Origin of the sequence: Micromonospora noduli (assembly GCF_003264365.1) — a bacterium.
Taxonomy (GTDB): domain Bacteria; phylum Actinomycetota; class Actinomycetes; order Mycobacteriales; family Micromonosporaceae; genus Micromonospora; species Micromonospora noduli.
This window is the reverse complement of the sequence record NZ_PYAK01000022.1, coordinates 1-101,709: the sequence shown is the minus strand read 5'-3', so window position 1 is coordinate 101,709 and position 101,709 is coordinate 1. Positions and strand designations below refer to the sequence as shown.

General features: G+C 72.0%; 100 protein-coding genes. 47 read left to right on the top strand and 53 right to left on the bottom strand.

Translation table 11 applies throughout. The features are described 5' to 3' along the window. The 6 genes from GUI43_RS18400 to GUI43_RS18375 form a co-directional block, all read left to right on the top strand. A partial coding sequence (locus tag GUI43_RS18400) for an SbcC/MukB-like Walker B domain-containing protein (RefSeq protein WP_283016234.1) occupies nucleotides 1-741 on the top strand: 741 nt, incomplete at its 5' end. Further along, nucleotides 738-1,697, top strand: a complete 960-nt coding sequence (locus GUI43_RS18395; RefSeq protein WP_112699347.1) for a hypothetical protein — start codon at nucleotides 738-740, stop codon at nucleotides 1,695-1,697. The genes GUI43_RS18400 and GUI43_RS18395, both read left to right, overlap by 4 nt. 18 nt (nucleotides 1,698-1,715) lie before the next feature. Continuing rightward, nucleotides 1,716-2,573, top strand: coding sequence for a spermidine synthase (locus GUI43_RS18390; RefSeq protein ID WP_112699346.1), 858 nt, complete (start codon nucleotides 1,716-1,718; stop codon nucleotides 2,571-2,573). 126 nt (nucleotides 2,574-2,699) lie between these two features. Continuing rightward, nucleotides 2,700-3,392, top strand: a complete 693-nt coding sequence (locus GUI43_RS18385; protein ID WP_091400696.1) for a sigma-70 family RNA polymerase sigma factor — start codon at nucleotides 2,700-2,702, stop codon at nucleotides 3,390-3,392. Then, nucleotides 3,389-4,171 carry an anti-sigma factor family protein gene (locus GUI43_RS18380; RefSeq protein WP_112584980.1) on the top strand — a complete coding sequence of 261 codons (783 nt, stop codon included), beginning with the start codon at nucleotides 3,389-3,391 and terminating at the stop codon, nucleotides 4,169-4,171. The genes GUI43_RS18385 and GUI43_RS18380 overlap by 4 nt, the downstream gene beginning before the upstream one ends. A gap of 204 nt (nucleotides 4,172-4,375) precedes the next feature. Next, complete coding sequence (locus GUI43_RS18375; protein WP_112584978.1) at nucleotides 4,376-5,023, top strand: hypothetical protein; 648 nt, start codon at nucleotides 4,376-4,378, stop codon at nucleotides 5,021-5,023. A gap of 78 nt (nucleotides 5,024-5,101) precedes the next feature. Here the strand turns inward: GUI43_RS18375 and GUI43_RS18370 are convergent, their stop codons facing one another. From GUI43_RS18370 to GUI43_RS18355, 4 genes are read right to left on the bottom strand one after another with little or no spacing between them, the layout of a single operon-like run. Continuing rightward, nucleotides 5,102-6,859, bottom strand: coding sequence for a stealth family protein (locus tag GUI43_RS18370; RefSeq protein ID WP_211326721.1), 1,758 nt, complete (start codon nucleotides 6,857-6,859; stop codon nucleotides 5,102-5,104). A gap of 25 nt (nucleotides 6,860-6,884) precedes the next feature. Next, nucleotides 6,885-9,128: a glycosyltransferase family 4 protein gene (locus GUI43_RS18365; protein ID WP_112699345.1), complete on the bottom strand. Its 2,244-nt coding sequence runs from the start codon at nucleotides 9,126-9,128 to the stop codon at nucleotides 6,885-6,887. After that, on the bottom strand, nucleotides 9,125-12,709 hold the full coding sequence (locus GUI43_RS18360; protein WP_211326720.1) for a stealth family protein: 3,585 nt from the start codon (nucleotides 12,707-12,709) through the stop codon (nucleotides 9,125-9,127). Before GUI43_RS18360 ends, GUI43_RS18365 begins: the two co-directional genes overlap by 4 nt. A gap of 25 nt (nucleotides 12,710-12,734) precedes the next feature. Continuing rightward, nucleotides 12,735-14,597 (bottom strand): stealth family protein, encoded by a 1,863-nt coding sequence (locus GUI43_RS18355; protein WP_112699343.1) that lies wholly within the window; start codon nucleotides 14,595-14,597, stop codon nucleotides 12,735-12,737. Nucleotides 14,598-15,103: 506 nt separating this feature from the next. Here GUI43_RS18355 and GUI43_RS18350 point away from each other — a divergent pair. After that, nucleotides 15,104-16,024: a DNA-3-methyladenine glycosylase family protein gene (locus GUI43_RS18350; protein ID WP_112584970.1), complete on the top strand. Its 921-nt coding sequence runs from the start codon at nucleotides 15,104-15,106 to the stop codon at nucleotides 16,022-16,024. 21 nt (nucleotides 16,025-16,045) lie between these two features. On the opposite strand, the gene GUI43_RS18345 is transcribed toward GUI43_RS18350, so the two are convergent. Then, the gene (locus GUI43_RS18345; RefSeq protein ID WP_181541825.1) at nucleotides 16,046-16,549 is read right to left on the bottom strand and encodes a DUF1990 domain-containing protein; all 504 of its coding nucleotides are present in this window, start codon (nucleotides 16,547-16,549) and stop codon (nucleotides 16,046-16,048) included. A 97-nt stretch (nucleotides 16,550-16,646) separates the two neighbouring features. Between GUI43_RS18345 and GUI43_RS18340 the strand changes: the two genes are divergently transcribed. Next, nucleotides 16,647-17,141, top strand: a complete 495-nt coding sequence (locus GUI43_RS18340) for a GNAT family N-acetyltransferase (RefSeq protein ID WP_112604263.1) — start codon at nucleotides 16,647-16,649, stop codon at nucleotides 17,139-17,141. On the opposite strand, the gene GUI43_RS18335 is transcribed toward GUI43_RS18340, so the two are convergent. Both GUI43_RS18335 and GUI43_RS18330 read right to left on the bottom strand, forming a co-directional pair. Continuing rightward, complete coding sequence (locus tag GUI43_RS18335; protein ID WP_112584964.1) at nucleotides 17,116-17,538, bottom strand: SRPBCC family protein; 423 nt, start codon at nucleotides 17,536-17,538, stop codon at nucleotides 17,116-17,118. The genes GUI43_RS18340 and GUI43_RS18335 overlap by 26 nt on opposite strands. A 170-nt stretch (nucleotides 17,539-17,708) precedes the next feature. Next, nucleotides 17,709-17,921 carry a hypothetical protein gene (locus GUI43_RS18330; protein ID WP_112584962.1) on the bottom strand — a complete coding sequence of 71 codons (213 nt, stop codon included), beginning with the start codon at nucleotides 17,919-17,921 and terminating at the stop codon, nucleotides 17,709-17,711. Between the two features lie 135 nt (nucleotides 17,922-18,056). On the opposite strand from GUI43_RS18330, the gene GUI43_RS18325 reads away from it, so the two are divergent. Continuing rightward, on the top strand, nucleotides 18,057-19,172 hold the full coding sequence (locus GUI43_RS18325; RefSeq protein WP_112584960.1) for an ATP-dependent DNA ligase: 1,116 nt from the start codon (nucleotides 18,057-18,059) through the stop codon (nucleotides 19,170-19,172). A gap of 58 nt (nucleotides 19,173-19,230) precedes the next feature. Further along, on the top strand, nucleotides 19,231-20,802 hold the full coding sequence (locus GUI43_RS18320) for an alpha/beta hydrolase (RefSeq protein ID WP_112699351.1): 1,572 nt from the start codon (nucleotides 19,231-19,233) through the stop codon (nucleotides 20,800-20,802). Here GUI43_RS18320 and GUI43_RS18315 read toward each other — a convergent pair. Continuing rightward, nucleotides 20,729-21,241 (bottom strand): potassium channel family protein, encoded by a 513-nt coding sequence (locus GUI43_RS18315; protein WP_112699342.1) that lies wholly within the window; start codon nucleotides 21,239-21,241, stop codon nucleotides 20,729-20,731. The genes GUI43_RS18320 and GUI43_RS18315 overlap by 74 nt on opposite strands. Nucleotides 21,242-21,315: 74 nt before the next feature. On the opposite strand from GUI43_RS18315, the gene GUI43_RS18310 reads away from it, so the two are divergent. Continuing rightward, a complete protein-coding gene (locus tag GUI43_RS18310; RefSeq protein ID WP_112699341.1) occupies nucleotides 21,316-21,768 on the top strand; it encodes a GNAT family N-acetyltransferase in 453 nt (150 codons plus the stop codon). A 63-nt stretch (nucleotides 21,769-21,831) separates the two neighbouring features. Beyond that, nucleotides 21,832-22,344: a hypothetical protein gene (locus GUI43_RS18305; protein ID WP_146765924.1), complete on the top strand. Its 513-nt coding sequence runs from the start codon at nucleotides 21,832-21,834 to the stop codon at nucleotides 22,342-22,344. A 204-nt stretch (nucleotides 22,345-22,548) separates the two neighbouring features. Here the strand turns inward: GUI43_RS18305 and GUI43_RS18300 are convergent, their stop codons facing one another. The 8 genes from GUI43_RS18300 to GUI43_RS18270 all read right to left on the bottom strand — a co-directional run bounded on the left by GUI43_RS18300 (nucleotide 22,549) and on the right by GUI43_RS18270 (nucleotide 31,835). After that, the gene (locus GUI43_RS18300) at nucleotides 22,549-23,274 is read right to left on the bottom strand and encodes an ABC transporter ATP-binding protein (RefSeq protein ID WP_112585561.1); all 726 of its coding nucleotides are present in this window, start codon (nucleotides 23,272-23,274) and stop codon (nucleotides 22,549-22,551) included. Between the two features lie 11 nt (nucleotides 23,275-23,285). Further along, nucleotides 23,286-24,281 carry an ABC transporter ATP-binding protein gene (locus GUI43_RS18295; protein WP_112584952.1) on the bottom strand — a complete coding sequence of 332 codons (996 nt, stop codon included), beginning with the start codon at nucleotides 24,279-24,281 and terminating at the stop codon, nucleotides 23,286-23,288. Between the two features lies 1 nt (nucleotide 24,282). Next, complete coding sequence (locus tag GUI43_RS18290) at nucleotides 24,283-26,991, bottom strand: FtsX-like permease family protein (protein WP_112699339.1); 2,709 nt, start codon at nucleotides 26,989-26,991, stop codon at nucleotides 24,283-24,285. Next, the gene (locus GUI43_RS18285; RefSeq protein WP_112699338.1) at nucleotides 26,988-30,173 is read right to left on the bottom strand and encodes an FtsX-like permease family protein; all 3,186 of its coding nucleotides are present in this window, start codon (nucleotides 30,171-30,173) and stop codon (nucleotides 26,988-26,990) included. Before GUI43_RS18285 ends, GUI43_RS18290 begins: the two co-directional genes overlap by 4 nt. A gap of 130 nt (nucleotides 30,174-30,303) precedes the next feature. Next, nucleotides 30,304-30,468 carry a hypothetical protein gene (locus tag GUI43_RS33910; protein ID WP_167457709.1) on the bottom strand — a complete coding sequence of 55 codons (165 nt, stop codon included), beginning with the start codon at nucleotides 30,466-30,468 and terminating at the stop codon, nucleotides 30,304-30,306. Continuing rightward, a complete protein-coding gene (locus GUI43_RS18280) occupies nucleotides 30,465-30,680 on the bottom strand; it encodes a helix-turn-helix domain-containing protein (RefSeq protein ID WP_030336216.1) in 216 nt (71 codons plus the stop codon). The genes GUI43_RS33910 and GUI43_RS18280 overlap by 4 nt, the downstream gene beginning before the upstream one ends. Continuing rightward, nucleotides 30,680-31,159 (bottom strand): DUF2975 domain-containing protein, encoded by a 480-nt coding sequence (locus GUI43_RS18275; RefSeq protein ID WP_112584946.1) that lies wholly within the window; start codon nucleotides 31,157-31,159, stop codon nucleotides 30,680-30,682. Before GUI43_RS18275 ends, GUI43_RS18280 begins: the two co-directional genes overlap by 1 nt. Before the next feature lie 61 nt (nucleotides 31,160-31,220). Further along, nucleotides 31,221-31,835 carry a YdeI/OmpD-associated family protein gene (locus GUI43_RS18270; RefSeq protein WP_091400680.1) on the bottom strand — a complete coding sequence of 205 codons (615 nt, stop codon included), beginning with the start codon at nucleotides 31,833-31,835 and terminating at the stop codon, nucleotides 31,221-31,223. Nucleotides 31,836-31,934: 99 nt separating this feature from the next. Between GUI43_RS18270 and GUI43_RS18265 the strand changes: the two genes are divergently transcribed. Both GUI43_RS18265 and GUI43_RS18260 read left to right on the top strand, forming a co-directional pair. Continuing rightward, nucleotides 31,935-32,783 (top strand): MBL fold metallo-hydrolase, encoded by an 849-nt coding sequence (locus GUI43_RS18265; protein ID WP_249037780.1) that lies wholly within the window; start codon nucleotides 31,935-31,937, stop codon nucleotides 32,781-32,783. Beyond that, entirely contained in the window at nucleotides 32,780-33,235 is a 456-nt protein-coding gene (locus GUI43_RS18260) for a MarR family winged helix-turn-helix transcriptional regulator (RefSeq protein ID WP_244220544.1), read from the top strand. The genes GUI43_RS18265 and GUI43_RS18260 overlap by 4 nt, the downstream gene beginning before the upstream one ends. 28 nt (nucleotides 33,236-33,263) lie before the next feature. Here the strand turns inward: GUI43_RS18260 and ligD are convergent, their stop codons facing one another. Next, nucleotides 33,264-34,301, bottom strand: a complete 1,038-nt coding sequence (gene ligD, locus GUI43_RS18255) for a non-homologous end-joining DNA ligase (RefSeq protein ID WP_112699336.1) — start codon at nucleotides 34,299-34,301, stop codon at nucleotides 33,264-33,266. Nucleotides 34,302-34,348: 47 nt separating this feature from the next. Between ligD and msrB the strand changes: the two genes are divergently transcribed. Beyond that, the gene (gene msrB / locus GUI43_RS18250; protein ID WP_091400676.1) at nucleotides 34,349-34,753 is read left to right on the top strand and encodes a peptide-methionine (R)-S-oxide reductase MsrB; all 405 of its coding nucleotides are present in this window, start codon (nucleotides 34,349-34,351) and stop codon (nucleotides 34,751-34,753) included. A 26-nt stretch (nucleotides 34,754-34,779) separates the two neighbouring features. On the opposite strand, the gene GUI43_RS18245 is transcribed toward msrB, so the two are convergent. From GUI43_RS18245 to GUI43_RS18235, 3 genes are all read right to left on the bottom strand, one after another. Next, nucleotides 34,780-35,220, bottom strand: coding sequence for a DUF305 domain-containing protein (locus GUI43_RS18245; protein WP_258399425.1), 441 nt, complete (start codon nucleotides 35,218-35,220; stop codon nucleotides 34,780-34,782). Nucleotides 35,221-35,474: 254 nt separating this feature from the next. Then, the gene (locus tag GUI43_RS18240) at nucleotides 35,475-36,215 is read right to left on the bottom strand and encodes a lytic polysaccharide monooxygenase (protein ID WP_112584938.1); all 741 of its coding nucleotides are present in this window, start codon (nucleotides 36,213-36,215) and stop codon (nucleotides 35,475-35,477) included. Between the two features lie 109 nt (nucleotides 36,216-36,324). Then, nucleotides 36,325-36,600, bottom strand: a complete 276-nt coding sequence (locus GUI43_RS18235) for an isoamylase early set domain-containing protein (protein ID WP_112604275.1) — start codon at nucleotides 36,598-36,600, stop codon at nucleotides 36,325-36,327. A gap of 156 nt (nucleotides 36,601-36,756) precedes the next feature. Here GUI43_RS18235 and GUI43_RS18230 point away from each other — a divergent pair, with 156 nt between their 5' ends. The 4 genes from GUI43_RS18230 (at nucleotide 36,757) to GUI43_RS18215 (ending at nucleotide 39,866) form a co-directional block, all read left to right on the top strand. Beyond that, nucleotides 36,757-37,017, top strand: coding sequence for a metallothionein (locus GUI43_RS18230; protein ID WP_091400670.1), 261 nt, complete (start codon nucleotides 36,757-36,759; stop codon nucleotides 37,015-37,017). Nucleotides 37,018-37,228: 211 nt separating this feature from the next. Next, complete coding sequence (locus GUI43_RS18225) at nucleotides 37,229-38,170, top strand: DMT family transporter (RefSeq protein ID WP_112584934.1); 942 nt, start codon at nucleotides 37,229-37,231, stop codon at nucleotides 38,168-38,170. Between the two features lie 24 nt (nucleotides 38,171-38,194). Continuing rightward, entirely contained in the window at nucleotides 38,195-38,650 is a 456-nt protein-coding gene (locus GUI43_RS18220; RefSeq protein ID WP_112584932.1) for a GNAT family N-acetyltransferase, read from the top strand. Nucleotides 38,651-38,768: 118 nt separating this feature from the next. After that, a complete protein-coding gene (locus GUI43_RS18215) occupies nucleotides 38,769-39,866 on the top strand; it encodes a lytic polysaccharide monooxygenase auxiliary activity family 9 protein (RefSeq protein ID WP_112584930.1) in 1,098 nt (365 codons plus the stop codon). 51 nt (nucleotides 39,867-39,917) lie between these two features. On the opposite strand, the gene hemQ is transcribed toward GUI43_RS18215, so the two are convergent. The 3 genes from hemQ to hemE are packed head-to-tail and all read right to left on the bottom strand — an operon-like array spanning nucleotide 39,918 to nucleotide 43,129. Continuing rightward, nucleotides 39,918-40,619 (bottom strand): hydrogen peroxide-dependent heme synthase, encoded by a 702-nt coding sequence (hemQ, locus tag GUI43_RS18210; RefSeq protein WP_091400658.1) that lies wholly within the window; start codon nucleotides 40,617-40,619, stop codon nucleotides 39,918-39,920. After that, nucleotides 40,616-42,025 carry a protoporphyrinogen oxidase gene (hemG, locus tag GUI43_RS18205; RefSeq protein WP_112584928.1) on the bottom strand — a complete coding sequence of 470 codons (1,410 nt, stop codon included), beginning with the start codon at nucleotides 42,023-42,025 and terminating at the stop codon, nucleotides 40,616-40,618. Before hemG ends, hemQ begins: the two co-directional genes overlap by 4 nt. A 6-nt stretch (nucleotides 42,026-42,031) precedes the next feature. After that, nucleotides 42,032-43,129, bottom strand: coding sequence for a uroporphyrinogen decarboxylase (gene hemE, locus GUI43_RS18200; protein ID WP_112584926.1), 1,098 nt, complete (start codon nucleotides 43,127-43,129; stop codon nucleotides 42,032-42,034). A 149-nt stretch (nucleotides 43,130-43,278) separates the two neighbouring features. Between hemE and GUI43_RS18195 the strand changes: the two genes are divergently transcribed. The 5 genes from GUI43_RS18195 to GUI43_RS18175 all read left to right on the top strand — a co-directional run bounded on the left by GUI43_RS18195 (nucleotide 43,279) and on the right by GUI43_RS18175 (nucleotide 49,768). Continuing rightward, complete coding sequence (locus GUI43_RS18195; protein ID WP_091400652.1) at nucleotides 43,279-43,851, top strand: DUF3000 domain-containing protein; 573 nt, start codon at nucleotides 43,279-43,281, stop codon at nucleotides 43,849-43,851. A 95-nt stretch (nucleotides 43,852-43,946) separates the two neighbouring features. Further along, complete coding sequence (locus GUI43_RS18190) at nucleotides 43,947-45,278, top strand: ribonuclease D (protein ID WP_112584924.1); 1,332 nt, start codon at nucleotides 43,947-43,949, stop codon at nucleotides 45,276-45,278. A gap of 229 nt (nucleotides 45,279-45,507) precedes the next feature. Next, complete coding sequence (locus GUI43_RS18185) at nucleotides 45,508-46,701, top strand: thiolase family protein (protein WP_112584922.1); 1,194 nt, start codon at nucleotides 45,508-45,510, stop codon at nucleotides 46,699-46,701. Next, complete coding sequence (locus GUI43_RS18180; protein ID WP_112584920.1) at nucleotides 46,698-48,758, top strand: 3-hydroxyacyl-CoA dehydrogenase NAD-binding domain-containing protein; 2,061 nt, start codon at nucleotides 46,698-46,700, stop codon at nucleotides 48,756-48,758. The genes GUI43_RS18185 and GUI43_RS18180 overlap by 4 nt, the downstream gene beginning before the upstream one ends. Before the next feature lie 170 nt (nucleotides 48,759-48,928). Next, a complete protein-coding gene (locus tag GUI43_RS18175) occupies nucleotides 48,929-49,768 on the top strand; it encodes a flagellar basal body-associated FliL family protein (RefSeq protein ID WP_112584918.1) in 840 nt (279 codons plus the stop codon). A gap of 64 nt (nucleotides 49,769-49,832) precedes the next feature. Here GUI43_RS18175 and GUI43_RS18170 read toward each other — a convergent pair whose 3' ends face one another. The 4 genes from GUI43_RS18170 to GUI43_RS18155 all read right to left on the bottom strand — a co-directional run bounded on the left by GUI43_RS18170 (nucleotide 49,833) and on the right by GUI43_RS18155 (nucleotide 52,658). Further along, nucleotides 49,833-50,252, bottom strand: a complete 420-nt coding sequence (locus tag GUI43_RS18170; protein ID WP_112699334.1) for a VOC family protein — start codon at nucleotides 50,250-50,252, stop codon at nucleotides 49,833-49,835. Then, a complete protein-coding gene (locus GUI43_RS18165) occupies nucleotides 50,249-50,668 on the bottom strand; it encodes a VOC family protein (protein WP_167457708.1) in 420 nt (139 codons plus the stop codon). The genes GUI43_RS18170 and GUI43_RS18165 overlap by 4 nt, the downstream gene beginning before the upstream one ends. Nucleotides 50,669-50,817: 149 nt before the next feature. Continuing rightward, a complete protein-coding gene (locus tag GUI43_RS18160) occupies nucleotides 50,818-51,993 on the bottom strand; it encodes a sensor histidine kinase (RefSeq protein WP_112586770.1) in 1,176 nt (391 codons plus the stop codon). Further along, the gene (locus GUI43_RS18155) at nucleotides 51,990-52,658 is read right to left on the bottom strand and encodes a response regulator transcription factor (protein WP_112586810.1); all 669 of its coding nucleotides are present in this window, start codon (nucleotides 52,656-52,658) and stop codon (nucleotides 51,990-51,992) included. The genes GUI43_RS18160 and GUI43_RS18155 overlap by 4 nt, the downstream gene beginning before the upstream one ends. A 141-nt stretch (nucleotides 52,659-52,799) precedes the next feature. On the opposite strand from GUI43_RS18155, the gene GUI43_RS18150 reads away from it, so the two are divergent. Further along, nucleotides 52,800-53,951: a C39 family peptidase gene (locus tag GUI43_RS18150; RefSeq protein ID WP_112586768.1), complete on the top strand. Its 1,152-nt coding sequence runs from the start codon at nucleotides 52,800-52,802 to the stop codon at nucleotides 53,949-53,951. Here the strand turns inward: GUI43_RS18150 and GUI43_RS18145 are convergent, their stop codons facing one another. Further along, nucleotides 53,952-55,235, bottom strand: coding sequence for an outer membrane protein assembly factor BamB family protein (locus GUI43_RS18145; protein WP_146765923.1), 1,284 nt, complete (start codon nucleotides 55,233-55,235; stop codon nucleotides 53,952-53,954). Continuing rightward, nucleotides 55,232-56,512, bottom strand: coding sequence for an outer membrane protein assembly factor BamB family protein (locus GUI43_RS18140; protein ID WP_170158750.1), 1,281 nt, complete (start codon nucleotides 56,510-56,512; stop codon nucleotides 55,232-55,234). The genes GUI43_RS18145 and GUI43_RS18140 overlap by 4 nt, the downstream gene beginning before the upstream one ends. Nucleotides 56,513-56,640: 128 nt before the next feature. On the opposite strand from GUI43_RS18140, the gene GUI43_RS18135 reads away from it, so the two are divergent. Further along, nucleotides 56,641-58,533: a DUF6311 domain-containing protein gene (locus GUI43_RS18135; RefSeq protein ID WP_181562574.1), complete on the top strand. Its 1,893-nt coding sequence runs from the start codon at nucleotides 56,641-56,643 to the stop codon at nucleotides 58,531-58,533. On the opposite strand, the gene GUI43_RS18130 is transcribed toward GUI43_RS18135, so the two are convergent. Both GUI43_RS18130 and GUI43_RS18125 read right to left on the bottom strand, forming a co-directional pair. Continuing rightward, the gene (locus GUI43_RS18130; RefSeq protein WP_112699331.1) at nucleotides 58,534-60,330 is read right to left on the bottom strand and encodes a DUF6311 domain-containing protein; all 1,797 of its coding nucleotides are present in this window, start codon (nucleotides 60,328-60,330) and stop codon (nucleotides 58,534-58,536) included. Then, a complete protein-coding gene (locus GUI43_RS18125) occupies nucleotides 60,330-62,093 on the bottom strand; it encodes a DUF6311 domain-containing protein (RefSeq protein ID WP_249037781.1) in 1,764 nt (587 codons plus the stop codon). Before GUI43_RS18125 ends, GUI43_RS18130 begins: the two co-directional genes overlap by 1 nt. A 413-nt stretch (nucleotides 62,094-62,506) precedes the next feature. Between GUI43_RS18125 and GUI43_RS18120 the strand changes: the two genes are divergently transcribed. After that, nucleotides 62,507-63,700: a hypothetical protein gene (locus tag GUI43_RS18120; RefSeq protein WP_112586760.1), complete on the top strand. Its 1,194-nt coding sequence runs from the start codon at nucleotides 62,507-62,509 to the stop codon at nucleotides 63,698-63,700. 98 nt (nucleotides 63,701-63,798) lie between these two features. Here the strand turns inward: GUI43_RS18120 and dxs are convergent, their stop codons facing one another. The 3 genes from dxs to GUI43_RS18105 all read right to left on the bottom strand — a co-directional run bounded on the left by dxs (nucleotide 63,799) and on the right by GUI43_RS18105 (nucleotide 69,236). Continuing rightward, nucleotides 63,799-65,745 (bottom strand): 1-deoxy-D-xylulose-5-phosphate synthase, encoded by a 1,947-nt coding sequence (gene dxs, locus GUI43_RS18115; protein WP_112586758.1) that lies wholly within the window; start codon nucleotides 65,743-65,745, stop codon nucleotides 63,799-63,801. A gap of 115 nt (nucleotides 65,746-65,860) precedes the next feature. Further along, nucleotides 65,861-67,081 carry a class I SAM-dependent RNA methyltransferase gene (locus tag GUI43_RS18110; RefSeq protein WP_112586804.1) on the bottom strand — a complete coding sequence of 407 codons (1,221 nt, stop codon included), beginning with the start codon at nucleotides 67,079-67,081 and terminating at the stop codon, nucleotides 65,861-65,863. A gap of 70 nt (nucleotides 67,082-67,151) precedes the next feature. Next, complete coding sequence (locus GUI43_RS18105; RefSeq protein ID WP_112586802.1) at nucleotides 67,152-69,236, bottom strand: APC family permease; 2,085 nt, start codon at nucleotides 69,234-69,236, stop codon at nucleotides 67,152-67,154. 163 nt (nucleotides 69,237-69,399) lie between these two features. Between GUI43_RS18105 and GUI43_RS18100 the strand changes: the two genes are divergently transcribed. Beyond that, nucleotides 69,400-70,065, top strand: coding sequence for a potassium channel family protein (locus GUI43_RS18100; protein WP_112586756.1), 666 nt, complete (start codon nucleotides 69,400-69,402; stop codon nucleotides 70,063-70,065). A gap of 3 nt (nucleotides 70,066-70,068) precedes the next feature. Then, nucleotides 70,069-70,758, top strand: coding sequence for a potassium channel family protein (locus tag GUI43_RS18095; RefSeq protein ID WP_112586754.1), 690 nt, complete (start codon nucleotides 70,069-70,071; stop codon nucleotides 70,756-70,758). Nucleotides 70,759-70,802: 44 nt separating this feature from the next. Here the strand turns inward: GUI43_RS18095 and GUI43_RS18090 are convergent, their stop codons facing one another. The 4 genes from GUI43_RS18090 to dut all read right to left on the bottom strand — a co-directional run bounded on the left by GUI43_RS18090 (nucleotide 70,803) and on the right by dut (nucleotide 73,231). Then, nucleotides 70,803-71,486, bottom strand: a complete 684-nt coding sequence (locus tag GUI43_RS18090) for a DUF3159 domain-containing protein (RefSeq protein ID WP_112586752.1) — start codon at nucleotides 71,484-71,486, stop codon at nucleotides 70,803-70,805. Nucleotides 71,487-71,511: 25 nt separating this feature from the next. After that, entirely contained in the window at nucleotides 71,512-71,892 is a 381-nt protein-coding gene (locus tag GUI43_RS18085) for an OB-fold nucleic acid binding domain-containing protein (protein WP_091400608.1), read from the bottom strand. Between the two features lie 114 nt (nucleotides 71,893-72,006). Further along, on the bottom strand, nucleotides 72,007-72,669 hold the full coding sequence (locus GUI43_RS18080) for a DUF3710 domain-containing protein (RefSeq protein WP_091400606.1): 663 nt from the start codon (nucleotides 72,667-72,669) through the stop codon (nucleotides 72,007-72,009). Between the two features lie 25 nt (nucleotides 72,670-72,694). Next, nucleotides 72,695-73,231 (bottom strand): dUTP diphosphatase, encoded by a 537-nt coding sequence (gene dut / locus GUI43_RS18075; RefSeq protein ID WP_091400603.1) that lies wholly within the window; start codon nucleotides 73,229-73,231, stop codon nucleotides 72,695-72,697. 84 nt (nucleotides 73,232-73,315) lie between these two features. Between dut and GUI43_RS18070 the strand changes: the two genes are divergently transcribed. Then, nucleotides 73,316-73,849 carry a DUF3093 domain-containing protein gene (locus GUI43_RS18070; RefSeq protein WP_373861088.1) on the top strand — a complete coding sequence of 178 codons (534 nt, stop codon included), beginning with the start codon at nucleotides 73,316-73,318 and terminating at the stop codon, nucleotides 73,847-73,849. Between the two features lie 48 nt (nucleotides 73,850-73,897). On the opposite strand, the gene GUI43_RS18065 is transcribed toward GUI43_RS18070, so the two are convergent. Both GUI43_RS18065 and GUI43_RS18060 read right to left on the bottom strand, forming a co-directional pair. Next, on the bottom strand, nucleotides 73,898-74,776 hold the full coding sequence (locus tag GUI43_RS18065; RefSeq protein ID WP_112699329.1) for a hypothetical protein: 879 nt from the start codon (nucleotides 74,774-74,776) through the stop codon (nucleotides 73,898-73,900). 119 nt (nucleotides 74,777-74,895) lie between these two features. Next, complete coding sequence (locus tag GUI43_RS18060; RefSeq protein WP_007075406.1) at nucleotides 74,896-75,192, bottom strand: DUF4193 domain-containing protein; 297 nt, start codon at nucleotides 75,190-75,192, stop codon at nucleotides 74,896-74,898. 432 nt (nucleotides 75,193-75,624) lie between these two features. Here GUI43_RS18060 and GUI43_RS18055 point away from each other — a divergent pair, with 432 nt between their 5' ends. Continuing rightward, a complete protein-coding gene (locus GUI43_RS18055; protein WP_181518699.1) occupies nucleotides 75,625-76,137 on the top strand; it encodes a LytR C-terminal domain-containing protein in 513 nt (170 codons plus the stop codon). Between the two features lie 134 nt (nucleotides 76,138-76,271). On the opposite strand, the gene GUI43_RS18050 is transcribed toward GUI43_RS18055, so the two are convergent. Further along, on the bottom strand, nucleotides 76,272-77,090 hold the full coding sequence (locus GUI43_RS18050; protein ID WP_112586744.1) for an inositol monophosphatase family protein: 819 nt from the start codon (nucleotides 77,088-77,090) through the stop codon (nucleotides 76,272-76,274). Between the two features lie 667 nt (nucleotides 77,091-77,757). Here GUI43_RS18050 and GUI43_RS18045 point away from each other — a divergent pair. Both GUI43_RS18045 and GUI43_RS18040 read left to right on the top strand, forming a co-directional pair. Continuing rightward, nucleotides 77,758-79,362 carry an RNA polymerase sigma factor gene (locus tag GUI43_RS18045; RefSeq protein WP_112699328.1) on the top strand — a complete coding sequence of 535 codons (1,605 nt, stop codon included), beginning with the start codon at nucleotides 77,758-77,760 and terminating at the stop codon, nucleotides 79,360-79,362. 245 nt (nucleotides 79,363-79,607) lie between these two features. Then, on the top strand, nucleotides 79,608-79,841 hold the full coding sequence (locus GUI43_RS18040; protein ID WP_030337431.1) for a DUF7455 domain-containing protein: 234 nt from the start codon (nucleotides 79,608-79,610) through the stop codon (nucleotides 79,839-79,841). Between the two features lie 509 nt (nucleotides 79,842-80,350). Here the strand turns inward: GUI43_RS18040 and GUI43_RS18035 are convergent. The 3 genes from GUI43_RS18035 to GUI43_RS18025 form a co-directional block, all read right to left on the bottom strand. Next, nucleotides 80,351-82,084, bottom strand: coding sequence for a DEAD/DEAH box helicase (locus GUI43_RS18035; protein ID WP_112586740.1), 1,734 nt, complete (start codon nucleotides 82,082-82,084; stop codon nucleotides 80,351-80,353). 189 nt (nucleotides 82,085-82,273) lie between these two features. Beyond that, nucleotides 82,274-82,936: a trimeric intracellular cation channel family protein gene (locus GUI43_RS18030; protein WP_091400592.1), complete on the bottom strand. Its 663-nt coding sequence runs from the start codon at nucleotides 82,934-82,936 to the stop codon at nucleotides 82,274-82,276. Between the two features lie 40 nt (nucleotides 82,937-82,976). Continuing rightward, a complete protein-coding gene (locus GUI43_RS18025) occupies nucleotides 82,977-83,195 on the bottom strand; it encodes a DUF3039 domain-containing protein (RefSeq protein WP_007456912.1) in 219 nt (72 codons plus the stop codon). An 88-nt stretch (nucleotides 83,196-83,283) separates the two neighbouring features. On the opposite strand from GUI43_RS18025, the gene GUI43_RS18020 reads away from it, so the two are divergent. Both GUI43_RS18020 and GUI43_RS18015 read left to right on the top strand, forming a co-directional pair. After that, nucleotides 83,284-84,219 (top strand): pseudouridine-5'-phosphate glycosidase, encoded by a 936-nt coding sequence (locus GUI43_RS18020; protein WP_112699327.1) that lies wholly within the window; start codon nucleotides 83,284-83,286, stop codon nucleotides 84,217-84,219. Beyond that, complete coding sequence (locus GUI43_RS18015) at nucleotides 84,216-85,115, top strand: carbohydrate kinase family protein (protein WP_112586736.1); 900 nt, start codon at nucleotides 84,216-84,218, stop codon at nucleotides 85,113-85,115. Before GUI43_RS18020 ends, GUI43_RS18015 begins: the two co-directional genes overlap by 4 nt. Before the next feature lie 65 nt (nucleotides 85,116-85,180). Here the strand turns inward: GUI43_RS18015 and GUI43_RS18010 are convergent, their stop codons facing one another. Further along, the gene (locus GUI43_RS18010; protein ID WP_211326719.1) at nucleotides 85,181-85,540 is read right to left on the bottom strand and encodes a DUF3099 domain-containing protein; all 360 of its coding nucleotides are present in this window, start codon (nucleotides 85,538-85,540) and stop codon (nucleotides 85,181-85,183) included. A 104-nt stretch (nucleotides 85,541-85,644) separates the two neighbouring features. Here GUI43_RS18010 and GUI43_RS18005 point away from each other — a divergent pair, with 104 nt between their 5' ends. Then, nucleotides 85,645-85,929: a hypothetical protein gene (locus GUI43_RS18005; RefSeq protein WP_030489374.1), complete on the top strand. Its 285-nt coding sequence runs from the start codon at nucleotides 85,645-85,647 to the stop codon at nucleotides 85,927-85,929. Between the two features lie 17 nt (nucleotides 85,930-85,946). Continuing rightward, nucleotides 85,947-86,258, top strand: coding sequence for a YlcI/YnfO family protein (locus GUI43_RS18000; protein WP_091400586.1), 312 nt, complete (start codon nucleotides 85,947-85,949; stop codon nucleotides 86,256-86,258). Nucleotides 86,259-86,267: 9 nt separating this feature from the next. On the opposite strand, the gene GUI43_RS17995 is transcribed toward GUI43_RS18000, so the two are convergent. Continuing rightward, nucleotides 86,268-86,858, bottom strand: coding sequence for an HhH-GPD-type base excision DNA repair protein (locus tag GUI43_RS17995; RefSeq protein ID WP_112699326.1), 591 nt, complete (start codon nucleotides 86,856-86,858; stop codon nucleotides 86,268-86,270). A gap of 95 nt (nucleotides 86,859-86,953) precedes the next feature. On the opposite strand from GUI43_RS17995, the gene GUI43_RS17990 reads away from it, so the two are divergent. Both GUI43_RS17990 and dtd read left to right on the top strand, forming a co-directional pair. Beyond that, a complete protein-coding gene (locus GUI43_RS17990; RefSeq protein WP_181549341.1) occupies nucleotides 86,954-88,438 on the top strand; it encodes a DUF7782 domain-containing protein in 1,485 nt (494 codons plus the stop codon). Continuing rightward, nucleotides 88,438-88,860, top strand: coding sequence for a D-aminoacyl-tRNA deacylase (dtd, locus tag GUI43_RS17985; RefSeq protein ID WP_112586732.1), 423 nt, complete (start codon nucleotides 88,438-88,440; stop codon nucleotides 88,858-88,860). Before GUI43_RS17990 ends, dtd begins: the two co-directional genes overlap by 1 nt. A gap of 92 nt (nucleotides 88,861-88,952) precedes the next feature. On the opposite strand, the gene GUI43_RS17980 is transcribed toward dtd, so the two are convergent. Continuing rightward, the gene (locus GUI43_RS17980) at nucleotides 88,953-89,741 is read right to left on the bottom strand and encodes a sporulation protein (protein WP_112604546.1); all 789 of its coding nucleotides are present in this window, start codon (nucleotides 89,739-89,741) and stop codon (nucleotides 88,953-88,955) included. Between the two features lie 232 nt (nucleotides 89,742-89,973). Here GUI43_RS17980 and sigB point away from each other — a divergent pair, with 232 nt between their 5' ends. From sigB to GUI43_RS17960, 4 genes are all read left to right on the top strand, one after another. Further along, nucleotides 89,974-90,990 (top strand): RNA polymerase sigma factor SigB, encoded by a 1,017-nt coding sequence (gene sigB / locus GUI43_RS17975; RefSeq protein WP_112699325.1) that lies wholly within the window; start codon nucleotides 89,974-89,976, stop codon nucleotides 90,988-90,990. A 123-nt stretch (nucleotides 90,991-91,113) separates the two neighbouring features. Further along, nucleotides 91,114-91,491, top strand: coding sequence for an ArsR/SmtB family transcription factor (locus GUI43_RS17970; RefSeq protein WP_112586796.1), 378 nt, complete (start codon nucleotides 91,114-91,116; stop codon nucleotides 91,489-91,491). Then, on the top strand, nucleotides 91,488-91,994 hold the full coding sequence (locus GUI43_RS17965; protein ID WP_112699324.1) for an SRPBCC family protein: 507 nt from the start codon (nucleotides 91,488-91,490) through the stop codon (nucleotides 91,992-91,994). Before GUI43_RS17970 ends, GUI43_RS17965 begins: the two co-directional genes overlap by 4 nt. Continuing rightward, a complete protein-coding gene (locus GUI43_RS17960) occupies nucleotides 91,991-92,398 on the top strand; it encodes a VOC family protein (protein ID WP_112699323.1) in 408 nt (135 codons plus the stop codon). Before GUI43_RS17965 ends, GUI43_RS17960 begins: the two co-directional genes overlap by 4 nt. Nucleotides 92,399-92,407: 9 nt before the next feature. On the opposite strand, the gene GUI43_RS17955 is transcribed toward GUI43_RS17960, so the two are convergent. Genes GUI43_RS17955 through GUI43_RS17945 form a run of 3 tightly spaced genes read right to left on the bottom strand, consistent with a single transcriptional unit; the run spans nucleotide 92,408 to nucleotide 97,078 of the window. Then, nucleotides 92,408-94,963: a bifunctional acetate--CoA ligase family protein/GNAT family N-acetyltransferase gene (locus GUI43_RS17955; RefSeq protein WP_112699322.1), complete on the bottom strand. Its 2,556-nt coding sequence runs from the start codon at nucleotides 94,961-94,963 to the stop codon at nucleotides 92,408-92,410. Nucleotides 94,964-94,987: 24 nt separating this feature from the next. After that, nucleotides 94,988-96,169, bottom strand: a complete 1,182-nt coding sequence (locus tag GUI43_RS17950) for an acetoin utilization protein AcuC (protein ID WP_112586724.1) — start codon at nucleotides 96,167-96,169, stop codon at nucleotides 94,988-94,990. A 48-nt stretch (nucleotides 96,170-96,217) separates the two neighbouring features. Then, entirely contained in the window at nucleotides 96,218-97,078 is an 861-nt protein-coding gene (locus GUI43_RS17945; RefSeq protein ID WP_112586794.1) for a sulfurtransferase, read from the bottom strand. Between the two features lie 100 nt (nucleotides 97,079-97,178). Here GUI43_RS17945 and GUI43_RS17940 point away from each other — a divergent pair, with 100 nt between their 5' ends. Then, nucleotides 97,179-97,868: an iron-dependent transcriptional repressor DtxR gene (locus GUI43_RS17940; protein ID WP_091400569.1), complete on the top strand. Its 690-nt coding sequence runs from the start codon at nucleotides 97,179-97,181 to the stop codon at nucleotides 97,866-97,868. A 19-nt stretch (nucleotides 97,869-97,887) separates the two neighbouring features. Here the strand turns inward: GUI43_RS17940 and GUI43_RS17935 are convergent, their stop codons facing one another. Then, a complete protein-coding gene (locus GUI43_RS17935; RefSeq protein WP_091400566.1) occupies nucleotides 97,888-98,436 on the bottom strand; it encodes a hypothetical protein in 549 nt (182 codons plus the stop codon). A 92-nt stretch (nucleotides 98,437-98,528) separates the two neighbouring features. Further along, entirely contained in the window at nucleotides 98,529-98,789 is a 261-nt protein-coding gene (locus tag GUI43_RS17930; RefSeq protein ID WP_112699321.1) for a DUF5522 domain-containing protein, read from the bottom strand. A 150-nt stretch (nucleotides 98,790-98,939) separates the two neighbouring features. On the opposite strand from GUI43_RS17930, the gene GUI43_RS17925 reads away from it, so the two are divergent. From GUI43_RS17925 to GUI43_RS17915, 3 genes are read left to right on the top strand one after another with little or no spacing between them, the layout of a single operon-like run. Then, nucleotides 98,940-99,503 (top strand): dihydrofolate reductase family protein, encoded by a 564-nt coding sequence (locus GUI43_RS17925; RefSeq protein ID WP_112604469.1) that lies wholly within the window; start codon nucleotides 98,940-98,942, stop codon nucleotides 99,501-99,503. A 3-nt stretch (nucleotides 99,504-99,506) separates the two neighbouring features. Continuing rightward, nucleotides 99,507-100,364: an alpha/beta fold hydrolase gene (locus tag GUI43_RS17920; protein ID WP_112699320.1), complete on the top strand. Its 858-nt coding sequence runs from the start codon at nucleotides 99,507-99,509 to the stop codon at nucleotides 100,362-100,364. A 33-nt stretch (nucleotides 100,365-100,397) separates the two neighbouring features. Next, complete coding sequence (locus GUI43_RS17915; RefSeq protein ID WP_112699319.1) at nucleotides 100,398-101,339, top strand: MerR family transcriptional regulator; 942 nt, start codon at nucleotides 100,398-100,400, stop codon at nucleotides 101,337-101,339. Between the two features lie 32 nt (nucleotides 101,340-101,371). On the opposite strand, the gene GUI43_RS17910 is transcribed toward GUI43_RS17915, so the two are convergent. Then, on the bottom strand, nucleotides 101,372-101,709 hold a 338-nt coding region (locus GUI43_RS17910; RefSeq protein WP_146765922.1), incomplete at its 5' end, for a DUF2332 family protein.

Here is a 101,709-nt window from a genome sequence, read left to right as displayed (position 1 = left end):
CGCGCCGAGCGGGCCGGTCGGGCCGCCGCCGTGGCGGAGGCCGAGTCGCTGGCCGACGGGGTGCAGCGGGCCATCGCTGGCATCTTCGCGGCCGCCGACGTGCCGGTCGGGGACGACCCGGTGCACGCGGCGACAGTGGCTGTGGAGCGGGCCGACGCCGACCGGCGGCGGCTGCACGAGCGTCGCGAGCAGGCCGGGACGTTGCGCGAGCAGCGGGCGGGGCACGAGCGGGAGGCGCAGGTGGCGCGCGCGCTCGCCGGGCACCTGCGGGCCAACAACTTCGAGCGGTGGTTGCTGGCCGAGGCGTTGGACCTGCTGGTCGACGGCGCGTCGGGGATCCTGCGCGAGTTGTCCTCCGGGCAGTACGAGCTGGTGCACGACAAGGGCGAGTTCGTGGTGGTCGACCACCACGACGCGGGGCTGCGTCGCGGCGTGCGCACCCTCTCCGGCGGTGAGACGTTCCAGGCGTCGCTGGCGCTGGCGTTGGCGCTCTCCGAGCAGTTGGCCGGGATGTCCACCACGGCGGCGAGCCTGGAGTCGATCGTCCTGGACGAGGGTTTCGGCACGCTCGACGCCGCCACCCTGGACACGGTGGCGGCGACCCTGGAAAACCTGGCGGCCCGGGGCGATCGGATGGTCGGCGTGGTCACCCACGTGCCCGCGCTGGCCGAGCGGATTCCGGTCCGCTTCGAGGTGCGCAAGGATGCCCGGTCCGCGCGCGTGGAGCGGACGGGCCGGTGAGCGACGCCGCGTTCTTCGTGGATTCGTGGGATCCGGCGTACGGGGCGTCGTTCGAGGCGTCCGCCGCCGGGCCGGCCGCGCCGAGCAGCGCCCAGGTCGACGCGGATGTGGAGTTGCCCGCCGTGGACTGGCGGGCGATCGGGGTACGCCCCGGGGTGCGGGCGCCCGACGTGGTGTTGCTGGTCGACGGGGTTCGCCGCATCGACGCGAGCATCTGGACGGCGGAGACCGACGGCCTGTCGTTCCCCGGGTTGGCCGCCTCGTACGCCGCCGGGGTGGTCCGGTGTGACCTGGGGCGGGGTGCGGCGCAGTTGGCGGGTACCCGGGTTGGTCGGGGCCTGTTCACCGCGAGCCCGTCGGCGCAGGATGTGGTGGCGGGCGCGATCCGTTACCCGGTGCACCGGGTGGGTGGCACCGGTGAGCTGGCGAAGTTGCCGGCCGCCGTGCAGGGCCCGCTGACCGCGTTGGAGGTGGCGGTGTCCGACGCCGCCCGGGTCGACGGTGACCTGTTGGTGGTGGACGGCCCGCTGCGCAGTCGTCGGCAGTTGCCGCGCACCCTGGGCTACATCAAGACGCAGCACAGTCAGTACCTGGATGCCCGGCTGACCGCTGTGGTGACGAGTATGGCCTCGGGTGAGCGCTCCCCGGTGTTCCGGCTCGGCACCGCCTGGGGTGGTTGGTCGTGGTATTTGCGGCTGCCGGTGGCGATCGGCGCGCCGTGGGCGGGCATCGTTCGGGTGGAGTGCTCCGCCGACCTGCCCGTCGAGGCGGCGATCGAGCTGGCCGACCTGTCGCTGGTGACCCTGCCCCGCTTCGCCTCCACCCCGTACAAGGATCCTCGGGCCCCGCAGAACCTGATCCCGATCGCTGGCCTGGAGCGCCGACTGCGGGCCCTGCTCGGCGATTCCCGGCTGCTGCACCGCGCGCTGACCGCCGCGGCCCGCGCCGCCCGATGAGCGCGGATACTGGTTCCGGTGGGGCGTAAACGGACGGGTGACCGGGTGGTCGAGCAGGTGGACACCGGGCTGGCGGAGCTCGTCCCGGCCCCGGACCGGGCCGGCTCGTGGACGCTGCTGCTGGACGGCGCGCCGCAGTCGCACGTCGACCTGACCGACCCCACCCACCTCGAGTTCGAGTACGTGCGGCGGTTGGCCGCCGCCGTGGATCTGAGCGCACCGGCCGGTGAGCCGCTGCGGGTGCTGCATCTGGGTGGCGGCGCGCTGACCCTGCCCCGGTACGTCTCCGCCACCCGACCCGGGTCGACCCAGCGGGTGTCCGAGGTGGACGGTGCGCTGGTGGAGCTGGTCCGTCGGGCGTTGCCGTGGCCGTCCGATGCCCGGTTGCGGGTCCGGGTGGAGGACGCCCGGGCGGTGCTGGCGTCCAGTCGGGAGGCCAGCTACGACGTGGTGGTCGCCGACGTGTTCGCCGGTGCGCGTACGCCAGCCCACCTCACGTCCGTGGAGTACACGGCCGAGGTGGCCCGGGTGCTCCGCCCCGCCGGTTGGTACCTGGCGAACCTCGCCGACGGCCCGCCGCTGCGGCACGCCCGAGGGCAGGTCGCCACGGTCCGTTCGGTGCTGCCGCAGGCCTGCCTGATCGGGGACGCGGCGGTGCTGCGTGGGCGCCGGTACGGGAATCTGGTGCTGGTCGCCGGGCGGTCCACACCGCCGGTGCCGGAGCTGACCAGACGCGCTGCCGGCGACTGGTTCCCCGGCCGGGTGGTGGCCGGCGACGACCTGGACCGCTTCGTCGGTGGCGCGCAGGTGGTGCGGGACGCCGACGCCACCGGCTCCGATCCGCCACCGCCGGGGCTGTTCTCGGTGCGCCGCTGACCGTCCATTCGACGGCGGCGGGGAAGTTTTTTCGTCGTTTGTTGATCCGCTGAGGCCGGCGCTGCGTACCACCGGGCGGCCCACCTCGTGGGCCGGTGTTGGTCACGGAACATCCCGGAGGTCTGCATGCACGCGGTGGCGGCCGGTTGGCATGGCGACGCGGTACGCGCTGACTGGTTGTCGGCGCGACCCTCGTCACGGTCAACCTCGTCTGCCCGGGGGGTCGACGCGCGGGCGACGCCTCGCCAGAATGGTCCGGTGACGCCGCGACCGGCGCCCGGGCGCCATCAGGCGACGACGACCGAGGCCAGCCACTCCGACCAGTTGATCCGTCAGCTCTATGCCGAGCACGCCGGCCCGTTGCTGATGTTCGTCATGCGTCTCACCGGGGGGGACCGGCAGCGCGCGGAGGACATCGTCCAGGAGACGCTGCTGCGGGCCTGGCGCAACGCGCACCGCCTGGGCACCCAGGGGCAGGGTTCGCTGCGGCCGTGGTTGGTCACTGTGGCCCGCCGCATCGCCATCGACGAGCACCGCAGCCAGGAGGCCCGGCCGCCGGAGACGTACGACCGGGACCTCACCGCGTTCGCCGAGGCGGACAGCACCGACCGGGTGCTGCGGACCATGACGGTGGCGGACGCGCTGCGTACGCTCAGTCAGTCGCACCGGGAGATCCTGATCTCGACGTACTTCCGGGGGCGGACGGTGCCGGAGGCCGCCGAGGAGTTGGGCCTGCCGCTCGGCACCGCCAAGTCGAGGGTCTATTACGCGCTGCGCGCGCTGCGCACGGCTCTGCAGGAGCGGGGGGTGACAGAATGAGCCGGCCGGACCATATGGACGTCGCGGCGTACGCGCTCGGTGTGCTCGACGAGCAGGACACTGAGCGGTTCGAGGAGCATCTCGCCACCTGCTGGGCGTGCGCGGCCGAGTTGGAGACGATGGTGCCGGTCGTCGGGCTGCTCTCCGACATCGACGGCGAGACGATGATGGCGCTGGAACAGACGGCGACCGACCCGGCCCTGCTGGACCGGACGCTCGGCGCGGTCCGGGCCGACCGGCGGCGTACCCGGTTTCGTCACATGCTCGCGACGGCCGCCGCGGTGGTGGTCTTCGGCGGTCTGAGCGGGTACGGCTTCGTCAGCGTGACCGGCAACGATCAACCGCCGGGGGTGCTCGCCGAGTCGACGCCGAGCGCGCCCAACGACCCGCCGACGAGCGTGCCGACGGCCGCGCCGAGCGGCCCGGGTGTGGGCGGCACCGAGGTGGAGGGTGATCAGGTCGAGGCGACCGACCCGACCACCGGTGTGCAGACCACCATGTTCCTGGTGACGAAGGATTACGGCACCCGGATCAATTTCAGCCTGCGGAAGCTGCCCGGCCCACGCATCTGCCGACTGGTGGTGGTGCGCAAGAACGCCACCACCGAGGTCATCTCGACCTGGTCGGTGCCGGATGGCGGTTATGGCACCAACACCCGGCCGCAGGGTCTCGAACTCAGCGCCTCGACGTCGGCTCTGCCGAAGGACATCAAGCAGCTCCAGGTGCAGTCGGTGGATGCCAACGGCGTGGCGAGTCCGCTGGTCACCGTACCCATGTAAGCGCGGTTACCGCATCGGCGCCGGTCATTGCCACAATGACCGGCGCCGATCTGTCGTTGCGCGAAGGGGCCCCTCGCGGGGGCGTACGCATGGAGGCGGAAAACGGTTCAATCGGTTTACGTGAAATTGACCACTGTTACTACTTCAACCTTGACAGCCCGCACGCCGTACCTATGGGTGAACTGTCAAGAATGAGGAGGGCACGTGGCACAGATGAAGCGGACCGTCATCGTCGCGAGCGCGATGGTCGCACTAACGGCCTGCGCTCCCGCGGGTTACGACGGGGCGAACTCGAGCGCGGCCGAGCCGGTCGCCGTCGCCGCGGCCGAGCCCACCGCGACGGTTGAACCTGAGGCCTCGGCCTCCCCGGAGGCGCCCGCCGCCGACGCCCCGCCCGCGGACGTCGACCTGACCGACAAGTTGGTCGGTAAGAGTGTCGCCCGGATGGGCAAGGTGGTCACCGACCAGGACGGCTGGATCCTGTACCGCTTCGACAAGGACACCGCCGACCCGCCGTCGTCGAACTGCGTCGACAAGTGCGCCGAGGTGTGGCCCCCGGCACTGACCGACGGCAACCCGGAGCTCACCGGCGTCTCCGACGACAAGGTCGGCAGCGTGACCCGGCAGGACGGCACCCGTCAGCTCACCGTCGGCGGCTGGCCGGTCTACCGCTACATCGGTGACAAGAAGCCCGGCCAGTGGAAGGGCCAGGCTGTCGGTGGAACCTGGTTCGTGGTCCAGCCAGACGGCAAGAAGAACCTGAGCTGCCTGCCCAAGGGCACGCCGAAGGCTGTCGCACCGCCGGCGGACAGCGGCTCGAACGACGCTGGCGGCTCGGGCTACTCGTACTGAGCCTGGTCGCCCATGAGGGCACGGTGGTCGGTCGTCGCCGGGGAGGGCGCGACCGGCCACCGTCGTGTTCGGGGTGGGTCAGGTCCGTTCCCACGGGCTCGGCACCGGGAAGTACGTTTCCAGGAACGGAATGAGCAGCGCCAACTGCTTGTCGAGGTCCTCCTCGACGGAGAACGCGTCGTTCAGGCAGAACACCTGCCGATCCCGACGGGCGAGCAGGTGCGCCAACCGGGCGGGTGTGTCCGGGTGGGACAGCTCGGCGATGGTGTAGCGCAGGTTCCCCGGTGCCGCGCGACCGGTGTGGAACGCGTAGTAGTGGTGCAGCGACGAGGCGACCGACAGGTCGTCCATGCTGCGGAACTGACTCGCCGCGGTCCGCCGGTACTGCTGCGGGAACGTCTGCTCGATCTCCTGGAGCACGCTCCGCCGCAGCGCGTGCGGCATGTGCTTCATCTTCTGGGTCAGCACGGTGCCGAACCGCTCCGCGATCAACGCCCGGTTGTTCTTCCCGGCCGCCGACGACGGGATGTCCCCGGCGGCGGGTGGGCCCGGCGGCACCAGGGCCGGCGAGGGAAAGAACCGGGAGATGCCGTTGGCCAGGAAGAAGTCCTGGGGCAGCACCTCGGTGCCGAGGAAGACGTCATCGTTGAAGTACAGGAAGTGCTCGGAGAGCCCGTCGATGTGGTGCAGCTGACTCTCGATCGCGTGCGAGTTGTACGTCGGCAGCACCGTCGGGTCGGTGAAGATCTCCCGATGGCTGACCACCCGCAGCCCGGTGGCGGACGGGTCAAGCCAGGTGGGCACCTGGTCGTCGGTCACCACGTAGACATGTCGCACCCAGGGCGCGAACATGTGCAGCGACCGGAGCGAGTAGCGCAGCTCGTCGCGGCTGAGGAAGCGGGCCGCGCTCGCCGCCTCCGCGTGGTACGGCACCCCGGCCACCTCTGCCCGTCGGCGTAGCCAGACCGGGTCGGCGCCGTCGACCCAGGTGTAGACCACGTCGACCGGGAACGGCACATCGTCCGGGCGCGGTGCGGCGAACTCCGGACGGGTCCAGGCGGTCGCGGGCGCGGCGGCGGGCGCCAGGCCGGTGAACCGCGACTCCGGTACGAGGACCAGCGGCGCCGCCACCGTCACCTGTTCGGCGACGGCGTTGGGTCGCGGCGCGACAAGCGTGTCACCCTCCCGGGTCCAGAACTCGACGTCGCACCCGTACGCCTGCCCCAGCACCAACCGCCGCTGGGGGTCGGTCCAGTACCAGGTCAGCCGCACCACCGGGGCGTCGGCCAGCCGGTCCCAGGACTTCGGTTCGAAGCCGGCGGCCGGCTGCCCGGTACCGTCCGGCACGCCGACGTAACCGGGGACCCGACCGCAGGCGGCGGCGAGTGCGGCGTACGCCCGCACGCGGTGCGCGGCGTCGACGGCGACCACCGACGAGCGGTGGATTTCGCCGCGTACCCGGAAGTGGGGTACGCCGGCCTCGTCGAGCGCCGCCGTCACCGCGGTGAGATTGTCCAGCCGTGCCATCAGGGGGGTGACCGCCCCGATCCGGGCCACCCGGGGTCCCCGGTCGGCGGTGACGACCACCCGGTCCGCGCCGGCCAGCAACTCCGGCTGGCGGCGGGCCAGCCGTTCGCCCCGGCGCTCGGAGAGGTGACCGTCGCGCGCGGCCCGGGCGACCCACTGCTTCAGCTGGTGCCGGGCCCGGGGGCTCACCTTCGTCGCGATGGCACGCCGGGTCTGCGGGCTCAGCACCCGGCGGTACACCTCCACGAACCCGGTGGGTTCGGCCAGCGCCCGGGCTGGCTCCCCCGGCGTGGGCTTCGACTCGGTCACCGCTCGTTTCTCCTTGTGTCCGTGCTCATGGGCGATCGACGACGACGATCGACAGTTCGCTGTCGCGGGTGTAGTACGGGCGGACCCGCAGCAGTGGTGCAGGGTCCTCCTCCACGAGATCCAGCCCCGGATCGTCCACCAGGTAGATCTCCGGGTAGTTGTAGACGAGTTTCTTGTCGACGATGTCGTCGACGAGCAGACCCAACCGGACCTCACGGTCCGTGCCGACCTGCCGCAGCCACAGATCCCAGTCCTCGTATCGGCCCAGTCGATGTGCGGCCAACTCGTCTACAGCCACGTCGATACGCAGGTGACCGCTGCGGGTCCGTACCACCGGCACGGACACCGCGCACTCGTGGTGACCCCGTCGGTGGAGCACTGCCTGCTCGGGAATGCCGGATCCGCACCAGACGGCCTCAATCGACACCCGCTCACCGCTGAGCGCGATCCGCCGCACCTCGGCGTGCTCTGCCCGGACCCAGCTCCGCACCGCCAGAAAGCCGTCCGCCGTGCGGTACGGCAGGTGCGAACGGACCACGTGCACACCGGCCGGATCATCCGCCGGTCGGTGACCGCCGGCGAGTACCCGCGTGTCGATCCGGGCCGGGCACAGTCGGAGGCGCGCCCCCGTCAGCGGCTGCAGGTACGCGTTCCAGCGGCCCTCCGGCAACGCGTCGGCGGGCAGCACCGCCACCTGGCGCCCCCCGTCGTCCTGCGCTTCCAGTGGCACCCGCACCTTGTGCCCGTTGTCCCGGTCGCGCAGCAACAGGTGCGCGCCCGCAGCGAGGTCCGGTGCATCGATACTCAGGCTGAGGCCGTGGTCCGGCAGCACCTGACAGTCCACTGTCGGCCCGGCGGCTGGTGCGGCGGCCCGCCGCCGGATCGCCTTCTGCAATCGGGCGGAAGTGGCGCGGGCCTGCCGAATGCGGGAGAGGCGCACCAGTGCGCCCAGGCTCGCCCGGCGGGCCAGGTCACTGCCCGCGATCCCGCGAAGGACCGGATCGCCCAACAGGCGGACCAGATCGGGTTCCCGAACCAGTTCACCGCTACGAGCCAGCACCGAACGACCGGTGCGCGGCCCCTTGCCCGCTCGGGCGGCCCTCTCGGGCCGCCCGAGCGCCGGGCCTCGCTCGACCAGCACGGCGTCACACTGTCGGGCGAAGGAGTCGGCGAGCGTATCCGGGTCGAACCGCGCCGCGTTCGCCAACGCCTGCCGGGCCAGGCCGGCCCGGAGATCGTCGTCGTGCATCAGCGTCCGCAACGCCGAGGCGTACGCGTCGATGTCGTCCATCGGGACCAGCAGACCATCGACCCCGTGCTGGATGATCTCGCGGGGTCCGACCGGGCAGTCGGTGCTGACGACCGGCAGGCCGAGCCGCATCGCCTCCACGATGGTCATGCCGAACGATTCTCGCTCCGAGGAGACCGCCGCGATCGAGCCCTTGACCCACTCCGTGGACATGTCCTCTCGCCGGCCCATCAGTTGGACCTGGTCGGACATCCCCAACTCGCGGATCTGTGCGACCAGCGCGGGGCGTTGCGGGCCATCTCCGTAGATCCGCAGTTTCCAGCTCGGATGATCGCCGGATGCCCGCGCGAAGGCGGCGATGAGCCGGTCATAGCGCTTGATCGGGTCGAGCCGCCCCGCACTGACCACGATCCGGTTGGTCCCGTCGGCCAGCGGCACTGTGGGCTGGGGAACGCTGTTCGGCAGTGCCACGACGCGGGTGTGTGGCACCGGATTGCCCGATCGGAAGGCGGCGGCGTCAGCCTCGGTCACTGTGAAGGCCAGGTCGATCCGGTCGTACGAGAGCCGGATCTCCTCCTTCAGCACGTCGTCGATCAGATCCTGCGTCATGTGCTCCTGCGCCACGCGGACCGCGTGGTCGGGGCCGTGCCGTGCCACCACCATGTTGATGCCGGGCCGGGTACCCACAATCACGTCGGCCCCGGTCGAGCGCAGATAGTCGATCATCCGTTCGTCGGTCAACCGGCTGTACTGGGTGTGGAACTCCTCGCTCTTCGGCACCAGCAGGGACGGCTCCCGGAGCCGGGGATCGGCCCGGTCGGGACGCCCAGGTCGGGTGTCGAGGAGCGGGACGAGCGCGATCCGGTCGTCGATGGCGAACATCGGCTCGTCGGTGCGGCGGAACACGGAGACGATCTCCACGCCGTGCCCCCGGCCGATCAGGGCGGTGGCCAGGTTCAGCACGGCCCGATTGGTGCCACCAACGCCGTACATGTTGTGGATCAGGAAGGCGAACTTCACCCGGAGATCCTCAGTTCGTAGGGGCTCGGGACCGGGAAGTACGCCTCCATGAACGGCTCGAGGATGGTCATCTGGTGTTGCAGTTGGGCGAACGTCGAGTAGGCGTCGTTGATGCAGAAGGTGTCCCAGTCCCGCCGTGCCTCCGCTCGCCGCAGCCGCGCTTCGAGGTCGGGTACCGCGAGTTGGACGTAGCCGTAGTTGACGCGCCCGGGCAGCGCGCGGCCGGTCAGGAACGCGTAGTAGTGGTGCAGCGAGTACGTGATGGTCAGGTCGTCGGCACTGCGGAACCGACTGCGCATGGTGGCCTCGTGCTCGACCGGAAACTCGCGCTCGATCTCCGCGAGGATGCTGCGCCGCAACGGATAGGGCACATGCTGGGAGCCCTGGGTGAGGGTACGGCCGAACCGCTTCTCGATCAGGGCCCGATTGTTCTTGATCATTGCGTCCACCGGGCTGTCCAGCTCGGTTTTCTCGCCGAGCGGGATCCGGTTCTGCGACAGGAAGAACTTGGTGTTGCCGTTGGCCAGGAAGAACGTCTGCGGTGCCAGGGGGCGACCGAAGAACATGTCGTCGTTGAGGTACAAGAAGTGCTCGGCGAGCCCATCGATGCGGTGCAGCTGACTCTCGATGGCGCACGAGTTGAAGGTCGGCAGGGCGTCCGGGGCCGCGAAGATCTCGTCGTGGTTGACAAGGAAGATGTTGCCGGCGCTGAGGTCCAGCCAGGCCGGACGCTGGTGGTCGGTCACGATGTAGATGTTGCGGACCCACGGGGCGTTCAGGTGTAGCGATCGCAACGAGAACTTCAACTCGTCGCGGTTGATGTACCGCGACTCACTCGCCGCCTCGGCGTGCAGCGACTCACCACGGACGCCCGCACGACGTTGCTGCCACTGGGGGTCCGCGCCGTCCACCCAGGTGTAGACCACGTCGATGGGAAAGTCGATGTCGTCCGGGAGCAGGCGGTCGAACTCCGCGCGGCTACGCCGGGGCGGGTGCCATTTCGCCGGAGAGGCGAGGCGGGTCAGCCGATGCTCGTCCACCTGCACGGGCGTGCCATCCAGTGCCACCGCCCGCATCATCCGGTTGGGACGGGGCGAACGGAGCAGCCCGGCGGCCCGGTCGGGTTTCCAGAACTCGATCTCGCAGCCGTACGCCGGGCCCAGGATCAGCTTGAGGGTCGGGTCGGCGCGGAACCAGGTCAGCTTGATCGCCTGAGCGGCGTACAGCTCGGTCCAGGCCGGCGCCTCCGACGCGTCCGTGAGGCCGCCGACGATCGGCGGCCGGGGCAGAACCTGGCTCACGTAGCAGGTCTCGACCCCGCCCAACTTCTCCAGGGCGCTCAACGCGGCAAGCCGGTCAACCTCACTGACGCCGATCACCGGCGTCCGGTCGTCCATGCCGCGGACAAGGAAGTAGTCCACCCCGTGCTCGTCCAGCGCGCCGCTCACCGCGTCGACGTTCAGCCGACGCCCCAGGATCGGAGTCAGGTCGGCGCGCACGTGCGCGGTACGACGTCCACCGTCGACCAGGACCTCGCGAAGCGCGGGGAGGTCTGGCCCGGCGCTCCCCACCGGCGCGGACCTGGCCGCGTCGGCAGCCCGGGATGGCGCGCCCGCGCGCTGCGGTACCACCGGCGTGTTGTTCACGGCACTTCCTTCATCGGGGTTCAAGGACGATCCGAATTGGTCCGGTCGCGAGGCGAGGAGCGCGCCGGATGTCGACACGGCCAGGAGGACGGCGCAGCCGGACGCGTCGACCTGCACCGCGTGGCCACCAGTAATCGGCGTTGACTCGCGGAGCCAGCGGCAGGGCGTCGACCCGGCCGGGTCCAGCCACGCGACGCTGGAGCCGGACGCGTCGTCTCGGACCGCCAGCAGGACCGCGCCCGCTTCGGACACGAACCGAGCGGTCAGCGGGCCGGGACCGCCGTGACCACCGAGGTCAGCGGCCGTCGACAGGTCCCAGTCCCGGCCGCCGCCGCGCGTACGGTACGACAGCACGGACGCCGAGTCCCGTCGCCGGAACAGAAGTAGTCGCTCGCCGTCGGGCAGCCGCGTCACGGCAGGCGGGCCTGCCGGCGCCTCGGTCTCCAGCCGGGCGTACTCGGCGCTGAGGTCCGGCACGGAGACCAGCCAACGTCCGATTCCAGTGCGCCCGGCGGCCAGCACCTCCACGTGGTGGTCGTTCAACGTCACAGCAGCCAGGCCGTCCTGGATGTCCCGGCCACCGAGGTCCTGCCACTGCGTCCAGGACGTCCCGTCGTACAGCCGGGCGCTCAGTCCCTTGCCGGCGTTCCGGGCCAGCAACAGGACACCCCCGTCAGACAGGGAGACAGCGTGCGGCATGCCGATGTTCCGTCGATCCGACGGGGCATGTCGCCCGGCGGGGTTGCCGAGCGACTCCCAGCGAACGCTGGCGTCGCCGTCGCCGGGCAATACGGTTGTCCAGATGTCACGGACGTGCCGATCGGGCACTGCCGTGAGTTCTTGCCGCACCGCGAAGAGCCGCCAGCCGCCGCTCGGGGTGGCCAACGCGGCGACGTACGGCAGGAGCCTGCTGCCGGGAACCACCCGGCTCGGGGTGAACGCGCCCGAGCCGGCCTGCTGCCAGTGAACCACCTGGCCGCCACGCACGGCGAAGGCCGACAACTCACCGTTCGGGCCCGGTACCGCCCAGGTCCGCGAGCCGGGATAGCGCAACGTGGTTCCGGAGGCGTTCCCGGTGCCGATCGCATCGCCGCCGACCTTGCGGTCACCGTGGCCGACGGGTCCGTCGGCGGGGCGACCGTCGGCCCACCCGTAGGTGTCCTTGTATCGCTGCTTGAGTGCCCGCGCCTCAGGGCTGAGGTTGGACGGCCACCGTCGGACGTAGTAGCCGCGGAACGCCTCGACGATCGTGGCGCTGCCACCGCCCTCAGCGAACCATCGTTGGGCCGCCTCGTGTGCGAACAGCCCGGTGATGGTGTGGGAGAGGTGGTCGGAGTAATTACCGGTGTCGGCGTGCTGTGGGTTCGCCTTGTCGTGCAGTTGACGATCGGGATCCGGGTCCATCGTCCACAACAGCGTCGGCTCGACGTCGCGCAGCAGGTGCAGCAGCGCCTCGATCAGGTCCTCCCGAGAGTAGGCGAAGGTACCGGAGACCGGCGAACCCAGCGGGACCATGGTGGGCGTGACAGTGGCTTCGCCGGTCCACAACTGTGGCAGCGACCCAGCTCCGACCGGCGAGCCGGGGGGCGGCGCACACCAGAGGTTCAGCGACATCAACCGGATCCACGGCGCGTCGACCAGCGTCGAAAGGTCCGCCTCGGCCGTCGAGCCCAGGGTGATCGCCGCACGGTGCCACTTGGCGTCCCGGTCACCGAGAACCATCTCGCCGTACGCCGAGCGGAGCCCGTTGAACCGCGCGGCGGCGAAGCCCTCGAAGTCCACCGGCAGCGCGGCGTGTGCCGCCGACCCACCGGGGGCGTTACGTCCATCCGCCTCGCCAGAGGTCAGGCAGACCGTCAGGTGTGTCGCGCTGTGTCGCAGCTGGCTGGCGAGTAGCGGGTTCAGGAAGTAGAGATCGTCGTCCTGGTGGGCCATGACCGCCATGGACCGCGGACGGCGGTCAGATGTCATGGCGCTCCCCAGACGGATCGGATCGTCGCCGGCCCGGTTGCTCTCTTAAGCCGAGGACGGCCTTGAAGTCGGTGACCGTGTTGAGCATGTTGTTGGGCATTGTGGGCGCGTCGACCGGGGTGCCCCGACGGGCATCCGGCACCGGACGGTACGAGCGCCTCCACAGCTCCCCCGCGCCCACTTTCCGCCGCTCCGCCACCACGTCGTCCGGCAGCTCGAACGGGGCGGGGAAGGGCAGGTAGCGCGGCAGGAAGTCGGCCAGCATCCGCTCCTGCTCGGCGAACGACCGAGGGTCGGAGTCGGTGTCGTTGAGGCAGAACACGTCACGGTGCCGGCGGGCCAGCAGCTCGGCCAGCCGGGCCGGGGTCGAGGGGTGACCCAGGTCGGCGTACTCGTACTCGATGTCGCCGGGGACGGCCTGCGCGGTCAGGAACGCCCAGTACTGGTGCAGCGACGACGGGATGGACAGGTCGCCGTGGTGCCGGAACCGGTGCCGCGCGGTGGCGGTCACCTCGTCCGGCAGCATGCCCTCGATCTGCTGCATGATGCTGCGGCGCAGCGCGAACGGGGTGTGCTTCATCTTCTGCGTGATGGTCACGCCGAACTGCCGTTGGATGTGCCGACGGTTGTTCTTTCCGGCGGCCTTCACCGGCGGGTCCTCCGGCTTCGCCTCCCCAAGACCGAACTGGGCCGGCGAGGGGAAGAACTTCGCGATCCCGTTGGCGTGGAAGAAGTGGTTCGGCAGCAGCGGGCGACCGAGGAACACGTCGTCGTTGAGGTAGAGGAAGTGTTCGGCCAGTCCGTCGATGCGGTGCAGGCGGGACTCGATGGCGTGCGAGTTGTACGACGACCGGCCGCCGAGGTCGGCGAAGAGTTCGGCGTGCGAGATGACCGTGATCATCGGATGGCTCGGGTCGAGCCAGCTCGGCAGTTGGCTGTCGGTGATCAGGAAGATCCGCCGTAGCCAGGGCGCGAAGCTGTGCAACGACCGCAACGAGTACCGCAGCTCGTCGCGGTTGTGGTAGCGCGACGAGTTCGCGGCGACCGCGTGCACCGGGCCGTCCGGAGCGCCGAGCGCCAGCGACTTCCGCTTCAGCCACTGCGGGTCGGAGCCGTCCACCCAGGTGTAGACGGCGTCGATCGGGAAGCCGACCCGGTCCGGCGCGCGGACGGCCAGGTCCCGGCGGGTGCCGTAGGTGTGGTCGTCGGCCTCGGGCACGAAGTGGCTCATCAGCGCCGCTGCCACCCGGACCGGCTGCGCCCGGGCAGGGGCCTCGTCGACGACCCCGTTGCGCCGGGGAGCGCGGACCATGTCCCCGTGCCGGCTCCAGAACTCGATCTCGCACGCGAACTGGGCGCCGAGGACCACACCGGCGCGGGCATCGGTGACCGGGAAGCAGACCTGGATCACCTCGGTCGGGGCGGCGTCCGGTTGGTCCCGACGGGGCCGGACCTGCACCACCCGGACGTCCGCGCCGGACAGCGCCGGCGCGGAGCGGATCAGGCGTTGTACCGCCGGCCGCTGGTCGTCGAGGACCGCGACGGTGCTGCGCAGGTGGTCGTCGTTACGAATGCAGTGGTATTCGATGCCCGCGGCGTGCAGCGCGGTGGTGACGGCGGTGAGGTTGCGGTGCCACTGTTCCAACGGCGTCGCCGTGGCGACGATCTCGGCCCGGGTTCGAACGCCACCGTCGGTCACCGCCACCCGGGCGCCGAGGGGGTGCACTGTGTCGCCGCCGCGCGGGCGGGAGAGCGTCTGAACCAGGCCGATCCGCCGGTGCGCGGGCAGCAGACGCAGCAGCCGCCGCCGTGCCGGCGACGGCAGGAGTCGATAGACCTTCAGGGCGATCATGCGCTGGGCCGTCCGCTCGCTACGACCGCCTTGTCAGCGGGCACCCGTCAGCCCCGCGAACGGGTAGCGGGGTGAGATCCCACTCGCGATGATTCGACACAGACTCGCGCAGCCATCACTGCATGCCCTTCCACAGATCCCCCGTTGGCACTGCGTGGCGATCCAGCGTCGGCCGCGCGGCCGCCTGGTGGCGGCTGTCGGCGGGACACCGGTCTCCGGGCCGGACCGCGTTCTCCCACGAGTGGGAGTTGTTGGCCGCCGCAGGTGGCCCGGGGCAGTGCGTTTACCTGCAGGCCATCAAACAACCACATGATCGATACCTGGCCCACCGCCTAAAGTGACATAAGGGCGGTATGCACCTGTTTGCCAAGATAATCCTGGCCATTCGGGTGGTTCAACGACACCGGGACGGTCGGCCGAACGTATCCTCGCGAAGCTCCTCAACCGCAGGCGGGACCGGTACGGCCCGCTCGTCAGCCCCCACCGTGACCTGGCAGAGTAGCGGGGTGACCGAGACCGGACCCGCCGCTACCAGGGTGCTGCACCCGCCGGTCGGCTACCGGCTGACCGCGTCGGTCCGCGCGCTCACCTTCAGCCCGTACGACCCGTGCGCCCGGGTGGCGGCCGGCACCTTCTGGTGGGCCACCCGCACCCCGGACGGTCCGGCAACGCTCGCGCTGCGACCGGCTGGCGGCGAGTTGCTCGCGGAGGGGTACGGGCCCGGCGCCGAGCACGTCCTCGCCCGCGCCGACGCGATAGCCGGGCTACGCGACGACCTGACCGGCTTCACCGAACTGGCCGCGGCGCACCCGCTGGTCGCCCGGCTGGCCCGGGAGCACCGGGGCCTCCGGATGCCCGCCACCGGCGAGGTCTTCCCCCGACTGCTGCGCGCGGTCTTCGAGCAGAAGGTCACCGGCAAGGAGGCCTACCGGGCGTACGCGGCGATGGTGCGGCACTTCCGGGAGCCGGCTCCCGGCCCGTTGCAGCCGCTGCTCCTGCCGCCCGAGGCAGCCTCCGTGGCCGCGGCTCCGTACTGGGTGTTCCACCCCTTCGGGGTGGAGCAGCGCCGAGCCGACACGCTCCGTCGCGCCGCCGCGCTCGCCGATCGCCTGGAGCGCAGCACCGACGCCACCGACGCCACCCGCCGGCTGACCGCGATCCCCGGCATCGGGCCGTGGACGGCCGCCGAGGTGGTCCGGATCGCGTACGGCGACCCGGACGCGGTCAGCGTCGGCGACTACCACATCCCGAACACGGTGGCCTGGGCGCTCGCCGGCGAACCGAGGGGCGACGACGCCCGGATGATGGCCCTGCTGGAGCCGTTCAGAGGTCACCGGGGCCGGGTGTGTCTGCTGCTGGAGGCAGCCGGCATCCGGGCACCGAAGTACGGCCCGCGCGCCCCGATCCGCTCGTTCGCCCGGTTCTGAGTCTCGCCGGCGCCACTGGGGTCAGCGACGGACGCAGAGCCGACGCAGGGTACGGCCGAGCCACCAGGCGTACGCGTGCTGCACCGCCCGAACCGCCGGCCCTCCGGTGCGGGTGAACCAACGGTCCGGAAGGCTGAACGCGCGGACCTCGAACCAGACCGCGCCGGTGTCGTCGCGGACGACCTCGAACGCCTCCTCGCCTCGCTCCGGGTGCCCGGGCAGGGTGCCGTAGCCGAAACCGGCGAGCGTGGGCGAGTCCACGCTCCAGACCACCTGGCACGGCCCCCAGAGGCGGGCCGGACCGACCCCGAGGCCGGAGGTCACCAGCACACCGGCGACGGCCCGCGGCGCTTCGGTGCGAATCCGGACGCCGGCGGCACGGTGCAGCCGCCAGCTCAGCACCGCGTCGGCGGCGGTCTCGAAGCAGCCGCCCGGCAACGGATACCGGTGGCGCAGGTGGTGGTACCCGCCGGGCAGTGGCCCGTGCCGGGTCGACCCCACCTCCGGGTACGTCAGCTCGGCCACCGTTGCCCCCTCGACCTCGACCGGACACGGGTCAGGGTACGACCGGTGCGGTCGGGCCGCCCGTCGATGGCGACGGCGGCTGTGGTGTGCTGCCCCGATGAACGCCGAGGCGAGCATCGTCCCGGCCGGTGTCGTGGACGCCGGCGAGATACTCACCGTGCAGCGGGCCGCGTACCTGAGCGAGGCGCAGCACTACACCGATCCCTTCCTGCCTCCGCTGACCGAGACGTTGGACGAGGTCGCGGCGGTGCTGGCCGGCCCGAGCATCGTGCTCGCCGCCAGGTTGGGCCACCGTCTGGTCGGTTCGGTGCGGGCCCACCTGGACGGGGACACCGCGTACGTCGGCCGCCTCTCGGTCGCCCCGGACCAGCAGGGACGGGGTGTCGGCGCGCAACTGCTCACCGCCATCGAGCGGGCCTGCGCCGGCCAGGCGGCCCGGTTCACCCTGTTCACCGGCGCGGACAGCGCGCGCAACCTGCGGCTGTACCAGCGGCACGGCTACCGGATCGTGGCGCACCGCCCGGACCCGAACGGCATCTCGTTGGCCGTGCTGGAGAAGCCGGCCGTCAGCCCCGCTCGCAGCGACGCCTGAGCCCGTCGGCCTCCATTCGCACGTAGCGGCGGAACAGCCCGCCGTACAGCCAGCCGATCAGGCCGGCCAGCGGGCCGGACTGGCTGAAGGCCAACTCGACGCGGGTACGCCCGTCGGGCAGCGGCAGCAGCCGGTGCTCCGCCGTGGTCCGCACACCCGGCGCGTCGGAGACCCAGACGAACTCCCGCCGCTCGGTCAGCTCGGTGACCCGCCACACCGCCGGCCGCAGCTTCGGCTGGGTCAGTCGGGCGGTCGCGCCGACGGCGAGCGGCCCCGGCTCCCCTCGCTCGGCCCGGGTCACCGAGTCCGTCCACTCGGGCCAGCGGGGCACGTCGACCAGCACCGCCCAGACCTGCTCGGCATCCGCGGCGATCTCGGTGTCGGCCTCGAACCGCATGGTGTCCCCTCCCCGGCGGCGCCGCTCGGCACCGCCACGGGTGCAGACGAGGCCGTCGGGAGAATTGTGACACCGGTGCTCGATCCCGTCCGTCCCTCCTCAGTGGAAGCGGACCGGGTCTGGCACCCGTGGTTCCCGGCCGCACACACCGTCCTCGGCCGCCGCGCGGATCAGGCGGCCTCGCGCAGGTCGGCCAGGGTGAGCGGGGTACGCCGCCGCAGCAGCTCCTCCAGCTCCGGCACTGAGCCGACCTCGCCGAGCACGTTCCGGCCGCCACCGAACCGCTCGGGGTAGCGGCGGGTCAGCCGGAAGCGGTAGCGGCCCCGGATCAGCTCGATGCTCACCCGCCACCGCCCGCAGCAGTCACAGACCCACTCGGACACCTCGCGAAAGTAGCTCTGACCTGCGGTTATTTGATTCGCCCGGTGGGGACGGGCGGCGCGTAGGGGGACACGCCGCCCCGCCATCCACGGTGATCTGCCTCACGACTGTCGGCACCGTCTGATTGACTGGTCGGCGTGGACCTGCCGATCAACCCGCCGGTCGAGCCGATGCTGGCCAAGAGCGTTCCCAAGCTGCCCACCACGCCAGGGGTGACCTACGAGCCCAAGTGGGACGGGTTCCGGTGCATCGTGTTCCGCGACGGCGACGAGGTCGAGTTGGCCAGCCGGGGCGGCAAGTCGATGACCCGCTACTTCCCCGAGGTGGTCGAGCAGGCCCGCCGGCAGCTGCCGGAGCGGTGCGCGGTCGACGGGGAGTTGATCGTGATTCGGCGTGACGGGCCGAGCGGCCAGCCCCGGCTGGATTTCGAGCTGCTGGCCCAGCGCGTCCACCCGGCCGCGTCCCGGGTGAAGATGCTGGCCGAGACCACCCCTGCCGACTTCGTCGCGTTCGACCTGCTGGCGATCGGTGACGAGGCCCTGCTCGACCAGCCCTACCCGCGCCGCCGGGAGCGGCTGGTCGAGGCGCTGGCCGGGGTGCGCCCGCCGGTCCACGTCACCCAGGTCACCACCGACCCGGACACCGCGCGGCGCTGGTTCGACGTCTTCGAGGGCGCCGGGCTGGACGGTCTGATCGTCAAGCCCGCCGACCTGCCGTACGAGCCGGGCAAGCGACTGATGTTCAAGGTCAAGCACGCCCGCACCGCGGACGCGGTGGTGGCCGGCTTCCGCTGGCACAAGTCCGGCCCGGTGGTGGGCTCGCTGCTGCTCGGCCTGTACGACGACGCCGGGGTCCTGCACCACGTGGGGGTGAGCGCGTCGTTCAGCATGGCCCGCCGCGCCGAGTTGCTCGACGAGCTGGCGCCCTATCGGGACACCGGCGGCGAGCACCCGTGGGTGCACGGCGACCACGAGCGTGGCCAACGCATTCCCGGTGGGGTCAGCCGGTGGACCGGCACCAAGAACCTGGAGTGGGAGCCGGTGCGCCCCGAGTTGGTGGTCGAGGTGGGCTACGACGCCATGGAGGGCGAACGGTTCCGGCACACCGCGCAGTTCGTTCGGTGGCGCCCGGACCGCGACCCCCGATCCTGCCGCTACGACCAGCTCGACCGGCCGATCCGCTTCGACGTGGATCAGGTGCTGCGCGGCGACCCGACGGCCACCGTGGACCGAGCCGCCACCGGCTCGGCGTAGCCTGGCCGTCGACCCGATTCCGGAGGACCACGTGACCCGCACCGCCGACCAGCCTCGGATGGCGACCAGCCGCCGGGTCCGTCGCACTCTGGCCGCCTTCGGCGTCGCCGCGCTGCTCACCGCCGGTTGCACGCTGCCGGCGTTCGCGCCGCGCACCGAGGTGGAGGGCGCGGCCGCCCCGACCGGCAGCGCACCGAACTGGCGGCCCTGCCCGGAGGTGCCCGACGAGTTGGTCGGGCGGAGCGCACCGAACATGCGCTACGAGTGCACCCGGATCGCGGTGCCCCGTGACTGGGGCACCGGCGGCGGGGCGACCGCCGGCCCGGGCGCCGGGCAGACCTTCGAGATCGCCCTGCTGCGCGCCCGGTCCACCAAGCAGCGCGACCGGGTCGGCTCGTTGGTGATCAACCCGGGCGGTCCGGGCGGTTCCGGTGTCGACACCGCCGTCTACCTCTCCTTCGGCCCCCAGTTCGGCGGGCTGCCCGCCTCGATCACCGAGCGCTTCGACATTGTCGGCTTCGACCCGCGCGGGGTCTCCCGGTCCAGCCCGGTGAAGTGCATCTCCGACGCCGACCTGGACGCCAGCTTCGGTTTCGACCCGGACCCGGCGAGCCAGGCGGCATTCGACGGCTTCGTCGGCCTGAGCCAGCGGATCGGGCGCGGTTGCGGCGACCGCTACGGCGACCAGTTGCCGCTGTACGGCACCGAGCAGGCCGCCCGCGACATGGACGCGGTACGCGCCGCCGTGGGCGACGACAAGCTCACCTACCTGGGCTACTCGTACGGCACCCTGCTCGGTGCCACGTACGCCCAGCTCTACCCACAGCGGGTGCGGGCGCTGGTGCTCGACGGCGCGGTCGACCCGCAGCAGCGGCTGGTCGAGGGCTCGGAGAGCCAGGCCCGCGGCTTCGAACGGGCCTTCACCAACTTCACCCGCTGGTGCGCGGCGAACGCTGGCCGCTGCCCGATCGCCCCGGACGCCCGCGCCGCGGTCACCTCGGCCATCGACAAGGCCAAGGTCTCCCCGGTACGCGGCGCCGATGGGCGGGAGGCCACCGCCGGCTGGGTGTTCTACGCCGTCATCTCCTCGCTCTACACCGAATCCGGCTGGCAGGAGTTGGCCCAGGCGATCGACAAACTCGCCGAGGGCGACCCGAAGGACGTGTTCCGACTCGCCGACGCGTACGCCGGCCGGGAGGACAACGGGCACTACTCGAACCTGTTCGACGCCAACCTGGCCATCAACTGCGCCGACGAGACGGAGAAGCCGAGCCGGGAGCAGATCCGCCGGTTGCAGTCCGAGTGGCGCGGAAAATATCCGCTGTTCGGGCCGGCGTTGGCGGTCGGCATGCTGAGCTGCGTCGAATGGCCGGGCGGGCGTGACCCGTACCCGACCGGGAAGGCGAACGGCGCACCGCCGATCGTGGTGGTCGGCACCACAGGCGACCCGGCGACGCCGTACGAGCAGACCCCACGACTCGCGTCGATGCTGGGTGTCGGTCGGGTGCTGACCTGGGAGGGCGAGGGGCACACCGCCTACCCGCAGACCTCCTGCATCACCGACGCGGTCGACGCCTACCTGATCGACCTGACCGTCCCACCGGAGGGGAAGCGCTGCCCGGCCCGCTGACGGGCGGAGCCGGTGGCAGCGGGGGCAGATCGATCCCCTGCCGGGTGGCCAACTCCTCCAGTAGCGCCCGCATTCGGCGCACGTCGGCCTTGAGCTGCTCCTGCTCCTCATGCTCGAAGGCGTTGTCGTCGACGATGAGCCGGCTCGCGAAGTGCGCGGTGATCAGCGGGATGACCAGCAGCACCATGGTCGAGATGAGCAGCGCGGCCAGCGTCCGGCCCGCCCAGGTGGTCGGCGAGATGTCGCCGTACCCGACGGTCGAGGCGGTCACCACAGCCCACCAGACGGCGTCGGCCGGGCTGCGCTCCTCGACCTCGCCGTAGATGAAACCGGCCACCACGATCATCAACAGGTACGAGGTGATCAGCGTGCGGGGCGAGTTCGCGAACCACACCAACGCCCGGTATATCCAGCGGAACGGCAGCAGCACTAGCTCCATGCCGCCCCATGCTGCCCGTTGCCCGCAACCGGCACAGACCCATTCCTCGGTTTCGCTGTGCCAGGATCGCCGGTATGAGCGACGTGATCTACCGGGAGGCCGCCCGGGCGGACCTGCCCGCCGTCATCGCCCTGCTCGCCGACGACGTCCTGGGCAAGGCCCGCGACTTCACCGAGGTTGACGAGGCGTACGAGAGGGCGTTCGCGGCCATCGACGCTGACCCACGCAACCAGCTGATCGTGGCCGAGCAGGCCGGCGAACTGGTCGGCTGCCTGCAGATCACCTACATCCCGGGCCTGGGCCGGCACGGCAGCGAGCGCTCGTTGATCGAGTCGGTCCGGGTCCGCTCCGACCGGCGTGGCCAGGGGCTGGGCCGGGACCTGATGACCTGGGCGATCGACCAGGCTCGCGAGCGTGGCTGCGCGCTGGTGCAGCTCACCACCGACAAGACCCGCGGGGACGCGCACCGCTTCTACCTGGGCCTCGGCTTCGTGGCCAGCCACGAGGGCATGAAGCTCGCGCTCTGACCCGGCGTCGCGTTCACCCGGCGGGGCAGTGCGAGTCGCCCCGACCGGGTTACGTTCGCTGCCATGAGCAGGCCGACGATGCCCGGCGCCGCACCGTCGCGCCCGTCGTGGCGGCGGACTGGCTCGGCGCTGTTGGTGGTCGGCGTCCTCCTGGTCGTCGTCGCGTTCTGGCTGCCCGCCTGGCGCAGCGTCTACCTGGATCGGACGGAAACCACTCCGGGTTCGAAGGTGCTCGGCTGGGCGCTCCCGTTCGCGGTGACCGCCGCCGTGTTCGCGGCGCTGTCGCTCGCCAACACCGGCCCGGCCCGCTGGGTCGGGCGGCAGGCCAGCCTGGGAATGCTCATCTCCAACGTGCTCGCCTGCGGCAGCCTCACCGGGACGTACTGGTACTTCGAGGCCGAGGACCCCTACGCCAGACACGAGTTGATTTCGACCGGGCCGGGCGCCGGTCTTCTCCTCGCCCTGCTGGGCTATTTGCTGATCCCGCTGGCCGGGTCTCTTCCTGACGGCCAGAAGCGCACCGACGAACCCAGCAACGACCGGCCCAAACACGACCGGCCCGACCAGACGCAGTAGGGGAACTCCCTCGCCCCACCGCCGTACAAGGCTGTGGAGCTGATGTCGTAGACGAGTCACCGTCCGGCGATTCGTTGACGACATCAGCTCCACAGCGAGCGCGGACCACCATCCGCCGCCCAGCCACCCGCCGCCCAGCCACCCGCCGCCCAACCGCCGCAAGCGGCAGGCGTGGGACAGCGTCGGGCAGCAGTTCGATGGCGGTCAGCCGTCGACCAGGCGGCCGTCGCGCAGAACGAGCACCCGGTCGGCGAGGTCGATCAGGGCCGGGTCGTGAGTGGCCACCAGGGCCGTCATGCCCCGGGCGTGCACCACCGCGCGCAGCAGGTCCATGATGGACCGACCGGTCTCCGAGTCGAGCTGACCGGTGGGCTCGTCGGCGATGAGCAGGTCCGGCTCATTGGCCAACGCGCGGGCCACCGCGACCCTCTGCTGCTGGCCACCGGAGAGTTCGTACGGGCGCTGCGCGGCGTGCCCACCCAGGCCGACCAGTTCCAGCAGCACCGCGACGCGCTCCTCCCGTTCCGCGGCCGGCACCTGCGCCAGCCGCAACGGCACGCCAACGTTCTCGGCGGCGGAGAGGATCGGCACCAGCCCGAAGGTCTGGAACACGAACCCGACGGTGCCCCGGCGCAGCCGCAGCAGCTCCGCCTCCCCGGCCGAGGTGACCTCGTGCCCGGCCACCACCACCTGACCGCTGTCCGGCCGGTCCAGCCCACCGATCAGGTTCAGCAGCGTCGTCTTGCCAGCCCCGGACCGACCTCGGATGGCGACCAACTCGCCCCGGTTGGCAGTGAACGACACGTCCCGCACGGCGTGCACGGCGTGCTCACCACGGCCGAAGGTCCGGCTGACCCCACTGACCCGGACCACCTCGTCGGGGTGCGCCGAGGGCACACCGCCGAAACCGGCCGCACCGGTCACCACCATGTCCTGCCGGCTCATGCCCGCGCCCCCCGCTCGTCCGAGGCCCGGTTGCCGGGCCGTACCTGCACATGATCCGGCTCCAGGTCGAGCCGGACCCGCTCCTTCAGCGAGAGCGCGTCGACGAACGCAGCGGGCAGCTGCATCCGACCGTTGCGGTCCAGCACCGCGTACTCCTCGCTGACCAGCTCGGTGTTGCCGTCCGCGTCGGTCCGCGCGGTCCGGCGTACCTCGGAGGCGGTCCGGCCGTCGCGGATCGCGACGGTCCGGCGGACCTGTGTGGCCACGGCGAGGTCGTGGGTGACGACAACGATGGTCACGCCCAGTTCCGCGTTGATGGTGCGCAGCGCCGCGAAGACCTCCGCGCCGGTCGCCTCGTCCAGCTCACCGGTGGGCTCGTCGGCGAAGAGCACCTCCGGGTCGTTGGCCACCGCCACCGCCACCGCGACCCGCTGCTGTTCGCCACCGCTGAGCTGCCCGGGCCGCCGGTCGGCGCAGTAGCCCACACCGACGAGGTCGAGCAGTTCCCGGGCCCGCTCCCGGCGGGCCCTGCGGCTGCGCTTGCCGGCCAACTGCATCGGCAGCTCGACGTTCTCCAGCGCGCTGAGGTACGGCAGCAGGTTGCGGCCCGTCTGCTGCCAGACGAACCCGACCAGCTGCCGGCGGTAGCTCAGCCGTCGCTTGGCGGAGAGCGAGAGCAGGTCGTAGTCGGCCACCCGGGCGATACCGGCGGTCGGGGTGTCCAGACCGGAGAGGATGTTGAGCAGGGTCGACTTGCCCGAACCGGAGGCACCGACGATCGCCACCAGCTCACCCCGGTCGATGACCAGGTCGAGCCCCTGCAGGGCGACCACCTCCACCCCCTCGGTCTTGAAGATGCGCACCAGGCCGTCGCAGACGATGTGCCCGCGGAGGCGGTCCTGCCCGCCGGCCCGCTCGGCAGCGCGAAGCGCTGCCCGCTGTTGCAGGGCGGCCAGGTCAGGCACCAGTGGAGTCTGGGCGGTAGCGGTCATCTCAGCTCTCCTCTCCGAGCCGAAGCACCTCTCCGAGGCGCAACCGGCGGTTGTTCAGGGCCTCGACGGCGACCGCGAAGCCGAGGGCGACCGCCCCGAGCGCGAGCACCGCGGCGACCAGGCTGGGCTCGAAAGCCACCCGGACCGGCACACCACTGGTGAACGCGGACAGGCCGAGCACCGGGTTGAGCAGCAGGGGCAGCACCGCACCGACCAGCGCGCCGGTCAGCACCGACACCGCGACCAGCGGGGTCAACTCGACCAGCAGCAGCCCTCGCCACTGCCGGCGGGACAGGCCGAGGGTGCGCAGCCGGGACAGCACCTGGCCCCGGGCGCGCGCGCCGGCCAACACGGTGAACGCGATGGCCAACAGCCCGAGCACGGTGCCGCCGACGGCGCCGGCCACGAACCCGAAGGCCAGCACCCCGTTCGCCCCGCCCTCGCCGAGATCCCGGCGGACCTCCGCCCGGGTGTCGACGGTGACTCCGATCATCCGTTCCCGACCGGTGACCGTGCCGTCCCGCTGGTAGCGCTCCTGCCCCTGGTCGCCGGCGACGCGCAGCGCCTCGGCGTCCAGCGGGTCCCCGGCGATCAGCAGGCTGGTCGGCACGGGTGTGGTGGTACGCGTCGGCAGGGCCTGCCAGGGCAGGATCACGAACCGGCTGGCGTTCGCCGCCAGCATCGGGAAACCGTCAGCGGTGCCGGCCACCCGGAACTCGTACCGCTGGCCCTGCACCGAGATGAAGGCGGAGTCGTCCAGCTTGGCCTTCGCGAGGTCGGCGGCGACCGCCGGTGAGACGATCGCCGGCAGCGGCCCCGGGCCGGGCGCGGCGGTGCGCAGCGCGGCCGGAACCGACAGGTCCACCTGGGAGTCGCGGGCCACCTTGTCCAACCCCGAGCCGTCGACCAGCAGCACGTCCGTCTGCCCGATGAAGGCGTCGGTGCCGACCTCGTCGGACGCCAACCGCTCATCGTCCTCGTACAGCACCCGGGTGACGGCCCGGACCCCCGGCAGACGGCCCAGCTCGTCGATGGTGTCGGGTGCGAAGCGCTCCCCGCGGATCACCGCGTCGGCGGGCACGATCTGCGCGGCGGCCCGTTCCCTGCTCGCGTCGATGCCGGCGGCCACGACCGCGCAGAACGCCGCGGTGCCGATCGCCAGTACCACCACGACCAGCGGGGCGGCGACCGCCGCGCGCCCGGCGCGGGCCGTGCCGAGGAACGCCACGCTGCCCCGGGTCCGCGCGGCCAGCCGGCTGACCAGCAACAACGGCCAGGGGTACGCGCGCAGCGCCAGCACCGCCGCCGCGATCGCGAGGAGCACCGGCACCGACACGAGCAACGGGTCCACCTCGCCGAGCGTCAGGCCACGCCGACGCAGCAGCACCGCGGCGAGCCCGGCCAGGAGCAGCAGGGAGACCTCGACGGTGAGCCGACGGGCCGACGGGCGCACCCGGATCAGGTCCCGGCGCCCCGCTCCGCCGGCCGGTACGGCCAGTGTCGCCAACGGCAGTGCCAGCGTGACCAGCACGGTCACGCCGATGACATAAGGCGTGGTTGGATCCGGGGCACCGGGGAACAGGGTGCCCAGCCACCAGCCCAGCACTGCGGCGACCGGCACCACCAGCACCGACTCGGCGAGGCTGCGCCGGGCGCCGGCGGTGGCCCCACCCCCTCGGGCGCGCAGCAGCGCGAACTCCGAGCGACGTCGTCTGATGGCGAGGCTGGCCGCGAGCACGATGAGCCCCGCCAGGGTGGCCAGGACACCAGCCGCGATCACCGCGAGCAGGGTCCGGACGGCGTCGATCTGGGCGGCGAACGCACGCAACGGAACGTCGACACCCTGGGTCAGGGTGAGCCCCATCGGCAGGTTGCGCTGCATCACCTGCAGGCCGTCGATCATCTGGTCCAGCTCGCGTGCGTCGATCCGGTCGACGCCCAGTCGGTACCGCCAGTTGGACTGGATCGGCCAGCCCTCGGCGGCCCGCTTGTTGAGGGGCGACTGCGCGACGACGCCGACGATGACGAACGGCTGGCCATCGCCCTGCGGTTCGATGATCCGCAGCAGCTGTGGCAGCCCGTCCCAGATGCCGTTGGCGCTGTCGACGGGGCGGAACAGCCCGGTCACCACCAGCGGGACACCGTCGATGAGTCTGCCCTTGTCATCGGTTCTGCCGATGCGCAGTTGGCTGCCGGCGCGCAGGTTGAGCTTGCGGGCCACGTCGACGTCGAGCGCCACCTCGATCGGCCGGTCGGGAACGTACGTCTCGCTCGGCCACGTCCCCTCGACGAGGGTGCTCGCTCCCTGAATGTCGGGCATGGCCCGCAGGCTCATGTCGACCAGCAGGTTGCGGGCCGCCAGGTCCGGCCCGACCACGCGGGCCTCTGCGGTCTGGACGCTGTACCACCGCTCGGTCACTGCCGAACGCACCGGCGGCGGCATCTCCGCGGCCAGGGCGTCGAACCGTTCGGCGGCGTCGCCCATCGCCGTCCGCCGCGACGTCGCGGGCTCAATGCTGGTGGAGTACGAGATGTCCCGGCGGGCGGCCGGCTCGCTGTTGAGTTGCGCTCGCAGCCCCTGTTCGGCGAGCCGGTTGACCAGCCGGGGCACTCCGCTGATCAGCAGCGTGACCACCAGGGTCAGCACCGCCAGCAGCAGGAACTGCCCCCCGTACGCCCGGACCCGCCGGACGGCCGCCCCGACGCTCATCGTTCTCCCCCGATTCGCAGCTGCACCGCCGCCACCCGCTGACGGATGCCGGTGGCGATGAACGCGCTGAAGGCGAGCGCCGCCAGCAGCAGACCGACCGCGGTCAGGCCGATTGGCACCCAGGGCAGCACGAACGCCGCCGGGGGTGTCGGCCGGCCGGCGGCCGGGGTGAGGATGACCAGTGGGGCCATCGTCGCGCCGACCGCGGTGCCGAGTAACAGCCCGACGCCCACGCCGATGCCGGCGAGGAACGTCTGCTCGGCGAGCAGCGCCCGAGCCATCAGCCGGGGCGTGGCGCCGAGGGTGTGCAGGACCGCGAACTCGCCGAGCCGACGCCGCGCGGTGGCCCACACGTCCACCATCAGGCCGACGAGGGCGAGCAGCACCGCGCCGAGCGCGGCGGCGAGCATGCCGGTACGCGAGCCGCGCCAGTACGGGTCGTCGGCGGCCGCCTCGATGGCCGCCTCCCGGTTGAGCACTGTGATGCCCGGGAGTGCGCTGACCGCCTGGGCGGCGGCGTTCGCGTCGGCGGCGCCGACCCACCATTCCGGTACGGGTCGCACCGCGCCGCTGCTCCGGATCATCGCGTCGACCGCCGCCGGCAGGTCCAGCAGGACGCCCTCGCCGGTGGTGGCCGGCACGGCGTCCAGCTCGCCGACCAGGTGCACCGGCAGCGTCGCCCCGGAGAGGGTCAGGTCGACGGTGTCGCCGACGCGCAGGCTCAGCGCGTTGCGGACCCCGGGGGTCATCAACACCGGTATGGGCTTGTTGTCTCCGCCCGGCACGACAGCGAACCGGGTGGGCGGCTGGTACGCGAACTGCCCGCCGGGGATCACGTCGACCGCGCGCGCCGCGGCGAACCCGGCGCCGGTGGTCCGTACCGGCATGGGCTCCTGCCCGAGGGCGGTCACGGCCCAGTCGCCGCCCAGTTCGGCCGGTTGTTTCGTGCCGTCGGCCTTGACCACCGTCAGCCCGTCCACCTGGAGCTCGTAGGAGTTGCCGGCGGCCAACCCACCGTCGGCCTCGAAGCCGGCCAGCCGCAGCCGCGCCCCGCCCAGGTCGGGCAGTCGCGCGGTGAACGGGGTGGCCCGGCCGTCGCTGTCGGCGTCGGCCGCCGGCAGCCGCAGGGCGAGCCCGTCGGGGGTGGTGACCAGCAGCGTCACAGCGACCTTCAGCGACCGGGCGGCGTTGCTCACCGGGGTACGGATCGTGCCGGTGATCTCACGCGCCCCGGCGGGCAGTTCGACGCCGGCGGGCTCTCCCCGCGCGCCGACCATCCTCCGGTACTGCTCCGACGCCGATCCGTCGCCGAGGCGGTCGGCGAGCCGGACGACGCCCGGGGCGCTGGCCGGGTCGACACCGATCACGGTCGCCGGCAGGTTCTCCCGCCCGACCCGGATCTCGTCCCGCCACGCCGGCAGCACCCGGTCGACGCTCGGCAGCGCGGCGAGTTCACCGGCCCGGGTCGGTGGGGCGCCCCCGGTCCGTTCGGTCACCCGGAGGTCGGCGCCGACCGTGTGGCCGGCCTGCTCGACCTGGGACCGCTCGCCGGTGCTGATCAGCGACCAGGCCAGGGTGCTGCCGCCGACGGCGAGGGCGAGCAGCAGCACCGGGCCGGCGTGGGGACGCCGGCCGGCCTGCCACATGCCGAACATGGTGGCGGTCCAGGGGCGTCGGTCGACGAACCGCTCCGCGAACCGGGTGAGCGGCGGGAGCACCCGCAACGCCAGCACGGCACCGGCCAGCACGCCGAGCGTCGGGGCGGCGACCAGCAGCGGGTCGAGCCCAAGTTGGCCACCCGAACCGGCCAGCGGGGAGGCGTACCGGCGCAGCTGCACCCAGGCGAGCACGGCGAGCGCCACGAGCACCAGGTCGACGCTGGCGCGTTGGACGCTCGCGGCCCGGTTCGGCCGGGATCGGGCCGCCATGTCGGCGACGTACGTCCCGGCGCCACGCAGCGCCGGGAGGACCATGGCGACGAGGCAGCCGGCCGCGGTGGCCGCTGCCGCCGCCCAGACCAGTGTGGTGTTGCCGCCGGCGGTGGAGAGGTCACCGGACCCGCCGGGTCGGATGTACCGCAACGCCTCACCGGCGATCAGCGGACCGAGCACGGCTGCCGGGGCGACCACCAGTGTCGCCTCACGGGCGGCCAGGCCGGCCAACTGCCGACGGGCGGCGCCGCGGGCGCGCAGCAGTGCGGTCTGCGGGCGGCGGTCCTCGTGCAGCAGTGCGGCGACCAGCACCAGCGCGTACCCGGCGAGCACCAGAATGAGCAGGAGCGGGGTGGCCAGCGACGAGCGACCCACCAGGTCGGCGCGACCGATCCGGTCCAGCAACTGCGGCATCTTGGTCACCGTCTGCCCGGAGCTGCCCAGTTGGGCGGCCTCGGGCACGGCCGAGAGCGCCTCGGTGAGGGCTTTCCGAACGGCGGGCAGGTCGGCGGTGTCGACGGCGCCGAGGTCCGGTTGGGCCAGCCAGGACACCGACACCGAGCCCGGGAAGGTGGCCGCGAAGTCGGCCGGGTCGAGCGTGAACGGCCCGTAGGAGGTGCCGGAACTGGCACTGCCCGCCCCTACCCCGGGGGCCAGCAGCCAGTACGCGTCCGACGGGTCGCGGGGCCGCCAGGTGCCGGCGAGCACCAACTCCCCGCGTCGTTCGGTGGCCCGGTCGCGCACCGGGACGCGCTCGCCGACGGTCAGGCCGAGGGCGCCGGCGACCCGCTCGGGCAGGCTCACCTGGACGGGGTTCGCTCCGGGGCTGGGCCAGGCTCCGCTGGTCAGCTCGGCGTGGCTGGCGAGGTCGGCGAGCGTGGCCAGGTTCGCGAAGACCGGTTCGTCGGCAGTACGCGGGATCTGCCCGAGGTCGCCGGTCAGTTCCCGGCCGGTGCCGTAACGGGCGGCGGTGACACTCACCGGGACGCCGCCGAGCCCGGTGGCGAACTCGGCTCGGACCGCCTTGTCCCGGGTTGCGAACTCGGCCGTGTCCCGCCCACCCGAGCCACTGACCAGAAGGCCGCGCTCCTCGGCGGGCGAGGCGGCGACCAGTGCCCGCTGCCCGGCGTCCACCGCCCGACGGTTGTAGTCGGACAGCCCCGTGACCAACGCGACGGCGACGAGGGCTGCGATCACCGCCGCGACCAGCAACCCTCGCGCCTCGCGGGCCCGCCTCCACACCAGCTTCATCCGACGCCTCCCCTGGCCCTGGCGGGCCGACGACCATCAAGACAGGCCACCTACCGGGAAAGGTTCGCGCCCGTTACATGATCGTTATTACGGGAGGGGTCAGGTCGGGCCGGCCAGCGCGCCGGGGCGGCTAACTGCCGCCTCGAAGGTTGCGGATGCCGAACACCACAGCGCCGAGTACGAGCACGACGCCCAGGAGTTGAAGGCCAGGCGAGTCGTCGGCCTCCCCGTGCACGATTCCGGCGACGCCGAGGGCGACCACGAGAACGGCGGCGACGGTCAGGGCGTACTTCATGGGGTTTCCTCCTCGACCCACTCCAGCAGGTCTCCGGGTTGGCAGTCGAGCACTCGGCACATCGCTTCGAGGGTGCTGAAACGGACCGCCTTGGCGCGGCCGTTCTTCAGCACCGCCACGTTGGCGGGGGTGAGCCCGACGCGCTCGGCGAACTCGCCGACGCTCATCTTGCGCTTGGCCAACTCCACGTCGATGCGGACGACGATGGGCATCAGATCACCGCTTCCATGTCGGTCCGCAGGGTGGTGGCCTGCCGCAGCAGCGCCCGCATCACCACCATGAGGAGCCCCAGCACCGTGACACCCATGGTCAACAGGAACAGCAGGATCGGACCGCCCGGGTCGTCCGCGTTGAAGCCGACGTAGAGGAAGACACCCACGAGGACCAGCCACCCCGCGCCGATGGCCCAGACGATCAGGTCGACCCACTTCAGGGAGGCCTCGGTGAAGATGCGGTCGTTCTTGACCATGTTGAGCAACTGCCACGTGGACACGATCACCACTTGGACGCACAGCACCCAGAACACCGTCACGGCGGTCAACGGCCACCGGAGGTAGGCGTGCTCCGGCGACTCCTGTGCCATGTGCGCGAACTGCCCCGGCAGTGAGAACGTCTGGAACCCGATCAGGACCACAAACAGGACCCCGAGTACGACTCTGAGAGCGGCTACCGCTCGATGCTCCGTAACCATGCATCGAGTTTCGCTCGTTACCTATCGAAAGTCAATCGGTCGCTGGAGCGTTGGCTCCCGCTCACGACGACGTCGGCCCGGGCGCCGGCCTCGCCTTCTGGGGGTAGAACGTCTCGTGACGGGCCAGCATGGCGACGAATTCGCCGATCTTGCGCTCACGGGTCTCCGCCCGCTTGACAGCATTGAGGCGATGGATGAGAGCGAACCGGTTGGCCTTGGTGAGCACGTCCAGCATGGCCTGGGCGGCGGGCTCGGCGGCGATGGCGGCGAGCAGGTCGGCCGGCACCTCCGCCTCCGACGGCGGGGCGTAGGCGGCCGCCCACCGCCCGTCCGCCTTCGCGGCGTCCACCGCGGCGCGGCCCGCCGGCAGCATCCGCCCCTGCTCCTCAAGCCGGGCCACGTTGGCGACGTTGCGTTGGGACCACGAACTGCGGGACCGACGCGGAGTGAATCGGATCCAGGAGGACTCCTCATCCCGCTTACGGGCCTGCCCGTCGATCCAGCCGACGCACAGGGCCTCGTCGACCGCCTGTTGCCAGGTCACCGTCGTGACCGTGCCACCCTTCCTGGTCAGGGCCAGCCAGACGCCGGGCGACGTGGCGTGGTTGGCCGACAACCATGCCCGCAGGGCCTCGGCGTCCGCGACGATCAACTCATCCAGCTCTGTGCTCGCCATGACGGCAGGCTAATCGCAGCGTCCGACGCTACGGCTCCGCGCTTCCAGGCCGGAAGAGTTCGTCTGGCGCCGGACGATCTGACGTCGTACGATCGGGCGGTGAAGACCCTTCCTGCCCCCGAGCCGTGGACGGCTGCCCTTCCCGAGGCGACACCGCCACCCGACATGGCGATCTATCAACTCCCCACGGGCACCTACGAGACGCGAGCGGCATTTGCCCTTCGCGGTGGCTCGTTCCGTGACAAGCGGCAGTTCGCCGCCACCGCCATCCTCGTGCGGCACCCGAAGGGCGACTTCCTCATCGATGCCGGCTTCGGGGCCGACGTCGCCGCGCACGTCGCCATGCAGCCGCGCTTCGCCCGCGCCCCCTTCCAGAGCACCCGAACCGTGCACGAGCAGCTCGATGACAGCGGTTACGACCGCACCAGGCTCCGCGGGGTGTTCCTGACGCACTCGCACTGGGACCACGCGGGCGGCCTGGACTCGCTCGACCTTCCGGTCTGGATGAACAGGGGCGAGCTTGAGTACGCCGCGAGCGACGGTGACGGCAAGGTCTTCCGCGCCGTCTCGCCCGGCCACGAGATCCGCGAATACTCCTTCGACGGCCCCGCGTACCTCGGCTTTTCCGCGAGCTTCGACGTCCACGGCGACGGTTCCCTGGTGCTGGCGTTGGCCGGCGGCCACACGACGGGGTCCGTGGTCGCGTTCGTGACCCTTCCGTCCGGGCAGCGCTACGCGTTCATCGGGGACCTGACCTGGCAACTGGACGGAGTTCACCGGCGGGTGGAACGCCCCTGGCTGCTACGGGCCCTCGCCGACAGCGACGCCGAACAGGTGCGACAGGGCATCCTGCGATCGGCCGCGCTGACCGAGCTGGTGCAGGTCGTTCCGGCCCACGACCGGCGCGCCTACGAGGGAATCCCGCTGCTGTCAGGTGCGGCGCGATGACCGCTGGACCGGCGCCGTCGCTCGACTCCGAGATCACCTGGCTGTTGCATCGCGCCGCCCAACGGATGCACGTGGTGACCGGTGAACAGGCCGAGAGGCACGGCTTGCACCTGCGGGACTACATCGTGTTGAGCGCGCTCGACAAGACACCCGGGCTGACCCAGGTCGAGCTGGCCAGGACCCTCGGGCTCGACAAGACCACGCTGATGACCCAACTCGATCGACTCGAACAGAAGAATCTCGTCGTACGCCACTCCGATCCCCGCGACCGCCGGCTGCGCATTCCGGCGATCACGACCACCGGCGAGAAGGTACGGGCGCGGGTCGCCCACGCCAGCGAGGAGGCGGAGCGGAACGCGATGGCCGGCTTCAATCAGGCCGAGGTCGACGTGTTCCGCCGGATGCTCTTCGCGATCATCGGCACGGCGGTGGACCCGGGGTCGTGCCTGTGATGCTCGGCGAGCACAGGTAGCTCGGCGCTCAGGCGTTCTCCTCGTCGGGAGATCGCTTGGCGCGGCTCGGCTGCACCCGCTTGGGCTCGCCGGGCATCTTCGGGTGGTCCGGCGGGTACGGCAGGTCGCCCTGACCGGCGGCGGCGTCCCGCTCGGCCCACTCCAGCAGCGGGGAGATGTCCCACGGTGCGTCGTCGATGCCGGCGTGCGGATCACCTCGCTCGGCGAGCCGGGCCGGCACGGTGCGCAGGTCGAAGTCGTCCGGGTCGACATCGGGTAGCTCGTCCCAGCTGACCGGGGTCGAGACGGTGGCACGCGCGTTGGCCCGCAGCGAGTAGGCGCAGGCGATTGTGCGGTCGCGCGCCATCTGGTTGAAGTCGACGAAGACCCGGGTGCCGCGCTCCTCCTTCCACCAGGCGGTGGTGACCAGGTCGGGGTTGCGGCGCTCCACCTCCCGGGCCAGCGCGATGGTGGCCCGGCGCACCTCGGTGAACGTCCAGCGGGGTTGGATGCGCAGGTAGACGTGCACGCCCCGACCGCCGGAGGTTTTCGGCCAGCCGGTCGCGCCCAGCTCGTCGAGGAGCGCGCGGACCTCGCCGGCGGCCCGCGCCGCGTCGGCGAAGTCGGTGCCGGGCTGCGGGTCCAGGTCGATGCGCAGCTCGTCGGGGCGGTCGACGTCGGCGGCCCGCACGGGCCACGGGTGGAAGACGATGGTGCCCATCTGCGCCGCCCAGGCCACGTGCGCCAGATCGGCCGGGCAGAGCTCCGACGCGTTCCGACCGCTCGGGAAGGTGATCTGCGTGGTCGTCACCCAGGGCGGCACCCCCCGGGTGGGCACCCGCTTCTGGAAGAACGCCTCGCCCTCGACACCCTCGGGGAAGCGTTGCAGGGTGGTCGGTCGGTCCCGCAGAGCGCGCATGATCCCGTCGCCGACCGCGAGGTAGTAGTGGAAGACGTCCGCCTTGGTGAACCCCCGCTGCGGGAAGATCACCCGATCCGGACTGCTCAGCCGGACGGTGTGCCCGGCCACCTCGACCTCGGCGGCCGCAGCCTTGGTGCCACCCATCCCGCGACCTTATGCCACGCCCCCGACGTTCGACGTACCGTTGAGGGGTGAGTCTTGACGACAACGAGCTGCCCCGTACCGACGAAGAGTGGCGGGTCCGACTGACCCCCGAGGAGTTCCACGTCCTGCGGGAGGCCGGCACCGAACGCCCGTGGACGGGCGAGTACGTGGACACGAAGACCCAGGGGGTCTACCACTGTCGCGCCTGCGGGCTGGAGCTGTTCTCCAGCGACACGAAGTTCGACTCGCACTGCGGCTGGCCGAGCTTCGACGACGCCATCCCGGGCCGGGTCAAGGAGATCGAGGACCGCACCCTCGGCATGGCGCGTACGGAGATCCGCTGCGCCCGCTGCGACAGTCACCTCGGGCACGTCTTCCACGGCGAGGGCTTCACCCCGAAGGACACCCGGCACTGCGTCAACTCGGTCTCCATCAAGCTGGAACCCCGCTGACCCGGACACCCAGGGCGTGACAGTGCTCAGGGCGTACCCGTACCCCTGAGCAGGTCGACCTCGGCGGTCCGGGACTGCTCGATCCGCCGGGCCAGGTCGCGGACCCGTTCGTTGCGGCCGACGCCGACGTGGGATCGGGCCAGGTCGGCGGCCGATCGCTGGTGGTCGGCGAGCACGTCGCGCAGCACTCGGTCGACGTCCGCGTCCGGCGCGGTCCGCAGCCGGTCGAGGGCGGCGTCGTCGCCGTGCCCGTCGTGGTGGTGTGCGGCCGCGCTGGCACCTGGCCCGGTCGTGGGCAACCAGCCGCGCATGGCGGCCAGTTCGTCGGCCTCGGTCGCCTCGACGGCGGCAGCCAGGGTGCGCAGCGCGTCGTCGCGCACCCGGTCCCGGGCCAGCCGGACGATCTGCAGGGTGCGTTCGCTGTGCCCGACCATGGTGCTCAGAAACACCACGTCGATCCCGCTCATCGCGTCCGCCTCGATCGCGGACCCGACGCCCGCGGACCCGGCACCTGCGGACCCGGCCGCCGCCGAGCCGACCGGGGACGCGGGGGCCGGCTGAGGCAGGGCCGACGGGCTCGACGTGGGAGATCCGGCGCAGGCTCCGGTGAGCAGCAGAGCGGCAACGAGGGACGCCAGCGGGGTATGGCGGGGCATGCCGGTTGCTCCGTTCACGCGAGGGCGGCGACACGGGTGCGACCAGGGGCCGCACCCGTGTGCGGTCAGACCTTGAGCCAGAGCGCCGGTACGTTCGGCGGCTCCCAGCCCGGGATCGCGGTGTGCGCCTGCCGGCAGCGGTACGTCGCTCCGCCGTAGGTGACCTGGTCGCCGACCTGGTACGCCCGACCCGTCGTCCAACTGCCGCCCGGCGCGGGCGGAGTGGTCGGCGTGGTGGTCGGGGTGGGCCGTGGGGTGGGTGAGGTGGTGGGGGTGGGCGTCGGGTTCGACCCTCCGCCGCCGATCTGCACGTCGATGCAGGAGTAGAAGGCGTTCGCCGTGTCGGAGATGTTCCACACCGCGAGGATCTTCTGCCGGCCGGAGAAGCCGCCGAGATTGACGTTGTGCGACACGGTGGCGCCCGGCTGCTGGCCGTTGCCGTTGACCACGCCGACCCGGGTGTTGCCGATCCAGTACTCCCAGTTGCTGGTGGCGTGCCGGGCGGTGTTCACCCAGGTGAAGGTCAGCGAGCTGCCCACCGAGGTGGCCGGCCAGCCCCGACTGTCGTCGTTGAGGACGGCGAACTGGGCGATTCCGGCGTTGCAGCTGCGTAGGCCCTTGGGCCCTTCGACGCTCTGCGGCTCGTACTTGATCTGCCCGCAGTCGGGCACCCGGCCCTGCGCGCAGAGCGCCTGTCGGCTCGGTGGGGCGGAGACGTAGCCGTGCGCCTGCGCGGGGGCGGCGACGGTGAGGGTGGCGGCGACGGCGCCCGCCGCCACCAGCGGGACGGTGATTCTTCGACGCATGGGGGCAGCTCCTTCTCCAGGGTCCGGTGGGTGCCCTCAACGTAATTTAAACATTGTTAACAGTAAAGACTCTGATCGATAAATCCATCGATGACGACAGTTTTCCTTTTCAGAGTCGGAGCAGGCTGCCCCGGTCGTCGACCTGGTCGGCCGACTCGTCGTCCAACCAGACGCCGCCGGTGCCGAGGTAACGGAACCGGTACTCCCCCGGCGGCAGCTTCACCGTCACAGTCCTGGTGCCGTCGCGGCGGGCCACCAACTCGTGCCGGCCCGGCTGCCAGCCGTTGAAGGAGCCGACGACGCTCACCGGGCCGGGCGGGGCATCGCGGGGAAGGCAGAAGGTGACCCGGGTCTGGTTGCCGAAGAGCTTGTTGCGCTTGATCACGGTGATCCTCCGGGGGTTGCGGCGGTTCACCCGGCATAACGGGCAACACGCCGACGCCGACACGCCGCGGTCGTGGCCAGGCGTCGACGTTCCGCCCCCACGCCAGGGTCACCTGGGTGATTCTGTAGGTACTTGTCCATTTAACGGAGGTTTTCGGTGGCAACCTGCGAGGTCTGCGGCAACGACTACTGGATGGCGTTCGAGGTGCACACCGTCAGCGGCGACGTGCACACCTTCGACTCGTTCGAGTGCGCGATCCAGCGCATGGCACCGATCTGCGAGCACTGCCAGGTCAAGATCGTCGGGCACGGTGTCGAGGTCAACGGCCGCTTCTTCTGCTGCGCACACTGCGCCCGCGCCGTCGAGGGCGCGGTGGGCGCCGAGATCCGCGACGCCGTCGGCGCCCGCCCGGCCTGACCGCGCCCGCCCGGCCGCGGGCCAACCGGATCACCACGCTGGGGTACGGTCGTCGCCATGCGGCCGTTCCTGGGCGTCCTGCCCCCGCCGCGCTCCTGAGCGGAGCGCCGCGCCTCTCGCCGACCGGGTGACCTGACCCCGCTCGGCCACCCTGTCGTACGCGCTCCGTCGACGTCGTCCCCGTCAACGGCTCACCCTTCGGAGCGCTCCCGTGTCCACGACCCGCACCGCGCTGCCGGCCGCCTCGGCCGCCGGCCACGCCGCCCGCAGCGGCCTGATCCAGATCACCGTCACCGGGGTGCTGTGGGGCACCACAGGCGTGGCGGTGCAACTCCTGCGCGAGAGCACCGGGCTCAGCCCGGTGAGCATCGGTTTCCACCGCCTCGCCATCGCCGCGCTCGTGCTGCTGGCGTGCACCGCCGGCCGGCTCCGCACGATCGTGACCACAGTGCGCGCCGCACCCGTACCGCTGCTGCTCACCGGCGTCGGCCTCGGCCTCTACCAGGCGCTCTACTTCGCCGCCGTGGCCTGGGCCGGCGTCAGCGTGGCCACCATCGTCAGCCTGGGCCTGGCACCGGTGCTCGCCGCGGCCTGGGAGTCGGCGCACGCCCGCCGGCTCCCAGGCCCGCTGCGACTCGGCACGCTGGTCGCGGCGGTGGCCGGCCTCGTCCTGATCACCGCCGCCACCGAGCACCCCGGCGCGGCGGCGCCCGCCCCGCTGCTCGGCCTGCTCGCGGCGGCCGGCTCCGGCCTCGGGTACGCGGTGACCACCCTGATCAGCCGTCAGGTGTCGCAGCGCACCGCGCCGATGACGCTGACCACCATCTCCACCGTGGTCGGCGCGCTGACCCTGGCGCCGTTCGCCCTGGTCACCGGGGTCAGCGTGCCGGTACGCCTCGACACCGTGACGCTGCTGCTGCACCTCGGCGTGGTCACCACGGCGGTCGCGTACGCACTGTTCTACGCCGGGCTGCGCACCACCCCGGGCAGCGTCGCGGCAGTGCTCACCCTGCTCGAACCGCTCACCGCCGCGGCACTGGCGGTGGCGCTGCTGCACGAACCGCTCCCCCTGCCGGTAATCGTCGGCGGTGTCCTGCTGCTCACCGCCGTGGCCGCCACCTACCTCGCACCCGACCGGGCGGACCGCCGGTGAACCCGCCCGACCTACCATCGGTGGATGCCCCAGCAGACCACCGAGCTACGGACGGCGTCCTTCGCCGACCTGAACGCCCGCACCCTCCACGACCTGCTCAAACTGCGCATCGACGTGTTCGTGGTGGAGCAGAACTGCCCGTACCCGGAGCTGGACGGGCGGGACGTCGAGCCGGGCACCCGGCACGTCTGGCTCACCGACGGCGGCGCGCCGCTGGCGTACCTGCGGATTCTGGCTGACCCGGACGGTGTCGCCCGGATCGGTCGGGTCGTGGTGGCCCCGGCGGCGCGCGGCGGCGGACATGCCGGCCAGCTGATGACGGCGGCGCTGGAGGTGGTGGGCAACCGGCCGTGCGTGCTGGAGGCCCAGTCGCACCTGGTCGCGTTCTACGCCCGGCACGGCTTCACGGTCAGCGGCCCCGAGTACGTGGAGGACGGCATCCCGCACACGCCGATGCGACGCGAAGCCATTGACGGGTGACGATCGAGCTGGCATGGTGCCGGGTAGGGCCATCGCGGGAGCCAGCGATCAGGCACGGGAGTGGGCAACTCCCGACGATCCGGGTGTCGACGTCCGACCTCATCCCCCCGGGGGCTCCATGTCTTTCACCCGATCACGACGCGTGCTCTGGGTGTTCGCCATCGCGGCGACCATCACGCTCCTGTTGACGACCGCACTGACCACCCTGCTGCCCATGCCCGCTTCGGCGCATGGTTCGGTCGTCGACCCGGCCTCACGTAACTACAGCTGCTGGCAACGCTGGGGCAGCGACTTCCAGAACCCGCGGATGGCCACCGAGGACCCGATGTGCTGGCAGGCCTGGCAGGCCGACCCCGCCGCCATGTGGAACTGGAACGGCCTGTACCGCGAGGGAGTGGGGGGCAACCACCAGGCCGCCGTCCCCGATGGCCAGCTGTGCAGCGGCGGACGCACCCAGAGCCCGCGCTACAACGCGCTGGACACCATCGGCGCCTGGAAGACCACAGCGGTGTCGAACAACTTCCGGCTCCGCTTCGTCGACCAGGCCCGTCACGGCGCCGACTACATCCGGGTGTACGTGACCAAGCAGGGCTTCAACGCGGCCAGCCAACCACTCGGCTGGGGCAACCTGGAGTTGGCCGGCCAGATCGGCAACACGCCCGCCTCCCAGTGGAGCCCGGACCCCAGTGGTGTCTCGATCCAGATCCCGGTCAGCGCGCCGGGACGCACCGGACGGCACATCGTCTACACCGTCTGGCAGGCCAGCCACCTGGACCAGTCGTACTACCTGTGCAGCGACGTCGACTTCGGCGGCGGATCGACCACCCCGCCGCCCACCACGCCCCCGCCGACGACCCCGCCGCCCACCACACCCCCGCCGACCACGCCCCCGCCGACCACCCCGCCGCCGGCCGGCGCCTGCACGGCGACGTACCAGGTGACCGGTCAGTGGTCCGGTGGCTTCCAGGCCGACGTGAAGGTGACCGCCGGCGGTTCACCGACCCGGGGCTGGTCGGTGAGCTGGAACTACGGCAACGGCCAGCAGGTCACCTCGTCGTGGAACGCGACGGTCAGCACCAACGGCACGCTGGTCACCGCACGTAACACCAACAACAACGGCACCCTCGCTGCCGGCGCGAGCACCACGTTCGGATTCCTCGGCTCGTGGAACGGCAGCAACCCGGTTCCGCTGGTCTCCTGTACGACGACCAGTTGATCCCCGTCCGGCGCCGCACCCGGGCGGGGGTGCGGCGCCGGTCGGCGGGGGTCAGACCAGGCAGTTGACGATCTCGGCTACCGAACGGCGGCGGCCGGTGTAGAACGGGACCTCTTCGCGGACGTGCCGACGGGCGCTGGAGGCGCGCAGGTCCCGCATCAGGTCGACGATCCGGTGCAGCTCGTCGGCCTCGAAGGCGAGCATCCACTCGTAGTCGCCGAGCGCGAACGAGGCGACCGTGTTGGCCCGCACGTCCGGGTAGCCGCGGGCCATCTTGCCGTGCTCGGCCAGCATCTCGCGCCGCTCGGCGTCCGGCAGCAGGTACCACTCATAGGAGCGGATGAACGGGTACACACAGATGTAGGGGCGAGCCTCCTCACCGGCAAGGAACGCCGGGATGTGGCTCTTGTTGAACTCCGCCGGCCGGTGCAGCGCCATCTGCGACCACACCGGGGTCAGCGCCCGGCCCAGCGTGGTGCGGCGGAACCGCAGGTAAGCGTCCTGGAGCGCGTCGCTGGACGCGGAGTGCCACCAGATCATCACGTCCGCGTCGGCGCGCAGGCCGGAGACGTCGTACACGCCCCGGATCACGACGTCCTTGCCAGCCAGTTCGTCGAAGAGGGACACCACCTCGCCGGTGACGTTGTCCCGCAGCGACGGCAGCGGGGAGCTGGCCCGGAACACCGACCACATGGTGTAGCGGATGCTGTCGTTCAGCTCCCGCAACCGGGCCGCGTTGGTCTGCTCGGTCATCTCGCCGATCCTCCCAGTGCTGTGATGATCTCTTCGGCCGCCGTCTCGCCGGAGCGGACGCAGACCGGGATACCGACGCCGTCGTAGCCGGCGCCGGCGAGGACAAGTGTGGGGTGCGCGGCCCGCAGCGCCGTCCGCGCGGCGGCAAGCCGGTCGGCGTGCCCCGGCGCGTACTGCGGCAGCGCACCGCCCCACCGCTGCACGTGCCCGTCGACCGGTGCGGGCAGCGGGGTGCCGAGCACCGCCGACAACTCCCGGTGCACGGTGGCCGCCAGGTCCGCGTCGGGGCGCTGAAGGTGCGCCTCCTCGCCGTACCGGCCCACCGAGGCGCGCACCAGGGCCAACCCGTCGGGCCGGCGCAGGTGCCCCCACTTGGTGGTGAAGAAAGTCGCTGCCTTGATCAGCAGGCCCTCGGTGCTCGGCACCAGGAAGCCGGACAGCTCGGGCAGTCGCGGCTGCGGCAACGCCATGGTGACCAGCGCGACGCTCGCGTAGTCCAGAGCGCCGACGCCCGCCGCCACCGCCGGCGCGGGGCCGGCGAGCAGCCGCGCCGCCGGTCGCGCCGGCACCGCCAGCACCACGGCGTCCACGTCCACCAGCTGGGGGTCACGCGTCGGGCCGACGGTGAGCCGCCAGCCGGTGCCGGTCGGGGTCAACTCGCGCACGGCGGCGTCCCGCCGCACCGTCGCGCCACTGGCCGTCACCGCCGCCTCGATCAGGGTGCTCAGCCCACCGGCGAGGGTGCCGAAGACCGGGGCGCCGGGCGCACGCGGCGCGGCGGCCTGCGCGGCCCGGACCGCGCCGACCAGGGTGTGCTCCACCCGGGCCGTGCGGGCCAGGGCCGGCATCGTCGTGACCAGGGAAAGATCGTCGGCACGGCCGGCGTACACGCCGCCCAGCATCGGGTCGACCAGCCGCTCGACCACCTCGTTGCCGAAGCGGGACCGGACCAGCGCGCCCACCGAGACGTCCGCGTCCGGCCCGACCAGCGGCCGACCGCCGTCGGTGTCGGCGTCCGCGGCCGGGCGGGCGACCGCGGCCACCCGATCCAGATCCCCGGGTACGCCCACCAGTGTGCCGCCCGGGATGGGGCGCAGCCCCCCGTCGATGACCAGCGCGGCCTGCCCCACCGTGGGGTGCACGATCTTCTCGGCCAGCCCGAGCCTGCGGGCCAACGCCACCGCAGCGCTCTCGGCGCCGGTCGGGTCGCGCATCAGGAACGACTCCGCGCCGAACTCCACCGGCTGACCAGCCAGCTCCCCGGTGCGCAGCTTCCCGCCCAGCACGCCGGACTGCTCGTACACAGTGATCTCGGTGCCGGCCGGTGCGCTGTCGCGCAAGCGGACCGCGGCGGCCAGACCGGCGATCCCGCCGCCGACCACCGCCACCCGCCAGGGCTGCCGCATTCCCGGTCAGCCCTGGTCGGCTCGGCGGCTGGACAGCTCGTGCACCAGCGCGACCACCCGGGTCAGCACCTCCGGGTCGGTCTCCGGCAGCACCCCGTGGCCGAGGTTGAACACGTGCCCGGGGGCCGCCCGGCCCTGCTCCAGGATGCGGCGCACCTCGGCCTCGACAACGGGCCACGGCGCGAGCAGCACGCACGGGTCCAGGTTGCCCTGCACCGCCTTGTCCGCGCCGATCCGACCGGTGGCCACGTCCAACGGTGTACGCCAGTCGACGCCGACCACGTCGGCCCCGGCCTCACCCATCGCGCCGAGCAGTTCGGCGGTGCCCACCCCGAAGTGGATCCGCGGCACCTCGGAGTTGACCAGCCCGCTCAGCACGGTGGTCGAGTGCGGCAACACGAAACGGCGGTAGTCGGCCTCGGAGAGCGCGCCGGCCCACGAGTCGAACAGCTGCACGGCGGAGACGCCGGCCTCGATCTGCACCCGCAGGAAGGCCAGCGTCACCTCGGCCAGGCGGGCACAGAGCGCGTGCCACAGCTCAGGGTCGCCGTACATCAGGGCCTTGGTCTTCGCGTGGGTGCGCGACGGCCCGCCCTCGACCAGGTAGCTGGCCAGCGTGAACGGCGCGCCGGCGAAACCGATCAGCGGGGTGTCGCCCAGCTCGACCACCAACTGCCGGACGGCCTCATCCACGTACGAGACGTCGTCACGGGTGATCCGGCGGATCCGTTCCACGTCGGCGGCGGTGCGGATCGGCTCGGCCACCACCGGGCCGGTGCCCGGCACGATGTCCAGGTCGATCCCGGCCGCGGCGACGGGCACCACGATGTCGCTGAACAGGATCGCCGCGTCCACGCCGTGTCGGCGCACCGGCTGGAGGGTGATCTCGGTGACCAGCTCCGGGCGCCGGCAGGACTCCAGCATCGGCACGCTCGCCCGGATCTCCCGGTACTCCGGAAGGGAGCGGCCGGCCTGGCGCATGAACCAGACCGGGGTGTGCGGGACGGGCCGACGTCGGCAGGCCCTGATGAAGGGCGAGTCGGCCGGTCCGCCGGGGCGGGAATCTCCGTCTCGGGCGACAGTGCCCGTGGTGTCCGTGGTCATCGCCGCAATCGTGCCACGCCCGCCACCCCCAACCGGGTGGGGGTGAGAGGAAGGGCACCGTTCCTTACCTGGGAGTCGAAGCGAGGGCCCCTCGGTGAGCGTCGGCGCGCCGTCGAAGCGGGGGGCGGGCGTCGGCATAGGCTGCCGACATGGCCCCCCCGATCGCGCTCCCGGAGACGTTCGCCCGCGCGGTCGCCGGGCTGCGGTCGGCCGCCCCGCGGCCGGAGATCACCCTGGAGGAGGTCGGCGCCCCGCAGCGGCTGGCCCCGTACGCGTTCGCGCTCGCCGCGACAGTGCTGCGCGACGACGACGAGGTGGCGACCGGCCGGCTGATCCTGCTGCACAATCCGGTCGGGCACGAGGCGTGGCAGGGCACCCTGCGGCTGGTCACCTACGTGACCGCCGAGCTGGAGGTCGATCTGGCCGCCGACCCGCTGCTGCCCGGGGTCGGCTGGACGTGGCTGACCGACGCGTTGGACGCCCAGGACGCCGGCCACCGGGCGATCGGCGGAACGGTGACGCAGACCATGTCGACCCGGTTCGGCGATCTCGCCGGGCCACCCACCATCGGTGACATCGAGATCCGCGCGTCCTGGACGCCGATCGACGACGACCTGACCCCACACCTGCTCGGCTGGTGCGCGTTGCTCGCCTCCACCGCCGGTCTGCCCCCACCCGGCGTCACCGCCCTCTCCGACCGCCGCCCGGCCGGCGCAGCCTGACATTCGGCCCTCGGGAGGCCACTTTGCGGACACCTGATCGACACACGCCGGACCGGCTGCACCCGCCGGATCTCCGCGCGCACTAGGGTTGGCAGGTGACCGACGAACCACCCCTGCGCCGTCGGCCCACCGAAGAACTTCCGGGAAACGCACCCCAGCACCCGCAGTCGGCCCAGCCGCAGCCGGCGGGCGAGGGGGCCGACCCGGCCGACGGTGGGCCCGTTCCGCTGATCGCCCCGCGTGACGGCACCCCCGATCCGGTGGCCGCCCCGGCCGAGCTTGCCGAGGTCGTGGCCCGCTTCGCGGCGGGCACCGGCCCGGTCGCCCTGGACGCCGAACGGGCTTCCGGCTACCGCTACAGCCAGCGCGCGTACCTGGTGCAACTGCGCCGGGCCGGTGCGGGCACGGCGCTGATCGACCCGCTACCCCTGCCCGACCTCAGCGCGCTGGACGCGGTGATCGGTGAAGCCGAGTGGGTCCTCCACGCGGCCAGCCAGGATCTGCCCTGCCTGGCCGAGGTGGGGTTGCGTCCACGCCGTCTGTTCGACACCGAGCTTGCGGCTCGGCTGGCCGGCTTCGAACGCGTCGGGCTTGCCGCGCTCACCGAGCAGCTGCTCGGGTTCACCCTGGAGAAGCACCACTCGGCGGCCGACTGGTCGAGCCGACCGCTGCCCGAGTCGTGGTTGACGTACGCCGCCCTCGACGTGGAGCTGCTCACCGACCTGCGCGACGCGCTGGACGCCGAGTTGACCCGGCAGGGCAAGTCGGCCTGGGCCGCGGAGGAGTTCGCCGCGCTGGTCCGCACCGGGGCACGCCCGCCCCGGGTCCGGGCGGAGCCGTGGCGGCGTACCTCGGGCATCCACCGGCTGCGGGGGGCGCGGGCCCAGGCCCGGGTCCGCTCGATGTGGTACGCCCGGGACCAGATCGCGGCCCGGCGGGACGCCGCTCCCGGTCGGGTGTTGCCGGACTCGGCGATCATCGCCGCGGCCGAGCTGGACCCGAAGGACGAGAAGACCCTGCTGACCCTGCCCGGCTTCGGTGGTCGGTCGGTCCGTCGGCTGGCCCGCACCTGGCTCGCCGCGCTCGACGACGCCCGGCAGCTGCCGGAGGATTCCCTGCCGGTCTCGCCGGTCGTGGAGGGCCCGCCTCCGCCGCACCGGTGGGCCGAGCGGGACCCGGTGGCGGCCGGTCGGCTGGCCCGCTGCCGGGAGGTCGTGATCCGCATCGCCGGCGAGCACAACCTTCCGCCGGAAAACCTGATCACTCCCGATTCGGTCCGCCGGCTGGCCTGGACCCCGCCGGAGGAGATCACCGAGGAGTCGGTAGCGGAGACCCTGCGCGGCCTCAACGCCCGCGAGTGGCAGATCGGCCTCCTCACCCCCGACCTGACCGAAGCCCTGACCCCGAAAACCCCCACCCTCTCCTGATCCACCCCTCCCGCTGTTGATCATGAAGTTGTTGCCACACGCGCCGGCGTGTCTCGGCAACAACTTCATGACCGGAGTCGGGTGTGGGGTGGGCCACAGGCGGGGGTGGGGACGGGGTTGGTTACTGACGAGTAGCATTCGAGGGAAACGTGCCCGTGTCGGCGACCCTTGTTCGGTCCGGCGTGCCGCCCGGCGCGAAGGCCGAATCACGGTCGAATAGGAGGCTCAAGTGCCCCGTGAAGTTCGCGACGTCGTCTTCGTCGACGGCGTCCGTACCCCGTTCGGCAAGGCGGGTGGCATGTACGCCAACACCCGCGCCGACGACCTGGTGATCCGCTGCATCCGGGAACTGTTGCGTCGCAACCCGCAGCTGCCCCCGGAGCGGGTCGAGGAGGTCGCCATCGCGGCCACCACCCAGATCGGCGACCAGGGCCTCACCATCGGCCGCACCGCCGCCCTGCTGGCCGGGCTACCCAAGACCGTTCCCGGCTTCGCCATCGACCGGATGTGCGCGGGGGCGATGACCGCTGTCACCACAGTGGCCAGCGGCATCGCCATGGGCGCGTACGACATCGCCATCGCCGGTGGCGTCGAGCACATGGGCCGCCACCCGATGGGTGAGGGCGTCGACCCCAACCCGCGCATCATCGCGGAGAAGCTGGTCGACCCGTCCGCGCTGGTGATGGGCTCCACCGCGGAGAACCTGCACGACCTGGTCCCGCACATCACCAAGGCGCGCACCGACGCGTTCGCGCTGGCCTCGCAGCAGAAGACCGCCAAGGCGTACGCCAACGGCAAGCTCCAGGACGACCTGGTGCCGATGTCGATCCGCGACGCCGAGGGCGGTTGGGGTCTGGCCACTGTGGACGAGGCCCCGCGGGACACCTCGTTGGAGAAGCTGGGCACCCTGAAGACCCCGTTCCGCCCGCACGGCAAGGTCACCGCAGGCAACGCGGCCGGCCTGAACGACGGCGCCACCGCGAGTCTGCTGGCCGACGAGGCCACCGCCCGCGAGCTGGGCCTGCCGGTCGCCATGCGGCTGGTGTCGTTCGGCTTCGTCGGAGTCGAGCCGGAGGTGATGGGCGTCGGCCCGATCCCGTCGACGGAGAAGGCGCTGCGCCTCGCCGGGCTCAGCATCGACGACATCGGCCTGTTCGAGCTGAACGAGGCGTTCGCCGTGCAGGTGCTCGCCTTCCTCGACCACTTCGGCATCGCCGACGACGACGCGCGGGTCAACCCGTGGGGCGGTGCGATCGCCATCGGTCACCCGCTGGCCTCCTCCGGTGTGCGGCTGATGACGCAGCTGGCCCGCCAGTTCGCCGAGCACCCCGAGGTCCGGTACGGCCTCACGGCGATGTGCATCGGCATCGGCATGGGCGGCACTGTCATCTGGGAGAACCCGCACTGGGAGGGCGACAAGTGAAGGCACCGAACGAGGTCGTCACCCGGGCGCTGCTGCGCCAGGTGAACGTGCCGGGGCTGGACCGGCCCGCCGCCCTGATCACGCTGGACAACGGCTTCGACCACACCAAGCCGAACACCTTCGGCCCGGGTGGGCTGGCCAGCCTGGACGAGGCGATCACCGCCGCGCTCGCCGCCGACCCGGCGTTCATCGCGGTCACCGGCAAGCCGTACATCTTCTGCGTGGGCGCGGACATCGTCGGCCTGCCGCAGCTCGCCGACCGCGCGCAGGCGCTGGAGATCGGCCGGCTCGGCCACCGGGTCTTCGCCCGGCTCAAGGACAGCAGTGTCCCCACCTTCGCGTTCGTCAACGGCGCGGCGATGGGCGGTGGCCTGGAGCTGGCGCTGCACTGCCACTACCGGACGCTCTCCGGCGGCGCGGCGGCCCTCGCGCTGCCCGAGGTCTCCCTCGGACTGGTACCCGGCTGGGGCGGCACCCAGTTGCTGCCGAACCTGATCGGCATCCCCGCCGCGACCCAGGTGATCATCCAGAACCCGCTGATGCAGAACAAGATGCTCAAGCCGAAGCAGGCGGCCGAGCTGGGCATCGCGGACATCCTGTTGGAGCCGGCGGACTTCCTGGAGCGGTCCCTGGAGTGGGCTGCCGGCGTGGTCCGGGGCCAGGTCACAGTGACCCGACCCGAGGTCGACAAGGACATGTGGGCGGGCGTGCTCTACTTCGCCCGGGAGACGCTGAACCAGCGGCTGCACGGCGCGGTCCCGGCCGCGTACAAGGCGCTCGACCTGCTGGAGACGGCGAAGGACGGTGACTTCGCCGCCGGCACCGCCGCCGAGGACGAGGCCCTCGCGGACCTGGTCTTCTCCGAGGAGCTGCGCAGCGGCCTGTACGCGTTCGACCTGGTGCAGCGGCGGGCCAAGCGCCCGGCCGGCGCACCGGACAAGGGCCTGGCTCGCACGATCACCAAGGTCGGCATCGTCGGCGCGGGTCTGATGGCCAGCCAGCTGGCGCTGCTGTTCGCCCGACGCCTCCAGGTGCCAGTGGTGATGACCGACCTCGACCAGTCCCGGGTGGACAAGGGCGTCGGCTACGTGCACACCCAGATCGAGAAGGCGGTCACCAAGGGCCGGATGGACAAGGGCACCGCCGCCAAGCTGTACGGCCTGGTCAGCGGGACTGTCGACAAGAGCGCCTTCGCCGACGCGGACTTCGTCATCGAGGCGGTCTTCGAGGACCTGGGCGTCAAGAAGCAGGTCTGGGCCGAGTTGGAGAAGATCGTCTCTCCGGAGGCGGTGCTCGCCACCAACACCAGCTCGCTGTCGATCACCGAGATGGCCGCCGAGTTGGAGCACCCCGAGCGGGTGGTCGGCTTCCACTTCTTCAACCCGGTGGCGGTGCTGCCGCTGCTGGAGATCGTCCGGGGCGAACGCACCGACGACGTCACCCTGGCGACAGCGTTCGCGGTGGGCAAGCAGCTCAAGAAGTCGAGCGTGCTGGTCAAGGACGCTCCGGCGTTCGTGGTGAACCGGCTGCTCACCCGCTTCCTGGGCACCGTCTTCGCCGCCGTCGACGCCGGCACCCCGCTGGACGTGGCGAACAGCGCACTGGACCCACTGGGCCTGCCGATGCGTCCGCTCGCCCTGCTCCAGTTGGTCGGGCCGGCCGTCGCGTACCACGTGGGCGGCACCCTGCACGCCGCGTACCCGGACCGGTTCGGGGTCAGCGAGAACCTCAAGCGGATCGCCGACTCGGGTCGGCCGATCGTGGTTGACGACCAGGTCAACGAGGAGGTCGCCAAGCTGCTCGTGGTGGGTGACCAGCCGTTGACCGCCGAGCAGGTACGCCAGAACGCCCTCGACGCGCTCGCGCAGGAGATCCGGCTGATGCTGGACGAGGGTGTGGTCGCCGAGGCGCAGGACATCGACCTGTGCATGATCCTGGGTGCCGGTTGGCCGTTCCACCTGGGTGGCGTCACGCCGTACCTGGACCGGACCGGCACCTCCGAGCGGGTCACCGGCCAGCGGTTCCTGCCGCGTGGTGCGGCGAGCCTGCCAGCCTGACCGATCCCTGTACCACCGTCGCGGTGGTCGGACCGTCCCTCATGGGCGGACCGGCCACCGCGACCGTTTGTGATCAGTCGATCGCCGGCTGCGGGTTTCCGCCGGGGCAACGGCGCGCTTCGCACCGGGTTAGGATCACGCGTTTTGCACACCCATCTTGGAGCTGACTGATGTCCCAGCCGCCGGCCAATCCCTACGGCCCGCCGCACGATTCCCCCGACCCGTCGCAGCAGCCGGGCCAGCAGCCTGGCGGTTGGCCGCCGCCGCAGCAGCAGGGACAGCCGCAGCAGCCCGGTGGTTTCCCACCCGCGCAATCGGGCTTCCCGCCCGCGCAGCCTGGTTTCCCGCCCGCGCAGCCGGGGTTCCCGGCCGCGCAGCCGGGTCAGCCGTACGGTGACCCGAACCTGGCCGGCGGCCCTCCCCCGGCGAAGAAGTCGAACGTCGGCAAGATCGTGCTGATCGTGTTGGCCGCGGTGCTGGTGCTCTGCCTCGGTGGCGTGGCGATCACCTGGTTCGTCGTCAAGGACGACGTGGGCGCCGTCGTGGACGCCAGCAAGACCCGGGTGGTCGCGCCGGCCACCCTCGCCGGCCGGCCGAAGCTCACCAACCCGGAGCTCCTGACTGCCGCCGAGCAGGCGGTCAGTGGGATGAAGACGGCGGCGGGGAACGAGACGAGCACTGTCGCCGCCTTCTACGGCGACCCGACCAAGCAGGACCTCGTCATGATCGCGGCCGTGTCCGGGCTGCTGTCGGACCCGAAGAAGGAGCTCGACGCCTACGTGGACGGCCTGTCCAAGCAGCTGACGGTGGGCGAGATGACGGCCGTCGACGCCGGCCCGCTGGGCGGTGAGGCGCGCTGCGGCGACGGCAAGGCCGACACCGTGCCGCTGGGCATCTGCGTCTGGACCGACCGGGGCAGCCTGGGCATGGTGGTGATGTACTTCAAGTCCGCGGACCAGGCGAAGGCCGAGTTCACCGCGATCCGGGGCCAGGTCGAGCAGCAGTCCTGATCCGTACGAGACCGGGGCCCCGGCCACCCTCGGGTGGCCGGGGCCCCGCGCCGTACGTCGACGGTCAGGCCGGTTCGGAAACCGCTGCCGCAGCCCGCGCCGCTGCCGCGGCCGCCCGCTCGGCGGCGTTGCCGAGCACGCAGAACTCGTTGCCCTCCGGGTCGGCGAGCACCACCCAACCACCACCGGTCGGGCCGACGTGGTCGGCGAGGAGCGTCGCGCCGATGCCGAGCAGTCGCTCGACCTCCTCGGCCCGGGTCCGGTCGGCGGGTTGCAGGTCCAGGTGCAGCCGGTTCTTCACCGTCTTGCCCTCGGGCACCGCGATGAACAGCACCTCCGGGCCACCCGGCGGCAGGAGCATCGCCTCCGGGTCGCCGGGGAAGTCATCGGGCTGCCGTGGGCAGTCGAAGACCTGCGCCCAGAAGCCGGCGAGGGCGTACGTGGCGTGACAGTCGATGCTGATGTTGTGGATCGTCGAACTCATGCTTGGTCCTCCACAGTGGTGTCGATCCGCTCCCCGGCGCTGCGGACCACGCAGAACTCGTTCCCCTCCGGGTCGGCGAGAACCGCCCAGCCCGTCCCGTCGGTGCGCCGCCGGTCGACGACCATGCTGGCCCCGAGGCCGAGTACCCGGTCGACTTCCTCGTCGCGGGTCCGGTCGACCGGTTCCAGGCAGATGTGGACCCGGTTCTTCGTCACCTTGTCCTCGGGCACCGCTTGGAAGAACATGTTCGGCGTGGCACCGTCCGGCGGCAGCAGGGCAGCTTCCGGGTCACCCGGAACATCCTCCGGGAGCCGGGCGTAGCCGAGCACCGCCGACCAGAAGCCGGCCAGGGTGTACGTGTCGTGGCAGTCGAAACTGATGTTGCGGATCCGTGGATACACGGGTGGTCTCTCCATCTTTGGATGGGGACGCTCCGCCGCCGGGGGTCAGCCTGCGAGGACCCGGGGTGCGGAGCCTTGACTGATGGACATCAACGCACCCCCCCTTCACTCTCCGAGCTGACCCGGCGATCTTGCCATTGGCCGAGCGGGGCGCGCAACCCCGGTCAGCCGGCGGCGGGAACCGTTCCGGGCACGGCCGGAGCATCCGACGACGGCAGGGTGACCGTCACCTCCAGGCCACCGCCGGGCTGCGCGACCACCCGTACGGTGCCGCCGTGCGCGGTGCAGACCGCCCGGACGATGGACAGCCCCAGGCCGGAGCCACGGGCTCCGGTGCGTTCCCGGCCACCACGGCGGAACGGCTCGAACAGCCCTGGCACGTCGGCCTGGTCCACCTCGAAACCGGTGTTCCCCACCACCAGCCAGGATCGGTCACCGTCGGTGCCGGTACGCACCCAGAGCCGACCGTGCAGGTGGTTGTAGCGAACCGCGTTCTCGATCAGGTTTCCGGCCAGCCGGTCGAGCAGCCCCGGGTCACCGACGACCGGCGCGGACTCCAGGGACGTCTGCACCCGCAGGCCGATCCGTTCCACCTCGCGGCGCATCGCCGACAGTGCGTTGGCGGTGCCCGCGGCGAGGTCACACTCGGTACGCCGGCCCAGCTGCCGCCCGGCCTGCGCCTCGCTACGGGCCAGCACCAGCAGCGCGTCCACCAGGCCGTTGGCCCGCTCAGAGGCGTCGCGAACCACTGTCGCCATCCGGCGGTACTCGGCGGTGTCCGCGTCATCGTCGCTGAGCGTCACGTCGATCTCCGTCCGCATCACGGCGAGCGGGGTACGCAGCTCGTGCGAGGCGTTCGCCACGAAACGCTTCTGGGCCTCGAACGCGGACGCGATCCGGTCCAGCATGGCGTCGAACGTCTTGGCCAACTCGGCCACCTCGTCGTCGGCACCCGAGTAACCGATCCGCTGGTCCAGGGTCGCCTCACCGAGCCGCTGGGCGGTCGCCGTGACCTGGTGCAGTGGGCGCAGCGCCCGACCGGCCACCGCGTACGCGCCGGCCACCCCGACCACGCTGATCGCCAGCAGCGCGACCAGGCCCTTGGCCAGCAGCTCCCCGGAGGCGGCGTCGACCAACTGTCGCTGCCACTCGGCGGCGTCCATCTGCCGGCCGTCGGAGAGCAGCACGATCGTGCCGGGCACCAACTCGTCGGTGGGGCGCAACGCGTCGCGGACCAGCAGCCAGGCCAGCAACACCAGGATCGCTCCGGCCCCGATCAGCAGCACCCCGTTGAGCACTGTCAGCCGCAGCCGCAGGGTGGGTCGCAACCGGCGGCTCATGCGCCTACCTCGGCGGTGCGATAGCCCGCCCCGACCACCGTCTCGATCAACGGCGGGTCACCGAGCTTCTTGCGCAGCGTCATCACGGTGACCCGGACGATGGTGGTGAACGGGTCGGTGTTCGCGTCCCAGACCCGTTCCAGCAGCTCCTCACTGGAGACCACCGCGCCACGCGCCTTGAGTAGCTCGCAGAGCACCCCGAACTCCTTGTTCGTGAGGTCCACCGGCACCCCGGCACGGGTGGCCACCCGGCGGGCCGGGTCGAGCACCAGGTCGGCCAGTTCGAGCACCGGAGGCGCGGCCGGGGTGGCCCGCCGGCCCAGCGCCTGCACCCGGGCGACCAACTCGTCGAAGGCGAACGGTTTGGGCAGGTAGTCGTCCGCGCCGAGCTGCAACCCCTCCACCCGGTCGGCGACGGTGCCGCTGGCGGTGAGCATCAGCACCCGGGTCAACGCGCCGGAGGCCGCCAGGTCGGCGCAGATCTGGTCACCGTGCACACCCGGCAGGTCGCGGTCGAGCACCACCACGTCGTACCGGGTGACGAACGCCGCCTCGTGGCCGGCGTCGCCGTCGTACGCCACGTCGACAGCCATCCCCCGCTTGCGCAACCCGCGTGCGATCGCGTCGGCGAGGTTGCGCTCGTCCTCGACCACCAGTACCCGCATCCCGGCCTCCTCGCTGCTGACCACCGACAACCTAGTGCCGGCCGGCAACCATCGTCCCTCGCCGTCCGCGCCGGCCGGCGTTGCGGGCCACCGCGGCGTACGCGATGCTGGCCGGCGGCACCGAACGACGGACGGACTGGCATGACCACTGCGGCACCACCCACCCGGCGCGACATCGCCTACCGGGGTTTCCACCTGCCGGCCGACACCACCAGCGGCAGCGGCGACGGCCTGCTCGCCAGCGGCCGAGGGCTCGCCCTCGACGGCGTCGCCGAACGGGGCACCTGGACGTCGCCGCCGGTACCTGTCGGCTTCGCCGTCGCCGAGGTGGTGCCGTCCTGGACGGCCGACACCCCGGACGGCTGCTGGATCGAGGTCGACCTGCGCGGTTGGCACGACGACGCGCCCCGCACCGACTGGTACCGGCTGGCCCGCTGGGCCGCCGGCGACCACACGGTACGGCGCACCTCGCTGCCCGGACAGCGCGACAGTGCCGCCCGGGTCGACACCGACACCCTGATCGTGACCGGAGCGACGGTCACCGGTTGGCAGGCGCGGGTGACCTTGTGCCGGCCCGCCGGCAGCCCGACCGGCCCGGTGCTGCGCAGCATCGGCGCGGTCGCCACCGGCCCCACGACGGCCGACCACTGGTACGCGGGGAAGCCCGTCCCGTCCGCTGCCTGGGGTCGGGTGCTGGACGTGCCCCGCTACTCGCAGCGGCTGCACGCCGGCCAGTACCCGCAGTGGGGTGGTGGCGGCGACTCCTGGTGCAGCCCCACCTGCACCTCGATGGTGCTCGCCTACTGGGGCGCCGAGCCGACGCCGGACCGCTACGCCTGGGTGGAGCCGTCCGGTCCGCGTCCGGTGGTGGTGCACGCCGCCCGGCACTGCTACGACCACGCGTACGCCGGGGCCGGCAACTGGCCGTTCAACACCGCGTACGCCGGTCTGCACGGGGTGGACGCGTTCGTCACCCGACTGCGGTCGCTGGTCGAGGCGGAGGCGTTCGTCGCCGCCGGCATCCCCCTGATCGTCTCCGCCGCGTTCCGGGCCGACGAGGTGCCGGGGCTCGGGTACGACACCGGAGGGCACCTGATGGTGCTGGTCGGCTTCACCGCCGACGGCGACCCCGTGCTCAACGACCCGTACGCCCCGGACGACGACGCGGTCCGTCGCACAGTGCCCCGACACGGGTTCGAGGCGGTCTGGCAGCGCGGCAGCGGCGGGGTGGCGTACGTGCTGCGACCCGCGTCGGTGCCGCTGCCCCCGCCGCCCACCCAGGCGAACTGGTGATCAGTCCCTGAGTTTCCAGAGCTGGTACGAGCCGGTTGTGGTGGCAATGCACACCAGGTAGCCGGTGACCGCCTGACACCCCCCGGTGACATCGGGCAGCACGTCCACGATGTGCACCTTTCCGGCGGCGATGTCCAGCTCGCCGACGAGCACCCCTCCGTCGGGATGCCGGCGTATGCCGACCAGCCGGCCGCCGACACCGAGTTGGTACAGCTCCCACCGGCCCAGGTCGGCCAGTTGCTTGCCGGTCAGCGCATCGAGCACGACGTACTGCTCCGACGGACCGACGCCGCTGAGGTTGGCCATCAGCCGGTCGCCGCTTGGCCAGGCCCACCCCCACTGGCTGCTGCGCCAGCGCACCTCGCCGGTTGCCGGGTCGAGCGCCTGCAGTTCGTTGTTGCCGGTGCGCAGACACAGGACGGGGCCACAGTCCAGCGCGAAGTCGATGTGCACCCTGGCGCGGGTCCAGCGGGGCTTGAGCTGGTCCAGCTCGTACGCGGTGACAGTGCCCGAGCCTCTGTCGATGGACAGCAGCAGGTCCTTGGTCAGGTCCAGTCCGATCCGACCGCCGTCGGGTGGGCGCAGGTCGGCGCGGGCCAGCACCGCGCCCGTGATCGCGTCGCGTACCTCTACCGGCCCGTCCAACTGGTTGAGCACCACCCGGTCCACCCCGAGCCCGGTGTCCCGCACCCTCATGTCGGGGCTCAGGCCGGAGAGCTGCCAGCGTACGGTGCCGCAGCACGGATCCACAGCGCGCAGACTGGACGGTACGGTCTCACCGCCGCTGCGCAGCAGCAGGTTGCCGTCGGTCAGCTTGGAGACGGTGCCCGGCTGCTGCCACCGGTACGCCCCGGTCGCCCGGTCCAGTGCGACGGTGAGTGTGTCCCGACCCTCCGGGCCGATCTCGTACCCGGTGGCCAACAGCATCCCGGCCAGCGGAATCATCCCCCAGTACCGGGCCTGCGCCGGCAGCGGCGCCTGCCAGACGGGCTCGCCGTCGGGCAGCCGGTACGCGGCCAGCCGCGCCTGCCGCATGTCGGTGCTGGCCGGCTCCATGACCAGGAGGAGGTCACCATCGATCATGACGTCGGACCCGGGTCGGCCCGGCAGCGTCACGGGGGCCGGGCGGGGCGATGCGACGGCGGAGGCGGCGAGCGTGACCAGCGCGAGCACCACGACCAGCGCGCAACGCAGCGGGCGGCCGTGGGCGCGAGGTGGGCGGGGCATCGACTCCGGGTTCCTGTCGTCCCGCAGCTCGCCGAGGTCGATCACCGAGTCGGTCACCGCGTCAACCTCCACAGAGCGGTCGTGCCGTCGAGGCGCTGGCAGAGCAGGACCGGCAGGGACGCCTGGCAACTGCCCGCGATGCCCGGCAGCACGTCGACGATCCGCGTTCGGCCGGCCACCAGGTCCAGTTCGGCGACGACCATCCGACCGTCGTCACCCCGCCGCACACCGACCAGCGGATCGTCCGGCCGCAGCACCGGCATCAGACTCCACGCGCCCAGTTCGGTCCGTACCTGCCCGGTGGCCGCGTCCCGCACCGCGTACCCCTGGCCGGGCCTGGCCATCAGTAGCCGACCGTACCGGACGTCCGCCAGGACGTCCTGGCCCGGTTCCGACCACCGCACCGATCCGGTGGCCGGGTCGAGCACCTGGACGCCGCCGGTCTGCGGTACCGCGCAGAGCAGACCACCGCATTCGAGCACATGCGACACCAGCGTCACCTCCGCCGTCCACAGTGGCTCCAACTCGGACAGCCCGAAGCTCACCAGCCGGGTGCTGCCCGGCGGGACGAGCAGCAGCAGGTCGTCGACGATCTGCACCCGTTGGTACGCCGACCGGTCACCGGGCAGCGTGTCGATGCTGCGCAGCAGCTGGCCGGTGCCGGCGTCGTACACCTGCACCTCACCGGTCGGTTGCAGGAGCACAAACCGGTCGACCTGCCCCTCGGGAGTGAGGTGGTAGGTGGGGCTGGCGGCCGGCGGAAGCGGCACCGACCAGAGCACCAGGCCGGTGTCGGGCTCAACCCCGCTCATCGCGCCCGACCCGTCCTCGCGGCCATTGGTCACCAGCAGGCCACCGCCGGGCGTCGGCTGGGGAGCACCGGGATGCTGCCAGCGTTGCCGGCCCGTCGCGGTGTCGAAGGCGGTGGTCTGGAACAGCCGGTTGGGGGCGTTGACCGCCAACGCCAGCACCAGGCCCCGTTCGACCCGGACGTCGAGGTAGTTACCGGTGCGGGCCAGCGGCGCCTGCCACCGCCGCCGCACCCCAGCGCCGGTCGGTGCCGGCTGGGCGTACGCGGTCAGGTACCGGTCCCCGCCGGGTGTCGGCGGATCGACAACGAAGACGCCGTCTCCGGCCAGGTACGCGGTGGCCGTCCGCGACGCCGGCACCACGCTCACCGTTCGCTGCGTTGGTGGCGCGGCACCGGCCAGCACCACCAGGCTGAGCAACAGCACAGTCGCGCTGCGCAGCGGGCGACCAGCGGCGCGCGGGCGGCGAACCGGAGGTGCCGAGGCGGCCTCGTCCCGGATCTCGCCCAGCTCGATGATCGACAAGGACCGTCCTTCCGTCACCAGGTAAGGCTGGCCGACGGGTGACCCGCCCGGCAAACCGACCGTCAGCGCACCGGCCCGGCAAAAGTGACGGAACCCCGCCTGTACGATGGCGCGTCGTGGCTGTGCCGGTGGTAGACCCTTCGCTGAATCCCGTGACCGACGTCGACCCGGCCGAGGCCGAGTCGACACGACGGCCTCGACGCCGTCCGGCCCGAGCCGACCTGTTGGCCCTCGGAGCCTATGTGCTGCTGGGCGTGTTCGTCTGCCTCAACTACTGGGGTGACGTCAACGGCCGGGTCTCCTCGCACCTGCCCACCGATCACAGTTGGTTCGAGTGGCTGTTCGCGCACGGCGAGTACTCGGTGCGGCACCTGGAGAACCCGCTGTTCACGGCCCGTCAGAACGCCCCGGACGGGGTGAACATGATGGCCAACACCTCGCTGCTCGGGGTGACCCTGCCGCTGGCTCCGCTGACGATGCTGCTCGGCCCTCAGGTGATGTACGCGCTCTACCTGGGCGCGGCGCTGGCGGCTACCGCCGGCACCGGCTACTGGATGCTCTCCCGCCACCTGGTGCGCTCCCGTGCGGCGGCGTTCGTCGGCGGCGCGTTCCTCGGCTTCGCGCCGGGAATCATCCACCACGCCAACGGCCAACCGAACTTCGTTTCCAACTTCCTGCTCCCGCTGATCGTGGTGCGGGTGCTGACCCTGGGTGAGCCGGGCCGGTGGCGCCGCAACGGGCTCGTGCTCGGTGCGCTGGTGGCGTACCAGATCTTCATCAACGAGGAGATGCTGCTGCTCACCGCGCTGGCCTGCCTGGTCATCGTGCTGGCATACGCCGTGCAGCGGCCTCGGGCCACCCGGGCCGCCGCCGGCACGTTCCTGGCCGGGCTCGGCGTCGCCGGCGGGCTGGCCCTTGTGCTCACCGCGTACCCGATCTGGTTCCAGTTCAACGGCCCGCAGTCCTACCGGGGCCTGCAGGGCGGCGTCTTCCACAACTGGGGCGAGGACCTGGTCGCCTTCGTCACCTTCGCCCGGGACACCTGGGCCGGTGACCCGGCCGTGGAGAAGACGATCGGTCTGACCGAGCAGAACACCTGGTTCGGTTGGCCGCTGGTGCTGCTCTCGGTGGTGGCTCTGGTGCTGCTCGTACGCCGCTCGCTGGCCGCCCGGATCGCCGCGGTGCTCATCGTGGTGTTCAGCGTGGCCGCGATCGGGCCGTGGGTGCGCTTCAACGGTGTGGAGACCGGTGTGCGCGGCCCTTGGTCGTACGTGTCGGACGACCTGCCGCTGGTCGAGATGATGATGCCGACCCGGTTGACGCTGGTGGTCGCCGCCGCGGTGGGCGTACTGCTCGCGTTGACCTGGGACGCCGCGCACCGCCAGGGGCGCCCGGCGGCCGACCGGCCGCGGGTGCCGGCCCAGCGCTCCGCCGAAGGGGCCCCGGCTGTGTCCCCCGAGCCCGCCAAGCCCACCGGCCCGGTCGCGTCGCGCCGTCGGTGGCTGCGCCCGGTGGGGTACGCGGCGGTCGCCCTCGCCGTGCTGCCGCTCTTCCCCCGCCCACTGCCCGCCCAGCAGATCGACCCACCGCCGCACTTCATCACCGCGGGCGGCTGGCGGCCGTACGTGCCGGCGGGTCGAACCCTGGTGCCGGTGCCGATCCCGAGCAACGTGCACGGTCTGCCGACGCTGCGGTGGAGTGCGCTGACCGGGCAGGAGTTCCCCGTTCCGGGCGGCTACTTCATCGGCCCGAACGAGCTGGGTGAGGGGGTCTTCGGTGCGCCGAACCGACCGACCAGCTCCCTCATCTACTCCACCATGGACAGCGGCACCGTTCCGGCGCTGACCGACGAGAACCGCCGCCAAATTGTCGAGGACCTGCGGTTCTGGCGGGCGTCGGTGGTGGTGCTCGGGGCGCACCCCCGCGAGGCGGTGCTCCGTGAGCTGGTCACCGCCCTGCTCGGGCCACCGCAGCGGGTCGACGACGTCTGGGTGTGGGACGTGCGCGCCCTGGTGGGTTAGTCAGCCGACCCGGTCCCGGACGTCCCACAACCATCCGCCGTCGACCGGTCGGCCCGGGCCGAGCAGGTCGTCGACCGTTCGGCGGACCGGGTCACCGTGCTCCAGGTGCCCGAGTACGACCACCGCGGCACGCCAGTGCCGCAGGTCCTCGACGGCCTGGCGGCGGTCGGCGTCGGTGAGCACCGGCACCGCGCCGGTCTCGGCCACCTGCCGCAGCAGCACCGACGTGGGCCGGTCCGGCGCGCCCCAGCGGGCCGCCGGGTCGTCCGGGCCGCTGGGGCCGATGAAGTAGCCGCCCGGCGCGGCGAACCCCAGAGCGGTACGGGCGGACCAGAGCATCACCGGGCTGCGCCCGGCACCGGTGACCGGGGGCACCGCGACCACCGTCCGGCCCGGCGGCACCAGCGGACGCCAGCCACCGGTGGCGAGAAACGCCGGCACCGGCGCGACCGGCACCACGCGGATCGGCGTCGGAATCAGGGGCAGCAACGCGGCGGCGACCGCGCCGGCCCACAGCAGCCGCACCGGTAGGCCCGGCGCCACGTTCGGCCCGCGCGCGGCCCGGACCCGGTCCAGGGACAGGGCCACCAGCACACCCAGCACCGGTACGCAGACCAGCGCGAACCGGGCCGGCACCGCGAGATCGAGCAACGGCAGCCCGCTGACCAGCCGGTACGGCCCCGGAATGCCGGTGGCCTCACCGTCCACCCGCAGCTCGTCGCCGAGCGAGAGCAGGGCGAAGACCACGCCGCAGGCGGCCAGTGCCCGGACCAGCGGTCGTCGCCACTGCCAGATCACGATCACCACGGCGAGCACCAGCAGGCCCGGGCCGAAGAACGAGTTCTCCTCGGTCGGATTCGGCGAGAGCAACCCCGGCAGCCAGTCGTCACCCAGCACCGTCTGCCGGGCCGACGCGGTGAACGAGGCGACGTCCAGTTGGAAGCCCTGCGTGGCGAACGCCATCCCGGAGTAGTGCTGCGGGCCGTGGAACTGGAACCACAGCGGGTACGCCAGCGGCACCGCCGCCACGCCGGCCGCCACCGCGAGTCGGCCGAAGAGGGCCGGCGCCAGCCGCCGTGCGGCCACCCGGTCGGCGAGCGCGTAACCCAGCGCGAAGACGCCGGCCGCGAGCACCAGGAAGACCAGCACCTCCTCGCCGATGAAGACCTGCCAGACGAGCAGCAGCCCCAGGCCGACGCCGGGCCGCCACACGCCGTGTCGCGTCGTCTCCGAGGCGGGGCGGAACACCAGGGCGAGGATCGCGGGCACCAGGAACTGGGCGGCGATGTGCAGGTGCGCGCCCGCCTGAGCGATCATGCCCGGGGCGAAGCCACAGATCAGCCCACCCACCGCGGCCGGGGCCCGGGCGCCGACCAGCCGGCGACGCAGCAGCACGTACCAGGCGACGGCGGTCCCGGCGAGGCAGCAGACGACCGCCACGCAGAACGCCACCTGCGAGCCGAAGAGCAGGGTGACCGGGGTGAGCGGGACACCCAGGCCGAGCACCGAGGTGTTCGCCATCAGGTTGACCCCGTCGGGCGCGTTCAACCCGGTACTGAAAAGCGGGTTCTCCCCCTCCACCACGGCATGCGCCGCGTGGGCCAGCATCCACTCGAAGAGGATCTGGTCACCCGCCTGGTGGAACAGCTGCCACGGGCGGCCCCACTGCTCGCTGGTCACCAGCACCGCGAGGCCCAGATAGCCGGCCACCACCAGCGCGTCCCGCAGCCAGGCCGGACGGGACGTGCCGCCCGTCGCCGGCAACGAGGTGTTCGGGGACGTCGTCCCGGTGGCCATCAGACCGAACGGTCGGTGAGCGTCCGGACGTCCCAGACCCAGACATCCAACTCCTGGCGGCCCGGGCCGACCAGCTCCTCGACCGTACGTCGCAGTGGCTCGGCGTTCTGCTGCCGCACGGGCAGCACCAGGATCGCCGCCCGCCAGTGCCGCAGTTCGTCGGCGAAGCGCCGACGCTGCCGGTCGTCCAGCTTGGGCGTACGGCCGGTGGTCGCCACCTCCTCCAGCATCTGACCCACCCCGCTGGGACGACCGCCGAACCGGCCCGCGTCACCGGTGTTGCCGTTGCGGGGCGCGAGGAAGTAACCGCCGGGGATCTTGAAGTCGAGGTTGGTGGCCGCGGCCCAGCGCATGCCGTGCGTGTTGCCCATGCTGGGCACCGGGATCGGCACCAGCGTCTGGTCCGGGCCGACGTAAGCCCGCCACCGGTCCGCAGTGATGAAGTCCGGCACCGGCGGCCGGGAGACCATCCGCAGCGGCATCGGTGCGATCGGCAGCAGCGCGAAGGCCAGGCCCGCGGCGGTGAGCACGTGGACGGTACGGCGGTCGGCCGGGCGTAGCGCCCAGGCCCGCTCGACGGCGAGCGCCAGCAGCAGGCCGATCACCACGCTGGTGATGAGCCCGAACCGGGTCGGCACCACCGCGTCCAGCAGCGGCAGGTGGACCAACCACTGCCACGGCCCGGTGATCAGCTCGCGGTCCCACCAGGAGACCCGCTCGCCGAGGGAGAGCACGGCGAAGAACACGCCGGTCACCGCGAGCGCCCGAACGATCAACTCCCGGCGCAGCCAGACCACGATGCCGATGGCCAGCATCGACAGGCTCCAGCCGAAGAAGGCGTTCTCCTCCGAGTAGTTCGGCGCCAGGTTGATGTTGGCCCGCTGGTTGCCGCCGAGGGTGGGCGAGCCCGGGGCGAAGAAGGCGGCGATGTCGTTGCCATAGTCCTTCACCGCGTCGCTGAGCCCGTGGTAGGCCATCGGCCCGGCGAACTGCACGTAGAGCGGGTACGCCAGCAGCGCCCCGGCCAGCAGCGCGCAGGTCACCACGCCGACGCCCAGGGGTCGCCACGCCGCCTGCCACCGGGCCGGCTCCTGGGCCAGCACCGCCAGCAGGAAGACGCCGCAGGCCAGCGCCGTGAAGAGCAGGATCTCCTCGTTGATGAACGCCTGCGCGGTGACCAGCAGGGCGAGCAGGGCCCCGTCCCGAACCGGTTTTCCGGAGCGGGTGAGGACCAGCACCCGCCACACGATGAACGGCAGCAGGAACTGGCTGATGATGTTCGGGTGCCAACTGGCGTGCGAGAGCATCGCGGGCGAGAACCCGCAGAACCAGCCGCCGACCGCTGCCGCGAGCGGGGTACGCACCAGGTGGCGGGAGAGCATCAGGTACCAGGCCATGGCGGTGCCGGCGAGACCGAGCGTGACCAGCACCACGAAGGAGACCGCCGGCCCGAAGAGCAGCGTCACCGGGACCATCGGGATGCCCAGCGCCAGCACGGCCGTGTTGGCCATCAGGTTGACGCCGTCCGGGTAGTTGAACTGCTCGGTGTAGAACGGGTACTCGCCGTGCAGCACCACGCGTACCGAGTGGGCGAGGAAGAACTGCACCTGCGCCGGGTCACCGGTGTAGAGCGAGGCCACCCGACCGGACGGGTCCAACCAGATCCGGCTGGTCACCCAGAGTGCGGCGAGCAGGAACAGCCCGCCCACCGCCAGGTGCTGCCGACGCCGAGTCCACCGACGCCACCAAGCCCGCGTCGGCACCGCGCTCTCGGCCGGCGTTTCGGACTCGGCCGGTGCTCCGGGCCCGGCCAGCGTTTCGGGGTCCGCCGGCGCTTCGGGCTCGGCCGGCGTTTCGGGGTCCGCCGGCGCTTCGGGCTCGGCCGGCGCTGTGGTGGGGGCGGCCAGCGCGGGCGGGCCGGCGAAGAGGCCGGCCGGTGTGCGGTAGTTCACCAGCTCGGCGGAGTCGGCTGCCGCCTCCGGGTGCGGCGCGGGCAGGGCGCGGGACTCGGCAGGCGTCACAGTCGGCGGAGTCTACCGGAGCAACCAAAACGCCCTAAACCCCCGGTGGTGTCCATTGTGGTGGTTCGGATGCCGGCCAACTGAGGTGCCGCATCGGACATCTCGTACTATGGCGCTTTCCGACAGCGACGGCGAGGCGATCGGGGGCGGGCCAGGTGACTCCAGGCCGTCGGTACGGCAGGGCGCTTCCCGTCCTGCTGAGCGCGCTGCTGGCCGGCACGGCCTGCGGTCCGGTAGCCGAGCGCAAGCCGCAGGACCTCCGGGTCGGGTACGACAGCCTGGACGGCACCCTCGCCGTGTGGCCGCCCCGCGGCGACCTCTCCGGGGACGCCGCAGCGACGGCGGCGGTCACCGCGGCGGTCCGGGGCTGGCGGTCGCCGGCCGACGACCGCGCGCACCTGCCCTCGTCCGGCATCCTCTTCTCCGGTCGGGTCGACGGCGCCCCGGTGGCGCTGGTGGCCGCCGACGTGCCCGGCGAAAGCGCGTCCTGGCTGCTGCAACTGACGCGCGAGGGCGACCGGTACGCGGTGACCCGCGCCACCGAGTACACCGATCCGGGTTACCTCGTCTACTCCGACGTACTGCCGGTGCAGACGGCCGGTGGCCGGCGTTACCTGGTTTCGGCCCGGGTGCAGAGCCTCCTCGGGCCAAAGGACCGGACGTTGACCATCGCGGACGGTCTCAGCGCACCGGTCGATGTGCCGTCCTGCACGGCCGTCGGCGTGACCGCGACCCTGCGAACCACTGAGTCACTCCCCCGCGGGCGGGCCGCCGACCGGTTGCTCGACCTGGGCACCGGCACCGTCGACCCGCGCTACCCGTTGGTCCGCGACGAGTCCGGCACGGGCCGGCGGGCACTCACCGGCCTGGACACCTGCGTGCTGTCCGGCGATCGGGGCCCCTTCGGCAGCATCCCGCGCCGGATCGGGGACCGGGACGCCCCACGCTCGGTGCCGACGTCCTGGCCGATGGCGAAGCTCACCGTGCGCTCGCTGGGCGAAGTCGCCCTCGGCGGCGGCGAGCCGGCCGAGTTGCAGCAGCTCAGCTGGGACACCGACGCCGGCGCGATGACGGCGGTGATCTATCGACCGGCCGACGGGAGCGCGCCCGTCGTCTCACCCGCCGACCGGGCCACCCCGTTGCAGGCGTACCAACTGCCGGTGCCCGGTCAGCCGCTGGTGGTACTGAGCTGGCGGGCCACCCGGGACAGTTCCCTGTCAGTTCCGCCGGGCACTCCCCTGCTGGTCGAACGCCCCGGCCTGGCGGTCATCCCCACCCCGTCCCGCTCCCAGACCTACAGCCTCGCCAACACCGACAAAACCCACTACCGCTCAATCTCCCCCCGCTAGCCCCACCCTCGCCCGCGAGGGCGTGGGCAGGGCGACGGGATTGGGGATGGACACACGACGGCGGGCGTCCCGAGGGACGCCCGCCGTTGTTCGTCTCGTCAGTTCTGTGCGGCCGCGTCGCTCGGGGTGAGGCGGTCCGGGGTGGCATCCAGGCCGGAGATCCAACCGGTGACGTTGCGGGCCACGTCCTGAGCGGTCAGGCCCAGGTCGGCGAGGATCTGCGCGCGGGTGCCGTGCGGGTGCCAGTCGGCCGGCACACCCAGGTCCTTCAGCGGAACCCGGACGTCGGCGTCACGCATCGCCTGGGCGAGCGCGTCGCCCACCCCGCCGACCCGCACGCCGTCCTCGACGCTGACCACGAGCCGGTGGCGGGCGGCCAGGTCGACCAACTCCGCCGGGACCGGACGCACCCAGCGCGGGTCGACGACGGTGACCCCGTAGCCCTGCTCGGCGACCCGGGCGGCCACCTCCATGCCCAACTGGCCGAAGGAGCCGACGGCGACGAGCAGCACGTCGGTACGGGCGGACTCGGCCAGCACGTCGACCGTGCCGACCCGGCGCAGCGCCGGCAGGTCCGCTGCGACCGCACCGGTCGGGAACCGCACCACGGTCGGGCCGTTGTCGACGGCCATCGCCTCGCGCAGCTCCTCCCGCAGGGTGGCGGCGTCGCGGGGAGCGGCGATCCGCAGCCCCGGCACCACCCCGAAGACCGACATGTCCCAGATGCCGTAGTGGCTGGGCCCGTCCGGGCCGGTGATGCCCGCCCGGTCCAGCACGAAGGTCACCGGCAGCTTGTGCATCGCCACGTCCAGCAGGACCTGGTCGAAGGCGCGGTTGAGGAAGGTGGCGTAGACCGCGACCACCGGGTGCAGGCCACCGAGCGCCAACCCGGCCGCCGAGGTGGCCGCGTGCTGCTCGGCGATGCCCACGTCGTACACCCGCTCGGGGTACTTGCGGGCCAGCTTGGCGATGCCGGTCGGCTCGGCCATGGCGGCGGTGATGCCCACCACGTCCGGGCGCTCGTCGGCGATGGCCAGCAGCTCGTCGGCGAAGACGTGCGTCCACTTCACCGACGGGGCGGCCAGCAGCGCACCGGTCTCCACGTCGAAGGCGCTGCCGGGGCCGTGCAGGCAGTCCGCCTCGTCCTCCTCGGCGGGACGGTAGCCGTAGCCCTTGCGGGTGACGGCGTGCACGATGACCGGGCCGCCGAAGTTCTTGGCCGCGCGCAGCGCCGCCTCGACCGCGCCCACGTCGTGCCCGTCCACCGGGCCCACGTACTTGATGCCCAGGTCCTCGAACATGGCCTGCGGGGCGACAGCGTCCTTGATGCCCTTCTTGACCGCGTGCAGCACCTCGTACATCGGCTTGCCGACCAGCGGCGTGGAGCCGAGGGCGTCCTTGACGGTGTCGAGGACCTTCTCGTAGCCGGGGTTGAGCCGCAGCGAGGAGAGGTGGTCGGCCAGCCCGCCGATGGTCGGCGAGTAGGACCGGCCGTTGTCGTTGACAACGATCACGAGGGAGTTGCCGGCGGTGGCGATGTTGTTCAGCGCCTCCCAGCACATGCCGCCGGTCAGCGCGCCGTCACCGACCACGGCCACGACGCTGCGTGCCTCGCCCCGGAGGGCGTACGCCTTGGCGAGGCCATCGGCGTAGGACAGCGCGGTGGAAGCGTGCGAGTTCTCGATGAGGTCGTGCTCGCTCTCCGCCTGGCTGGGGTAGCCGGAGAGGCCACCGCGCTGGCGGAGCTTGTCGAAGCCGGCCTGACGCCCGGTAAGGATCTTGTGTACGTACGCCTGGTGGCCGGTGTCGAACAGGAGCCGGTCCCGGGGGGAGTCGAAGACGCGATGCATGGCGAGCGTCAGCTCGACCACACCGAGGTTGGGTCCGACGTGCCCGCCGGTACGGGAGACCTTGGTGATCAGGAAGTCCCGGATCTCGGCGGCGAGGACGTCCAGTTCCTCGCCGGACATCCGCTTGACGTCCTGCGGACCGCGAACCGTCCCCAGCAGCCGGCCGTGGTTGGCCGTGTCCTCTTCAACGCTCATGACCGGAGAGTCTATCGGCCCCCCGGTACTCCGCAGCCCGGCCCGAGCCCCACGCAGCTGGGCCGGGCGGGGAGTGGGCAGCTGAGCACCCGGTCAGGCGCCGACGCGGGGTGTTCTACCGCGCGGCCGGGGGAAGCAGCAGCCCGACCTGCTCGACGTGCTGCGTCATCGGGAAGAGGTCGAAGCCCCGGAGCGCCGCCAACCGCCAACCGAGTTCGGCGAAGGTACGCACGTCCCGGGCGAAGGCGGCCGGGTCACAGGCCACGTACGCGACCGCCCGCGGGCCGGCGGCGGCCAGCGCGCGAACCACCGGGGCGCCGGCCCCGGAGCGCGGCGGGTCGAGCACCACCACGTCGACCGGGCCGGTGATTCGTCGGCGGGCCAGCGCGGTCTCCACCCGGGCCGACACCACCTCGACGCCGGGCAGGTCGGCGAGGTTCTCCCGGGCGGCGGCGACACCCTGCGCCGCCGCTTCGACCACCGTCACCCGGCCGGTCGCGCCGACCCGTGCGGCCAGCCCGGCGGCGAACAGCCCAGCGCCGCCGTAGAGGTCCCAGGCGACCTCGCCCGGCTGCGGGTCCAGCAGCTCCAGCACCGCCGTGGAGAGGGCGTCTGCGGCGGCCGGGTGCACCTGCCAGAACGCGGACGCGGGCAGCGTCCAGTCCCGTCCGGCGGCGACCTCGCGGACCTCGGTCGGGCCACTGACCGGGGTGGGCACCCCATCGCGGATCTCCGTGACGGTCACGTCCCCGCCGGTGCTGGCGACGGTCTCCACGGCCTCGGCGGCCGGCCAGCGCGCACCGGTGGGGGTGAGCACCGGCAGCTGCTGGATGGCCGGGTGGGCGATCCGGCAGCGGTCGATCGGCACCACCTCGTGCGAGCGGTGCTTGAGCAGGCCGGCCCGGTCGGCGGCGTCGACCGCGTAACGGACCCGGGAGCGCCAGCCGAGCAGCCCACCGGGCAACGCCTCGACCCGGACGCCGAGCCGGTCCAGCTCGACGTCGGTCAGCCCACCGAGGCGGACCAGCTGCTCGCGGACCACGGCGGTCTTCCAGGCCAGCTGCGCGGCCGGTGCGACGTGCTGGAGGTCGCAGCCCCCGCAGGCACCCGGCTTCGCGTACGGGCAGGGCGGCTCGACCCGGTCCGGTGAGGGCTCCAGCACTGTCACCGCGTCGGCCCGGACGAACCCCCGGTGCACCTCGGTGACCTCGGCGATGACCCGTTCGCCCGGCAGCGCGTGCCGGACGAAGACCACCTGCCCCTCCACCCGGGCGACACAGTGCCCGCCGGGGGCGACAGCGTCGACGGTCAGCTCGACCCGGTCCGTCTCGGCCAGCCCTCGCTCGAACGCCGACGAGGCCGACGCCGACGGCGCCCTGGATGTCGCGGTCCGCGGACCGCCCTGCTCAGTCACGACTGTTCCCCATCGTTCCGCTGTTCTCGGGCCCGCTCTCGCCGGGCGGCGTGGCGGCCACCGGCGGCGTGGTGACCAGTGGTGGCACGGCGCTGCGTGGCCCCCGCGCCGGTGTCCGGGACAGGGTGGCGTCCAGCCGGTCCAGGTTCTTGCTCGCTGTTGACGCGAGCTGCCACGGCACGCTGACCACCATCACCCCCGGTTCGAAGAGCAGCCGGCCCTTGAGGCGCAGGGCGCTCTGGTTGTGCAGCAGGTTCTCCCACCAACGGCCGACCACGTACTCCGGGATGAACACGGTGACCACGTCCCGGGGCGACTTGCGGCGGGTGGAGGCGACGAAGTCCAGGATCGGGCGGGTGATCTCCCGGTACGGCGAGTCGATCACGGTGAGCGGGATCGCCATCTCCCGGCGCTCCCAGTCGGCCTGCAGGTCCCGGGTGTCCTTCTCGTCCACGTTGACTGTCACCGCGGTGAGCGTGTCCGGTCGGGTGGCGCGGGCGTAGGCGATGGCCCGCAGCGTCGGCTGGTGCAGCTTGCTGACCAGCACGATCGCGTGGTTGCGGGCGGGCAGCACGGCCCGGCCCTCGTCCGGCGGGGTCAGCTCGACGGCGATCCGGTCGTAGTGCCGGCGGATGGCCAGCATCAGCACGTAGATCACCGCCATCGCGGCGATGGCGATCCAGGCGCCGAGCAGGAACTTGGTGATCAGGACGATCACCAGCACCGCACCGGTCAGGCCCGCGCCGAACGTGTTGATCGCCCGGGAGCGGTGCATCCGGCGACGGGCCTCCGGGTCCCGCTCGGTGCGCAGGTGCCGGTTCCAGTGCCGGATCATGCCGACCTGGGAGACGGTGAACGAGACGAAGACCCCGACGATGTAGAGCTGGATCAGCTTCGTCACCTCGGCCTGGAAGCCGACGATCAGCACGATCGCGAAGAGGGCGAGGAAGGTGATGCCGTTGGAGAAGGCCAGCCGGTCGCCCCGGGTGTGGAACTGGCGGGGCAGGTAGCGGTCCTGGGCCAGGATCGAGCCGAGCACCGGGAAACCGTTGAAGGCGGTGTTCGCGGCCAGGAACAGGATCAGTGCGGTCACCCCGGCCAGCACGTAGAGCAGGATCGACCCGGAGCCGAAGACCGTCTCCCCGAGCTGGGTGGTGACCGTCTTCTGCACGTACCCCTCGGGGCCGGAGACGATCTGGAGATTCGGATCCTCGACGAACTGGAGGTGGGTCAGCCGGGCCAGCCAGATGATCCCGACCAGCATGCTCACCGAGATGGTGCCGAGCAGCAGCAGGGTGGTGGCGGCGTTGCGGCTCTTCGGCGCCTTGAACGCCGGCACCCCGTTGGAGATCGCCTCCACGCCGGTGAGCGCGGCGGCGCCCGAGCTGAACGTCCGCAGCAGCAGGAAGACGAGCGCGAAACCGGTCACGCTGTGCTCGGCCTGGATCACCAGGTCGGCGCTCGGCGCGCGCAGCTCGTCGCCCAGCACGAAGACGCGGAACAGCCCGGTGAGCAGCATCCCGAGCATCACGATCACGAAGCCGTAGGTGGGGATGGCGAACGCCGTGCCCGACTCGCGCAGGCCGCGCAGGTTGACCGCGGTGAGCAGGACCACCGCGCTCACCGCGATCAGAACCTTGTGGGTGGCCACGAACGGCACCACGGAGCCCAGGTTGGCCACCCCGGAGGAGACCGACACCGCCACCGTGAGCACGTAGTCGACCAGCAACGCGCTGGCCACCCCGACGCCGAACTTCGGCCCCAGGTTGACGGTGGCCACCTCGTAGTCACCACCACCGGACGGATAGGCGTGCACGTTCTGCCGGTAGCTCGCCACCACGGTGAGCATGACCACGACCACGGCCAGCGCGATCCACGGCGAGAAGAAGTACGCGGACGCACCGGCGATGGAGAGGGTAAGCAGGATCTCGTCGGGCGCGTACGCGACGCTGGACAGCGCGTCGGAGGCGAACACGGGCAGCGCGATGCGCTTCGGCAGGAGGGTGTGCTGGAGCCGGTCGGACCGGAACGGTCGACCGAGAAGAAGCCGCTTCAGCAGCGAGGTGGGACTGGCCACGAACGCCAAGAGTACGACCACCACGGCGAGGGCGCGGGGGTGGGCGATCACCGCTGCTCGCGACGGCGGGGTACGGTCGGTCCCCGCTCGCGACCGGGACGTGGCAGGCTCGCACTCGAAGGCCACCGGCAGCGGGAGTGGTACGCACCTTGGGAGGGACAGCGTGCACGTCGTGATCATGGGATGTGGCCGGGTCGGGTCGACCCTCGCCCACAGCCTGGAGTCCCGAGGGCACTCGGTGGCGGTGATCGACCAGGACGCCGACGCCTTCCGCCGGCTCGGCCCCGACTTCGCCGGGATCACGGTGACCGGGGCCGGTTTCGACGGCGAGGTGCTCCGGCAGGCCGGCATCGAGCGCGCGGACGCCTTCGCGGCGGTGTCGAGCGGCGACAACTCCAACATCATCTCGGCCCGGCTGGCCCGCGAGACGTTCGGCGTTTCCCGGGTCGCCGCCCGCATCTACGACCAGCGCCGGGCACAGGTCTACGAGCGGCTGGGCATCCCCACCGTGGCGACGGTGCGGTGGACGGCGGACCGCATGCTGCGACACCTGGTGCCGGAGGGCAACGTGGAGATCTTCCGCGACCCCACGAGCACGGTGTCGATCGTCGAGGTGCCCGTACACAAGGACTGGATCGGCCGACCGGTGCGGACGCTGGAGGACGCGACCGGGGCGCGGGTGGCCTACCTGATCCGCTTCGGCATCGGCACGCTGCCCACCGGGTCCACCGTCATGCAGGAGGGCGACCAGGTGTTCATGCTGGTCAGCGATGACATCGTGGCGACTGTCACGTCGGTGGCGGCGACGCCGCCGGAAGGAGGGCACTGAGCCATGCGGGTCGCCATCGCGGGCGCGGGCAACGTGGGCCGCTCGATCGCCCAGGAGTTGATCGACAACGGCCACCAGGTGATGCTGATCGAGCGCCAACCCAAGATGCTGCGCCCGGACCGGGTGCCGGCCGCCGACTGGGTTCTGGCCGACGCGTGCGAGCTGAGCAGCCTGGAGGAGGCCAACATCGCCGGCTGCGACGTGGTGGTCGCGGCGACCGGCGACGACAAGACCAACCTGGTGCTGTCGCTGTTGGCCAAGACCGAGTTCGCGGTACCCCGCGTGGTCGCCCGGGTCAACCGGGCCGAGAACGAGTGGCTGTTCACCGACCAGTGGGGCGTGGACGTCGCGGTGAGCAAGCCGCGGGTGATGGCCGCGCTCGTCGAGGAGGCGGTCACCGTCGGCGACCTGGTCCGGCTGATGACCTTCCGGCAGGGCGAGGCGAACCTCGTCGAGATCACCCTGCCGCCGACCGCGCCCTACGTCGGCCAGCCGATCCACGCCGTGCCGCTGCCCCGCGACTCCGCCCTGGTGGCGATCCTGCGCGGCAAGCGGGTCCTGGTGCCCAGCCCGGACGACCCGATCGAGGCCGGCGACGAGCTGATCTTCGTCTGCACCGCCGAGGTGGAGGACGAGGTCCGCGCGGTGATCCTCGGGCCGGACAGCGTCGAACGGACCCGCAGCTCACGCTGACCCCGACGGGGGCGCGCTGAGCGATCCGGGTGGCCCGGCCTCGCTCAGGCGCTGGGCAGCGGGGCCGGCGACGACTCCCGGGTGACCCGGCGCACCGTCCAGACCGTGATCAGCAACAGCAGCGCGTACGGCGGGTAGCCCAGCGCCAACCGGGCCACACCCAGGGCGGTGTCCTGGTGGGCCAGGTAGAGCCCGGCCTGCACGCCCACCTTGGCCAACCAGACCACGCCCCAGAGCACTGTCAGCTGCGTGAAGGTGCGCACCAGCTTCGGGTCGGACCGCCACTCCGAACGGCCCTTGGCCACCAGCACCGACCAGATCCAGCCCACCAGCGGCTGCCGGATCACGGCCGAGATCAGCAGGGCGACCCCGTAGCCGATGCCGTAGAGGATGCCGGGAAGGTAGAAGTCACGCTCGTCGCCGGTGCGCCACGCGATGGCCGCGCCGACGCCGACGCCGAAGAGCCCGTTGACGGCGTGCCGGATCGGCCGACGCTGGGCCAGCCGCAGCCCCGCGATCAGCACGGCGACCGCGATCGACGCGATCACCGCCGGCCGCAGCTCGCCGATGATGTTGGCGACGACGAACACCACGACCGGGATGCTGGACTCGACCAGCCCCCGCCAGCCGCCGAGCTGGTCGGCCATCTGCTCGGCGATCGTCGGCAGCGGCTCCTCGTCCTGAGGGTCGGTATCCGGCTGTGCCGCCCGGTCCTGTCCCGTCGTCATCGCCGGCCTTCCGTCCGCAGTGCCGTCACTTGGGCGAGTCCAGCTCGTAGTAGGGGTTGTAGATGACCTTGCGGTCGTCCCGCACCGCCACCCGGCCACGGGCGGTCAGATGCCGGCCCGGCTCGATCCCGGCGATGTGCCGTCGACCCAGCCAGACCAGGGTCACCACGTCACTGCCGTCGTACAGGTCGGCCTCAAGGGTGGGCAGATTGGTGCGCGGCGTGTAGACCACAGTGCGCAGCCGACCGGCGACCGAGACCACCTGACCCCGGGAGCACTGCTGGGCGGGGATTCCGCCGCACTCGGCGCTCTCCCGACGCAGCTCCTGCGCGTCGATCTCGGCCTCGCTGGCGGTGAACCTCTGCAGGATGCGCCGCAGCGACACCCGGCCCTCGTCGGTCATCATGACCTCCGCGTCACCCTCTCCACGCTCGCCGTCCCCGGCTGGCCCCGGCGGCGCCGGAACCGTGCCGCCAGCGTACGCCGACGGGGCCGGTTCCGGCGGGCCGGTGCGCGCCGGTCAGACCTGACGCGGCGCGGCGGCGGCGTCGCCCGCCTCGGCCTCGGCCTGGTCGGCGATCTCCCGGGGCAGCCGCAGCGGCAGTGGCTCGCGGACCGGCTTCGCCTCCTGCCCACGGTCGACCACCAGGCCGTCCAGGCACTCGACGAGCGGCCCGGCCATGGCCGGGTCGGTGGCCACCGGACCCTGGAACACGCCCCGGACCATCCAGCGCGGCCCGTCGATTCCCACGAACCGCAGGTTCGTCGGACCGTCCGGGGTATTCACCTGGGCGTGCAGCTCCGGGCCGTACTCGCCGGCGACCTCCTGCGCGCTCGCGCCGTCGCGGAGCAGCGACTGCCGGATCTCCTCGCGCACCTCGTCCCAGATCCCCTCGGACCGGGGGGCGGCGAAGACGCCCAACTGGAGCGCGTTGTCGCCGTGCACCAGCACCACCTGCTGGACCACACCCTGCGGGTCGGCCTGCACCCGCACCTCGACGTCGGCGATCGCCGGGATGTGCAGGCTGCCCAGGTCGAGTCGCTGCACGTCGTCGTAGCTCTCGGAGATGTCGTACGGGCCGCGCTCCAGCGTCGGCGTCGCATCACCCTGGTCCGGGACCTGGGTGGCCCGCTCGTCACGGGTCTGCCGCTCCGCATCGGCCCGCTTTCGGGAGAAGATCACTGCGCCTGCCCTCCGCTGTTCACACTCACCCTGCCACCTCTTCCGTCTGCCCGCGGCCCGGCTCGCTCGGCCGCCGCTCGACCCGGTCCTGGCCCGTCGGCGACGGCACCAGCCCGGCGTGCCCACCGGTGGACCCGTGCCCACCGGTCCCGCGCCGGGACGCGGGCAGCTCGACCACCGGCTCGAACCGCGCCCGCGCGACCTGCTGGACCACGAGCTGCGCAATCCGATCGCCGCGGGAGATCTTCGCCGGCACATCCCGATCATGATTGATCAGGTTGACCAGGATCTCACCCCGGTAGCCGGCGTCGACCGTACCGGGCGCGTTGAGCACCGTCACGCCGAGCCTGGCCGCCAGACCGGACCGGGGATGGACCAGGCCCACGTACCCCTCCGGCAGCGCGATGGCCACCCCGGTGGGCACCAGGGCACGGCCGCCGGGTGGCAGCTCCACGTCCGCGGCCGCCACCAGGTCGGCCCCGGCGTCGCCGGGATGGGCGTACGTGGGCAACGGCAGCTCCGGGTCGAGCAGCTGCACGGGCACGGGTACGACGTCGGTCACGGGTCCCCTCTTCCGTCCGGTTCGCGGGGTGACCCTGCCATCCTGCCGGTTCGTCGAGCTGCCGTGCGCCGTACCCTCGCAGGAGTGAGCATGTCGCCCTCCCCGTCCGCCGATCAGCCGCCGGTCGCCGCCCGCTCGGCGTACACCGAGCGGCTGGATCTGCCCTGGTGGCTGTGGCTGGCCGGGCTGGTGGCCGCCGCGTTGCTGGCCGTCGAGATCTGGATGGGCGCCTCCGGCGTCCGCGCCTGGCTGCCGTTCGCCGTGCTGGTGCCGCTCACCGCCGTGGGGCTGTGGTGGCTGGGCCGGATCCGGGTCGGGGTGGCCGACGCCGAGCTGCGGGTGGACGATGCCCGCCTGCCGGTCCGTTTCGTGGCCGACGTGGTGCCGCTGGACGTGGCCGGCCGACGTGAGGTGCTCGGCGTCGGCGCGGACCCGCTCGCCTTCGTGGTGCAGCGACCGTGGATCGGCGGCGCAGTGCAGGTGATCCTCGACGATCCCGCGGATCCGACCCCGTTCTGGGTGGTGAGCACCCGCCATCCGGTCGAGCTGGCCGAGGCGGTGCTGACCGCGCGGGACGCCCTGACGGCTACCCACCCGACGGCGGGCGAGCCGGGCTGACCCGACGCCGAAGGGCCGCTCAGGTGCCGGTCCGACGCCGAAGGCCGCTCAGGTGCCGGTAGGCGGGCCCGGCAGGGCCGCCGGTGGCGCGGGCCGGGCGATGCCCCGCCGACGCAGGTCGACCTGGAGTTGGTCGGCCATCTGCTGGGTGGCCCGGCGGTTGAGGAAGCTGGCCACCGCCGCGCCGGTCAGGAACGGCCCGAGCGTGGTGAGGTTGCGACCGAAACGCCGCAGCAGCATGTCCCGCAACTCCTTGCGGGCGGCGGTGCCGAGCACCGCTCCCACTCCCACGCCGGGCACCATCGGGTTGACGCCGCGTTGAGTGGCCCAGGAGTGCACCAGCGCGACCGCCCGTTGGCTTCCGGCGGCCGGTAGTGCCACGCCGTGGATCTCGTGCAGCTCGCCGACGAGTTTCAGCTCCACCGCCACCACGGCCACGGTCTCGGCGGCGAGCAGCACCGGCGCGGAGAGCAGGGTCGGGGCCACCGCCCACTCGACGGCGGCGACGCCCCCACCGGCCGCGCCGATCGCGGCGGTGGTCCTCGACGCGTTGCGGATGAGCCGGTCGGCCAGGGCGGCATCGTCCAGGCCGGGGAAGTGCTGGCGCAGCGTGTCCAGGTCCCGTACCGGCACGTGCGGGGCGATCTCGGCGACGGTGTCGACCATCCACCGCACGGCGGCGCGCGGCTTGAACAGGTCGGAGATGCCCCGCGCACGGGCCTGCCCGACCATCCGGGTCAGCAGTTGGCGGCGTCGGGCCGGCGCGATGTCGTCCGCGGTCAACGCCGCGACGGTGGCACCGAGGTCTTCCGCGCCACGGGTGGCACCGAGGTCTTCCGTGGCACGGGTGGCACCAAGGTCATCCGCGCCACGGGTGGCACCAAGGCCGTCCGTGCCGCCATCGGTGGTGCCGCCTCGATCGCTCATCGGACCTCCCGGTGCTGTGGCTACCCGCTACGAGTCAAGCAGGTACCCACCGCTGCCGCATGCCTACACCGGCAGCGGCGACCCCGTTCAGGAGGCCGCCGCCGGTGTTGTTGCGGTTGTCAGACGCACTCGCGGCAGATCAGCTCGCCGTTACGCTCGACTGCCAGCTGGCTACGGTGGTGGACCAGGAAGCAGCGGGCGCACCGGAACTCGTCCTGCTGCATCGGAAGCACCTTGACCGTGAGCTCCTCGTCGGCCAGATCGGCACCGGGCAGCTCAAAGCTCTCGGCCACCTCGGCCTCGTCGACGTCCACCGCGCCCGACTGTGAGTCGACGCGCCGTGCCTTGAGCTCTTCCAGGCTGTCCTCGCCGAGGTCGACCTCGTCGCGACGCGGGGCGTCGTAGTCGGTGGCCATCGGTTTCACTCTCCCATATCGATGTTGTCGCTTCCGGTTGTAACGCCGGACGACGCTGTTTCGGTTCCGCTGGCCGGCCACCACTTGTGTCGGGCACCCGACCCGAGGACCGAACGGGTCGAGCTCGCCGGGGCGACTCCCCTGCGAGCGCGGAACCTTACCCCCCCTTGGGCGAGGCATGTATACCGCCCTTGCGGCTGAGATGTACGCCCCCGCACGCGAAGTTGTTCCCAATGTGATTCAGGCGACACGAAGATAGGGGTAGTAGTACCCGGTTCGCGGTCGGCGCGCCGGCATGTCGGGCTGTTTCCACGCGACGGCCGGACAACCGTTAACCTCAGCGGCGTATTCGACGGCCGGCGGCCTGAGCGATCGTTCCCGGCCGCCACCACCCACTGAGGTCCGGGGAGTGCCCTGATGAGTTTTGCGCGCGTGCGAGCACTCGTCGTCGTCGGCCTGCTGGCGATCATCGCCCTGGTCTTCGTCGTCGTGGCCGTGGTCCGCGACAGCCAGGGCAACGTGGGCACCGCGGCGGGCTGCCCCGAGGGCTGGCCGCTGGCGGATCTGACCCTGCGCGAGCGCAAAGACGTCAAGATCAACGTTTTCAACGCCACGGATCAGCCCGGTCTCGCCCACACCGTCGCCGACGAGTTCAGCAATCGACAGTTCCAGGTCAAGAAGACCGGGAACGAGAAGAAGGTCGACAGCGTCGCGGTGCTGCGGTACGGCCCGAAGGGCGTCGGTTCCGCGCACCTGCTCCAGGCGTACTTCCTCAACAACGCCGTGCCGGGCTACGACCCGAAACGCACCGACGACACCGTGGACGTGGTGCTGGGCAACCGCTTCCAGCAGCTCGCCACCACGACCGAGGTCAACCAGTCGCTCGGCGACTCGGGTCCGCCGGAGGCTCCCAAGGGCTCCTGCCCGTCCCCACCCGCCAAGTGACGGCGTAACCGGTCCGCCGCTGTCCAGGTCGGCGGCCGGCGTCGGCGGCCGGCACCGACCTGGCCCGCCGACCACAGCCGGCCGCTTCTAAGACCGGAGCCGGCCGCTCAAAGCCGGCGGAGCTGGTCCGCCGGTCAGGGACCGCCGGCGGCGTCCAGCGCGGCCAACCGGTCATGCAGCGGCGCGAAGAGCGCGGGCGGGGCCGCGACCACCAGATCCGGCCCTGGCGGCCGACCGGCCAGGCCGGCGACCCGAACCCCCGCCTCGGCGGCCACCAGCCCGCCAGCCGCCAGGTCCCAGGCCGCAAGGCCCTTCTCGAAGTACGCGTCGAGCCGCCCCTCGGCGACCAGGCAGAGGTCCAGCGCCGCGGCGCCGAGCCGGCGGATGTCCCGTACGTGTGCGATCAGCCCGGCCACCACCTGCGCCTGGTGCGCCCGACGGCCGGCGTCGTAGCCGAAGCCGGTGCCGACCAGCGCCTGCCCCAGATCGACCTCGCCGGAGCAACGCAGCCGGACACCGTCGCGCCAGGCCCCACCGCCGGCCGTGGCGGTCCATTCCTCGCCGGTGCTCACGTTGCGCACCACGCCGGCAACCACCACCCCGTCCACCTCGGCGGCCAGCGAGACCGCGGAGTGCGGCAGCCCGTACAGGTAGTTCACAGTGCCGTCGATCGGGTCGACGATCCAGCGCACACCGCTGCGCGTCGCGCCGGAAGCTCCCTCGCCGTACTCCTCGCCCAGCACCGAGTCGTCCGGGCGCCGCGCGGCCAACGCGTCGAGGATCTGCCGCTCCACCGCCCGGTCGGCGGCGGTGACCACGTCGGTGACGGTGCTCTTGGTGGCGGCGACGACGACCCCCTCGGCGCGCATCCGGTACGCGGTGTCCGCCGCGTCCCGAGCCACCTCCACCGCGATGGTCAGCAGCTCCGACGGTGTCGTGGCCGAGTTGGTCATGATTCGCCTCTTTCCGCACTCCGGGTGCATGTGGGTGGGTGAAACTACCGACCCGGCTTCCGAAGATCATCGTTCCCGACGCCGCACGACGGCACCAGACCAGGATCTTTGGCACCTGGGATCCGCTGGGAGGTGGGCGCACCCGCACCGCCCTCGCGGCTTGAGCAGCCGACCTCCACCAATATGCCCCTTTCGGTTGGTAATGTCGCTTAAGTGCTTACCGCCCCGTCCATGCTCGGCTCACAACCGTTGCCCAACCGCGACCTGGTGGGGACGCCACCGGCCGGACCAACAGCGACCTCGGTGAGCCACCCGCGCACCCTCGCAACCGCCTCGTTGACCTCGTACTGCCTGCTCAAACGGCAGTTCGGACACGATCTGCGCGCCACCGGGCCCGACGACAGAAGCCCTTCGCCGGCCGCGCGGCTATCATTACCGCGAAGCCCATATCTCCACCCCACCGACGGTCCCCACCGGCGGTACGCGGTGCGGAGCAGGATGATCGCCGCAGACGGCGTTACAATTCACCCCTGCCCACGCGGCACGGACCGCCGACCACCGGCCGGACCGTGACACGAGGGTCCCTCAACCACATCGCCCGGCACGGTAACCCTCGCTGCGCTGGACGAACCCGCCGTGCCCGCTCTTCGCCTCCGGAAGGTCATTCGTGACAGAACCCCGCCAGCCCGGCGCCGACGTTCGCTCGCTCACCGACACCCTGATCGCCCACGCGCAGAGCGCCGGTGGTCAGCTCACGTCGGCTCAGCTCGCGCGCACCGTCGAGTCCGCCGAGGTGACTCCGGCCCAGGCCAAGAAGATCCTGCGGGCGCTCTCCGAGGCGGGAGTGACCGTCGTGGTGGACGGCTCGGCGAGCACCCGTCGCCGCGTCGCCGCGGCCCGCTCGACCACGCCGGCGTCCCGGGCCACCACCGCCAAGACCACCAAGAAGGCCGCCGCGCCGGCCCCGAAGCAGGCGCCCGCCGGCGACGACGCCCCGGCGACGTCAGCCCCGCGCAAGGTGGCCGCTCGCAAGGCGACCGGCGCCGAGGCCGCCACCGCGACGCCGGCGAAGGCGACCCGGTCGACCCGAGCCACCAAGGCGACGGTGGCCGCGGCTGCCGGAGCCAAGCCGACCAAGGCTGGCGGCAAGGCCAAGGGCGAGGGCGCTGAGGGCGAGATCGACCCGGAGGAGCTGGCCGCCGCGATCGAGGACGTGGTGGTCGAGGAGCCGGCCGAGCTGGCCCAGGCCGCCGAGACCGACGCCGCCGCCTCGGCGACCGACAACGACTTCGAGTGGGACGACGAGGAGTCCGAGGCCCTCAAGCAGGCGCGACGCGACGCCGAGCTGACCGCCTCCGCCGACTCCGTCCGGGCGTACCTGAAGCAGATCGGCAAGGTTCCGCTGCTCAACGCCGAGCAGGAGGTGGAGCTGGCCAAGCGGATCGAGGCCGGGCTCTACGCCGCCGAGCGGCTGCGGGCTGCCGACGAGGGCGAGGAGAAGCTCGTCCGGGAGATGGTCCGTGACCTGGGCTGGATCTCCCGCGACGGCGAGCGGGCCAAGAACCACCTCCTGGAGGCGAACCTCCGACTGGTGGTGTCGCTGGCCAAGCGCTACACGGGCCGTGGCATGGCCTTCCTCGACCTGATCCAGGAGGGCAACCTCGGTCTGATCCGGGCCGTGGAGAAGTTCGACTACACCAAGGGCTACAAGTTCTCCACGTACGCCACCTGGTGGATCCGACAGGCCATCACCCGTGCCATGGCCGACCAGGCCCGCACCATCCGCATCCCCGTGCACATGGTCGAGGTCATCAACAAGCTCGGCCGCATACAGCGTGAGCTGCTCCAGGACCTGGGCCGCGAGCCCACTCCGGAGGAGCTGGCCAAGGAGATGGACATCACACCCGAGAAGGTGCTGGAGATCCAGCAGTACGCTCGGGAGCCCATCTCACTGGACCAGACCATCGGTGACGAGGGCGACAGCCAGCTCGGCGACTTCATCGAGGACTCCGAGGCCGTGGTCGCGGTCGACGCGGTCTCGTTCTCGCTCCTGCAGGACCAGCTCCAGCAGGTGCTGCAGACTCTCTCCGAGCGTGAGGCGGGTGTGGTACGCCTGCGCTTCGGCCTGACCGACGGCCAACCTCGGACGCTCGACGAGATCGGCCAGGTCTACGGGGTGACCCGGGAGCGGATCCGGCAGATCGAGTCCAAGACGATGTCCAAGCTGCGTCACCCGTCCCGGTCGCAGGTCCTCCGGGATTACCTGGACTGAGCGGGTTTCGTCAACCGAACGTGTCGTTTTGACCACCTGGTGTGCAACACCAGATGGTGATCGTCCGGATGCACGAATGTGATCGTTGACGTGGCACCCTGGGTGCACGGCACACTGTCCCTTCCAGGTGTGACCTCGGTCCCCCGCGGGCACACAGGGAAGGCAGTGCCTAGTAAGGGTGTTGCACGATAGGTGAGCAACGACCGAAGAGATTGTTCATCGGTGACGACCAGAGGAGGAAGGCGATGACCCCGACCCTCACGCCGCCGCCCGAGACGGTGGCGCCCCCAGCCGCCGATGAACGGTGCGACCGCTGCAATGCTGCCGGGAAGCTCCGGATCACTCTGGCGGGTGGGAGCGAGCTGGTGTTCTGCGGGCACCACGCGAACAAGTACGCGGAGGATCTCGTGAAGATCACCGAGCGGTTCGCAACGGAGCCCGATTTCAGCTGGCGTGGCGCCGATCTGATGGCGAACTAAATCCGCAAACCGACATAGCTGACCGGAGGCACCCCGAGGGTGCCTCCGGTCAGCTTTTTCTGTCCGAACGCCCCGCGCCCCGCGCCCGCGCCCCGCGCCCCGCGCCCCGCGCCCCGCGCCAAGATCCGAGCAACTTCCCGGATGTTGCTGCCTGCGTCACGCCGGAGACAGCAACATCCCTGATCCTGAGCGGATCTTGACGACGGAAACCGCCCCCGACAGGTCGGGAGCGAGGTCTGGGCGTCACCGACCCTCAAGGTCACGCTCGAACCAGGATGTGGTGGCCTCACCGACGCACCGACACCACTACAACCAGGATGGTGCGTGATCTTGAGTTCGGGACGCCCGCATAGGGGCAGCCATAACCGTTCCGGGCAGGCAAGCCGCAGTACCGCCAAGGCGCCCGTTGATCCACTCGGGTTCATGGAAGTCGCGCTTTCCACCTCGCTCGAACACCGCGTCTTCAAGGAAGCCGAGTGGATCACGCGACACGGCGTGGCCGGGCAGGTCTAGAGGGTCTGCACGGTGGCGATGCGTTCCTCAAGCTGCTCGATGGTGGCCTGGGCGCTCGGCGGCCCGCCGCACAGCCGACGCAGCTCGGCATGAATCTTGCCGTGCGGCTGACCGGTGCGGTGGTGTCGGGCGGCCACCAGAGCGTTCAGTTGGCGCCGGAGCGCCACGCGACGCTGGGCGGCGCTCATGGGTGCGGGTGGCGCTGCCGTGGGCGCAGCGGCCGGCTGAGCGGCCCCGTCGGCCGTACGGCGGCGTTGGGCGGCGAGCTGTGCGGCCTGCCGCTTGGTCAGCAGCAGCGAAACCTGGTCGGCGGTGAGCAGACCGGGCAGGCCGAGGTATTCCTCTTCCTCGGGGGTGCCGGCCTGGGCAGCGGTGCCGAAGGACGCGCCGTCGAAGATCACCTGGTCCAGCTCTGCGGTGGCCGAGAGCGCCGCGAACCGCTTCTCCAGCTCCCCGCTAGCCTGGTCGTCGCGCTGCGCGCGTTCCAACAGGTCGTCGTCGAAACCGTCGGCTTCCTTGGGTTTACCGAGTACGTGGTCGCGCTCGGTCTCCATCTCGCTGGCCAACCCGAGCAGGTGCGGCACGCTGGGCAGGAACACCGACGCGGTCTCCCCGGGCCGGCGGGCCCGCACGAACCGGCCGATCGCCTGGGCGAAGTAGAGCGGCGTGCTGGCGCTGGTGGCGTAGACCCCGACCGCCAGTCGCGGGATGTCGACCCCCTCGGACACCATCCGCACCGCGACCAGCCACCGCTGGTCGGACGCCGCGAACGTCGCGATCCGGGCAGACGCGCCCTGGTCGTCGGAGAGCACCACGGCGGCCTTCTCGCCGGTCACCTGCTCGATCAGCTTGGCGTACGAGCGGGCGGTCTGCTGGTCAGTGGCGATGATCAGGCCACCGGCGTCGGCCATGCCCGCGTTGCGCAGCACGGTGAGTCGGGCGTCGGCTGCCCGCAGCACCTGTGGCATCCAGTCGCCGGCCGGGTCCAGGGCGGTACGCCACGCCTGGGCGACCAGGTCCTGGGTCATCGGCTCGCCCAGCCGGGCCGCCAACTCCTCCCCCGCGTTGGTACGCCAGCGGGTCTCCCCGGAGTACGCCAGGAAGAGCACCGGCCGGACCACGCCGTCGCGCAGCGCGTCGGAGTAGCCGTACACCGAGTCGGCGCGAGAGCGCAGCAGCCCGTCTCCGCCCCGCTCGTAGCTGACGAACGGGATCGGGTTGTCGTCGGAGCGGAACGGTGTACCGGTGAGCATCAGCCGGCGTACGGCGGGTTCGAAGGCGTTCTTCACCCCGTCGCCCCAGGACCGGGAGTCGCCGGCGTGGTGGATCTCGTCGAGGATGACCAGGGTGCGTCGGGTCATGGTGCGTCGCCGGTGCACCTGCGGGGCCATCCCCACCTGCGCGTAGGTGACCACCGCGCCGTGGAAGTCGGCCGAGGAGTGCAGGTCGGCGTTGCGGAAGGCGGCGTCGAGTTGGATGCCCACCCGGGCCGCCGCGTCGGCCCACTGGTTCTTCAGGTGTTCGGTCGGGGCGACCACGGTGACCGCCTCCACGGTGCCGTCACCGAGCAACTCGGCCGCGATCCGCAGGGCGAAGGTGGTCTTGCCGGCGCCGGGCGTGGCGACCGCGGTGAAGTCCTCGCTACGGCGACGCAGGTACTCCACCAGCGCCTTGCGCTGCCAGGCGCGTAGCGCCGGGAACGTCTCGAGCACCGGCGTCCGGGCTGCCACGCGAAGCTCCTCTCCGACCGCACGATGGCGGACCCCGGGCGAGGGCCACGAGGATCCGCCGCCCATGAAAACGCCTCCGCGCAGAAGCTGCCGCGAAGGCCGACTCAGCATAACCAGCACGGGCCGTCGGGCCCAGGCGACGCCACGCTGGTCACAATCCCGCACCCATTCGAACAGCGGCCCGACGTCTCACCACTCCCGGTCGGTGCGTGGATCCGCCCCGTCGGCGCGCGGCGGGCGCAGCGTGGCCACCGGCGCCGACCAGCGTCGACGCAGCGCGATCAGGCGTAGCCCGAAGACCAGGACGGCGGCGGCGGTGAGCGGTGCGGGCCCGGTCTGCCCGGTGACGTACAGCAGCACCACCAGGACCGAACCGGCCAGTGCCGCCAGCGCGTAGATCTCCCGGCGCAGCACGACGGGGATCTCGGCGGTGAGCAGGTCGCGGCCCAGCCCGCCGCCGATCGCGGTGAGCATGCCGATCAGGCAGGCCCCGACGGCCGGCACCCGGGCGTCGAGCGCCTTGAGCGTGCCGGTGACGGTGAACAGCGCCAGACCGGCCGCGTCCAGCACCAGCACTGTGGTGCGCAGTCGGACCAGTTGCGGGTGCAGCCAGAAGACGGCGAGCGCGGTGATCGCGGCGGTGGCCGCGTACCGCCAGTCGGCGAAGGCCAGCGGCGGCACCTCGTCGATGACGAGGTCCCGGAAGATCCCACCGCCGAGGGCGGCCACGAAGCCGACGAAAGCGACACCGAACAGGTCCAGTCGCTTGGCCACCGCCGCCGAGGCCCCGGACGCGGCGAACACCGCCACCCCGGTCAGGTCGGCGAGGAGCAGGGCGGTGGAGGTGGTCACCGCCGCAGGCTACGTCGCCGGCCGGAGCACCGGCCGAGGTTCACTCACGGTACGAGTCGTAGATCTCCTTGCACTTGGGGCAGACCGGCGAACCCGGCTTGGCCGCCTTGGTGACCGGGAAGGTCTCGCCGCAGAGAGCGACGACGAAAGTGCCCATGACGGCGCTCTCGGCGATCTTCTCCTTGCGGACGTAGTGGAACATCTCGGGACCGGTATCGGCGTCCTTCAGCTCCGGACGCTCGAGAACCTCTGTGCTCACGTCTGCACCTCCAACCGACAAGTTTGGCAGGTCATCATGGCCGGGTCCACTTGAGGCCGGTCGGGGCCCCACCCCGTACGGTGCCCGTGTGACTGACTTTCGCATCAGCTACGGCACCGAGGTCGCCGAAGCCCTGCGCGACGGCCGGCCCGTCGTCGCGCTGGAGAGCACCATCGTCTCGCACGGTCTGCCCCGACCGGAGAACCTGCGGGTGGCCAGGGAGATCGAGCGAACGGTTCGGGACGGCGGGGCCGTTCCGGCGACGATCGGCATGATCGCCGGCGAGCTGGTGGTCGGCCTGGACGACGCGCAGCTGACCCGGCTGGCCACCGTCGACGGGGTGACGAAGCTCTCCGTCCGCGACCTCGCGGTGGCTGCCGCGACCGGCGCTGACGGCGCGACCACGGTGGCCGCGACCAGCGCGGTGGCCGCCGCCGCCGGCATCGGCGTGTTCGCCACCGGCGGGCTGGGTGGGGTGCACCGGGAGGCCGCGCACACCTTCGACGAGTCGGCGGACCTGGTCACCCTGGCGCAGACCCCGATCGCTGTGGTCTGCGCCGGGGTCAAGTCGATCCTCGACGTGGGCGCGACGCTGGAGCGCCTGGAGACCCTCGGGGTCGCTGTGGTCGGTTACCGCACCCGCCGGTTCCCCGGCTTCTACCTCACCGACGCCGGCTTCGACCTGGACTGGTCGGTGGACTCGCCGGAGCAGGTCGCCGCCGTGCTCGCCGCCCGCGACGAGCACGCCGTGCACACCGGCGGGCTGCTCATCGCCAACCCGCTGCCGGTCGACGAGCAGCTCGACCCGGAGCTGCACGACCGGACGCTCACCGAGGGCCTGGCCCTGCTGGAGCGGGACGGGATCACCGGAAAGGCTGTCACCCCGTACCTGCTCGCGCACTTCCACTCGGCCACCGAGGGCGCGAGCCTGGCGGTGAACGTTCGGATCATCCTGCGCAACGCCGACCTGGCCGCGCGGATCGCGGTCGCCTCGGTGGCCCGCGGCACCGCCGTCCCGGCATGACCCGACCGGCCCGGGTGGTCGTCGTCGGGGACGTGATCACCGATGTGGTCGCCGTGTTGTCCGGGCCGCTCGCGGCCGGCTCGGACACCGGAGCCGCGATCAGTCTCGGCGGCGGCGGTCAGGCGGCCAACACCGCCGCCTGGGTCGCCGCGCAGCGGGTGGACGTCACGCTCGTCGGTGCCGTCGGTGACGACGACGCCGGGCGGGACCGGGTGGCCGAGCTGGAACGGGCGGGCGTCGACTGCGCCATCGAGCGGGTCGAGGGCGCCCCGACCGGCACTGTCATCGTGTTGGCCGCCGACGACGAGCGCACCATGGTCAGCCAGCGGGGCGCGAACCTGCGGCTGAGCGCCGCGCACGTGGAGCAGGCCCTCGCGGCGGCGCCCGGCGCTGGGCATCTGCACCTGTCCGCGTACACCCTGTTGGACGCGGAGTCGCGCGGCGCGGGGCTGCGGGCGTTGGCCGCTGCCCGCGAGCGCGGGCTCACCATCAGCGTCGACGCGGCCTCGGCGGCGCCGTTGCGGCGGGTCGGCGCGGCGGCGTTCCTGAGTTGGGTACGCGACATCGACCTGCTCCTGGTCAACGCGGACGAGGCCACGGTGCTGGCCGGCGGGCTGGACCCGGCGGCGCAGGGGCGGGCGCTGTCGGCGACGGCCCGTCGGGTGGTGGTGAAGCGTGGCGCGGCCGGCGCGGTCTGGGTGGACCGCACCACCCCGGTCTGCGTGGCTCCGGCCAGCCGGGTGGCGGTGGTGGACGTCACGGGCGCGGGCGACGCCTTCGCGGCCGGTCTGCTCACCGCGTGGCTCGCCGGTGCCACGCCGGCCGCGGCACTGAGCCGCGCCACCGACCTGGGTGCGCTCGCCGTCTCCACCGCCGGGGCTCGGCCACAGGCGTAGCGGCCGGCACACGGCCACCGGGCACGGCGCGGTCGTGACCTATCGGACCCTGGCCCGTTCGCGGGTCAGGGTTCGACGTCGATGACCTTGTGTGGGCGCTCCTCGGCGGTGAGGCTCATCGGCGGGGTGTCGTCCGTGTGCCGGCGGTGGAACCGGTTGGCCAGCCGGTGCTCTTCCTTCGGCGGCCGGTCGTTGGCCAGCAGCACGGCCAGCCAGGGGATGAGCACCATGCCGAGGGCGCACAACGACAGCCAGAGCCAGAGCAGTGGGGCGTTCGCACCGACCAGGATCGCGCCGACAATGATGCAGGCCACCCGGATGCCCATCATCAGGACATAGCGGCGCTGACGGCTGTTGAGCTGATCACCCTGGCTGCGCGAGGCGTCGGTGATCAGAATCGGCTGGTACGCCTGACGCTTCACCATGGACCTCCTCGAGGGGGTTACGCCTCATCCTGTCACCGCGGGGCCGTGATCAGCGAACTTCGAGTCATCCCGCCGCGTGTTACGCCCGTGGTACGCTCCGCGATGTGGGCAGCAGGTTCAGCTTCACCGACGAGGCGTTGGCCAACCTGAGGGTCTACGACGTAACACCCGGGGAAGTCTGGGAGGCGCTGCACAGCGCCCGACGGGTCATCCGTCATCTGGGTGACGACGTGATGGTGGTCTACGCCGCCGCCCGTCGGGGCCGCCGGCTGGCGGTGCTGCTCGCCGAGGCCGATGGCACCGACAACGACTGGGACATTCTCTCCGCCCGCGAGTTGAGCGACGTCGAGTCCAAGCGCTATGACGAGGCCGTGCGGAGATCTCGGTAGATGAGGAGGCCGTGACGATGCACCGTAACGACGCGACCAAGCAGTTCCACGACGGTGGCGAGCGAATCGCCGAGCTGATCGACGAGAGCCCGGCGGCGGAGCTGCCGACCCCCGACAGCGACGTGCCGATGGTGAGCCGCTCGGTGCGGCTGCCACTGGACACCTACGAGCGGGTTCGCGCCGCCGCCGACGCCCGGGGCATCGGGGTCACCACGCTGATGCGCCAGTGGATCGAGGCCGGCCTGGCCGACCTGGACGACTCGGCGACCGTCTCGCTGGCCGACGTCCGGCGCGCCCTGGCCTCGCTGGCGCATCCCACCGCCGCCTGAGCGGACGGCTCAGCCGCCGCTCGCCTTCGCCTTGGCCGCCGCCTTCATCTGCTGCTTGAACTCCCGCACCCGACGCAGCGAATCGGCGTCGGTGACGTCGGCCACCGACCGGTACGCGCCCGGGTCGCCGTAGTCTCCGGCTGCCTTCCGCCAGTCCTGCGGGGTCACGCCGAACCGCTTGCCGAGCAGGGCCACGAAGATCTGCGCCTTCTGCTTGCCGAAGCCGGGCAGCGCGGCGACCCGGCGCAGCAGCTCCGGCCCATCGGCAACCTCCGCCCAGAGCAGCGCCGCGTCACCGTCGTAGCGCTCCACCAGCACCTGACAGACCTCCTGCACCCGGGCCGCCATGGCCTTCGGGAACCGGTGCAGCGCGGGCGGCTGGGCGAAGAGCGCGACCAGGGCCTCCGGGTCGTACCCGGCCAGCTCCGCCGCGTCCAGCTCATGGCCGAGCCGCTGCTGGAGCACGTACGGCGACGAGAACGCCTTCTCCATCGGCACCTGTTGATCGAGAACCATGCCGACCAGCAGGGCCAGCGGGCTGCGTTCCAGCAGCCGGTTGGCCTCCGGGTCGATGGGCAGGACAAGCGTCATGCGGACCATCCTGCCTGGCGTACCGAACCGGGCGGACACCGACGCTCCGACACCTTCCGGCGGGTGACGCTGACCCGGGACCCAACGGGAGGCAGGATGTCGGGGTGGACGAACACGACATGCTGCTCTCCCCCGCCGGCGTCGACGCGCTGCGCACCGCACTGACCCGGACCGGATTCACCAGTCACGGCATCGCCGAGCGGCTGGGCGCCCAGGCGACCGCGGCTGTCGCCCGCAACGACTACCGGGCCGCGCTGCTGGCCACCGGGGACGGCGACCCGCTCGGCACCCTGATCCGGCTGTTCATCTGCGCCCAGACCGAGTCGGAGGCGGCGGTGACCGCCGCGCTGGCGCCACTGAGCCTGGCCGAGGCCCTGGCCGGCGGGCTGGTCGAGCGGTACGGCGACGGCCTGCGTGCCGGCATCGACCTGGAGCCGTACGGCGAGGACTGGTGGGTGCTCGCCGACGTGCCGGCCAGTGCCCGCCCGGGTCGCCCGTTGCACGCCGAGCACGTCCTCGGCGTCGGCGGGGCGACCCACACCCTGATCGGCGCGACAATGCGCCGGCCGGTCGACACCGCACTGGACCTGGGCACCGGCTCCGGCATCCAGGCCCTGCACCTGGGCACCCACGCCAGGTCGGTGACCGCCACCGACCTCTCCGAGCGGGCACTGCGCTTCGCCGCGACCACCGCCGCCCTCAACGGTCAGGACTGGGAGCTGCTCCGCGGCGACCTGGTCGCCCCGGTGGCCGGTCGGCGGTTCGACCTGGTGGTGAGCAACCCACCGTTCGTGGTCGGCCCGGGCACGACCACGCACGTGTACCGCGACTCCGGCCGGGTCGGTGACGCGATCGGCGCCGAACTGGCCGCCGCCGCCCCGGGCCTGCTCACCGAGGGCGGCACCATGCAGTACCTGGCGAACTGGGTGCACGTCGCCGGCGAGGAGTGGGACGAGCGGGTGGCCGGCTGGTTCGCCGGGACCGACCTGGACGCCTGGGTGATCCAGCGCGAGGTGGCCGACCCGATGGCGTACGTCGACCTGTGGCTCACCGACGTCGGCGAGACCGCCGACCCGCAGCGGATGGCCGCCTGGCTGGACTGGTTCGACGCGCACAAGGTGGAGGGCATCGGCTTCGGCATCGTGTCACTGCGTCGGAGCGGGCACGCCGACCCGGTGGTCCGGGTGGAGGATCTGCGCCAGCGGGTGCAGCCACCGCTGGGCGACCAGGTCGCCGCCTGGTTCGACCGCCAGGACTTTCTCCGGGTACGCGACACCGAGGCGTTGCTCGCCGAGCGCTACCGGGCCGCCGAGGGCCTCCAGCTGCGACAGGAGGCCACCATGGGCGACGAGGGCTGGGGGGTTAACCGGCAGGTCCTCGCGATGCCGCACGGCCTGCGCTGGACCGAGGAGATCGACCCGCTGGTGCTGGCGCTGGTCGGCGGCGCCGACGGCCGGCTGCCGCTGCGTGACCAGCTCGCCCTGCTCGCCGCCGCGCACGACGTCGAGCCCGACGAGATGGCCGAGGCCGCCGGCCCGATCGTGGCGCACCTGGTGGAGCGCGGCTTCATCGAGCCGGTGAGCGCCTGATGCGAGCGGTGGTGCAGACCGTCGGGCGGGCCAGCGTGACGGTGGACGGCGAGGTGGTCGGCGCCATCGAGAACGGCCTGCTGGTGCTGCTCGGCGTGACCCACTCCGACACCGCGGAGACCGCTCAGACGATGGCCCGCAAGGTGCACGAGGTACGCATCCTCGACGGTGAGCGGTCCGCCGCCGACACCGGCGCGCCGATCCTGGTGGTCAGCCAGTTCACCCTCTACGGCGATGTCCGCAAGGGCCGCCGACCGAGCTGGACCGCCGCCGCCCCCGCCGAGGTCGCCGAGCCACTGGTGACAGCGGTGGTCGACGCCCTACGCGAACGGGGAGCGAAGGTGGAGACCGGTCGCTTCCGCACCCACATGCTGGTGGAGAGCACCAACATCGGCCCCCAAACCCTCCTCCTGGACCTCTAACCAGCAGCGCTGATCAAGAGGTTTGCGTCAGGATCCGGGCTCAAGATGACGCAAACCTCTTGATCACCGGGGTGGGGTGGGGGTAGTGGGGGTTAGGAGAAGAGGCCTCGGCGGGACAGGGACTGGCGGAGCCAGTTGTCGAGTTCGGCGGTCCAGTCGGTGCGGTCGGCGGTGGCGTGATCGACAGTGAACCGGCCGAAGGCGTCCCGGCCCTCGGTGAAGACACCACCGCGCTTGTCGACCTCCAGCACCACCTGCATCTGCTGCGCGTCGGCGATGAAGGTGACCTCCAACTGGTTGATCGAGCGGGCGTACTGCGGTGCCGGGCTGAACTCGATCTCCTGGTAGAACGGCAACGTCTGGCGTACGCCGTAGATGTGACCACGTTCCACATCGGCGCGCGCGAACCGGAAGCCCAGCCGCAGCAGCGCGTCCAGCAGTCGCTCCTGCGCCGGTAGCGGGTGCACCGACACGGCGTCCAGGTCACCCTTGTCGACCGCGCGGGCTACTTCCAGCTCGGTACGCAGGCCCATCGTCATTCCGTGCAGGTGCTGCCCGTACAGCTCGGTGACCGGTGTCTCCCACGGCACGTCGAAGCGGAACGGAAGGTCGTAGCGCTGCCCCGGCTCCAGCCGGAACGCGCCGGTGACCTGCTGGCGGTGGAACTCCTGAGTGGTGTCGTAGTCGTTGTCGCCGCTCTCCACCTCGACCCGGGTGACCAGGCCGAGGGCGACGTGGTCGATGTCGACCTGGTGGTCGCCGCCCAGCACCTGGATCCGGCCCTCCAGCTGGCCGCCAGGGCGGCAGTTCGCGTTGGCCAGCACCGTCTCCACCGACGGACCACCGACGCCCATCGCCTTCATGAGCCGCTTGAAGACCACACCGTCCTCCAACTGTCGTTTCCGGCCGACCAGAGATGGCCGGCCGTCCGCAACGTAGCCGGGGCGGGCAACCACACACTCCGGTGACACACCGCACCAGCGATCCGACGCGATTCCTGTCGGGTGCCCGATCGCCTCACTCCCGTTTTACGCCCCGCCCGCCAAGCTGTTGTTCACACCGGCGCCACTGGGCCGGGAACACGGCACGACGTGGAAACGGGGAGAGACAGAGATGGTCCTTCAGATGACGGAACACCGGACGCGCCCGGCTACCACTACCGACACTGACGGAGCCCCCGAGGCCCTCGTCGAGCTGGACGCCACCGACGAGCGCGGCATCTCCACCGACCTGGTCCGGGCCTACCTCAACGGAATCGGCCGGACGAAGCTGCTGACCGCCGCGCAGGAGGTCGACCTGGCCCGGCGCATCGAGGCCGGCCTGTTCGCCGACGAGAAGCTGGCCACCTGCACCCCGGTCTCCGCGGAGCTGCGAGCCGACCTGGAGCTGATCGTCGCGGAGGGTCGGGCGGCCAAGGACCACCTGTTGGAGGCGAACCTGCGGCTGGTGGTCAGCATCGCCAAGCGCTACACCGGCCGTGGCATGGCGTTTCTCGACCTGATTCAGGAGGGCAACCTCGGTCTGATCCGGGCGGTGGAGAAATTCGACTACGCCAAGGGCTACAAGTTCTCCACGTACGCCACCTGGTGGATCCGACAGGCCATCACCCGCGCCATGGCCGACCAGGCCCGCACCATCCGCATCCCCGTGCACATGGTCGAGCAGGTCAACCGGATGGTTCGGGCCCGCCGCGAACTGGCGGTGACGCTGGGCCGCGAGCCGACGGTCGCCGAGGTGGCCCGCGCACTGGAGATCCCCGAGATCCAGGTCATCGAGCTGATCTCCTACGACCGGGAACCGGTCAGCCTGGACCAGGCCGTCGGCGACGACGGTGAGAGCGCGCTCGGCGACTTCGTGGCCTCGGTGGACCCGCGCACCGAGCCGGGCGACGCCGCCGCCCAGGGCGAGCTGCGCAACGAGGTCAGCATCGTGCTCTCCACCCTGTCCCAGCGGGAACAGGCGGTCATCCGCCTCCGGTTCGGCCTGGACGACGGCCGCCAGCGCACCCTGGACGAGGTCGGCCGGGAGTTCGGCCTGTCCCGGGAGCGGATCCGGCAGATCGAGAAGGTGACGCTGCTGAAGCTGCGCGCCCCGGAGCGGGCCCAGCGCCTGGAGGCGTACGCCTGCTGACGCACCGGTTCCCACGGAAGGCCCCGGCGGTTCGCCGGGGCCTTCCGTGCTGTCGAAGTGCTTGACCGGCGACCCCATCCACGATAAAAACCATGTGGTTATAAAACCAGGAGGTTATACGTGGTGGGCACCGAACTGCTGGACGCGACCTTCGCGGCGCTGGCCGACCCGACCCGGCGGGCCATCCTCGCCCGGCTCGCGGCCGGGGAGGCGACAGTGACAGAGCTGGCAGCACCCTTCGCGATGAGCCAGCCGGCCATCTCCAAGCACCTCAAGGTGCTGGAACGCGCTGGCCTCGTCAGCCGGGGGCGGGACGCCCAGCGCCGACCCTGCCGCCTGGAGGCCCGACCGCTGCGGGAGGCGACAGCCTGGCTCGCCGACTACCGCGACTACTGGGCGGAAAGCTACCAACGCCTCGACGCACTGCTCGACGAACTCCAGTCCGTCGACCGCACCGGCACCGAGCGTCGACCCGCCAGACCGAACGGAACGGGCGGTTGACCAACCTCGATGATCCGCTCGTCGTCCACACCCCGGGTGATCGGGAGATCGTGTTGAGTCGGCTGTTCGAGGCACCGGCACAGCTGGTGTTCGCCGCCTTCACCCGACCCGAACTGCTGACCCGGTGGTACGGCGCGCGTGGCTGGAGGCTGACGGAGTGCGACGTCGACCTGCGGATCGGTGGACGGTGGCGGTTCGTGTCGCAGGGCCCGGAGGGTGCGCAGATGGTCCAGGCTGGGGTCTACCGGCAGATCGAGCCACCGCACCGGCTGGCCTGCACCGAGCTGTTCGACGACCAGTCCTATCCGGGCGAGACGCTGGTCAGCCACGAGTTCACCGAACTGGCCGGTCGGACGACGGTCACCACCACGCTGCTCTACGCCACCGCGAAGGGGCGGGACACAGTGCTGCGCTACCCGATGACCCGAGGGGTCGGGCAGAGCTACACGCGGCTCGCCGACCTGCTGCGATCCACAACGACGATACGAGGAGAGCAACCATGAACTGGACACTCGAAGTGGTGATCGTGCCGGTCTCCGATGTGGAGCGGGCGAAGAAGTTCTACGCCGACCAGCTCGGCTTCACGGTGGACCACGACACCGTCATCAATGACGACGCGCGCATCGTCCAGCTGACGCCGCCCGGCTCGGGCTGCTCGATCGTGATCGGTAAGGGCGTCGTCCCGCAGATGGCGCCCGGCTCACTCAAGGGCCTGCAACTGGTGGTGCCCGACCTGAAGCGGGCCCACGAGGAGCTGGTCGGGCGGGGTGTGGAGGTCAGCGAGATCCAGGTGGTGGGTCAGAACCCCCGGCCGGTGCCGGATCCGCTGGACAACGTCGGCTTCGTCTTCTTCGCCGACCCGGACGGCAACACCTGGGGCGTCCAGCAGATCTCCAGCCGCGCCTGACCGGCACCCTCACAGGCGGCGGGGGCCGGTGTCCGGGCGGGCGACCACGCCACCCACCCCTACCTGCGCGTGCAGGATCGAGATGCCATCCGGGCGGGCGAGCACCGGGTTGAGGGTCAGCGAGCGCACCCGGGGCTGTTCGTCGGCGAGCTGACCCACCCGCAGCAGCAGATCGGCCAGGGCCGCACGGTCGACCGGCGCGGCCCCCCGGTGCCCGCGCAGCAGCGGCGCCGCCCGAGGCTCGTCGACCAGCTCGGCCGCGTCCCGGTCGGTCAGCGGCACCGCCCGCCAGGCCCGATCGCCGAGCAGCTCGGTGGCGACCCCACCCAGGCCGAAGCCGACCACCGGCCCGAACGCGGGGTCTTCCACCACCTCCACCACGCAGGCCACGCCGGGCGGGACCATCGGCTGGACCAGCGCGTCCGCGCCGAAGGTCGCCGCCAGGTCGGCGTACGCCCGGCGGAGGGTCGGCTCGTCGGGCAGGTCCAGCCGGACCGCGCCGAGGTCGAGCCGGTGCCGCAGCCCGGGGGCGGCCGCCTTGAGCGCAACGGGGAAGCCCAGCCGCGCCGCCGCGTCGACAGCAGCGTCGACCGAGTCGACGGACACCGAGGCCACCACGTCGATGCCGTACGCGGCCAGCAGCGCACCCGGGTCGGTGGCGTCGGCCCGGAGCGCGGCCTGCGCGGCAGCCCGATCGAGGTCGGGCAGCTCCGGTGCCACCCCGGGCGGGCGGCGAAGCCACTCGGCGTAGCGGTGCGCGCGGGCGAGAGCGCGGACCGCCTCCTCCACGCCGCCGTACGCCGGCACCCCCGGGCGCAGCCGCCCGACCAGGAACGTCGCCACTGTCGGCTTGCCCAGCGCGAGGGCGGCCGGCAGGGCGGCGGTCACGTCGGCGTCCACCTCGGTGAGCTGGCCGGGTAGTGGCGGGGCGAAGACCACCACCAGGGCGTCCACCCGTTCGTCGGCGGCCGTCTCGGCGAGCGCGGCGGCGAACTCGGCGGCACCGGCGCTCGGCCCGACGTCGCGGGGGTAACCGTCGGCCACGCTCAGGCCGTGCCCGGCGCAGGCGGTCGCGGCGAGCCCGGTGAGGGCCGAGGAGTTGCCGACCACACCGACCCGGCCGCCGGCCGGCAACGGCTGGTTGGCCAGCAGCACACCCACGTCGAGCAGCTCCGGCACGGTGTCCACCCGAATCACCCCGGACTGGGCGAAGAGCGCCGCCACCGCCACCTCGTCCGGCCCGGCGGCGTCACCGACCCCGGGCGGGCGGGCCGGCGAGGCGAGCGCGACGACCGGTTTGGCGCGGCCGATCCGCCGGGCCAACCGGGCGAACTTGCGCGGGTTCCCGAAGGTCTCCAGGTAGAGCATGATCACGTCGGTGCCGGGGTCGTCCTGCCAGTACTGCAGGAGGTCGTTTCCCGAGACGTCGGCCCGGTTGCCGGCCGAGACGAAGCTGGACAGCCCGAGGCCCCGCCGGTCCGCCTCGGCGAGCAGCGCCACCCCGAACGCACCCGACTGACTGAAGATGCCGACCCGGCCGGCCGGCGGCAAGGCCGGGGCGAGGGTGGCGTTGAGGCGTACCGTCGGGTTGGTGTTGGCCACGCCCAGGCAGTTCGGGCCGACGACCCGCATGCCGGCGGCGTGCGCCGCGCGGACCAGTGCCCGCTGGGTGGCCGCGCCCTCGGCGCCGGCCTCGGCGAAGCCGGCCGAGATGACCACCAGGCCGTGCACCCCGGCGGCGGCGGCGTCGGCGACCACCGCTGTCGCCGCCTCGGGTGGGACCGCCACCACCGCCAGGTCCACCGGAGTCCCGGCCTCAACCGCCGAGGGGTACGCGGGCAGCCCCGCCACTGTCGACGCGCTCGGATGCACCGGCACCACCGCACCGGTGAACCCGCCGTCGCGCAGGTGCCCGAGCACCGCCGCGCCGACGCCCTGGCCGGTGGCGCTGGCGCCGTAGACGACGATGCCGCGTGGGGCGAGCAGCCGGGCAATTGAGCGGGCCTCGGTGCGATGCTCCCGGCCGCGCTGCACCTCCAGGCTGGCCTCGGTGGGCGCGATGGGAAAGCTCAGGTGGACCACGCCGTCGGCGTACTCGCGCTGGACCTGGTAGCCGAAGTCGGCGAAGACCCGCAGCATCGTCCCGTTGGCCGGCAGCACCTCCGCGACGAAGCTCATGATGTCGTTGCGGCGGGCCGCGTCGGCCAGGTGCTCCATCAACACCGAGCCGATGCCACGCCCCTGGTAGGCGTCCTCCACCACGAAGGCCACCTCCGCCTCGGGTGCCTGCGGGCCGAGCCGCTCGTACCGGCCGACCGCGACGATCTGGTCGGCGGCCAGCACCACGAACGCCTCCCGGTCGTGGTGGTCCACTGTGACGAAACGGATCAGATCCCGCTCCGGGATGCGCGGGTACGGCGAGAAGTACCGCAGGTAGCGGGTGCGCTCGGAGAAACGGCTGTGCATCGCCACGATGCCCGGCGCGTCGGCCGGGTCGATCGGTCGCAACTGAACGGTGCTGCCATCGCTGAGCAGCACGTCGACCGGCTGGTTCACGGTCGTCACCGGAACGCCCTCCCCCGGCCCGGCTCAGTCCCGTGGATCGTGCGGGTCGAGCCCGAGCAGCGGGAAGACCGTCTTGCGGGTGGCCGCGATCGCCCGGTCCACCGCGTTCGGCTCACCGGTCGGCTGCCACGGCTCGTACGACGGGTCGGCGTCGTCGGTCATCCGCAGCGGCACCTCCCGGCCCAGATTTCGGGAGGCGACCAGGTCCCGCCACGCGGGTGGGGTGAGCGTGGCCGGATCGATCGGATCACCGGTGGCCACGGCCAGCAGGTGACTCCAGGCCCGGGGCACCACCTCGACGAGCGCGTACCCGCCGCCGCCGGTGGCCACCCACCGGCCGTCGCACAGCTCGTCGGCGAGCGCCCGCATCGCCAGGTAGGTGGCCCGCTGCCCGTCCACCGTCAGGTTCAGGTCGGCGAGCGGATCCAACCGGTGCCCGTCGGCGCCGCACTGGCTGACCAGCACCTGCGGCCGGAACGCGCGCAGCACCGACGGCACTATCGCGTGGAACGCGCGCTGCCAGCCGCTGTCGTCGACACCGGGCGGCAACGGCATGTTGACAGCGGTGCCCTGCGCACCCGGCCCACCCGTCTCGTCCGGGAAACCCGTGCCCGGGAAGAGCGCCAGCGGGGTCTCGTGCACGCTGACCGTCAGCACACGCGGGTCGTTCCAGAAGATGTCCTGCACTCCGTCGCCGTGATGCACGTCGACGTCCACGTACGCGACCCGCTCGGCGCCCAGGTCGAGCAGGCGGGCGATGGCCACCGCGGGGTCGTTGTAGACGCAGAAGCCGGAGGCTCGGGCGGACATCGCGTGGTGCAGCCCACCGGCCACGTTCACCGCCCGCCGGGCGTCGCCGCGCCAGACCGCCTCGGCGGCGGCCACCGTCGCGCCGGCGATGAGCGCGCTGGACTCGTGCATACCCTCGAAGACCGGGTTGTCGGAGGTGCCCAGCCCGTACCCGGCGAAGAGCGGGTCGCGCGGCGCGTTACGCACCGCGGCGAGGTAGGCCGGCGCGTGCACCCTGGTGAGCAGGGCATCGTCGGCGGGCTCCGGCTTGACCATGCGCACCCCGGGCCGACTCAGGATGCCCAGCTCGCGGGCGAGCGCGATGGTCAGCTCCACCCGGACCGGGTCGAGTGGATGGTCACCCATGTCGTAGGCGAGCAGCGACTCGTCCCACACCACAACCGTGTCGTCGGACATGAGCCCATCGTCGCACGAGGATCGGCGCCGGCCCACCGCACGCGCTGGTCAGCGGCCGGGTGTCGACCCGGAGGCGACCGGTCGGGCCGGGTCCGCCACCCAGTTGCTCCACGATCCAACGTAGAGCGCGGCGTCCGTGCGGCCGGCCAGGTGCAGCGCGAGCACCGCCTGGGCGGCGGTCACCCCCGAGCCGCAGTACGCCCCGACGGCCCGCCCCTCGGTCACCCCGGCGGCGGCGAACCGCTCGCTCAGCAGGTCGGCGGCCAGGAAACGGCCGTCCGGCCCGATGTACTCCCCGGCGGGCAGGTTCGCCGCTCCCGGCACGTGCCCGGCCACCGGGTCGATCGGCTCGACCTCGCCCCGGTAGCGGGGCGCCGCCCGTACGTCGAGCAGCACGGCGTCGTCCGCGGCGGCCAGCGCGGCGGCCTGCCCGGCGTCGAGCACCGGGAGGTCACCGGGGCGCACCACGACGTCACCGGGGGTCGGGGCGGGCGCGTCGGTGGAGACGGACCGGCCGGCGGCGACCCAGGCGGGGTAGCCGCCGTGCAGCAGGCGCACCGGCCGGTGACCCGCCCAGCGCAGCGTCCACCAGGCCCGCGCGGCGGCCATGCCGTCGCCGCCGTCGTACACCACCAAGGGGTGACCGGCGCGGACGCCGGCGGCCCGTAGCGCGGCCTGCAACGCGGCCGGGTCGGGCAACGGGTGCCGACCGCCGGTGCCCGGCACCCCGCAGAGCGCGGTGTCCAGGTCGACGAAGACCGCCCCGGGCAGGTGGCCGGCGACGTAGTCGTCGCGCCCGGGCGGGCCGATGAGCCGCCAACGGACGTCGAGCAGGGTGGGCGGATCGGCCTGGTCGAGCTCGGCGACGAGCCGGTCGACCTCGACCAACGGCTCCTGGGTACCGGACATGGCGACCATCCAACACCATCCGCGTAGACAGCACGCGGTTCGGCGAAGGTCACCAGCCGTTCCCCGAGGTAACATCGTGCACCGGAGGGCCGCTGATCTCATGAAGTCTCACGACCTGGTCGACACGACCGAAATGTACCTGCGCACCATCCTCGAGTTGGAAGAAGAGGGGGTGCCACCGCTGCGTGCCCGGATCGCCGAGAGGCTGCAGCAGAGTGGCCCCACAGTGAGCCAGACCGTCGCCCGGATGGAGCGCGACGGCCTGCTCACCGTCGAGGGAGACCGGCACCTGACGCTCACCGCCCTGGGTCGCGGCAGCGCCGTGTCCGTGATGCGCAAGCACCGCCTCGCCGAGCTGCTGCTGGTCAACGTCATCGGCATGCCCTACGAGGAGGCCCACGAAGAGGCCTGCCGTTGGGAGCACGTGATGAGCGACGCGGTGGAGAAGCGGGTCTACGACCTGCTCAACCGGCCGACCCGTTCCCCGTACGGCAACCCGATCCCCGGGCTTCAGGAGCTGGGTTCGCCGGCGGCGGAGACCACCGAGGCCGCCGAGGGCGAGCGCAACCTGGCCTTCCCCGGCCTCTCCGGGTCGGTCGTGGTGCGCCGGATCTGCGAGAGCGTGCAGAAGGACGCCGACGTGCTGCGCCAACTGCACGCCGCTGGTGTCGACCCGGGTGCCACGGTGACCGTGGCCCAGGAGCGCGACGGGGTGTCGATCGACCGCTCCGGTGACCGGGTGCGGCTGCCCCGCGAGGTCGCCTCCCGGGTCTTCGTCGCCGCCAACTGATCAATCGGGCACCCGGGCGTCACAACGCCCGGGTGTCCACCTTTTTCGCCAACGCCGTCAGGTCACCGGTCAGCTTCTCCACCGCCGAGCGCTCACTGCCACGGGCCGTGGTCCAGCTCACCGTGGCCAGCCGTCCGTCGCCGGCCAGCCAGCCCACCTCGGCGACCGGCCCGTGCCCGCTCGCCGCGGCGGTGGTCCGCTTGTACGCCTGCTGACCCAGCCCGGTGACCTTCGCCGCCTTGTCCGGCACCACGTCCGCGCCGAAGCTGGCCTTGTCGATAGTGGTCTCGGTCACGCTGAGTGTCAGCTCCGGCAGGGTGGCACCCGCGGCCCGGACCACACAGGTGTGGGTGTCGCCCTGTTCGCTGGCCGCCGCCACGTCGAAGCGGACCTTCACCACCTGCTCGATCACCGCGAAGTCCAGCAGACGGCAGGCACCGCCCGAGGAGGCCGCCGCCACGTCCACCGCGATCGGCACCGGCGGTGGCACCGCCGCCGGTTCCGCCTCGTCGGCACAGCCACTCACCAGCAGCCCGGCAAGCCCGGCGATCACGATCCGCCCGCGCACACTCCACCCTCTCGCCGACCGACGGCGGAAGGCGCCCGCCACATGTCCGTCGGACACCGTACGGGGTGTCGCTGTCGCGCGGAAGTCCTCGTCTACGCCTGTTCCGAGGGTGGATCGTCCACGTACGGACAGTGCCGGCAGCCGCGCCCGCAGCACGTGCCGCGGCGGGCCAGGAACCCGGCGCTGAGCACGAACAGCCCGCTCGCCGGGTCGAGGTAACCGGCCTCACCGGCGGCCAACGCGGCGGTGTGCGCGGCGAGGATCCGGGTTCGGTCGGGGTGTTCGGACGGCAGCCGGGACGGGTGCGGCTCGGTGAGCGGCCGGTCGGCCAGGGGTCGTCGCTCTCCGGTCACCCACAGCAGTCTAGGGACGGTTCGTGGTCGGCCTCCCGCCGCCTGGGATCCGGCGACATGCCCCGGCGTCGTCGCGGCGAGCGGTCGTTTCGTCGTACGGTCCGACGACGATCGGGTTTGACACCCGTCGACGCATACGGAGGGGAAACGATGCGAAAGATCGTTGTGCAGATGAGTCTGTCGTTGGACGGGTTCTTCGAGGGTCCGGGCGGCGACATCGGCTGGCACCAGGTCGACGAGGAATTGCACCAGCACTTCAACGATGTGATCGCCCCGATGGGCGGGTTCCTCAGCGGCCGGGTCAGCCACGAGCTGATGGCCGCCTACTGGCCGACCGCCGATCAGGACCCGACCGCCAGCGGCCCGGAGCGCGAGTTCGCCCGGATCTGGCGGGACATGCCGAAGATCGTCTACTCGCGCACCCTCGACCACGCCGACTGGAACGCCACTGTCGTGCACGAGGTCGACGTCGAGCAGGTCCGCAAGCTCACCGCCGAACCGGGCGGCGACCTGGCGCTCGGTGGGGCCGACCTGGCCGCGACGTTCGCCCGGCACGACCTGATCGACGAGTACCGGATCTACATCCACCCGGTGTTGCTCGGTCGGGGCCGCCGACTCTTCCCCGACGCCGAGACCCCGGCCGGTCTGCGGCTGGTGGAGAGCCGGGTCTTCGGCAACGGCGTGGTCCTGCTCCGCCACGAGCGGGTCCGCTGACCGATGATCACCACCTTCACCGCGATCGACGGGACCGCCCTCGCGTACCGGACGGTCGGAGTCGGAGACCCGCTGGTCTGCCTGCCGGGCGGGCCGATGCGCGACTCCGCGTACCTCGGTGACCTCGGCGGTCTGGGCGCGCACCGGACGCTGGTCATCCTCGATCCGCGAGGCACCGGTCGTTCGGCGGCACCGGCGGACGTCTCGACGTACCGCTGCGACCGCATGGTCGACGATGTGGAGGCGCTGCGCGGGCATCTGGGCCTCGACCGGCTGGATCTGCTCGGGCACTCTGCCGGCGCCAACCTGGCTCTGCAGTACCTGACCCGGCACCCCGATCGGGTGGGCCGACTCGCGCTGGTCAACCCGAGCATCCGAGCGGTCGGGCTGGAGGTGACCGCCGCGCAGCGCCAGGAGGTCACCGAGGCCCGGGCCGGCGAGCCGTGGTTTCCGGTGGCAGCGGCGGCGTTGGAGTCCATCCTCTCGGGTCGGGCCGGGCCAGACTCCAAGCAGGAGATCGCGCCGTTCTTGTACGGCCGGTGGGACACGGCCGCTCAGGTCCACCAGGCCGCGGAGTCCGGTCAGCGCAACGAGGAGCTGGCAGTGATCTTCAGCTCCGAAGGCGCCTTCGATCCGCCGGCCACCCGTGCGGCGCTCGCCGCACATCGAGGCCCGGTGCTGCTGCTCGCCGGCGCGGTCGACCTGGCCGCACCGCCGGGCCTGGTGACCCGGTTCGCCGAGCTGATCCCCCGCGCCGAGCTGGTAGTTCAGCCGGGCGGCGGGCACTACCCATGGCTGGACGACGCCGAGGCGTTCACCGCGACGGTCGCGGCGTTCCTCGCCGGTCCGGATGGTGCTTGAGTCTCCACCGGGGGGAGACGCGAGGGTGGGGGCATGAGCGGGCAGACGTTTCACACGATCGGCGACCTGGCCCGACGGACCGGCCTGAGCGTCAAGACCATCCGGTACTACGCCGACAGCGGGGTCGTACCGCCGACGGACCGGAGCCCGGCCGGATACCGGCGGTACGGCCCGGCGGCCGTGGCCCGGTTGGAGCTGGTTCGGACGCTGCGTGACCTGGGCCTGGACCTGGCCACCATCCGGCGGGTGGTCGATCACGAGGTACCCCTGCCCGAGGTCGCCGCCGCGCACGCCGAGGCGTTGGCCGTGCAGATCCGGGTGCTGCGGCTGCGCCAGGCGGTGCTCACCGCCGCGGCGAGGCGTGGGTCGGGCCCGGCCGAGGTGGACGAGCTGCACCGGCTGGCCCGGCTCACCACCCGGGAACGGGGGCAGTTGGTGGCCGACTTCCTGGACAGCGTCTTCGCCGGCCTCGGCGACCGGCCCGCATACCCGGGTGTGATCGTCTCGATGACACCTGAGCTTCCCGACGACCCCAGCACCGAGCAGGTCGAGGCGTGGCTGGAGCTGGCCGAGCTGTGCCGGGAGCCGGAGTTCCGGGCCCGGATGCGGCGGCTGGCGCGACAGCACGCCGCCGACCACGACGTCCCGGGGCTGCCCCGCCCGGACGCCGTCGCGGTGGTCCGGGACGCGGTGGCCCCCGCCCTCGCCGCTGGTCTCGACCCGGGCAGCCCGGACGCCGATCCGGTGGTCGCAGCCGTCACCAGCCGATACGCGAGCCTGCACGGTCACTCCGACGAGGGCGACCTGCGTCGGCGGTTGCTCGAACGGCTGGTGGCGGCCAACGACCCCCGCCGGGACCGCTACCTCGACCTGTTGGCGGTGCTCAACGGCTGGTCCGCCGGCGACGCGACGGTGCCAGCGGTGGACTGGTTCATCCGGGCCCTGCGCCACCGGATGCCCGAGCCGGCTCGTTGAGCTGACCGCGTCGAAAGAGCGGCTTGGTGACGTCAGCCGAACCAGGTCAGCGCCTGGCCGTGGCCTCTGGCCCAGGCCAGCGGCTTTCCGTCGAGGGCGAGGACGTTGTGCAGCACGTCGCTCGGTGGGTCGGGCAGCCCGTCGTACCGGAGCACCTCCGGCCCCTCGTTCGCCACCCAGTGCCCCGGCAACTCGCGGACCAACCGGACGAACGCGTCGCGGCGCGGGGGCGGCACCTGATAGAGCACTGACGTGTGGAAGACCACCAGCGTCGCGTCGGCCGGCGCCCGCGCGGCCAGCGCCGGCAGGTCGTCCACCAGGTCGCCGCGGACCAGCAGCGGCGGGTCGGCCGCGGCGACCGCCGCCGCGG

Bases quoted from the DNA above. Each gene is read 5' to 3' on its own strand.
- GUI43_RS18385 (WP_091400696.1), top strand. From the start codon at position 2,700: ATGCACGCGGTGGCGGCCGGTTGGCATGGCGACGCGGTACGCGCTGAC.
- GUI43_RS18380 (WP_112584980.1), top strand. From the start codon at position 3,389: ATGAGCCGGCCGGACCATATGGACGTCGCGGCGTACGCGCTCGGTGTG.
- GUI43_RS18360 (WP_211326720.1), bottom strand. From the start codon at position 12,709: ATGGCCCACCAGGACGACGATCTCTACTTCCTGAACCCGCTACTCGCC.
- GUI43_RS18355 (WP_112699343.1), bottom strand. From the start codon at position 14,597: ATGATCGCCCTGAAGGTCTATCGACTCCTGCCGTCGCCGGCACGGCGG.
- GUI43_RS18340 (WP_112604263.1), top strand. From the start codon at position 16,647: ATGAACGCCGAGGCGAGCATCGTCCCGGCCGGTGTCGTGGACGCCGGC.
- GUI43_RS18335 (WP_112584964.1), bottom strand. From the start codon at position 17,538: ATGCGGTTCGAGGCCGACACCGAGATCGCCGCGGATGCCGAGCAGGTC.
- GUI43_RS18320 (WP_112699351.1), top strand. From the start codon at position 19,231: ATGGCGACCAGCCGCCGGGTCCGTCGCACTCTGGCCGCCTTCGGCGTC.
- GUI43_RS18315 (WP_112699342.1), bottom strand. From the start codon at position 21,241: ATGGAGCTAGTGCTGCTGCCGTTCCGCTGGATATACCGGGCGTTGGTG.
- GUI43_RS18310 (WP_112699341.1), top strand. From the start codon at position 21,316: ATGAGCGACGTGATCTACCGGGAGGCCGCCCGGGCGGACCTGCCCGCC.
- GUI43_RS18305 (WP_146765924.1), top strand. From the start codon at position 21,832: ATGAGCAGGCCGACGATGCCCGGCGCCGCACCGTCGCGCCCGTCGTGG.
- GUI43_RS18300 (WP_112585561.1), bottom strand. From the start codon at position 23,274: ATGGTGGTGACCGGTGCGGCCGGTTTCGGCGGTGTGCCCTCGGCGCAC.
- GUI43_RS18295 (WP_112584952.1), bottom strand. From the start codon at position 24,281: ATGACCGCTACCGCCCAGACTCCACTGGTGCCTGACCTGGCCGCCCTG.
- GUI43_RS18290 (WP_112699339.1), bottom strand. From the start codon at position 26,991: ATGAGCGTCGGGGCGGCCGTCCGGCGGGTCCGGGCGTACGGGGGGCAG.
- GUI43_RS18285 (WP_112699338.1), bottom strand. From the start codon at position 30,173: ATGAAGCTGGTGTGGAGGCGGGCCCGCGAGGCGCGAGGGTTGCTGGTC.
- GUI43_RS33910 (WP_167457709.1), bottom strand. From the start codon at position 30,468: ATGAAGTACGCCCTGACCGTCGCCGCCGTTCTCGTGGTCGCCCTCGGC.
- GUI43_RS18280 (WP_030336216.1), bottom strand. From the start codon at position 30,680: ATGCCCATCGTCGTCCGCATCGACGTGGAGTTGGCCAAGCGCAAGATG.
- GUI43_RS18275 (WP_112584946.1), bottom strand. From the start codon at position 31,159: ATGGTTACGGAGCATCGAGCGGTAGCCGCTCTCAGAGTCGTACTCGGG.
- GUI43_RS18270 (WP_091400680.1), bottom strand. From the start codon at position 31,835: ATGGCGAGCACAGAGCTGGATGAGTTGATCGTCGCGGACGCCGAGGCC.
- GUI43_RS18260 (WP_244220544.1), top strand. From the start codon at position 32,780: ATGACCGCTGGACCGGCGCCGTCGCTCGACTCCGAGATCACCTGGCTG.
- ligD (WP_112699336.1), bottom strand. From the start codon at position 34,301: ATGGGTGGCACCAAGGCTGCGGCCGCCGAGGTCGAGGTGGCCGGGCAC.
- GUI43_RS18245 (WP_258399425.1), bottom strand. From the start codon at position 35,220: ATGAGCGGGATCGACGTGGTGTTTCTGAGCACCATGGTCGGGCACAGC.
- GUI43_RS18240 (WP_112584938.1), bottom strand. From the start codon at position 36,215: ATGCGTCGAAGAATCACCGTCCCGCTGGTGGCGGCGGGCGCCGTCGCC.
- GUI43_RS18220 (WP_112584932.1), top strand. From the start codon at position 38,195: ATGCCCCAGCAGACCACCGAGCTACGGACGGCGTCCTTCGCCGACCTG.
- GUI43_RS18215 (WP_112584930.1), top strand. From the start codon at position 38,769: ATGTCTTTCACCCGATCACGACGCGTGCTCTGGGTGTTCGCCATCGCG.
- hemQ (WP_091400658.1), bottom strand. From the start codon at position 40,619: ATGACCGAGCAGACCAACGCGGCCCGGTTGCGGGAGCTGAACGACAGC.
- hemG (WP_112584928.1), bottom strand. From the start codon at position 42,025: ATGCGGCAGCCCTGGCGGGTGGCGGTGGTCGGCGGCGGGATCGCCGGT.
- hemE (WP_112584926.1), bottom strand. From the start codon at position 43,129: ATGACCACGGACACCACGGGCACTGTCGCCCGAGACGGAGATTCCCGC.
- GUI43_RS18195 (WP_091400652.1), top strand. From the start codon at position 43,279: ATGGCCCCCCCGATCGCGCTCCCGGAGACGTTCGCCCGCGCGGTCGCC.
- GUI43_RS18175 (WP_112584918.1), top strand. From the start codon at position 48,929: ATGTCCCAGCCGCCGGCCAATCCCTACGGCCCGCCGCACGATTCCCCC.
- GUI43_RS18170 (WP_112699334.1), bottom strand. From the start codon at position 50,252: ATGAGTTCGACGATCCACAACATCAGCATCGACTGTCACGCCACGTAC.
- GUI43_RS18165 (WP_167457708.1), bottom strand. From the start codon at position 50,668: ATGGAGAGACCACCCGTGTATCCACGGATCCGCAACATCAGTTTCGAC.
- GUI43_RS18160 (WP_112586770.1), bottom strand. From the start codon at position 51,993: ATGAGCCGCCGGTTGCGACCCACCCTGCGGCTGCGGCTGACAGTGCTC.
- GUI43_RS18155 (WP_112586810.1), bottom strand. From the start codon at position 52,658: ATGCGGGTACTGGTGGTCGAGGACGAGCGCAACCTCGCCGACGCGATC.
- GUI43_RS18150 (WP_112586768.1), top strand. From the start codon at position 52,800: ATGACCACTGCGGCACCACCCACCCGGCGCGACATCGCCTACCGGGGT.
- GUI43_RS18130 (WP_112699331.1), bottom strand. From the start codon at position 60,330: ATGGCCACCGGGACGACGTCCCCGAACACCTCGTTGCCGGCGACGGGC.
- dxs (WP_112586758.1), bottom strand. From the start codon at position 65,745: ATGAGCGTTGAAGAGGACACGGCCAACCACGGCCGGCTGCTGGGGACG.
- GUI43_RS18095 (WP_112586754.1), top strand. From the start codon at position 70,069: ATGCGGGTCGCCATCGCGGGCGCGGGCAACGTGGGCCGCTCGATCGCC.
- GUI43_RS18090 (WP_112586752.1), bottom strand. From the start codon at position 71,486: ATGACGACGGGACAGGACCGGGCGGCACAGCCGGATACCGACCCTCAG.
- GUI43_RS18085 (WP_091400608.1), bottom strand. From the start codon at position 71,892: ATGATGACCGACGAGGGCCGGGTGTCGCTGCGGCGCATCCTGCAGAGG.
- GUI43_RS18065 (WP_112699329.1), bottom strand. From the start codon at position 74,776: ATGAGCGATCGAGGCGGCACCACCGATGGCGGCACGGACGGCCTTGGT.
- GUI43_RS18060 (WP_007075406.1), bottom strand. From the start codon at position 75,192: ATGGCCACCGACTACGACGCCCCGCGTCGCGACGAGGTCGACCTCGGC.
- GUI43_RS18050 (WP_112586744.1), bottom strand. From the start codon at position 77,090: ATGACCAACTCGGCCACGACACCGTCGGAGCTGCTGACCATCGCGGTG.
- GUI43_RS18040 (WP_030337431.1), top strand. From the start codon at position 79,608: ATGACCCCGACCCTCACGCCGCCGCCCGAGACGGTGGCGCCCCCAGCC.
- GUI43_RS18015 (WP_112586736.1), top strand. From the start codon at position 84,216: ATGACCCGACCGGCCCGGGTGGTCGTCGTCGGGGACGTGATCACCGAT.
- GUI43_RS18010 (WP_211326719.1), bottom strand. From the start codon at position 85,540: ATGGTGAAGCGTCAGGCGTACCAGCCGATTCTGATCACCGACGCCTCG.
- GUI43_RS18000 (WP_091400586.1), top strand. From the start codon at position 85,947: ATGCACCGTAACGACGCGACCAAGCAGTTCCACGACGGTGGCGAGCGA.
- GUI43_RS17995 (WP_112699326.1), bottom strand. From the start codon at position 86,858: ATGGTCCGCATGACGCTTGTCCTGCCCATCGACCCGGAGGCCAACCGG.
- dtd (WP_112586732.1), top strand. From the start codon at position 88,438: ATGCGAGCGGTGGTGCAGACCGTCGGGCGGGCCAGCGTGACGGTGGAC.
- sigB (WP_112699325.1), top strand. From the start codon at position 89,974: ATGGTCCTTCAGATGACGGAACACCGGACGCGCCCGGCTACCACTACC.
- GUI43_RS17960 (WP_112699323.1), top strand. From the start codon at position 91,991: ATGAACTGGACACTCGAAGTGGTGATCGTGCCGGTCTCCGATGTGGAG.
- GUI43_RS17950 (WP_112586724.1), bottom strand. From the start codon at position 96,169: ATGTCCGACGACACGGTTGTGGTGTGGGACGAGTCGCTGCTCGCCTAC.
- GUI43_RS17945 (WP_112586794.1), bottom strand. From the start codon at position 97,078: ATGTCCGGTACCCAGGAGCCGTTGGTCGAGGTCGACCGGCTCGTCGCC.
- GUI43_RS17940 (WP_091400569.1), top strand. From the start codon at position 97,179: ATGAAGTCTCACGACCTGGTCGACACGACCGAAATGTACCTGCGCACC.
- GUI43_RS17925 (WP_112604469.1), top strand. From the start codon at position 98,940: ATGCGAAAGATCGTTGTGCAGATGAGTCTGTCGTTGGACGGGTTCTTC.
- GUI43_RS17920 (WP_112699320.1), top strand. From the start codon at position 99,507: ATGATCACCACCTTCACCGCGATCGACGGGACCGCCCTCGCGTACCGG.
- GUI43_RS17915 (WP_112699319.1), top strand. From the start codon at position 100,398: ATGAGCGGGCAGACGTTTCACACGATCGGCGACCTGGCCCGACGGACC.